Raw genomic sequence first — 108,348 nt, 5'->3', positions numbered from 1 at the left:
TGCGCGCGGTGAAGTGGACTGGGCCTCAGTGATCGTGGATGCGGCCTCGGTCCGCGCGAAAAGGGGGGATCGCTGACCGGGCGCAATCCGGTCGATCGGGGCAAGAAGGGCAGCAAGCTGCACGTCCTGTCCGACGCTCAGGGCTTACCCCTGGCGCTCGGTGTGTCCGGTGCGAACGTCCATGACAGTCAGGCTCTGCTCCCGCTGGTCCTGGGCATACCCGCAATCCGGTCGCGGCGCGGTCCGCGCCGGCGCCGTCCCGGCAGGCTCCGCGCGGACAAGGCCTACCACTCCGCCGAGCACCTGAGGTGGCTGCGCAGCCGCGGCATCATCCCACGCATCGCCCGCCCGGGCATCGAATCCAGCGAGCGACTCGGCCGACACCGCTGGAAGATCGAAAGGTCGATCTCCTGGCTCTTCGGCTACCGCCGTCTCACCGTCCGGTACGAGCGGAAAGGCACACACTTTCTCGGCTTCCTCGGTCTCGCGGCCGCACTGACCTGCTACAAGAAGCTGACCAACCGCACCACGTGAGACAAGCTCTCAGTCACCCATAGCTCTGCATGCCCATATGCAGTCGGGTAAGGGGCAGCCTTGATCAGATTCGACGCGGTGAGCAAAAACTACCCAAACGGAACCACAGCCGTGGACGATTTGTCCCTGGAGTTGGCAGAGGGCGGCATCACGGTCCTGGTCGGTCCCTCCGGCTGCGGCAAGACGACGACCCTGCGCATGATCAACCGCATGGTGGAGCCGACGGCGGGGACGGTGAGCCTGCGCCGTCAGGACATCCGGGACGTCCACGCCCCCGAGCTGCGCCGCGGCATCGGGTACGTGATCCAGCACGCGGGGCTGTTCCCGCACCGCACCATCCTCGACAACATCGCGACCGTTCCGCTACTGCTCGGCTGGAGCAAGAAGAAGGCACGGGCGCGCGCGGCCGAGCTGCTGGAACTGGTGGGGCTGCCGGCCGAGATGGCCAAGCGCTACCCGAACCAGCTCTCCGGCGGGCAGCAGCAACGCGTCGGAGTGGCACGGGCGTTGGGCGCCGACCCGCCGGTGCTGCTGATGGACGAGCCGTTCAGCGCCGTCGACCCGATCGTGCGGGCCGAGCTGCAGGCGGAGTTCATCCGGCTGCAGAAGGATCTGCACAAGACGATCGTGTTCGTCACCCACGACATCGACGAGGCGATGAAACTCGGCGACAACATCGCGGTGTTCAGAACCGGCGGCAAGCTCGCCCAGTTCGACACGCCCGAGTGGCTGCTCGCCCATCCCGCCGACGACTTCGTGGCCGGCTTCGTCGGGCAGGACCGGGGCATCCGCCGGCTGTCCTTCGTCAAGGCGGGCGAGGTGCCGCTGCGCGACGGTCCGGTGCTGACGGCGACCACTGCCGTGGCGCAGGCCCGGGCGACGGACGAGCCGTGGATCCTCGTCGTCGACGACGCCCGGCGACCGCTCGGCTGGGTCGCGGCCGCCGAACTGCCCGAGGGCGGCACACTCGCGGACGCGACCCTGACGCCACTCGGCCACGCCTTCAGCCTCGTCGGCGACTCGGCGCGAGCCGCCCTCGACGCGGCACTCCTGTCGCCCTCCCGACTCGCGGTGGGCGTGGACGTGGACGGCGCGGTCATCGGAGTCGTCGACGCGTACGAGCTGTCCGCCGTCATAGCCGCCGCCGAGACGGAGGCCGCCGGAGGCAAGACGGGCGGTGGTGAAGCATGAACGACAGTGAGTCGCTGGTCCGCTGGGGGTGGATCGGCGATCATGCCGGCGAGCTGGCCGACTACACCGGTGTCCATCTCAGACTGGGCCTGCTTCCGGTGCTTTTCGGGCTGATCATCTCGATTCCCCTCGGCATCCTGTGCCACCGCTGGCGATGGCTGTACCCACCGGTCCTGACCGTGAACAACATCCTGTACTCGATCCCGTCACTGGCCCTGTTCATGATCTTCGTCAAGTACACCGGGCTGACGGAACGCACCGTGATGATCCCGCTGACGCTCTACACGCTGTCGGTCCTGGTTCCCAACGTCGTGGACGGGCTGGCCTCGGTCCCTGAATCGGTCAGGCAGGCGGCCATCGCGATGGGATTCGGCCCGGTACGCCGCGTCGTCCAGGTGGAACTGCCGATCGCCGTGCCCGTCGTCATCGCCGGCGTACGTGTCGCGGCCGTCTCGTCCATCAGTCTGGTCGCCGTGGGACAGCTGATCGGACAGGGCGGGCTCGGCCACTACATCACCCGCGGCCTCCAACTCGACTTCCCCACCCCGATCGTCACCGCGATCGTCCTGATCATGCTGCTCGCGCTCACCACCGACGCCCTGCTGGTCCTGGCGCAGCGGCTGCTCACTCCGTGGTCCCGGAGCAAGGTGACGGCGTCATGAACGATCTCCTGAACCAACTCCGACTCGTGGCCGACTGGTTGACGTCCTCGAAGCAGTGGCACGGCGCGGAGGGCATCCCCCAGCGGCTGCTGGAACACCTCACCTACAGTGGTGTGTCGCTGTTGTTCGCTTCCCTGATCGGGCTGGTGTTCGGGCTGCTGGTCGGGCACACCGGCCGTGGGGCGTTCGCCGTGGCCAGCGTGGCCAACCTCGCGCGGGCGATCCCCACCTTCGGCCTGGTCGTCCTCGTCGTCACCCTCGCCGGGCTCAGCACCACGCCCGTGCTGATCGCCTTGATCGCGCTCGCGGTCCCGCCGATCCTCATCAACACCTTCGAAGGCGTCCGGGGTGTGGACCCCGCCACCAGGGATGCCGCCCGCGGGGTCGGCATGACCGAGTGGGAGGTCCTGGTGAAGGTGGAGGTGCCGATGGCGCTGCCGCTGATCCTCCTCGGACTGCGGGTCGCCGCCATCCAGGTCGTGGCCACCGCGACCGTCGCGGCCTACCCGGGTCTCGGCGGCCTGGGCCGCTTCATCGTCGACGGACTCTCCCGCAACGACTACGAGCTCGTCATCGGCGGCTCGACCGTCGTCGTCGGCCTGGCGCTCCTGGTCCAGATCGCCTTCACCGCGCTGCAGCGCGTCATCGTCTCGCCGGGCCTCAGGGTCTCGGCGTCCAGATCCTGAGTTTTTGGGCTTCAGGGCCACTGAGAAAGGAAACACCCATGAGAGGCATGTACCGCGGCGCCGCCTTCGGCCTGATCACCGCACTCTCGCTGACCGCCTGCGGCAGCAGCGGCTCCAGCGACAGCAATCCGCTGACGGGCAGCAGCAAGGACAGCGGCGGCACGTCCCTCGTCGTCGGCTCGGCGAACTTCCCCGAGAACCAGCTGCTCGCCGAGATCTACGCCGAGGTCCTGGAGGCCAAGGGCCTGAAGGTGACCCGCAAGTTCGACATCGGAGCCCGTGAGGTCTACTACGACCAGATCGTCAAGGGCGGCATCCAGGTCTTCCCGGAGTACAACGGCGCCCTGCTGGCGGTCGCGGTCGACAAGACCAGCACCGCGACCAGCACCGAGGACATCAACGCCGAGCTGAAGAAGAAGCTTCCCTCGTCGGTGACGATCCTCGACTCCGCCGAGGCCCAGGACAAGGACTCGGTCACGGTCGCCGCCGAGACCGCCAAGAAGTACAACCTCAAGACCCTCGCCGACCTCAAGTCGGTCGCGGGCAAGTGGACGATCGGGGCCGGCTCGGAGTTCAAGACCCGCACCCAGGGCTGGGTCGGTCTGAAGAAGATCTACGGCGTCGAGTTCGGGAAGTTCCAGCCGCTCGACGCGGGCGCGCAGAGCACCCTGCTGAAGCTGCTGGAGTCCGGCAAGGTGCAGGCCGCCAACATTTACACCACGGACCCGGCCATCGTCGCGGACAAGCTGGTGGTCCTCGAGGACCCGAAGAACCTCTTCTCCTCGCAGAACGTGACGCCCCTGGTCTACAAGTCCGCGGTCAACGACAAGGCCAAGGCGGCACTCAACGCCGTTTCGGCCAAGCTCACCACCGCCGACCTGCAGGACATGATGAAGAAGCTCGTCAACGACAAGGAGGACGCCGGCACCGTCGCCAAGGAGTGGCTGACGAACGCCGGCCTCGTGAGCTGACCGGTTCGGCAACGCAAAGGCTGCGGGAGCAGATGAGTGAAGGTGCCGGCACTGACACGCCTGCCGGTGTCGGCGCCTCCGCATGGCTGCACCGGCTCTTCGAAGGCCGTCGGCTCACCCCGGCGCAGCGTCGCATCGCGCACTGCCTGGTGCGGCGAGCGGCGGATGTACCCTTTCTGGCGCGCGTGGAACTGGCCCAACTGCCTCCTTCGCACACGCGCTCGGCCGAATCACGGGCGTGCCGGTGCTCTCTGCCGACGCAGCGCCGGATGCCGGGGCCGATGCCGGGCGCTGGGTGGTCGACGGACGGCAGGGTGAGGGGCTGGCGTCCTGCCTCACCGACTGCGACACCGTCGTCGTTCTGGATCCGCCGGTCGTCACCTGCCTGCGGAGAGTCCTCATGCGCCGACTACGGCAGGACGCCAATGAAGCTGCTGATCGGGCGGATGTTCCATGTCGGGTTCACGATTCAGGGGGTGTGGAAGCTGTTGCGGCGGCACGGCTGGTCCGCGCAGGTCCCGCTGCGGTGGGCGATCGAACGCGACGACGAGGCGATCGAGGTGTGGAAGGCCGAGGTGTGGCCGCAGGTGAAAGGACCGCGGCGGACCTGGGCGCCCACATCTGCTTCGAGGACGTGGCAGGCCAGGGGCTGAGGCCGCCGAAGGGACACACCTGGACACCGCGCGGAGCCCGGCCGGTGGTGCGGGTACGCGGCCGCAACCGGGGACGGGCCAACATCGCCGGCGTGGTCTGCTACCGCGCCGGACACCGCTCCCGGTTCTTCTTCACGCTGCACATCTGGCACGGGCGCCGGGGCGAGCCGGAGGCGTTCTCCTGGCGCCAGTGCCGCGACCTGATCGTCATGACCCACATCCAGCTCGGCACCCCGGTGGTGTGGTGCTGGGACAACCTGAACGTGCACCTGTTCCGGGAGCTGGCCGACTCCGCCGAGGAGCACCAGGACTGGTTACAGATCTTCCAGATGCCCTCCTACGCACCGGAGCTGAACCCGGCCCAGGGGATCTGGTCGCTCCTCAAGCGGCACCTGGCCGACTTCGCCGCCGCCGACCTCACGCACCTCACCCACGTGATCAAGCGCAAGCTGAAGAAGATCCAGTACCGGCCCACCTGGTCCACGGCTGTCTGCCACCCACCGGACTGACCATGGACGACGACGCGATCAGACCGCCGGACATCGCGAGTTCAACCTGGGTAACTACCTGGCCTTGGGGAAACTTCAGTGGGAACATCGTGGTCATCGTATCCCTCGCGCCCGCTGAGAGCCGGAACCGCCCGCGCCGCCCAGCTCGCCAGCAGTCGTACTACCGCGCTCCGCCGTTCGACCAGTAGCTTGGCCCACACCGCAGTCAAGGGGGGGGCGGCCATCGGAGTCGGGCACCGGTCCCCACCCCCCTGCCGACTCGATACGGCCCCGCAGTCATGTGACCAGCACGACCAGTCGCCGCATGGCATCTGTGTGGATTTTCGCCAACACTCATGAATTCGAACCGTCTTGGGGAACTTCATGCGTGGCACACTGAGGAGTGCTTCGAGGCCGCGAAGAACGAGTGCGGCCTGGACCAGTACGAGGTCCGCCGTTACATCGGCTGGTACCGGCACATCACCCTGGCAGCGCTCGCCCATGCCCACCCCGCGGTCATGGCGACCGACGCGGCGGCGGAAGGGGGATGCAGAAACGCTTCCGGCACCCTGGCTCCGCCGCTCCTGGCGCCTCGCCTCGCCAACAACCACCGAGCCGGCCGGTCGTTACGTGCGCACGTGCTGGACTGGTCACGCTGGCGCCGCAGACTCCAAGCCGTCGTTCGCCACTGCCACTACCGACGACGACTCCACTTGTTGGAGGGGCGGTCCGGTGAAACCGCCCCTGACACAACACCAGCCGACTGCACTCCGGACGACGCCCCTGACCAGGCCAGATAGCGAAACACTGCTGGAGTACTAGAACGCTGAGTAGACTATCCTGCCGTCGAAGACGGTCATCTCGACAGGCGCCGAGGTGAGGTCTTCGGCGGCCTTGGCTCCGCTCAGGCACAGGTCGGCGACCTTGCCGACGGTGATGGAGCCCTTCCAGGTGTCCGCGTGGTCCTGCCAGGCGCCGTTGACGGTGAAGGTCCGCAGCGCTTCGTCTAGGGTTATCCGCTCGGCGGCGCCACTGACCCGGCCGCTGCCCCTGGCCACCCGGGACAGGAGCCAATGGACACCGGCGCGCCAGTTTGGAGCGGTCACCGGGGCATCGGAGCTGCACGCGGTCCTCACACCCAAGTCGATGGCGGAACGCGCCGGCCACTCGGTGTCGGCCGCCTCGTCGCCGAACATCTCCCGAACCAAGTCTGAGGTGAGGTGCTGAATCGCAGGCTGGAGGTTGATCCCGTAGCCAAGGGCGGCGAGTTTGGCCAACGCGCTGCGAGAGGCGAACTGGCCGTGGATCACGTAGTGCCTGGCGTCTGGGCGGGGGTACTCTTTGGCGACCGCGGCGAGCGAGTCGACCACGGCGTCGATACCCCGGTTCCCGGTCACGTGCACACCGACCTGGAGCCCGGCCGTGTGGACCAGGCGCAGGATCTCGGTCAACTCCTCCTCGCGCAGTTCCTCGGTGTGCCCATGGGTGCACAATGACCCGTACCCGCCCGAGGGATACTTCTGCCGCATCCACGCGGTCTCCGAGGGCGGGATGCCGTCGGCAAACACCTTCACTCCCGCGAGGCGCACCAGACGGGGGTCTGCCCCGTGCAGGTCGGGCAGCCCGGACAGGTAGGCCCGGGTGTCGGCGGCCGAGGCGCCGGAGAGCGAGCTGGCCAGTCCCAGGACGCTCACCCGCGCTGTCAACTCCCCGCTCTTGGCCAGATCCGCATAGCTGCTGAGTACGGAGGTGCCCATGCCACCTCCGAACATGTGATCGCCGCCGGGACCCAGGCCGGGCTCGGTGAAGGAAGTGATCCCCTCCCGGTTCGCCTCGGCGACCACCGAACGCAACACCTGACTCCGCAGCCGCGCGGTCAGCGGCGGGGCGGCACGCTGGACCAGCGCCTGGTCACCGTCGTACAGAATCCCATCTCCGCCGACCCCGCCGCTCTCCATAGCCCTGGAGTTGGCCCAGGTCACATGGCCGGAAAAGTCCTGGAGCAGCACGGGGTTATCGGGGGCGACCTTGTCCAGATCGGCCGCGGTGGGCTGCCGCCTTGCGTTGTCGGCACATTCGGCGAGGTGGTCACGATTCCAGCCGATCCCACGGATCCACTCTCCGGGTTGCTTGCCGCGCACCTCCTCGGCCACCGCCGCCTGCACCGCGGCGATCGAGCCGAGCGCCACATCGACGGAGAACGGGGGCTTGCCCATCCCGTAGCCACACCCGTGCAGATGTGAGTCGTTCATACCGGGCAGCAAAATCCGCCCCCGCAGGTCCACCACTTCGGTGGAGGGCCCTGCCAACGCCGTTGCGTCCGTTCCCACGTGGGTGATCAGACCATCCCTGATGGCCACCACGCTCGCCGTCGAGACGGTGTCCATCGTCAGCACCCGCCCATTGACGAAAACCAGATCTGCGTACGTCATGAGTCATCTCCAAGATAGGCGTGCTTCAGAGCGGCATCGGAAGTGTGCAGTTGCCCCGGTTCCCGCCGTAAGTGAGTGTTCCGTGCGCCAGCACGTAGACCTGTCGGCGAAGGACAGAGCGGCGTGTGTGAACTGTTCCACCAGCGGGACCGCACAGCCCGCGTCGGCGATCCGCCGGATCACCGGGGCCAGCCCGAGCGACATTTCGTCGAGCAGCAGCGCTGAGAACCTGCCCATGATTGCCCGGACCAGGACGAGCATCCGTTGCTCGCCTCCGGAGACCAGGCCAGCCGGTACGTCGATAAGAGTTTGGCAAGCTCGGGGGAAAGGGCCCGGTCCAGAGAGCCGGAAAGGCGATGTTCTCCTGCACGGTGAGAGTGAGGTAGGCGGCCCTGCCCTGTTCGACATGGGTCAGCCCACACTGGGCCCGCCGCACCCGAGGCAGCGCGGTGAGTTCCCGTCTCCCCAGCCGGATCCCGCCGGAGGTGGGCAGTACCCGGGAGATGGCTTGCCGGGTGCCCAGCGTGCCAGCCACGACGTCCCGCGTCGGGTCGTCGGCCTTGCCGAGGATCGCCAGAACCGAGCCTTCGCGGCTGGTGGCGCCGGAGCGGGACCCTCGCTCATCCCAGATCCCTGCGAAAGGGCCTGGATCGCGCCGACGCCGAAATTCGCGTTCGACCACTGGTGCGGGACACAGAAGCGCTCCGGCCTCCACTGTGAGACAGACGCTGCGGACGACCGACTGTCGGTCACATGCCACGATCGACGCCTCAACGTAGAGGCCCATACCACAGCCTCCTATCCCAGATGGGCACGAAGCACACTTGTCGGGGCTGGCCAAGGGTGGTGCACAGCAGGAGTGGCAATCGGTGATGGCCACAGCCCTGGATCTACTGGATTCGGGTGACGCTCGGTAACTTTTCGTCAAGCTGGCCGAGGTCTGCGGCGCGAGCGTGTCCAAACAGACCATCTCGACCATCACCGACAGTCATGGACGGGACGGCCGAGGCAGCCCCTAGACCCGTTTTGCGTTCTGTCGGTGGTGGCGAACGTCCGTGACCAGGGAGTCCGGTCTCCTTCGTTGACGAGGACTCCGTCCGGGATCGGCTCACCTCGTCCGGCACCAGGAAGTTGGTGTCCACGCGGACAGCTCAGGCGCCGTCACCGGACCCGGCTGTTGCGGGGGTCGGGAGTCTGTATCGCAGGTACATCGAACACGAGTGTCTCCTGTCCCTCCACCGTGTACGGGGTCCAGCCGAGCGTGCCGGCCGGGTCAGGGTCTCCTGTCTTGCTGAAGGAGACCCATGCCTCCTGGATGGCGTCGACGAGATAGGTGTGATCGTCCGCCGTCCCGTGCCTGAGGAAGGGCGAGCTTGCCCACTGGTCCAAGTTGCCGAATAGGAAGGGAAGCTCCGCGCAGTGGCATGCGCCCAGTCCCTCGCTGCCCCCGCTGGGCCACCTCCACCAGAAGAGCCGCGCGGGACGGCCCACTTGCGCCAGGTGCTCGCCCAGCCGGAAGACACCTTCGGTGAACAGATCGTCGATCTGCGCACCGATCCTGCGGGCCTGCTCTCTACCCGTACCTGACAGTGAACCGTCCTGCGGGAAGAACAGCCGTTCCTCCGCGGTGCAGCCCACGAGGAGGTCAACGTGGTCCAGGCTGCCTTCGAATGCCGCCTGTGCGGGCTTGACCGTCAACGTCGCCCCGTCCACCACCGGCACGAATGGGCGGTCCAGGTGGCCCGTGCCCGTGAACCGGTTGAATGTCTGCTGCTGGGCCCGCAGGATCTGGGCAGCGCTGAGTCCGAGCAGCTCAGCCCTCCCGGCGCCGGGGACGCCCGCCGCCTCCAGGAACACCGACGTCGTGTCATCAGCGACGTCGAGGTCATGGTCGTCCACCGCGAAGGGGGCGCTCTGGAGGACCGCGCGGTGGAAAAGGGGCCGTGCTCGCTCCATCGCGCCCAGGGCGAGGATCGAGTAGGCGCCCGCCGACTGGCCGACAACTGTCACCCGGTCGGGGTCGCCGCCGAAGGCCTCCGCGTTATCCCGCACCCACTCCAGTGCCCGAACCTGGTCGAGCAGGCCGAAGTTGGCCCTGATCCCGTCCGCCGCGGCCTCCGCAGGCAGATACAGGTAGCCCAAGGCGCCGAGCCGGTAGTTGACCCCGACCACGACAGCCCCGCGGCGGGCCAGTTCCTCGCCGCTGTAGCACCGTGCCGAGGCCGAGCCCACGGCAAACCCTCCGCCGTGCAGCCAGACGATCACCGGCAGTCCGTGGCCTGGTTGCACCGCGGGAGTCCACACGTTCACCGTCAGGCAATCCTCGTCAATGGCGGGGACCACCTTGGGCACCAGTTCCCCGGCGGACTGTGCCTGAACGGACGCCGGCCCGGCGGTGGTCGCGTCACGTACGCCATCCCACGGCTGCGGCCGGGTGGGGGCGGCGAAGCGCAGCTCGCCGACCGGAGGCGCAGCGTAGGGGATGCCGAGGAAGGATGCGACGCCGGCTCGGCGACGCCCTCGCACGGACCCAGAGTCCGTCGCCGTGACGGGTCCGGCCGGGTCGTGGAACGCCATGTTATCGATCCCTGTCATCGGGTCCTGTCCTTTGGCACGGTTGCGGTTGGCACCACTGTGGCCCAATGCGCTATGCCGAACCAATGCGAGAATGGCATTACGTCATACCGGGAAAGGCATATCAGCTTTCGCCAAGGACGTTGTCGCTCGCCCCGCCCGCGGCGCGGGGCGAGCCGTCCGGACCGGCACGTGCAGTGTCGCGGGGCGACTCTTCCGAGGTAGGGATCGGGTCCACTGAGCCTTGGAGGGCCTCGGCTCCAATGCGGCGGGAAAGGAACGCGAACAGGACGGCCGCGGCCAGGACCGGCACGCAAGCGGTCAGCACGACGCCGCGTGCGGATACGCCCAGCGCAAGCAGCACCCCGCCACCGACCGGCCCCAGCACCCAACCGACCCGACCGAACGCCACCGTCCAGCCGACGCCGGACGTCTCCACACCGCGCGGGTAAGACATCATCGCTATCATGGGCGCCCCGTTCAGGGAGGCCAGCGTGGCCAGCCCGACCCCTCCGACGATGACGAGGACTGCGGTGTTGCCGAGTTGCAGCCTGGCCAGCAGTACGATCAAGGCGACGTCGATCGCACAGGTAACGACAACGACTTTCGCGGCGCGAAATCTGGTGCTGAGAGCGGCGAGCAACAACCCGCCGAGGATCCCTCCGAAGCCAAGCGCGGCGGTGCCGAGCGGCGCTTCGGTCGCGGTGAACCCGTAACTGGCCATTGGTCGGGGTGTCCAAGCGGCCATCACAGCCTGGGTCATGAAGCCCAGCAGCGCTGACGCCCAGAGCATGAGCGTGAGCGGGCGGCGACTTTCCGCGAACAACCGGCGCACCGAGGCGGACTCGGCCGGGTCGGTCGGCGGCACCAGTGTCCTGGGCTCATGCATGCCCCACCACAGCAAGGGCAGAACCAGTACAGGAAGCACCGCGCCCACCCGTCGAGCAGGTGAGAGCAGCCCGCATCCCCGGCAGGAGGGTCCGGATGGACGGCAGGCTCGCTCCGACATGTCCTAAGCTTCGCTGGTACCAAAGCACGGCAGGCGAGCGGTCGCGCCTCCCATGACGTCCCTGTCATATCCGCCCTCACGACCGCCCCGGCGCGGCGTCGCCCGGCTGTCGCAGCCGGGTAAGACAACAGTCACGGAGCGACCAGACCGCGGCAGTCGGGAATCTGAGAAGACCTCGACGATTGCGAACGGACGCATGGCACTGCACCCACCGCCCGGCCTCCTGGGACCGACGACGAGCCCACACGCTCACTCCCCCCGGACGCGCGGCGCCGGAGTGTCCCGGTGAGGCCTCCACGTCTTGCGGACGGGCGCCTGAAGATCCGTCATCTCGCCCTGGTCGATGCGCTCGTCCGGCAGGGGAGCGTCGTCGGCGCGGCGGCAGAACTCCACATCACCCAGCCCGCAGCGACCCGCAGCCTGCACGAACTAGAACAAATCCTCGGCGTGCTGTTGTTCGACCGCCATCCGCGTGGCATCACGTCGACGGCCTTCGGCGTGGCGTTCGCGGGACACGCGAGGGCAGTTCTGGCCCAGCTCGAGCAAGCCAGCAGGCATGTCGCGGAACTCGCCGACGCGGAGCGGGGCACGGTCGTCGTCGGCACCCACCTGGCCGGCTCAAATGTCCTCCTGCCCAAGGCCATCGCCGCGATCAAGGCAGAGCGCCCCTATCTGACGATCGTGGTGCGGGAAGGCTCACCCGAAGCACTGCTGGTCGAGCTGGAAGCCGGGCGAGTCGACCTGATCGTCGGCAGGCTCACCGCGCCGTCCGACGAGCGGATCGCGCGGCGCAAACTCTACGACGAATCCATCGACCTCGTCGTACGCTCCTCGCACCCGCTCGCCGGCCTGCCCGCCGTCGAGCTGTCTGACCTGGCCGACTACCCATGGATCCTGCCCGGATCAAACACCACGCTGCGCAGCGAACTTGAGCTTTTCTTCGCCCGGCACGAGATGGCGCTGCCCGCCAATCGAATCGAGGCGACATCGTTCCTCACCGTCCGCCAATTGCTGGTGGACACCGATGTGATCGCGGCGCTACCGAGTCTGATCACCCGCGACGATGCCCGGATCACCCGGCTCGCCATTCCCTTGGAGCTGATCGGGCACAGCGTGGGCGTCACCGTCCGCGCTGCGAGCGCCCTCAGCCCGTCGGCGGACGCTCTGATCCGGCAGCTGGCCGAGGTGGCTGGGCTGATGACCGCGGACGGCGTATCCGGCTGATGGCTTGCACGCCAGGCAGCCAGCGCCAATGAACAAGGACCAAGTTCGAGGGAAAAGGCCCAGGATCATCGAGCTCTACACACGCCCGCCGAAGACGGGACGATCGTCTGCGCCGGCGAGCTCGTACCGGTGATCCCCTGCACCTTCTCGCCGACGCCGGGCTGGTCGCCGGGCGGCCACCGCATCAAATCCGAGGTCAACTACGGTCGCGGGCCGGAGAAGACGTGGATCTACTGCGCGCTGCGAGTGTGGGACGGACATGAGGTCACCCTGACCGCCTCCCCACCGCAACAGCACCTTCTACCAGCAGTTTCTCCAGAAGGTCGAGACAGCCTATTCCACCGAGGGCATCTACGACGTCACCGTCTGTTGCCGCTCTCGTAAGACTGGCTCTGCACCAAAAATCATCCAGAACCTCATCCTGGCCCTGGCAAGATTTCCGTGAAGCCGGTGCGTGCGACCGTGTGCCGGTGACGCTCCGTCACGCCTTCCGGTATTGTTATCGAAGGTGATGGCCTCGTACGTATTGTGTCTCCCCATCTCGACGCGGTGCTGGTGGAGCGGGTGTCGGTGGAGGGCGACGTGGTCCGTATCTCGGCCCGTACCCGCGAGTTGTCGTTGCCTGTCCGGATAGCGGCCGAGGTTCAGTGTGTACGTGTTGACCAGCGGATGCGCGTGGCGGCACCTTCCCGAGGCCTTCGGGGTCTGCGCACCGCCGGTTCTCCGCTTGGACCGAGGCCGGACTCTGGAGAGGGTTACACCGGGCAGTCCTGGACGAGCTCGGTGCGCGCGGTGAAGTGACTGGAACTCAGTGATAGCGGATGCGGCCTCGGTCCGCGCGAAAAGGGGGGATCGCTGACCGGCCGCAATCCGGTCGACCGGGGCAAGAAGGGCAGCAAGCTGCACGTCCTGTCCGACGCTCAGGGCTTACCCCTGGCGCTCGGTGTGTCCGGTGCGAACGTCCATGACAGTCAGGCTCTGCTGCCGCTGGTCCTGGGCATACCCGCAATCCGGTCGCGGCGCGGTCCGCGCCGGCGCCGTCCCCTCAAGCTCCGCGCGGACAGGGCCTACCACTCCGCCGAGCACCTGAGGTGTCTGCGCAGCCGCGGCATCATCCCGCGCATCGCCTGCCCGGGCATCGAATCCAGCGAGCGACTCGGCCGGCACCGCTGGAAGATCGAAGGGTCGATCTCCAGGCTCTTCGGCTACCGCCGCCTCACCGTCCGGTACGAGCGGAAAGGCACACACTTTCTCGGCTTCCTCGGTCTCGCGGCCGCAATGACCTGCTACAAGAAGCTGACCAACCTCACCACGTGAGACAAGCTCATAGTCGCACAGTCGGTGCCCGTCCAAAAAGCCGGGGGGCGATCTCTTGGCCCCCTTTTTCGCTGAGTGGAATAACGGACACCGCTCATCAAGGGGATTTTGTCTGGTCTGTGGCGGTTTGTTGTGACGTACTACTGGTTCCCCTAGTCGACCAGCATTGCTTGAACCTTGTAAGGTCAAATCGCCGGACGAACTCCTCCGCCGGTAAAGAATTTATTTCCCGCATATCATGCGGGAGCAGAAATGGTCCATTGGGGCCGGAGATTCGAAATAAATCTGAACGACGGCAAGCTGATTATTTCAGCGGGAACTCATAGAAAGTACATGAATTTCTTTCTGCTAGGACCTCTCCAGGTCAGGATAGATGGTGTGGATCTTCCCGTTGCCGGAAGCTGCCAACGTGCCGTGCTCAGCTGTCTCCTGTTGCACGACAATGAAGCCGTTGCGATCAGCCGGCTCTTGAAGGCGATATGGGGCGACGACGCTCCGCGCACCGCCCGGAAAATGCTCCAGAACGCGGCCTCGGGCCTGCGGCAGCTCCTCGCCGCCGACACCGGCCCCGACGCCCCCCTGCTGCTCACCCACCCCCCGGGTTACCTCCTGCACACCGACTCCGCCCGGATCGACCGGCGCCGCTTCGAGGAACTCGCCGAGCACGGCCGCGGCCTGCTGCGCTCCGGCCGGCCGCAGGAGGCGTCCGGCGTCCTGCGTGAGGCTCTCGCGCTGTGGCGCGGCGACCCGCTCGCCGACCTCGTCGAACTCGGCTACCGCTGGCCCGAGACCGAACTCCTCGCCGAGAGCCGCAAGGCGGCCGAGGAGGACCGCTTCGAGGCCGACCTCGCCTGTGGCCGCCACCACGAGGTCATGGGCGAACTCACCCTCGCCGTGGCAGCCGAACCCCTGCGGGAACGGCTCTGTGGCCTCCTCATGCTCGCCGCCTACCGCTCCGGACGGCAGGGCGACGCCCTCGCCGCCTATCGCCGGCTCCGCGCCCGCCTCGTCACCGAGCTCGGCGTCGAACCCGCCGAGACGGTGCGGGCGCTGGAGTACGCGATCCTCAACCAGGACCCCTCCCTCCAGGTCGGGCCCCCCGCCCAGGTCCGCCTGAGCCCCCCGGCGCCCCAACTCCGCACACCCTTGGACCTCGTCCGCACCCCCACCCCCGAACCCGCCGCACGGCCCGTCCCCGCCCGGCCGCAGCCCGCCGCCGAGCACACCCCCGGACGCGCCGAACGCCGTGACATCACCGTCGTCATGATCACCGCCGACGCCGCCACCGACGCCGTCCGCACCTTCGTCCACGACGAGATCCGGCGCTGCGGCGGAGTCCCCGCCCCCGGCCCCGGCTCCACCTGGTGCGGCTACTTCGGGGCCACCCGGCGCCTGCCCGACCACGCCGAACGGGCCCTCACCGCCGTCGGCGCCATCACCCGCTGGGCCGCCGACACCTGCCCCGAGGCCGCGATCCGGGTCGCCATGCACTCCGGGGAAGCCGTCGTCTCGCACGGCGCCGACGGCCGCAGCATCCCCTTCATCGAGGCCGGCGTCCTGGACGACTGCCGGCGCCTCGCCGCCGCCACCGTCCCCGGCGCCGTCGTCGTCAACGACACCGTCCCCGACCTGAACCCGCCGCGCCTCACCCTCGCGCCCTCCACGCCCCCCGCACCCCCGACCCCCACCCCCCTCGTCGGCCGCACCGCCGAACTCGACGTCCTCCAGGGCCTGATGGTCTGGGTCGCCCACAGCAAGCGCCCCGCGCTCGCCACCCTCCTCGGCGCCCCCGGCATCGGCAAGACCCGGCTGCTCGCCGAACTCGCCCACCGCGTCGCCGACGAACCCACCCACGCCCCGACCGTCCTCACCGCCGCCCCACCCCCGGGCGGACACACCGACGCGACCGCCTTATTCGCCGAACTCCTCCGCTCCCGGACCGGCATCACCGCCCCGGCCGATGCCGACAGCCGGCTCACCGGCCACCTCACCCGCCACCACCCCGCCCACCTCGACCTCCTGCCCCGCCTGCGCCAGGCACTCGGCATCACCCCGGCCACCACCGGCCGCGGCGAACTCGCCGACGCCTGCCTCACCCTGCTCCGCGAGCTCACCGCGGACACCCCCGCCCTGATCCTCCTCGACGACGTCCACCACGCCACCGACGACCTCGCGGACCTCCTCGCCGGCCTCACCGGACCCGTCCTCGTCGTCGCCGCCGCCGAGAGCGACTTCGCCCGCCGCCTCCCGCGCTGGGAAGCCGTCCACACCAACGCGATGCGCCTCGAACTCCCCCCGCTCGGCGACCAGGCACTCACCCGCCTGCTCACCGGACTCCTCCACACCGGCCGACGCGCCGAGCAGTACCCCGGCGACGAGGACTGGCACCCCCTCCTCGCCGAACTCCAGGGCAACCCCCGCCACGCCGAGGAGTTCGCCGCCCGCTTCAACGCCGCACCGCAGACCGCCCCCGGCCGCTGGCCCCAGGCCACCTCCGCCTGACCCGTCCCCCCACCCGCATCAAGAGCCCCGCCCCGGTCACCACTACCAGAGCGGGGCTTCGACGCGTGCGGGGCCGCCCGGCCTCAGTCCGCGACGCCCTCGATCTCCATCAGCAGATCCTCCCGGCACACGTCGGCCTGCAGATACACCACGCGGCCGTCCTCGGGCAGCAGCTTCGAGCAGATCTCCCGCACCGCCGGGATGTCCTCGGCGTGCCGCACGTACACCTTCGCGCGCCGCAGGTCCGACAGACCGTACGTGTGGGACACCCCGTATTCGGACAGGTTCTCCGGGCCGATCAGCAGCGACACGTTCTCCAGCGCCGTGTGCGTCTGCGCGCGCACGTCACCCACGTGGACCGTCTCGTGCCCGATGATGCTCGCCGTGCCCGACACGAACACCGTGCCACGGCCCAGCGGATCGTCCGCCGACGGCACATAGGTGGCCCGCGCGAAGTTCGGGGAACGCGGACCGTACCGGGGCGGGTAGTGGTAGGCGGGCGTCTGGCGCGGGTTCTCGACGTTCACCGGCTCCGCCTCCCGCGCCGCGAGCAGCGCGATCCCGATACCGTCGCCCTCCGCGCCGATCACCGTCGTCGCCGGCATCCCGTACAGCATGCCGAGCTGCTCCAGCGCGTGGGAGCGGCCCACGCAGAAGTCCCGGTACACCTCCTGGCCACGCGCGTTGCGGCCGTTGATGTCACCGATGTAGTTCCACACCCGCACCAGCCGCTTGTACCCCAGCCGGGCCAGCAGCGTGAACAGGTCCTCGTACGTACGGCGGGTGGCGTCGGCGTACTCGCCCGCCTCCTCGATCCGGCCGACACAGAACACGAAGTCCCGGCAGCCCGTGTACGTGAGGCCCGCGTACGCGCCCCCGTACACCGGCTCCCCGGCCACCCACGTCTCCGTGAGGGCCTCCCCGGCCGCCCCCATGCGCACCGTCAGCTCGGTGCCCTCCGGGGCCTCGGACAGCGGGCCGTTCAGGTAGGTGAGCGCGCCGAGGCGTGGACCGCCGTCGCCTGGGGCGAGGAAACGCGAGATCAGCGTGGGTGACGGCTGTACCGACGAGGTCATGGGGAGCCCCCAGGGCAGAGTGGACGATGCCGCTACCCGAGGCTAGGAACCCGGCCCCCGCCGCGCAGTGCGCCCGTTCCAGCGCCGGCCCATCTGCCGGTAACCCCCGCCCCGGATTCCCGGGCGATGGCCGGTCAGTGGCCCTCTTCCCCTGCATCCCCGCACGGCCCCTTCGTACGGTGGGCGACGGCCCGCCGCACCCGCGCGGGCCGCCTCGGATGACCGGCCCGAGCGAACGAGGTGTGGCCCGTGCCCCAGTCAGAGCTGATCCGCCCCGTCCACGCGCTCCTGCGCGAGCACGCCGAACACGCCCCCGGGCGCACGGCGTTCCGGGACGCGCACCGGTCCGTCGACTACCGGCGGCTCGACGAGCGGACCGCGCGGATCGCCACCGGACTCGCCGAGACCGTCGGCGTCGACCCCGGCGACCGGGTACTGATCTGCCTCGGCAACGGCGTCACCATGGTCGAGGCGTACCTCGCCGTCGCCCGCGCCTCAGCCGTCGGCGTCCCCGTCAACCCGCTGTCCGTGGACCCCGAACTGGCCCACTTCCTCACCGACAGCGGCGCCCGCGCCGTCATCACCGACCCCTCCCACCTCGACCAGATCCGCCGCGTCGCGGACCCGTCGGTACAGCTCGTCGTCACCGAAGAAGGGGCCGAAGAAGGGGCCGAAGAGGGCGCCGACGCCTGGCCGTCCGCCTGGTCCTTCGAGGAACTCGCCGCCGGAGCGAACGCCCCCCGCGACGAACTCGGCCTCGACGAACCCGCGTTCATGCTCTACACCTCCGGCACCACCGGCCGCCCCAAGGGCGTCGTCTCCTCCGTCCGCAACTCCCTGTGGACCATCGCCGCCTGCTACGCCCCCCTCCTCGGCCTCAGCGGCGAGGACCGCGTCCTGTGGCCGCTGCCCCTGCACCACTGCCTCGGCCACCACCTCGGCACGCTCGGCACCCTCGCCGTCGGCGCGAGCACCTACGTCACGAGCGGATTCGCCCCCGAGGAGACCCTCGGCGAACTGCGGGGCGGCGACTACACGTTCCTCGCCGGAGTCCCCGCCATGTACCAGCAACTGCTCACCGCCGCCCGCGACGCACCCGGCCTCGGCGGCGGACTGCGCATGTGCCTGACGGCCGGCGCGGTCGGCAGCGCCGCCCTGCGCACCGAGTTCGAGGACCACTTCGGCGTCCCCCTCCTCGACAGCTACGGCACCACCGAGACCTGCGGCCCCATCACCTCCAACACCCCGGACGGCAAGCGCGTCCCCGGCTCCTGCGGACGACCCGTTCCCGGCCTCGACGTCCGCCTCGTCGACCCCCGCAGCGGCGAGGAGGGCGACGCGGGCGAGGTGTGGGTACGCGGCCCCAACGTCATGGCCGGCTACCACGGACGGCCCGACGCGACCGCCGAGGTCCTCGTCGACGGCTGGTACCGCACCGGCGACCTCGCGACCCGCGCCGCCACCGGACACCTGACCATCTCCGGGCGGCTCTCCGAACTCATCGTGCGCGGCGGTCAGAACGTCTACCCCGCCGAACTCGACGAAGTCCTGCGGGGCATACCCGAGTTGGCCGACGCGGCGGTTGCCGGCCGGGCCGACGACGTCCTCGGCGAGGTGCCGGTCGCCTACGTCGTCCCGCGCGAGGAGGGGCTCGACGCGGACGCCGTGTTGCGGTACTGCCGGGGGCAGCTCGCGGCGTACAAGGTGCCGGTGGAGATCAGGGCCGTGGAGGCGATTCCGCGCACGGCGTCGGGGAAGGCGGCGCGGCATCTGCTGGCGGGGGTGGCGTCGCGGTTGCTGGGCGGGGGCGCGGGGGCGGGGATAGAGGCCGGGGGCAGAGGAGGGGCTGAGAGCGAGGGGGAGGCCGAGGGAGGGGCTGAGGCAGGGCGGTATGACAATACGCCTGGCCGGGCGTCAGGTCCTGCCCAGGCATCCAGCCCCGACCGGGCTTCCGGACCCGACCCCGCCCGCGCCGCCGTCCTGCGCGAACGCCTCCACCCCCTCTCCGCCGACGACCGCCACACCACCCTCCTCGACCTCGTCCGCGAGGAGACCGCCCGCGTCCTCGACGCCCCCTTCGCGGAGGTCGGCTCCCGGCGGCCGTTCCGCGAGATGGGGCTGACCTCGGTCAACGCGGTCGCGCTGCGGGACGCGCTGGTCGGGCGCACCGGATGCGCGCTGCGGGCGACGGTCGTCTTCGACCACCCGACGCCCGGGGCGCTCGCGCGCCTGCTGGGGGAGACGCTCATGGGGGAGGAACGGGCGCGCCACGACGGCACGCCCGAGGCCGTCGACCCTGCTGACGACGACCCCGTCGTCATCGTCTCCATGAGCTGCCGCTACCCCGGCGACGTCACCACCCCCGAAGCCCTCTGGCGCCTCGTCCGTGACGGCGTCGACGCCAGCGGTGACTTCCCGGCCGACCGGGGCTGGGACACCGATGCCCTCTACGACCCCGACCCGGAACGCGCCGGTCACACCACCACCCGGCGCGGCGGATTCCTGCGCGGAGCGGGGGAGTTCGACAACGAGCTCTTCGGGATCTCCCCGCGCGAGGCCCTCGCGATGGACCCCCAGCAGCGTCTCCTCCTCGAACTCGCCTGGGAGACCCTGGAGCGCGCAGGCATCGCCCCCGACGCCCTGCACGGCGAGAGCGTCGGCGTGTTCACCGGCGTCATGCGCCACGAGTACGGCGCGGCCCTCGACCCGCTCCCGCCGGAGCTGGAGGGCTACCTCGACCTCGGGAAACTCGGCAGCGTCGCCTCAGGCCGGATCGCCTACGCCCTCGGTCTGCACGGACCCGCGCTCACCGTCGACACCGCCTGCTCCTCCTCCCTGGTCGCCCTGCACCTCGCCGTGCGGGCGCTGCGCGCGGGGGAGTGCCGGATGGCCCTGGCCGGGGCCGCGACCGTGATGGCGACACCGCAGCTCTTCGTCGAGTTCTCCCGCCAGCGCGCCCTGTCGCCGGACGGCCGCTGCCGCGCCTTCTCGGCGGACGCCGACGGCACCGGCTGGGCCGAGGGCGCGGGCCTGCTGCTCCTGGAGCGGCTGAGCGACGCCCGTCGCAACGGCCACCCCGTCCTCGCCGTCGTCCGGGGCAGCGCCCTCAACTCCGACGGTGCCTCCAACGGCCTCACCGCGCCCAACGGCCAGGCCCAGCAGGCGGTGATCCGTCTGGCCCTCGCCGACGCGGGTCTCACCCCCGACGGGGTGGACGCCGTCGAGGCGCACGGCACCGCGACCCGGCTCGGCGACCCCATCGAGGCGCACGCGCTCGCCGCGACCTACGGGGTGGGCCGTGAACACCCGCTGTGGCTGGGCTCGTTGAAGTCCAACATCGGCCACACGCAGGCCGCCGCCGGGGTCGGCGGTGTCATCAAGACGGTGATGGCGCTCGCCGCCGGGGAACTCCCGCCCACCCTGCACGCCGAGCACCCCTCCACCCACGTCGGCTGGGACACCTCCGGCCTCGCCCTCCTCACCGAGGCCCGCCCCTGGCCGGAGACCGGCGACCGCCCCCGCCGCGCGGCCGTCTCCGCGTTCGGCATCAGCGGCACCAACGCGCACGTGATCCTGGAACAGGCCCCCGCGTACGAGGCCGTCGAGGGCGGACACCGGCCGCTGGACGTCGTCCCGCTCCCGCTCTCCGCGCGGACCGAGCACGCGCTGCGGGCGCAGGCCCGGCAGATCGCCGGACTCGGCCTGGACAGCGCGGACCTGGGGCTGTCGCTGGCGACCACGCGAGCCGCGCTGGATCAGCGGGCCGTCGTCATCGGCGACCAGGCCGACGCCCTCGCGGCCCTCGCCGAGGGGGCGACCCACCCCGCTCTCGTCACCGGCGTCGCGGGCGAACCCGGTGCCGTGGCCTTCGTGTTCCCCGGTCAGGGTTCCCAGTGGCCCGGCATGGCGGCCCGCCTCCTGGAGACCTCGCCGGTGTTCCGCGAGGCGGTCACCGCCTGCGCCCAAGTCCTCGACGAGCACCTCGACTTCGCCGTCCTCGACGTCCTCACCGGGGCCGAGGGAGCGCCGCCGCTGGAGCGGGCCGAGGTCGTGCAGCCCGTGCTGTTCGCGGTGATGGTCGCGCTCGCACGGACCTGGGAGTCCCTCGGGGTGCGGCCCAGCGCCGTGATCGGACACTCCCAGGGCGAGTTGGCCGCCGTGCACGTCGCGGGCGGCCTCGACCTCGCCGACGCCGCCCGGATAGTCGCCCTGCGCAGCAAGGCCCTCAGGGCAGCGGCCGGGCTCGGCGGGATGGCGTCGGTTCCGCTGTCCGCCGCCGAGGTGGAGGCCCGGCTCGGCGCCGGACTCACCGTCGCCGCCGTCAACGGGCCCCGCAGCACGGTAATTTCGGGTGACGTGGACGCCCTGGAGGCCCTGGTCGACGCCTATCGGGGCGAGGGCGTTCGGGCCCGGCGCATCCCCGTCGACTACGCCTCCCACTGCGCCCACATGGACCAACTCCGGGACGCCGTCCTGGAGATCGCCGCGCGGACCACCCCGCTCCCCTCCGGAAACGTCCGCTTCTACTCCACGGTCACCGGAACCCTCACCGACACGGCGACCCTCACCCCCGCCTACTGGTTCGACAACCTCCGGCAACCCGTCCGGTTCCAGGACGCGTTGGAGGCAATGCTCGCCGACGGCCATCGCGTGTTCGTCGAGTCCAGCCCGCACCCCGTCCTCGCCGTCGGCCTCGCCGAGATCCTCGAACAGGTCGACACCGACGGCCTGGTGACCGGATCGCTGCGACGCGGCGAGGACAGCGCGGCCGAACTCCTCACGGCGGCGGCCCGGTTGTGGGTGCGGGGCGTACCCGTCGACTGGAGCGCCCACTTCACGGGCAGCACGGCCCGCACGGTCCCGCTGCCCACCTACCCGTTCCAGCGCCGCCCCTACTGGCTCGCCCAGCGCGGCGGCTCCGGTGACCTCGCCGCCGTCGGCCTGCGCGCCGCCGCCCACCCGCTGCTCGGCGCGGTGGCCGAACTCCCCGACGGCGGCGCGGTGTTCACCGCCTGCCTTGACGCCGTCGCCCACGCCTGGCTCGCCGACCACGCCGTCTCCGGCACCGTCCTCCTCCCCGGCGCCGCCCTCCTCGAACTCGGCGCGCACCAGGGCCGGATCACCGACCTCACCCTCACCGCCCCCGCCGCCCTCGGCGACCACCCCCTGACCCTCCGCGCCGTCACCGGCCCCGCCGACGACACCGGCGCCCGCCCCTTCACCGTCCACACCCGCCCCGACGCGGACACGGACTGGACCACCCACGCCACCGGCACCCTCGCCGCCCCCACCGCCGCCCCCGCCACGGCACCCCCCGCCTGGCCGCCGACCGGCGAGGAAGTCCCACTCGACGGCGTCTACGACCGCCTCGCCGACCAGGGCTACGAATACGGCCCCGCCTTCCAGGGCCTGCGCCGCCTGTGGAATGGCACCGGCGTGGTGTACGCGGAGGCCCACCTCCCCGACGACACCACCCCCGGCGGCTTCCTCTGCCACCCCGCCCTCCTCGACGCCGCGTTCCAGGCCATCGCCGCCGGCGGCCTGGTCACCGGCGCCCCGGGCGCCACCCCGCTGCCGTTCTCCTTCGAGGGCGTCCACCTGCACGCCACCACCTCCCGCGAACTGAGGGTTCGTGTCCGCGCCCGCTCCAAGGACACCGTCGAACTGACCGCCTGGAACCCGGACGGCCACCTCGTCGCCCACGTCGACACCCTCACCCTCCGCGCCCAGGCGGCGAGTTCGGGCAACAGGCCGCCGTACCGGATCGACTGGCTGCCCGTCGAACGCGTCGAACCCGGCGAGCCGGCCGACGTCCGCACCGCCACCGTCGGCACCCTCGACGTTCCCGGCGCCCAGACGTTCACCACCCTCGCGGACGCCACCGGCCACGACCTCGTCCTCACGACACTCCCGCCGACGCAGGACCCGGAGGCCACCGCCCGCCAAGCCCTCCTGCTCGCCCAGGAATGGCTCACCCACGACGACGGCACCCTCGTCCTCGTCACCCGGCACGCCCTCGACGACCCCATCGCCGCACCCGCCTGGGGCATCCTGCGCACCGCGACGACCGAACACCCCGGCCGATTCGCCCTGCTGGACCTCGACGGCACCGACACCCCCTGGGACCACGTCACTTCGGCCCTGTACGCGGGCGAGTCCCAACTCGCGGTCCGAGACGGCGCCTTGCTCGTGGCCCGCCTCAAGGCCGCCCCCACCCTCCCCTTCGACCACGAGCCCTGGCTCCTCGAAGTCACCGGCTCCGGCTTCCTCGGCGACCTCGCCCCCCGCCCCGCCCCGCACGCCCTGCGCGACCTCGCCCCCGGCGCGGTACGCATCGCCGTCCGCGCGGCCGGCGTCAACTTCCGTGACGTGCTGCTCGCGCTCGGCATGGTCGAGGTCGCCGACGACGTCCTCGGCGGCGAAGGCGCGGGCGTGGTCCTGGAGACGGGGCCCGGCGTCACGGAACTCGCCGTCGGGCAGCGGGTGTTCGGCGTGATCCACGGCGCCTTCGGGCCGGTCGCAGTCGCGGACGCGCGGATGCTCGCGCCGGTCCCGGACGGCTGGACGTTCGCGGAGGCGGCCGGGGTGCCGATCGCCTGGCTGACCGCCTGGCACGGCCTGTTCGACATCGCCGGTCTGAAGGCGGGCGACAAGGTCCTGATCCACTCGGCGGCCGGCGGTGTCGGCTCGGCGGCCGTCGCGCTCGCCCGGCACGTCGGCGCCGAGGTCTTCGCGACCGCCGCCCCCGGCAAGCACGGCCAGCTGAGGGCCCTCGGTATCCCCGACGACCACCTCGCCAGCAGCCGGGACCTTGAGTTCGAGGGCAAGTTCGGGCGCGTGGACGTCGTCCTCAACTCCCTGGCCGGGGAGTTCACCGACGCGTCGCTGCGACTCCTCGGGCCCGGCGGACGGTTCGTGGAGCTGGGGAAGACCGACATCCGCGACGCGGAGACGGTCGTCGCGCGTCAACCGGGCGTGCGCTACCAGGCGTTCGACCTGCTCGACGCCGGGCCCGAGCGGATCGGGGCGATGCTCGCCGAAGTGCTCGCCACCGACGTGCCGAAGACTCCGCACCGCGCCTGGGACATCCGGCACGCGCACGACGCCTTCCGGCACATGGCCGCCGCCCGGCACACCGGCAAGGTTGTCCTCACCCTGCCCCGACGGCTCGACCCGGACGGCACGGTCCTGGTCACCGGCGGCACCGGCACCCTCGGACGCCTCGTCGCCCGGCACCTCGTGACCGAGCACGGCGTCCGCAACCTCCTCCTCGTCAGCCGCAGCGGCGGCGACCCCGAACTCGGGGACCTGGATGCCGAGATCACCGTCACCGCCTGCGACACCGCCGACCGCGCCGCGCTCGCCGCGCTCCTCGACACGATCCCCGCCGACCGGCCGCTCACCGCCGTCGTCCACGCCGCGGGCGTCCTCGACGACGCGACCGTGCAGGCCGCCGACCCCGACCGGCTGCCGCTCGTGTTCGCGCCGAAGACACGGGCCGCGTGGAACCTTCACGAACTGACCCTCTGTCACGATTTGGCCACGTTCGTTCTGTTCTCCTCGATCGCCGGGGTCCTCGGCGGCGCCGGACAGGCCGGGTACGCCGCCGCGAACGTCTCCCTCGACGCGCTCGCCGTGCACCGCCGGGCCCTCGGACTGCCCGCCGTGTCCGTCGCGTGGGGCATGTGGGCGCCGGACAGCGGCATGACCGGCCACCTCACGCAGGCCGACCGGGAACGCCTCGCCCGCAGCGGAGTCCTCCCCATGGACCCGGAGTTCGCCCTCGGGCTCCTCGACGAGGCGATGACGGGAGCCGAACCGGCCTTCACCGGCGCCCTGCTGGACGTCCGCGCCATGGAACCGGTGCCCCCGCTGCTGCGCGCACTGGCCACCATGAAACCCCGCACCCGGCGCGCCAACACGCCCACGGGACAGGCCCCGGCCTCCCTCGACGAGGCGATCCACCTCGTCCGCACGGCCGCCGCCGCAGTCCTCGGACACAGCTCCGTGAACGCCGTCCCCGCCGAACGCGCCTTCTCCGACCAGGGGTTCGACTCGCTGACCGCCGTCGAACTCCGCAACCGGCTGCGCGCCGCGACCGGACTCAGGCTGCCCACCACCGTCGTCTTCGAACACCCCACCCCGGCCGCCCTTGCCGCCCACCTGATCGGCTCCGCCGAACGCCCCGCCACCCCGACTCCCGTGATCGGCAAGGCTGTCGACGACGATCCGATCGCCATCGTCGGCATGGCCTGCCGCTTCCCCGGTGGCGCCGACACCCCCGAGGAGCTGTGGCGCCTCGTCGACCAGGAACGGGACGTCGTCGGGCCGTTCCCGACCGACCGGGGCTGGGACCCCGAGCGGCTCTTCGACCCCGACCCGGACCGCACCGGCACGAGCTACGTCCGCGAGGGCGCCTTCCTGCACGGAGCGGGCGACTTCGACGCCGCCTTCTTCGGGATCTCCCCGCGCGAGGCCCTCGCGATGGACCCCCAGCAACGGCTCCTCCTGGAGACCGCGTGGGAGACCTTCGAGGACGCCGGCATCGACCCGGCCGCTCTCAAGGGCACCCCCGTCGCCGTCTACGCCGGACAGATCCACCACGACTACATCGGCCGGCTCTCCGACGTGCCGGGCGAGTTGGAGGGCTACCTCGGCCACGGCACGGCGGGCAGCGTCGCCTCCGGACGCATCGCCTACACCTTCGGCCTCGAAGGCCCGGCCGTCACCGTCGACACCGCCTGCTCCTCCTCCCTCGTCGCCCTGCACCTCGCCGTGCGGGCGCTGCGCGCCGGGGAGTGCACGATGGCCCTCGCGGGCGGCGTCAGCGTGATGGCCGCGCCCACGCCGTTCGTGGAGTTCTCCCGCCAGCGCGGGCTGGCTCCGGACGGGCGGTGCAAGCCGTTCGCGGACGCCGCCGACGGCACCGGCTGGTCCGAGGGCGTCGGCCTGCTCCTCGTCGAACGGCTCTCCGACGCGCGCAGGCTCGGCCATCGGGTGCTCGCGCTGGTGCGGGGCACGGCCGTCAACCAGGACGGCGCCTCCAACGGCCTCACCGCGCCCAGCGGCCCGGCCCAGCAGCGCGTCATCCGGGCCGCCCTCGCCGACGCCGGACTCTCCGGCTCCGACGTCCAGCTCGTGGAGGCCCACGGCACCGGCACCCGGCTCGGCGACCCCATCGAGGCGCAGGCCCTCCTCGCGACGTACGGCGCGCAGCACCCGGCCGACGACCCGCTGTGGCTCGGCTCCGTCAAGTCCAACCTGGGGCACGCGCAGGCCGCCGCAGGGGTCGCCGGACTCGTCAAGCTCGTCATGGCGATGCGCAACGGCCGCATGCCCCGAACTCTCCACGTGGACAAGCCCAGTCGGCACGTCGACTGGTCCTCGGGCGGGGTCCGCCTCCTCACCGAAGCCCGGGAATGGGACGCGGAAACCCGGCGGTGCGCCATCTCCTCCTTCGGCGTGAGCGGCACCAACGCGCACGTCGTCCTGGAAGAAGCGCCCGCCACCGACACTCCCGAACCCGCCGAAACCGACGGCACGATCCCGCTGCTGCTGTCCGCCCGGGACGCGAACGCCCTGCGCACGGCAGCCGGACGCCTCGCCGCACTCCTCGACTCCGAAGAGGCGCCCTCGCTCACCGACACGGCCTGCGAACTCCTGCACCACCGGGCCAGGTTGAACCACCGAGCGGTGGTACTCCGCGACCACATCCCGGCGTTGGCGACGCACGCGGACGGCCGCTCGACCCCCTCGGTCGTCACCGGCACCGCCCTCCCGGACGTCAAGACCGTGTTCGTCTTCCCCGGGCAGGGCGCCCAATGGACCGGCATGGCACGCGAACTCCTCGTCCACAGCCCGGTGTTCGCCCGCCGCATGGCCGAGTGCGGACAGGCACTCGCCCCGCACACCGACTGGGATCTGCACGACGTCGTCCGCGACGGGACCGGCCTTGAGCGCGTCGACGTCGTGCAGCCGGTGCTGTTCGCCGTCATGGTGTCGCTGGCCGCCCTCTGGGAGGAGTACGGGGTCCGCCCCGACGCGGTCCTCGGACACTCCCAGGGCGAGATCGCCGCCGCCTGCGTGAGCGGCGCCCTCACCCTGGAGGACGCCGCCCGCGTCGTCGCCCTGCGCAGCCGCGCCATCACCGCCCTCGCCGGAACCGGCGGCATGCTCTCCGTCGGCCTGCCCGCCGAAGCCGTCACCGGACGGCTGGACGCGTACGGGCAGCGGGTCGCCGTCGCCGCCGTCAACGGGCCGCACTCCGTGGTCCTCGCCGGCGAGGGACCCGCCCTCGACGAACTCGCCGCCGATTTCACCGCCGACGGCGCACGCGTCAAGCGCATCCCCGTCGACTACGCCTCGCACACCCGGGCCGTCGAGAGCCTGCGGGACGTCCTGGACCGGGACCTGGCGCCGGTCCGCGCGGGCGCACCCGCCGTGCCGATGCTCTCCGCGTTCACCGGGGAATGGGTCGCCGACGGCGAACTGGACGGCGGGTACTGGTACGCCAACCTCCGGGGCACCGTCGCCTTCCAGCGGGCCACCGAGGCACTCCTCGCCGCCGGGTACACCGCGTTCGTCGAGGTGAGCCCGCACCCCGTACTGCTCCCCGCGATCGGAGAGACCGCCGAACTCATCGACGCCGACACCGCGTTGGTCGCGACACTGCGCCGCGAGGACGGCGGCACGGACCGGTTCCTGACGGCCGCCGCCGAAGCGTACGTGCGGGGGATCGGCGTCAACTGGGGCGCCCTGCTGGGACCTTCCGGAAACCGGGTCGACCTGCCCTCCTACCCCTTCCAGCGGCAGCGGTACTGGGCCGAACAGCCCGCCGCGCCGGCCGGGGACGACCGGCAGCGGGAGTTCTGGGACCGGGTGCAGGCCGGGGACACCGACGCCCTCGCCGCCCAACTCGGCCTTGACAGCACCACCTTGGACGCGCTGCGTGCGGTGCTGCCCGCCCTGGCGTCGTGGCATCAGGGCGACACGGGGGACGCGCTGCGGTACCGGGTCACCTGGCAGCCGGTCACCGGGCTCGACCAGGGGGCACGGCTGAACGGGCGATGGCTGGCGGTCGTCCCACAGGGCCTCGGCCTCGGCGGTCTCATCGACGGCGCCGAGGTGCTGGAGGTGCCCGAGGCGACGACCCGGCGGGAACTCGCGGCCCGGCTCGGCCCGGCCGACGGAGTGGTGTCGCTGCTCGCACTCGCCGAGGGCGAGAGCGGCGACGGGGGCCTCGGGGCCACCCTCCGGCTCCTCCAGGCCCTCAGCGACGCCGAAGTGCACGCGCCGGTGTGGCTCGTGACGCGCGGCGCGGTCGCCGTGCGGGCCGGGGAGGCGGTGCCGTCGCCCACGCAGGCCGCCGTGTGGGGGCTCGGACGGGTCGTCGCGGCCGAACGACCGGAATCGTGGGGTGGGTTGATCGATCTGCCCGCCAGTGGCATGCCCGCGAACGCCCCGCTCGTCAACGGCCTGCCCACCGACGGCCTCCCCGCTGACGGCGTCCAACTCCCCCTGACCCTCGACGACACCACGACCCGCCGCCTCCTGGCCACCCTCGCCGGCGCCACCGACGAGGACGAGATCGCCCTGCGCGCCGACCACGCCTGGACCCGCCGCCTCCGCCCCGCCCCGCCCACCCCGGCCCGCCGGGAGTGGAAGCCGACAGGCACAGCCCTGGTCACCGGTGGCGAGACACCGGTCGGACGGCTGGTCGCCGAGTGGCTGGCCGAGAACGGGGCCGAGAACGTCGTCCTCCTGACAACCGATCAGGGCCCCCCGGGGATCCTCTGCGACACCGCCGACGACACCGCCCTGCGCGCTGTCCTCGCCGGGCTGCCCCCGGAACTGCCGCTCCGCACAGTCGTCCACACCTCAGGCATCCTCGACGACGCGACGATCGACACCGCCGACGAGGACCGTGCGCGCCGGGTGCTGCGCTCCCGGGCCGGTGCCGCGCTCGCCCTCGACCGGGTGACGCGGGAACTCGCCCCGGAACTGGACGCGTTCGTGCTGTTCTCGTCCCTCGGGGGCACCCTGGGCGCCGCAGGGCACGCCACCTACGCGCCCGGCCACGCCGTCCTGGACGCCCTCGCCGCCGCCCGGCGTGCGCAGGGGCTCCCGGCGACGGCCGTGGCGTGGGGGCACTGGGCCGTCGCTGGAGAGGCGGCCGGAGCGACACGGCCCGGTGTGCGGGACCTGGACCCGAAGACCGGCCTCGCCGCGCTGCGCACGGCGTTGGAGCGGTACGACGCGACGGTCGCCGTGTGCGACGTGGACTGGGCGGTGCTCGCCGGGCCCGTACCGCCGCCTCTGCTCTCGGAGTTGGTGGAGACGAAGGAGGTCGAGGGGGAAGGCGCCGAGGGGCTGATGGCGCGGCTCGGCGAGGCCGACAAGCCGGGGCGGCGCAGGCTGCTCACCCAACTCGTCCTGGACCTCACGGCCGAGGTCCTGCGGCACGGCGACAGCACGGCCGTCGACCCCCGGCGCGGCTTCCGCGAACAGGGCTTCGATTCCCTGGCGGCCGTCCAGTTCCGCAACCGCCTGTGCGCCGTCACCGGACTGACCCTGCCCGTGACGACGGCCTTCGACCACCCCTCGCCCCGCGCCCTCGCCGACCTCCTCCTGGCCGAACTCGCCCCGGAGGAAACAGAGTCGGCACGGGACCACGTGAACGACGTGGAGACCGCGACCGACGACGAACTGCTCGAACTCCTGGCCACCGAGTTCGGCATCTCCTGAGCCCGAGCCCGAGCCCGAGCCGGAGCCCGTGCACGAGCCCGAGCGGCTCCTCACCACTGAAAGGAACACGACGTGGCGGACGACCGCATACGGCAGATGCTGAACAAGGTGACCGTCCAACTCCGCGAGGCCCGCGCCGCGTTGGAGGCCCGGCGCGAGCCCGTCGCGGTCGTCGCGATGAGCTGCCGCTACCCTGGCCGGGCCGACTCTCCGGAGAAACTCTGGCAGTTGGTCGCGGAAGGCGCCGACGTCATCGGTGACTTCCCGACCGACCGCCACTGGGACGGCCGTGACCTCTACTGCCCCGACCCGGACGCGCGCGGCGGCATCACTTCCTGCCGGGGCGGATTCCTCGACGACGTCGCCGGGTTCGACGCCGACTTCTTCGGGATCTCCCCGCGCGAGGCCCAGGCCATGGACCCGCAGCAGCGCCTCCTCCTCGAACTCGCCTGGGAGGGCTTCGAACGCGCCGGCATCGACCCGGACACCCTGCGCGGCAAGGACGTCGGCGTCTTCACCGGCATCAGCGCCACCGAGTACGGCGCCCGCTACGCAGGCACCCCGCACGACCTGGAGGGCTATCTCGGCACCGGCAAGGCGGGCAGCGTCGTCTCCGGGCGCCTCTCCTACGTCTTCGGCTTCGAGGGCCCGGCGCTCACCGTCGACACCGCCTGCTCCTCCTCCCTCGTCGCCCTGCACCTCGCCGTGCGGGCGCTGCGCGCGAGGGAGTGCCGGATGGCGCTGGCCGCCGGGGTCGCCGTCATCACCGAACCGGCCGTGTTCGTCGAGTTCTCCCGCCAGCGCGGTCTCGCCGCCGACGGCCGCTGCAAGGCTTTCGCGGCGGCGGCCGACGGCACCGGTTTCAGCGAGGGCGCAGGCCTCCTCGTCCTCGAACGCCTCAGCGACGCCCGGCGCCTCGGACACCGGGTCCTGGGCGTCGTACGCGGGACGGCCGTCAACCAGGACGGCGCCTCCAGCGGGCTCACCACACCCAACGGCCCATCCCAACAGCGCGTCATCCGGGCCGCGTTGAAGGACGCCGGGCTCGAACCAGCGGACGTCGACGCCGTCGAGGCGCACGGCACCGGCACCCGGCTCGGGGACCCGATCGAGGCGCAGGCGCTCCTCGCGACGTACGGGCAGGGCCGTGAACGGCCGCTGTGGCTGGGATCGGTCAAGTCCAACATCGGGCACTCGCAGGGCGCGGCGGGCATGGCCGGGGTCATCAAGACGCTGATGGCGATGCGGCACGGCGTCCTGCCCCGCACCCTGCACGTCGACGCGCCCACACCCGACGTGGACTGGTCGGCGGGCGCGGTCGAACTCCTCACCGAAGAACGCCCCTGGACCTCGGAAGTGCGCCGGGCGGCCGTCTCCGGGTTCGGCATGAGCGGCACGAACGCGCACGTCGTCCTGGAGTCGGCGCCCGACGACGAACCGCAGGCCACCGGGACGGCACCGGCCGTCACCCCCTGGATCGTCACCGGCCACAGCCCCGCCGCCGTCCGCGCCCAGGCCGCCGCCCTCCGGGACCACCTCGCCACCGCCCCCCGGCACCCGCAGCACCCCGAGGCGGCCCACACCCTCGCCACCCGCCGCGCCCTCCTCTCCCACCGGGCCGTCCTCACCCACCCCGACGAACTCGACGCGCTCGCGGCGGGCGACCTCGACGACCGCATCGAGCAGGGCAACGGCGGCGGCATCGCGTTCGTGTACACCGGCCAGGGCGCTCAGCACACCGGCATGGCCCGGGAGTTGTACCGCACCTACCCGGTCTTCGCGGAGACCTTCGACAAGGTCTGTGCCGAACTCGACACCCACCTCGGCCTCGGCATCGCCGACGCGGTCTTCGGCGACGAGCCGGCCCGCCTCGACGACACGGCCTTCGCGCAGGCCGGGCTCTTCGCCGTGGAGGTCTCCCTCCACCGGCTCCTCGAATCCTGGGACATCCGCCCCGACCTCCTCATCGGCCACTCCATCGGCGAACTCACCGCCGCCCACGTCGCCGGAGTCTGGTCCCTCACCGACGCCTGCGCCGTCGTCGCCGCCCGCGCCCGCGCGATGCGGGCACTGCCGCAGGGCGGGGCGATGAGTTCGATCGGCGCGTCCGAGGACGAGGTCACCGCGAGCTTCACCGACGGCGTCGTGATCGCCGCCGTCAACTCGCCGCGTTCCGTGGTGATTTCCGGCGACGAGGCGGAGGTGGAGGCGGTCACCGCCCACTGGGCCGCCCAGGGCGTCCGCGTGAAGCGCCTCAGCGTCTCCCACGCCTTCCACTCACCCCACATGGACGCCGCCCTCGCCCCCTTCCGCGCGGTGCTGGAGACGGTCACCGCCAACCCGCCGCGCATACCGGTCGTTTCGAACCGCACCGCCCGCCCCCTCACCGCCGCCGAAGCCGCCGACCCCGCCTACTGGACCGGCCACCTGCGCGGCACGGTCCGATTCGCCGACGGCATCGCGGAGCTGGAGCGCCAGGGCGTCACGACCTACGTCGAGGTCGGCCCCGGCGGCGGCCTCGCCTCCCTCATCCCCGACTCGCTCACCCGTCCCACCGCAGCCGCCGTCCCGCTCCTGCGCAAGGGCAGGCCGGAGGCGGTCACCACGGTCACCGGCGTCGGACGGCTCGTCGCCCGGGGCCACGACGTCCGCCTCGACGCCCTGTTCACCGGCGTCGGCCACACCGACCTCCCGACCTACGCCTTCCAGCGCCGCCCCTACTGGCTCGGCGACCCGCCCGGCGCCGCCCGCGCGGACCGCCTCGGCCTCGACACGACCGGACACCCGCTGCTCGGCGTGAGCGTGCCGCTGCCGGACGCCGGGGACGTCATGCTCGCGGGCCGCGTCTCCCTCACGGACCAGCCCTGGCTGGCCGGGCACCGGGTCTTCGACCGGGTCCTCCTCCCGGGCGCCGCCCTCGCGGAACTCGCGGTGCGCGCGGCCGACGAGGCGGACGCCGGGGACGTCGAGGAACTCGTCCTGCACGCGCCGCTGGTGCTGCCCGAGGAGGGTGGCGTACGGCTCAGGGCGATCGTCAGCGGGAGCGAGCTGCGGATCCAGGCGCGTCCGGAGGTGCCGGGTGCGCCTTGGACGACGCATGCGACAGGGACACTGGGACAAGCGGACAAGCGGAGAATCACACCCACATCAACACCGGCATCGGCACTGGCACCGGCATCAGCACCGGCACCCGCCTGGCCCCCCACCGGCTCCGACTCCCTCGCCGCCCAAAACGTCTACCAGGCCCTCCGCGCCGTTGGCGTCGACTACGGCCCCGCCTTCCGAGCCCTCCGCGCCGTCTGGCGCAAACAGGACGAGGTCTACGCCGAAGTCGAACTCCCCGCCGAAGCCGGCCCCGCCGACCAGGGCTACGGCATCCACCCCGCCCTCCTCGACGCCTGCCTCCACGCCCTGCGGTTCAGCGGATTCCTCGACGCCGACGCCGCTTTCGTCCCCTTCGCCTTCGCCGGGGTCCGCCTGCACGCCTCCGGTGCCCGCGCCCTGCGCGTCACCCTCACCCACCTGGGCGGCTCCGCCGTCCGCCTGCGCCTCACCGACCCCGAGGGCGCCCCCGTCGCCGACGTCGACTCGCTGACCGTCCGCAAGGTCACCGGGGACCGTCTCGTCGCCCGCGACCCCGCGCTGGACGCGCTGTACCGGCTCGACTGGACGCCGCTGACCACGCCGAAGGACGTGCCGGACGAGTCGTGGACACTCCTCGGGGACGACCGCCACGGCACCGGGCTGCCGCAGGGGACCGGCGGCGACACCGTCGTCTGGTCACCGCCCGAAGGGACCCCGTACGAAGCCACCGCAGCCGCCCTCGACGTGCTCAAGCGGCACTCCGGACGGCTCCTGGTGCTCACGCGCGGGGCGGTCGGGGACGACCTCGGGGCCGCCGCCGTGCACGGGCTCGTCGGATCGGCGCAGTCGGAGAACCCGGGCCGGATCGTCCTCGTCGACATTGCCGAGGACACCCCGCTGGAGTTGGTGCGCGCCGCCGTCGCGACCGGAGAACCCCGTACCGCGCTGCGCGACGGACAGATCCTCGCCCCCCGCCTCGCCCGCTACAGCGCGCTGGACCCGCTGCCCGCCGAGCCCGCTTGGCGGCTCGGCATGACCGGCACCGGGACCGTGGAGAACTTGCGGATCGTGCCGTGCCCGGACGTGCTGGAGCCGCTCGGCGCCGGGGAGGTGCGGATCGGGGTGCGGGCGGCCGGGCTGAACTTCCGGGACGTGTTCACCGTCCTCGGCATGTTCCCCAGCATCACCGGCATGCTCGGCGGCGAGGCGGCCGGCGTCGTCACCGAGGTCGGCGCCGACGTCACCGACCTCAAGCCGGGCGACCGGGTCACGGGGCTCGTCTTCGGCGGGTTCGGGCCCGTGGCCGTCGCCGACCGGCGGATGGTCGTCCCCTTCCCGGACGACTGGACGTTCGCGCAGGCCGCCGCCGTCCCCCTGGTCTACCTGACCGCCTACCACGCGCTGATCGACCTCGCCGCCGTCCGGCCCGGCGAGCGCGTCCTCGTCCACGCGGCGGCCGGCGGCGTCGGCACCGCCGCGACCCAGCTCGCCCACCACCTCGGCGCCGAGGTCTACGGCACCGCGCACCCCGCGAAATGGGACACCCTGCGTGCCGCCGGAATCCCGGACGAGCGGATCGCGTCGTCCCGCGACACGGAGTTCGGCAACCGCTTCGCCCAGGTGGACGTCGTCCTCAACTCGCTGACCGGCGAATTCGTCGACACCTCGCTGCGGCTGCTGCGCGACGGCGGACGGTTCCTGGAGATGGGCAAGGTCGACATCCGCGACAGCGCGCCGAAGGGCGTGCGGTACCGGGCGTTCGACGTGCTCGACGCGGGGGAGGACCGCATCCAGCGCATGCTGGTCGAGCTGATGGCCCTGTTCGACGCGGGCGCCCTCACCCTGCCGCGCGTTACGACGTGGGACGTGCACCGGGCCCCCGCGGCGTTCCGGCACCTGCGCGAGGCCCGGCACACCGGCAAGGTCGTCCTCACCGTCCCGCGCCCCCTCGACGGCACCGTCCTGATCACCGGCGGCACCGGAGACCTCGGCGCGCTCACCGCCCGCCACCTCGCGGCAGAGCGAGGGGTGCGACAGCTCGTGCTGACCTCCCGAAGGGGCGCCGACGACCTCGGAGCAGCCGAACTCGTCGAAGAACTCGGGGACTTGGGCGCCGAGACGCGGATCGTCGCCTGCGACGTCGCCGACCGGGAACAGGTGCGCGCGCTGCTCGCGACCATCCCGGACCTGACCGGCGTCGTCCACACCGCAGGCGTCGTCGAGGACGGCGTCGTCGCCTCCCTCACCCCCGGGCAACTGCACCGCGTCCTCGCACCCAAGGCGGACGCGGCCCTCCACCTGCACGAACTCACCGGAGACCTCGCCCTGTTCGCCCTGTTCTCCTCGGCCGCCGCCGTCCTCGGCGGCCCCGGGCAGGGCAACTACGCCGCCGCCAACGCCGTCCTCGACGCCCTCGCCGCGAGGCGCCGTGTGCAGGGGCTCGCGGCGACCTCGCTGGCCTGGGGGCTGTGGCGGCAGGACGGCGGGATCACCGGGCACCTCGGGGAGGCCGACCTTGCGCGGATGGCGCGGATCGGGATGCGCCCGCTGGAACGGGCCGAGGGAATGGCGCTGTTCGACCACGCGACCCTGACGGACGAGGCGCTGTACCTGCCGGTGAAACTGGACCTCGGTGCCCTCGACGCGGCGCCTCCCGCGCTGGCGGACCTGGTCCGTCGCGCACCACGGCCCACCGCCGCCGCCTCCACCGGCGACGCGCTCCCCGCTCGGCTCGCCGGACTCGCGCCAGCAGCCGCTCTCCGGGAGACCACCGACCTCGTCCGCAGGCACACGGCGGCCGTGCTCGGTAGGGACCGCGCCGAGGGTGTCGACGGAGTCCCGCCCGAGCGGCCGTTCAGCGAACTCGGCTTCGACTCCCTCACCGCCGTCGAACTGCGCAACCGGCTCGCCCAGGACGCCGGGCTGCGGCTGTCCGCGACCGTCGTCTTCGACCACCCGACACCGGAGGCGCTCGCACGCCACCTTGTCGCGGAACTCCTGGGTGAGCCCGAGACCCCGGACGACGAGCCGGACAGCGACATCGACGACACCGGCGGCATCGACGACATGGACGCGAGCGAACTGATCCGCCGGGCGCTCGGCACCTCGCACGACCCCCTGGACTGACACTCTGTCAGCCCAATTCGCGGCCAGTGCCCACTCCGTGGACCCGCCCCATAAAAAACGCCCCCGCACCCCGCCTAACCTGCGGCTCAGATGTCCGGCCCGCAGCCCGGAGGAGACCCGAATGGCTGAATCCCACGAGGAACTGGTGACCGCGCTGCGCGCTTCTCTCAAGGAGAACGAGCGGCTCGCGCGGCGCGTGCGCACGGCGACCGAGCCCGTCGCCATCGTGGGCATGGGGTGCCGGTTCCCCGGAGGTGTCGGCTCGCCCGAGGCCCTGTGGAGGCTCGTCGAGGAGGGCCGCGACACCGTCGGCGGCTTCCCCACGGACCGGGGCTGGCCGCTGGACACCCTCTTCGACCCCGACCCGGATACCCCCGGCACCTCCACCGTCGACCGGGGCAGCTTCCTGACGGCCGCCGCCCACTTCGACGCGAGCCTCTTCGGGATCTCCCCGCGCGAGGCCCTCGCCATGGACCCCCAGCAGCGGGTGCTCCTGGAGACCGCGTGGGAGACCTTCGAACACGCCGGCATCGACCCGGCCGGCCTGCGCGGCAGCCGCACCGGCGTCTACGTCGGCGTCTCCGGACAGGACTACGACCGCGACGCCCGCCACGGCGACACCCGCGTCGAGGGCCTCCTCCTCACCGGCAACACCCCGAGCGTCGCCTCCGGCCGCATCGCCTACGTCTTCGGCCTCGAAGGCCCCGCCGTATCCGTCGACACCGCCTGCTCCTCCTCCCTCGTCGCCCTCCACCACGCGATCCGCGCCCTGCGGGCCGGCGAGTGCACGATGGCCCTGGTCGGCGGCGTCACCATCCTCACCTCGCCCCACCTCTTCGTGGAGTTCTCCCGCCAGCGGGGCCTGGCCCCCGACGGCCGCTGCAAGTCCTTCTCGGACGACGCCGACGGCACCGGCTGGTCCGAGGGCGCCGGCCTCCTCCTGGTCGAACGCCTCTCCGACGCCCGCCGCAACGGCCACCGCGTCCTCGCCGTGATCCGGGGCTCCGCCGTCAACCAGGACGGCGCCTCCAACGGCCTCACCGCACCCAACGGCCCCTCCCAACAGCGCGTCATCCGCGCTGCGTTGAAGGACGCCGGGCTCGAACCGGCCGACGTCGACACCGTCGAGGCCCACGGCACGGGCACCGCCCTCGGCGACCCCATCGAGGCACAGGCCGTCCTCGCGACCTACGGCCAGGACCGGGAACGCCCGCTGCTCCTCGGCTCGATCAAGTCCAACCTGGGCCACACCCAGGCCGCCGCCGGGGTCGCCGGGATCATCAAGACCGTCGAGGCCATGCGGCACGGCACCCTGCCCGCCTCCCTCAACGTCACTCGCCCCTCGGCACGCGTCGACTGGACGGCCGGGGCCGTCGAACTGGTCACGGAGAAGCGCGCCTGGCCCTCAACGGACCGCCCGCGCCGGGGCGCCGTCTCCTCGTTCGGCGTGAGCGGCACCAACGCCCACGTGATCCTGGAGGAAGCCCCCGCCGAGAAGCGCGACTCCACCGACCCCGGGCTCGTCCCCTGGATCGTCACCGGCAAGACCGCCCAGGCCCTGCGCGACCAGCTCGACCGACTGCGCGCCTTCACCGCCGCCCACCCGTCCGTACCGGTCGCGGAGATCGGCCACACCCTCGCCGCCGGCCGCACCCACCTCGACCACCGCGCGGTGTACCTGGGCCGCGAGCACGCTGACTTCACGCTCGCTGCGAAGGACACGGCACCCGCTGCCTCTGGCCGACGCCTCGCTGTGTTGTTCGGCGGCCAGGGCTCCCAACGCCCCGGTATGGGCGCGGAGTTGTACGACCGGTTCCCCGTCTTCGCGGAGACGTACGACCGGGTGACGACACTGCTCGGCCTCCCGCGCGAGCCGGAAGACCTGCACCGAACGGGCGTCGCCCAACCGGCACTGTTCGCGCTGGAAGTCGCCCTGTACGAGCTGGTGTCGTCCCTGGGCGTCAGACCGGACGTCGTCGGCGGGCACTCGCTCGGCGAGTTGGCCGCCGCCTACGCGGCCGGTGTGTGGTCGCTGGAGGACGCGTGCCGGATCGTCGCGGCCCGCGCCCGTCTGATGGACGGCCTGCCCGAGGGCGGCGCAATGGCCTCGGTGGCGACCTCCGAGGTGGACGCGCTGCTCGCGGACGGCGTCGAGGTCGGAGCGGTCAACTCGCCGTGCTCCGTGGTGATATCGGGCGAGGAGGCGGCCGTCTCGGACGCGCTGGAGAAGGCCGAGGAGCGCGGCTGGAAGGCGACCCGCCTCAAGGTCTCCCACGCCTTCCACAGCGCCCGCATGGAGCCGGTACTCGCGCAGTTCCGTACCGTCCTCGACCAAGTCACCTTCCACCAGTTCCAGTTGACGGGTCTCTCCAACGTCACCGGCGGCCTCGCCGACCGCTGGACCGACCCCGCCTACTGGGTCGACCACCTGCGCCACACGGTCCGCTTCGCCGACAACGTCATGACCCTCGCCGAGCAGGGTGTCACCGCCGTCCTCGAACTCGGCGCCGACTCCATCCTCACCACCCAGGCGGGCCTCGCCACCCGCCCCCCGGCCTGCGCGGTCGCCGCCCTCCGCAAGGACCGCGACGAACCCACGACGCTCCTCACGGCCCTGGGCGAACTGTTCACGCACGGCATCCCCGTCGACTGGACCCCCCTGTTCGAGGGAGTCGCCCGCGCCGAACTGCCCACCTACGCCTTCCAGCACGCCCACTACTGGCTCACGGACACCCCCCACGGCCTCCCCGCCACCACCCACCCGCTGCTCGGCGCGACCGTCGACACCCCGGGCGGCGACACCGTCCTCACCGGCGTCCTCTCCGCCGCCGAGCGGCCCTGGCTGGCCGACCACCGCGTCTTCGGCGGCATCGTCGTTCCGGGCACCGCCTTGGTGGACCTCGCACTGCACGCCGGGGCGGGGCTCGACGAACTCGTCCTGCACGCGCCGCTGTCGCTGCCCGAACCCGGCGCGGGAAAGTCGGAGTTGAGGGTCGTCGTCGGTGAGAGCGGCGAGGTCACCGTCCACTCCCGCGCCGACAGATCGTGGACCGTCCACGCTTCCGGCAAGCTGAGCGACAGCACGCAACCCCGCCCGGAGCCCGCCGGCGTCTGGCCGCCCGAAGGCGCCGAGCCGGTCGAACTGGAGGGCGCGTACGACACGCTCGCCGCGCAGGGGCTGGGATATGGGCCGACGTTCCGTGGCCTCACCGCCGCCTGGTGCCGGGACGGCGAGGTCTTCGCCGAGGTGACCCTGCCCGGCGGCGACCCCGGCTCCGTCGCCGGGTACGGGGTGCACCCCGCGCTCTTCGACGCCGTGCTGCACGCCACCAAGTACTGCTTCGACGACGCCGACACCGGGCGGACGATGCTGCCCTTCGCCTGGTCCGGCGTACGCCTGTGGGCCACGGGTGCGGTGTCGGTGCGCGCCCGGATCACGGCGGTCGGCCCCGACGCCGTGTCCCTCGACCTGACGGACACCGACGGACAGGCCGTGCTCTCCGTCGAACGGCTGGCCCTGCGGTCCGCGTCGGCCGGTGAACTCGCGGCGGCGGACAGCGAGTTGCCGCTGTACCGGACGGAGTGGGTGCGGGTCGAAGCGGCGGACTCCGAGAGGGAGTTCAGCGAGTGGGAGGTGCCCGAGGGGTGGGGTCCGGCGGAAGTGCTGCCGGTGGTGCGGGAGTTCGTGACGGACGTGTCGCGGGTGGACTTCGTGCTGGTGATCGTGGGGCGGGGTGCGGCGTCGGTGGAGGGGGAAGCAGTCGATCCGGTGATGGCGGGGGTGTGGGGGCTGGTGCGGTCGGCCCAGTCCGAGCACCCCGGGCGGATCGTGCTGGTGGACTCCGACGGCGGTGTCCCGGAGGGGGTCGCCGGACTTGGCGAGCCGCAACTTGCGCTGCGGAGAGGCAAGTTGTTTGCGCCTCGGGTCGTCTCGGCTGTGGACGAAGAGCTGTTGGCGCCGCTGGACGGCGGCTGGCGGGTCGGCGTGGGGGAGCGGGGTGCCGTTTCCGGACTCGCCGTGGAAAGCGCTGAACGTGTGGAGTTGGCGCCCGGTGAGATCCGGGTCTCCGTGCGGGCTGCCGGGGTCAACTTCCGTGACGTGCTGAACGTGTTGGGGATGTACCCGGGAGACCCCGGGCTGCCCGGACTGGAAGCGGCCGGTGTCGTCGTCGAGGTCGGTCGAGGTGTCACCGGGATCGCCGTCGGGGACCGGGTCATGGGGCTGGCCACCGGGTCGTTCGGACCCGAGGTCGTCTCCGACTTCCGCACCTGGAGCCGGATTCCGGACGGCTGGACGTTCGCGCAGGCGGCGTCGGTGCCGTTGGCGTTCCTCACGGCCTGGTACGGGCTGTTGGATCTGGGTGGGCTGAAGTCCGGTGAAAGGGTGCTGATTCACTCCGCTGCGGGCGGGGTGGGGATGGCTGCTGTGCAGTTGGCTCAGCATGCGGGTGCCGAGGTGTTCGGGTCGGCGAGTCCGGCGAAGCAGCATGCGGTGCAGTTGGATGCCGAGCACTTGGGGTCGTCGCGGGACACCGGGTTCGGGTCGGCGTTTCCTCAGGTCGATGTCGTACTCAACTCCCTCGCCGGGGAGTTCATCGACGCCTCGTTCAAGTTGCTCGCCCCGGGCGGGCGATTCATTGAGATGGGCAAGACCGACCTCCGGGAGCCCGAGGGCGTGGTCTACCGCGCCTTCGACCTGATCGAGGCCGGGCCCCGGCGCATCCAGGAGATGTTCGGCGAGCTGAAGAAGCTGTTCGACGAAGGCGCCCTGGAGCCGCTTCCGGTGTCCTGCTGGGACGTCCGCGAGGCCGTCTCCGCCTTCCGGTACATGAGCCAGGCCCGGCATGTGGGCAAGGTGGTGCTGACCGTCCCGCGCGACAGCGGCGGCACGGTCCTGGTGACCGGCGGTCACGGGGGTGTGGGTGCGGAGGTCGTCCGGCACCTCACGGACGCGGGCCACAAGGTGGTCGTGGCATCTCGCAGTGAGGGTGTGGATGTCGCGGATGCCGAGCAGGTGCGGGCGCTCGTCGATTTCATCCCTGATCTGGTGGGTGTCGTCCATGCGGCGGGTGTTCTGGACGATGGTGTCGTCACGGAGTTGACGCCCGAGCGGATCGAAGGAGTCTGGGCGGCGAAGGCGCTCGGAGCCTCAGTGCTGGACGAAGCGACACGCGACCACGACCTTGCCTTCTTCACCGTGTTCTCCTCGGCCGCCGGCGTGTTCGGCGCCCCGGGCCAGGGCGCCTACGCCGCCGCGAACGCCGCCGCGGACGCGGTGGTTGCCGAACGGCGCAGGCTGGGCCTCCCCGGTCAGGCCCTGTCCTGGGGCCTGTGGTCCGGCACGGGCATGGCCGCCGGCCTCACCGACGCCGAAGTCCGCCGCCTGGCCGACTCCGGCTTCCCGCCCCTCCCCGTCGACCGCGCCCTGAAGCTGCTGGACGCCTCGATGCGGCACCCCGCCGCCCACCTCATCCCCCTCACCATCACGCCCCGCAGGGCCGACGGCGTCGTACCGGCGCTGCTGCGAGAGGTGCAGGGAGCGGTGGCGCCCCGGCGTGCCGTGGCCGTGGTGGCGCAGGCACCCGTCGGGCTCGCGGAGCTTCCCCCGGCCCAACAGCTGCACAAGTTGACGGAGTTGGTGGCCGCGCACACGGCGGCCGTGCTCGGGTACGGCGGGGCGGCCGGGGTCGATCCGGGGGCGTCGTTCACGGAGCTGGGGCTCGACTCTCTGACCGGCGTGGAACTGCGCAACCGGCTGGGGGCCGCGACCGGGCTGACGCTGCCCGCCACCCTGACCTTCGACCGGCCGACGTGCCGGGACGCCGCCGAGTACCTCGCCGGACTGCTGGCACCCGCCGCCGCCCGGCCCAAAGACCTCCTCGCGGACATCGAGCGGGTCGGCGCCGAACTCGGGGCCCTGGCCCCGGAGGACGGCGTGCGCCGGGCCGCCGTCGCCCGCCTCCTGGGCCTGCTCACCGCACTCGACACCACCGTCTCCGACGACGACCGGTCGGTCTCCGAACGCCTCTCCTCGGGCTCCGACGACGACATCTTCGACTTCATCGACCGGCAGCTCGGCGTCTGAGCCACGCCGCAGGTACTGCACAAGGAAATGGCGGAACCATGGACGAGACCACGAAGCTGCGTGACTACCTCAAGCGAGTGACCGGTGAACTGCACCGCACCCGTGGCCTCGTGCGCGACCTGACGGAGCGCGACCGCGAGCCGATCGCGATCGTCGGCATGGGCTGCCGTTTCCCGGGAAGCACCAACTCCCCCCAGGAACTCTGGGAGTTCGTCACCGGCCACGGCCACGCCCTCGGCCCCTTCCCGGACGACCGGGGCTGGGACGCCGAGGCCCTCTACGACCCCGACCCGACCGCTTCCGGCAAGACGTACCTGTGCCAGGGCGGATTCATCGACGACGCCGGCGACTTCGACGCCGGGCTCTTCGGGATCTCCCCGCGCGAGGCCCTCGCCATGGACCCCCAGCAGCGCGTCCTGCTGGAGACCGCCTGGGAGGCCGTCGAGCAGGCCGGCATCGACGGCGCCCGCCTGCGCGGCTCCGCCACCGGCGTGTTCATCGGAGCCTCCGCCCAGGACTACGACCGCGACGCCCGCTCCGGGCACAAGGACGTCGAGGGCTACCTCCTCACCGGCAACACCCCGAGCGTCGCCTCCGGCCGCATCTCCTACTCCCTCGGCCTCGAAGGCCCCGCCCTCACCGTCGACACCGCCTGCTCCTCCGCCCTCGTCGCCCTCCACCTGGCCGTGCGCTCTCTGCGCGCCGGGGAGTGCTCGATGGCCCTGTCCGGCGGCGTCTCCGTCATCGCCAGCCCCGCGATCTTCCTGGAGTTCTCCCGCCAGCGGGGCCTAGCTCCCGACGGCCGCTGCAAGTCCTTCTCGGACGACGCCGACGGCACCGTCTGGGCGGAGGGCGCCGGCGTTCTCGTCCTCGAACGCCTCAGCGACGCCCAGCGCAACGGGCGGCGCATCCTCGCCGTGATCCGGGGGACGGCCGTCAACCAGGACGGCGCCTCCAACGGCCTCACCGCGCCCAACGGACCCGCGCAGGAACGCGTCATCCACGCCGCCCTCGCCGACGCCCGGCTCACCACCGCAGACGTCGACGCCGTCGAGGCCCACGGCACCGGGACCTCCCTCGGCGACCCGATCGAGGCGCAGGCCATGCTGGCGACGTACGGGGCCGGGCGGTCCGCCGAGGAGCCGGTGTGGCTCGGGTCGGTCAAGTCGAACATCGGGCACGCCCAGACCGCCTCCGGGGTCGCGGGCGTCATCAAGATGGTCATGGCGCTGCGCGAGGGCCTGCTGCCCCGCACCCTGCACGTCTCGCGGCCCTCCAGCCACGTCGACTGGAGCAGCGGCGCGGTGTCCCTGCTCACCGAGGACACGCCCTGGCCCGAGACCGGGCGCGCACGCCGGGGCGCGGTGTCGTCGTTCGGGGTCAGCGGGACCAATGCGCACATCGTGCTGGAACAGGCACCGGACGCCGAACTCCCCGCCAAGGGCGACACCGGGCCGGTGCCGTGGGTGCTGTCCGGCAAGACACCGCAGGCGCTGCGTCAACAGGCCGAGCAGCTATGGGAGTTCGTCGCCGAGCACCCCGAGGTGCCGGTCGGTGACATCGGCTACACCCTGGCCGTCGGCCGCACCCACCTCGACCACCGCGCGGTGTACCTGGGCCGCGAGCACGCCGACTTCACGCTCGCCGCGAAGGCGACGACACCCGCTGTCTCCGGTCGGCGCCTCGCGTTCCTGTTCGGCGGCCAGGGCTCCCAACACCCCGGTATGGGCGCGGAGTTGTACGACCGGTTCCCCGGCTTCGCGGAGACGTACGACCGGGCGGCGGAACAACTCGGGCTCCCGCGTGAGTCAAAAGACCTGCACCGAACAGGTGTCGCCCAGCCGGCGCTGTTCGCGCTGGAGGTCGCCCTGTACGAGCTGGTGTCGTCGTTCGGCATCAAAGCGGACGTCGTCGGCGGGCACTCGCTGGGCGAGTACGCCGCCGCCTACGCGGCCGGTGTGTGGTCGCTGGAGGACGCGTGCCGGATCGTCGCGGCCCGCGCCCGCCTGATGGACGGGCTGCCCGAGGGCGGCGCCATGGCCTCCGTCACGGCTGAACGCGCCCAGGTAGAGGCGCTGTTGACTGACGGCGTCGAGATCGCCGCCGTCAACGCCGCCTCCTCCGTCGTGATCTCCGGTGACGAGGCGGCGGTCGCCGCAGTCGTCGAGCAAGCGCGCGAGCGCGACTGGAAGGCGACCCGCCTCAAGGTCTCCCACGCCTTCCACAGCGCCCGCATGGAGCCGGTGCTCGAAGAGTTCCGTGCCGTTCTGGACGACGTCACCTTCATGGGCCCCGAACTGCTCGGCCTCTCCAACGTCACCGGCGGTCTCGCCGACCGCTGGACCGACCCCGCGTACTGGGTCGACCACCTCCGCCACGCCGTCCTGTTCGCGGACAACGTCGCCACCCTCGCCGACCAAGGCGTCACCGCCGTCCTCGAACTCGGCGCCGACTCCACCCTCGCCACCCAGGTCGGCCTGGCTCCCCACGCCCCGGCCTGCACGGTGGCCACCCTCCGCAAGGACCGCGACGAACCGACCACCCTCCTCACCGCGCTCGGCGAACTCCACTGCCACGGCGTCACGGTGGACTGGTCCCCCCTCTTCCCGGGCGCCGAACTGGTCGACCTGCCCACCTACGCCTTCCAGCGCGACCACTACTGGCTCGCCATCCCCGCCACGACCGCCGACGCCCGCGCCCTCGGCGTCACCGCCGCCGGTCACCCGGTCCTGAGCACGGCCGTCGAACTCCCCGACACCGACGGCGTCGTCCTCACCGGGCGCCTCGCCCTCGACACCCACCCCTGGCTCGGAGACCACCGCGTCCTCGACCAGGTCGTGGTCCCCGGCGCCGCCCTCGTCGAGATGGCGATCCGGGCCGGCGACGAGGTCGGCTGCGGAACGCTGGAGGAGCTGATCGCGTACGTGCCCCTCGTCCTCGCAGAGCACGGCGCGACCCAGCTCCGGCTGACGGTCGGCGCGGCTCAAGAGGGCACCGGGGACCGGCCGTTCACGCTGTACTCGCGCCGCGAGTCCGGCGGCGACGGCACCTGGACCGCCCACGTCACCGGCGTGCTTTCCAGCGCCGACCAGACCGAGGAGACCCTCGCCCTGGCCACCGGCCTGGCCCGCGTCGGCGGAGAGACTCTGGACATCAGCGGCGAGTACGCCCGCTACACCCGCAAGGGGCTGCTATACGGCCCCGTCTTCCAGGGCCTGAAGGCGATCCGGCGCAAGCGCGGCCAGGTCGTCACCGATATCGAACTGCCCGCCACGGAGCACGAGCGTGCCGCCACCTTCGGCATCCACCCCGCGCTCCTCGACAGCGTCCTGCACGCGTTGGGCAAGCTCCTCCCCGGAGGAGAGATTCCCCGCCTGCCCTATTCGTGGAACAGAGTCGTCCTGCACGCCGCCGGGGCGACCGCCGTGCGCGCCCGTATCACGAAGCACGGCGACAACACCGTCTCCATCATGGCGGTCGACCGCGAGGGCGAGCCCGTGCTCTCCGTCGACCGGCTCACCCTGCGCGAGATGGCGCCGGCGACCGTCGTGGCGGCGCCGGCCGAATCTGCGGCCTCGTCGCTGTACCGAGTGGAGTGGGTGCCCGTCACCACCCCGGCCGACGAGGTCGAGCACGCCGAGTGGCAGGTGCCGGACGGCGTCCGGGTCGCCGACGCGCTCGCCGTCGTGCAGGAGTTCCTGAGTGGGGACGGCAAGGTGCTCGTCGTGACCGGGCGCGGCTCGGACACCGATCCGGCGGTCGCCGGGGTGTGGGGGCTCCTGCGGTCGGCCCAGTCGGAGCACCCCGGGCGGATCGTGCTCGTGGACTCCGACGCAGGCGCGGTGACAGGGGCCGCCGGGCTCGGTGAACCGCAACTGCGGCTTCGAGGCGGCGAGTTGTTCGCGGCCCGGGTGGTCCCGATCGCCGGTGACGAAGTTCTGGAGGTGCCCGCCGAGGGTGTCTGGCGGGTCGGGATCGGGGAGCGCGGAGCCGTCACCGGGCTGGCCGTCTCCACGCTGGAGCGGGTTGCGCTGGGGCCCGGTGAGATCCGGGTCTCCGTGCGGGCTGCCGGGGTCAACTTCCGTGACGTGCTGAACGTGTTGGGGATGTACCCGGGAGACCCCGGGCTGCCCGGACTGGAAGCGGCCGGTGTCGTCGTCGAGGTCGGTCGAGGTGTCACCGGGATCGCCGTCGGGGACCGGGTCATGGGGCTGGCCACCGGGTCGTTCGGACCCGAGGTCGTCTCCGACTTCCGCACCTGGAGCCGGATTCCGGACGGCTGGACGTTCGCGCAGGCGGCGTCGGTGCCGTTGGCGTTCCTCACGGCCTGGTACGGGCTGTTGGATCTGGGTGGGCTGAAGTCCGGTGAAAGGGTGCTGATTCACTCCGCTGCGGGCGGGGTGGGGATGGCTGCTGTGCAGTTGGCTCAGCATGCGGGTGCCGAGGTGTTCGGGACGGCGAGTCCGGCGAAGCAGCATGCGGTGCCGTTGGATGCCGAGCACTTGGGGTCGTCGCGGGACACCGGGTTCGGGTCGGCGTTTCCTCAGGTCGATGTCGTACTCAACTCCCTCGCCGGGGAGTTCATCGACGCCTCGTTCAAGTTGCTCGCCCCGGGCGGGCGATTCATTGAGATGGGCAAGACCGACCTCCGGGAGCCCGAGGGCGTGGTCTACCGCGCCTTCGACCTGATCGAGGCCGGGCCCCGGCGCATCCAGGAGATGTTCGGCGAGCTGAAGAAGCTGTTCGACGAAGGCGCCCTGGAGCCGCTTCCGGTGTCCTGCTGGGACGTCCGCGAGGCCGTCTCCGCCTTCCGGTACATGAGCCAGGCCCGGCATGTGGGCAAGGTGGTGCTGACCGTCCCGCGCGACAGCGGCGGCACGGTCCTGGTGACCGGCGGTCACGGGGGTGTGGGTGCGGAGGTCGTCCGGCACCTCACGGACGCGGGCCACAAGGTGGTCGTGGCATCTCGCAGTGAGGGTGTGGATGTCGCGGATGCCGAGCAGGTGCGGGCGCTCGTCGATTTCATCCCTGATCTGGTGGGTGTCGTCCATGCGGCGGGTGTTCTGGACGATGGTGTCGTCACGGAGTTGACGCCCGAGCGGATCGAAGGAGTCTGGGCGGCGAAGGCGCTCGGAGCCTCAGTGCTGGACGAAGCGACACGCGACCACGACCTTGCCTTCTTCACCGTGTTCTCCTCGGCCGCCGGCGTGTTCGGCGCCCCGGGCCAGGGCGCCTACGCCGCCGCGAACGCCGCCGCGGACGCGGTGGTTGCCGAACGGCGCAGGCTGGGCCTCCCCGGTCAGGCCCTGTCCTGGGGCCTGTGGTCCGGTACGGGCATGGCCGCCGGCCTCACCGACGCCGAAGTCCGCCGCCTGGCCGACTCCGGCTTCCCGCCCCTGCCCGTGGGCAAGGCGCTGACCCTGTTCGACGCCGCTCTGAACCACCCGGCCGCCCACCTCGTCCCCCTCACGATCGACACCGGCAAGCTGCCCCGCCCACTGCCGCCCCTGCTCGCCGGGCTCGAACGGCCCGCAGCGCGCAGGTCCGTGAGTGTGGCGCCGCCGCGTACGGACACCGCGTCGCTGCTCGGGACGCTGGAGGCGATGAGCCCGCCAGAGCGGCTGGAGCACCTGACCGACCTGGTCGTCCGCAGCGCGTGTGCGGTGCTCGGGCACACCGACCCGGGGCGGGTACAGGCCGAACAGCCCTTCACTGACCTCGGTTTCGACTCGCTGACCGCCGTCGAACTGCGCAACCGGCTCGGCGCGGCGACCGGGCTCACGCTGTCCGCGACCGTCACCTTCGACCACCCCACCCCCCGGGCCGTCGGCCGGCACCTGCTGGACGCCCTCGGCTCGGACGGCCCCGGCTCATCCGCCGCGCTCTTCGGTCAACTCGACCGGATGGAAACCACGTTGGCGGACGCACACCTGGACGACGAAGACCGCACGGCGGCCGTGAACCGGCTGCGGTCGCTCGCCGCACGGCTGGAGGCGGCGGCCAAGCCCGCCGCCGGCGCGGGGATCGGCGAACAGCTCGCCGACGCCTCGGCCGACGAACTCGTCGCCCTCCTCAGCAAGGAATTCGGGATCTCCTGACCCCGGCACTCATCGTCAAGCCTGTGAACCTGTGAGGTCCCGATGGTGGAACAAGACAAGATGCTCCGGCTTCTCAAGCAGGTCACGACCGAACTGCACGAGACCCGGCAGCGCCTCGAACAGCGGGAAGCACGCGACGGCGAGCCCATAGCGATCGTCGGCATGGGCTGCCGCTACCCCGGGGGGATCGTCTCCCCGGACACTCTGTGGGACCTGGTCGCCGAAGGCCGCGACGCGGTGGGGGAGTTCCCCGACGACCGTGGCTGGGACCTGGAGAACCTCTTCGACGACGACCCCACCGCGAACGGCAAGTGCTACGCCAGGACCGGGGGGTTCATCGAGGGCGCCACCGACTTCGACCCCGCGTTCTTCGGGATCTCCCCGCGCGAGGCCCTCGCCATGGACCCCCAGCAGCGGGTGCTCCTGGAGACCGCCTGGGAGACCTTCGAACACGCCGGCATCGACCCGGCCACGCTGCGCGGCAGCCGCACCGGACTGTTCGTCGGCATCCCGTCCTCCGACTACGGCCACCGCCGGGGCGAACGGGACGACGTCGAGGGCTTCCTCCTCACCGGCAACACGTGCAGCGTCGCCTCCGGGCGCCTCGCCTACTTCTTCGGCCTCGAAGGGCCGGTCGCCTCCGTCGACACCGCCTGCTCCTCCGCGCTCGTCGCCCTCCACCAGGCCGTGCGCGCCCTGCGGGCGGGGGAGTGCGCCATGGCCCTCGCGGGCGGCGTCACCGTCATGACCGGGCCCGGCATCTTCCTGGAGTTCTCCCGCCAGCGCGGCCTCGCCAAGGACGGCCGCTGCAAGTCTTTCTCGGATGACGCCGACGGCACCGGCTGGTCCGAGGGCGCCGGTCTCTTCCTGATCGAGCGGCTCTCCGACGCCCGCCGCAACGGCCACCGCGTCCTCGCGGTAATCAGGGGCTCGGCCGTCAACTCCGACGGCGCCTCCAACGGGCTCACCGCCCCCAACGGCCCCTCCCAACAGCGCGTCATCCGGGCCGCGTTGGCGGACGCCGGGCTGTCCACGGCCGACGTGGACGTCGTCGAGGCGCACGGCACCGGCACCGCGCTCGGCGACCCCATCGAGGCCCAGGCCGTCATCGCGACCTACGGCCAGGGGCACACCGCCGAGAGGCCGCTGCTCCTCGGGTCCATCAAGTCGAACATCGGGCACTCGCAGGGCGCGGCGGGCGGGGCCAGCGTCATCAAGGCCGTCATGTCCCTGCGGCACTCCCTCGTGCCCGCATCCCTCAACATCACCGAGCCCTCCAGCCACGTCGACTGGGACGCCGGCGCCGTGGAGCTGGTCTCCGAGGCCACGCCCTGGCCGCGCGTCGAGCGGGCCCGCCGCATCGGGGTGTCGTCGTTCGGGATCAGCGGGACGAACGTGCACATCGTCCTGGAGTCGGCGCCCGAGGACGAGCCCGCGCAGGAGGCGCCCTGGGCCGGCGGCCCCGTCCCGCTCGTCCTCACCGCCAAGTCCGAGGCCGCGCTCCACGCCCGCGCCGCCGCCCTGCGCGAGCGCCTCGACGCGCCCCTCCCCGACCTCGCCCACTCCCTCGTGACGACCCGCGCCCACCTCGACTTCCGAGGAGTCGTCCTCGCCGACGACCGCGAGAGCGCCCTGCGCTCCCTCGGCGCCCTCGCGGACGGCCTCCCCGACGCCAGAACCGTCACCAACACCGCCGGACCCGCCCGCCTCGCGTTCCTGTTCGGCGGGCAGGGCTCCCAACGTCCCGGAATGGGCACGGAGTTGTACGACCGGTTCCCCGTCTTCGCCAAGGCGCACGACCGGGTGACGGAACTCCTCGGCCTGCCGCGCGAACCGGAGGACCTGGACCGTACGGGGGTCGCCCAGCCCGCGCTGTTCGCGCTGGAGGTCGCGCTGTTCGAGCTTGTGTCGTCGTTCGGCATCAAGGCGGACGTCGTCGGCGGGCACTCGCTCGGTGAGTTCGCCGCCGCCTACGCGGCCGGTGTCTGGTCGCTGGAGGACGCGTGCCGGATCGTCGCGGCCCGCGCCCGCCTGATGGACGGGCTGCCCGAGGGCGGTGCCATGGCGTCCATCGCGGCTCAACGCGCCCAGGTGGAGGAGCTGTTGACCGACGGCGTCGCCATCGGCGTCGTCAACGCGCCCACCTCGGTGGTCGTCTCCGGTGACGAAGCCGCCGTCCTCGCGGTCGTCGGCAAGGCCAAGGAGCGCGGCTGGAAGGCGACCCGCCTCAAGGTCTCCCACGCCTTCCACAGCGCCCGCATGGAGCCGGTGCTCGAAGAGTTCCGTGCCGTCCTCGTCCAAGCCGAGTTCAACGAGCCCGAGGTGACCGGTCTCTGCAACGTCACGGGCGGGCTCGCCGACCGCTGGACCGACCCCGCGTACTGGGTCGAGCACCTCCGGCACGCCGTCCTGTTCGCGGACAACGTCGCCACCCTGGCCGACCAGGGCGTCACCGCCGTCCTGGAACTCGGCGCCGACTCCACCCTGACCTCGCAGCTCGGCCTGACGCTCACCGACCCGGTGTGCGCGACCCCGGCACTGCGCAAGGACCGGCAGGAGCCGGTGAGTCTGCTGGGCGCGCTCGCCGAGCTGTACTGCCACGGCGTGCCCGTCGACTGGACGCCGCTGTTCGAGGGGGCCCGCCGGGTGGAGCTGCCGACGTACCCGTTCCAGCGGGAGCGGTACTGGATGAGCGGCAGCGGCGGGAGTGTGGACGTGCGCGGGCTCGGGCTCGGCGCGACCGACCACGCCGTGCTCGGCGCCTGCGTCGACCTGCCCGACGGCGCCGGCACCGTCCTCACCGGCCGCCTCTCGCGCGGCGCCCAGCCCTGGCTGGCCGACCACCCCGCCGTCCCGGCCGCCGCCCTCGCCGACCTCGTCGTGCGGGCCGGCGACGAGGCCGGGTACGACACCCTCGTCAGCCTCGACGCCGTCGCCCCCCTCGTCGTCCCGCCCGGCACGGACGTCCACCTCCGCGTCGTCCTGACCGCGCCCGGCGAGGACGGCACCGCCCGGGTCACCGTCCACGCGCGCCCCGACGGCGGCACCGACTGGACCTGCCACGCCACCGCCGTCCTCGCCACCCGCCACGAGACGCCGCCCGCGACACCCGGCGCCCCCGAGGCGGGGGAGGAACTGGAGGTCCCCGCCGAAGGCGCCCTGCGCTCCCTGCGGCTCGACGGCGACGCCGCCCACGCGCACCTCGCGCTGCCCCCGGCCCACGTCCGCGACGCCACCCGCTACGGCCTGCACCCCGCGCTCCTCGACGGCGCCCTCACGGCGGCCCGGCTCGCCGGACTCGCCCCGGCCGACAGCGTCGCCGTCGGCTGGAGCGAGGTGCGCCTGCACGCCGCCGGGGCGAGCGAGGCGCGGCTGACCGTCCGCAAGGACGACTCCGGGCTGCGGCTGAGCCTCGCCGACGAGTCGGGGATGCGCGTCTTCGACGCGGTGATCAACCGCTTCGGGGACGCGTCCGCCGCGCGGCGGGCCGAGGCCGCGCTGCGGGACGACCCGCTGTACACCGTCGAGTGGACGACCGTCGCGGGCGGCACGGACGAGACCGAGTGGGCCGCGCTGGACGGACCGGCGGCGCTCGCCGGGGTGCCGGACGGGACGGGGACCGTGGTGTGGCGCCTGCCCGCCCACGAGACCGGCCCCGACGACACCCACGCCGTCCACGAAGCCGTCCACACCGCCCTCGCCCTCCTCCAGGCGTTCCTCGCCGACGACCGCCTCACCGGCACCCGGCTCGCCATCGCCACCCGGCACGCCGTGGCCATCGGCGCCGCCGACCGCCCCGTCGACCCCGCCGCCGCGGCCGTCTGGGGCCTCGTCCGCTCCGCCCAGTCCGAACACACCGGCCGGGTGCTGCTCGTCGACAACGACGGCGACGGCGACGGCATCGGCCGGGCCCTCGCGACCGGCGAGCCGCAGACCGCCGTCCGCGACGGAACCGTCTGGGCCCCCCGCCTGACGACCGTCCCCGCGCCCGCGCTCGCCCCGCTGCCCGAGGGCTTCTGGCGGCTCCTGGACGACGGGCGGGGCCGCGTCGACTCGGTCGTCCCCCGGCCCGTCGAGCAGGAGACGGCGCTCGCCCCCGGTGAGATCCGTGTCTCCGTGCGCGCGGCCGGAGTGAATTTCCGGGACGTCCTCACCGTCCTCGGCATGTACCCCGGGGAGCCGCTGCCGCTCGGCATGGAGGGGGCCGGTGTGGTGACCGAACTCGGGCCGGACGTCACGGGGTTCACCGTCGGCGACCGGGTGACGGGCCTGTCCACCGGCACCTTCGCCCCCGAGACCGTCGCCGACCACCGCACCTGGAGCCGCTTCCCCGACCACTGGACGTTCGCGCAGGCCGCGTCCGTCCCGGTCACCTTCCTCACCGCCTGGTACGGCCTGTTCGACCTCGGCGAGCTGAAGCCCGGAGACAAGGTCCTCATCCATTCGGCGGCCGGCGGCGTCGGCATGGCGGCCGTCCAGCTCGCCCAGCACCTCGGCGCCGAGGTGTACGCCACCGCGAGCCCCGCCAAACAGCACGTCCTGCCCCTCGACGCCGACCACATCGGCTCCTCCCGCGACACGGAGTTCGAGGAGCGCTTCCCCCAGGTCGACGTCGTCCTCAACTCCCTCGCCGGGGAGTTCACCGACGCCTCCTTCCGGCTCCTCGCGCCCGGCGGACGGTTCGTCGAGATGGGGAAGACGGACCTGCGGGAGCCCGAGGACATCACGTACCGCGCCTTCGACCTGGTGGAGGCCGGGCCCGAGCGGATGCGGGAGATTTTCGCCGAACTGTCCGCCCTGTTCGAGACGGACGCCCTCAAGCCGCTCCCCGTCACCTGCTGGGACGTGCGCCGCGCCCCCGAGGCCATGCGGCACATGAGCCAGGCCCGCCACATCGGCAAGGTCGTCCTCACCGTCCCCCGCCCCCTCGGCCCCGAGGGCATGGTCCTGATCACCGGCGGTACCGGCGGCGTGGGACGCGCGGTCGCCGAACACCTCGTCGCCGCGCACGGCGTGAGACGCCTGCTGCTCACGTCCCGACGCGGCCCCGACGCCCCCGGCGCCGACGAACTGCGCGAACTGGACGCGGAGGTCACCGTCGTCGCCTGCGACGCCGGTGACCCGGAACAGGTACGGGAACTGGTCGCCTCGGTGCCCGATCTGACGGCGGTGATCCACGCGGCGGGTGTTGTGGACGACGGACTCGTCACCGACCTGACCCCGCAGCGCCTCGACGCGGTCCTCGCCCCCAAGGCGGACGCGGCCCGGATCCTCCACGACCTGACACTCCGTCACGACCTCGCCGCCTTCGTGCTGTTCTCGTCGGCGGCCGGGGTCCTCGGGGCGCCGGGGCAGGCCAACTACGCCGCCGCGAACGCCGTGCTGGACACGCTCGCCGCCGAACGGGGGCGGGCCGGGCTGCCGGGCACCGCGATGGCGTGGGGGCTGTGGGCCGGCACCGGGATGGGCGCCGAACTGTCCGAGCAGGATCTGCTGAGGCTCGCCCGCGGGGGCGTCGTCCCCCTCACCCCCGAACGGGGGCTCGCCCTCTTCGACACCGCCCTCAGGTCCGCCGTGCCCGCCGTCACGCCGCTCGCCCTCGACACCGGGCGCCTCGAAGCCGCCGGCGACGCGCTGGCCCCGCTGCTGCGGGGGCTCGTGCGGCGCACGGTGCGCCGGCAGGCCGGGGGAGCGAAGGAGGCGGCCGGCGGGGCGTGGCTGGAGGAGATCAAGGCGGCGGCGCCCGCCGACCGGCAGCGCAAGGTCCTCGACATGGTGGTGTCGCTGCTGGCCCGGGTCCTCGGACACGCGGACGCCCGCCGTATCCGGCCCGGACAGCCGTTCACGGAACTGGGTCTCGACTCCCTCACCGGGGTCGAACTGCGCAACCAGCTCGCCGCCGCCACCCGGCTCAGACTCCCCGCGACCCTCGTCTTCGACCACCCCACCCCTCAAGCCATCGCCGACCAGCTCCTCACTGACCTGTTCGGCGCCGACGCCCTCACCACCGGCCCCGCCGAGGTCCGCGACCCGGCGGCTCCCCTGCGGGACGGCATCGCCAGGCTCCACGAACAGCTCGCCCAGGCGGACCCCACCGACGCCGCGTTCGCGGACGTCGAACCGGCACTGCGGCAGCTCCTCGCCGCATGGACGGCCGCCCGCGCCGACGACGACACCCACGCGGACGTCAGCGAGGCCAGCGCGGAAGACCTGTTCGCCCTGCTGGACAACGAACTCGGCACCGCGTGAGCCACCCGCTCGGAGCATTAGGAGAGCCCCCCCACGATGACCACCGAAGAGCAGTACCTCGACTACCTGAAGCGGGCCACCGTCGACCTGCGCGAGACCCGCAAGGAACTGCGCAGGCTCCAGGACCGCGGCCACGAGCCCATCGCCGTCGTCGGTGTAGGTTGCCGCTTCCCCGGTGGTGTCGGCTCTCCCGAGGACCTCTGGCAGCTCCTCGAAGGCGGCGGGGAAACCCTCGGCCCGTTCCCCGAGAACCGGGGCTGGGACCTGGAACAGCTCTTCGACACCAGCCCCGAGAACCCCGTCAAGTGCGCCACCGAACAGGCCAACTTCCTGTACGACGCGCCCGCGTTCGACGCCGGGCTGTTCGGGATCTCCCCGCGCGAGGCCCTCGCCATGGAGCCCCAGCAGCGCATCGCCCTCGAAGTGGCCTGGGAGGCGTTCGAACGGGCCGGCATCGACCCGACCTCGCTGCGCGGCAGCGACACCGGGGTCTGGGTCGGCGCCATCAGCCAGAACTACGCCCACGGCCGCAAGGCGACCACCCTCGTCGGCAGCCTGATGACCGGGACGACCAACAGCGTCCTGTCCGGCCGCATCGCCTACACCTTCGGCCTCGAAGGACCCACGGTCAGCCTCGACACCGCCTGCTCCTCCTCCCTCGTCGCCCTGCACCTCGCCGTGCAGGCGCTGCGGGCCGGGGAGTGCTCCCTCGCGCTCGCGGGCGGGGTGACCGTGCTCAGCAAGCCCGAGCTGTTCGTCGAGTTCTCCGCCGTCCGGGGCCTGTCGCCCGACGGACGGTGCCGCGCCTTCTCGGACGACGCCGACGGGGTCGGCTGGTCCGAGGGCGCCGGACTCCTGCTCGTCGAGCGGCTCTCCGACGCGCTGGCGGCAGGGCACCCGGTGCTGGCGGTCATCCGGGGGACGGCCGTCAACGCCGACGGCGCCTCCAACGGGCTCACCGCCCCCAACGGCCCCTCCCAGCAGCGGGTCATCCGCGCCGCCCTGCGCAACGCCCGCCTCGGCCCGGCCGACGTCGACGCCGTCGAGGCCCACGGCACCGGCACACCCCTCGGCGACCCCATCGAGGCGGAGGCGCTGCTCGCCGCGTACGGACAGGACCGCCAGGAGCCGCTGTACGTCGGCTCCGTCAAGTCCAACATCGGGCACACCCAGGGCGCGGCGGGCGCGGCCGGCGTCATCAAGATGATGATGGCCCTGCGCCACGGCCGCCTCCCGCGCACCCTGCACGTCAGCGCGCCGACGAGCCACGTCGACTGGTCCGCCGGGGAGGTCGAGGTCCTCACCGGGTCCGTCCCCTGGCCCGAGAGCCACCGGCCGCGCCGCGCGGGCATCTCGGCGTTCGGCCTCAGCGGCACCAACGCCCACCTGATCCTGGAAGAGGCACCGAAGGCGGCGCCGCAGACCACCGCAGAGGGACAGCCGGCCGTCTCCCGCACCACCGCCTGGCCCCTGTCCGCCACCACCCCGGCCGCCCTGCGCGCCCAAGCCCTGCGCATCCACGACCACCTGGCCGCCGCCCCCGCCCCCTCCCCGGCCTCCGTCGCCAGGGCTCTCGCCACCACCCGCGCCCACCTCGACACCCGCGCGGTCGTCATCGGCGCCGACCACGACACCCTCCTCACCGCGCTGAAAACCCTCGCCGAAGGGGAGACCGCCCCAGGGGTCGTGGCCGGCACCGAACTCATCTCCGGCCCCCTCACGGCCGTCCTCTTCGGCGGCCAGGGCGGCCAGCGCCTGCGCATGGGCGCCGAACTCCACGACCGCTTCCCGGTGTTCGCCGAGACCTTCGACGAGGCCTGCACCGCGCTGGAGGCCGAACTCGGCCACTCCGTGCGGGACGTCGTCCTCGGCGACGACGCCGAACGCCTCGCCGACACCGGGTTCGCGCAGCCCGCCCTGTTCGCCCTTGAAGCCGCCCTGTACGCCCTGGTCACCGACCTCGGCGTGAGCGTGGACGCGGTCGCCGGACACTCCATCGGCGAGCTGACCGCCGCCTACGTCGCGGGCGTCTGGTCGCTGCCGGACGCCTGCAAGGTCGTCGCCGCCCGGGCCCGCCTGATGAGCGACCTCCCGCGCGGCGGCGCCATGGCCGCCCTCGGCACCGACCGGGCGGGCGCCGAGAAACTCGCGGCCGACCAGCCCGGCGTGGAGATCGCCGCCGTCAACAGCCCGCAGGCCACGGTGGTCTCGGGCGACGCCGACCGGGTCGCCACCGTCCGGCAGCGCGCCGTGGACGCCGGCCTCAGGGCGACCGCGCTGCGCGTCTCGCACGCCTTCCACAGCGCCCACATGGACGGCATGCTCGACGCCTACCGCACGGCTCTGGAGTCGGTCTCCTTCGCCGAGCCCCGCCTCGCGGCCGTCTCCACCCTCACCGGCCGCCCCGTCGAACCCGGGCAGTGGACCGACCCCGGCTACTGGACCGAACAGGTCCGCCGCCCCGTCCTGTTCGCCGACGCCGTCCGCGCCCTGGAGGAACAGGGCGCGACCGCGTACCTCGAACTCGGCGCCGACGCCTCCCTCGCCACCCACGCGAGCCTCACCGTCACCGACACGCACGCCCTCGTCACCTCCGCCCTCGGCCCCGTCCGCCAGGGCCGCCCCACCCAGGACGAGGCGACCGCCCTCCTGTCGGCCGCCGCCCGCCTGTACGGCCACGGCGTGCCCGTCGCCTGGGAGCGCGCCGCCGACCCGGCCCCCGCCGCCCTCGGCCTGCCGACGTACGCCTTCCAGCGCGAGGAGTACTGGCTCGCCGACCCGGTGCCTCCGGGCGGCTCGGGCTGGTGCCACGAGGAACGCTGGGAACCGCTCGACGCAGGCGGCGAGGTGAACCGCCCGCTGCTGGTCGTCCCGGAAGGGTATGAGGACCACCCCTGGGCCCGTGCCCTCGCGGAGATCCTCCCCACGGTCACCGTCACCCCCGAGGCCCCCGACCTCACCGGCCACGACACCGGCGGCGGCATCCTCTCCCTCCTCGCCCTCGCCGACACCCCGGCCGACCGGGACCGGCCCACCCTCACCCCCGGCCTGGCCGGCACCCTCGCCCTCCTCCAGGCCGCCACCGGCACCCGCCTGTGGTGCGCGACCCTCGGCGCGGTCGCCGTCACCGACGACGAACCCGCCGACGCCCTTCTCCAGGCCCCCGTCTGGGCCCTCGGCCGCGTCGCCGCCCTCGAACTCCCCACCGTCTGGGGCGGAGTGATCGACCTCCCCGCCGAACCCACCCCCGAAGCGGTCACCGCCGTCCTCGCCGGACACGGCACCGAGGACCAGATCGCCGTACGCGGCGCCGCCGCCTACGGCCGCCGCCTCGCCCCCTCCACCGCCGCCGCGCCCGACCAGGAGCCCTGGCAGCCGCGCGGCACGGTCCTCGTCACCGGCGGCACCGGCGGCCTCGGCACGCACCTCGCCCAGTGGCTCACCGCGAACGGCGCCGACGACGTCGTCCTCCTCTCCCGCCGGGGTCCCGACGCTCCCGGTGCCGCCGAGCTCGACGGAGTCACTGTCCTGGCCTGCGACGTCTCCGACCGTCAGCAGCTCGCCGCCGTCATCGCGGCGCACCCGCCGACGGCGATCGTGCACGCGGCGGGCGTCCTCGACGACGGGATGCTGGCCGGCCTGACCCCGCAGCGGTTCGCGACGGTCCTCGCGCCCAAGGCCGACGCCGCCCTGCACCTGCACGAACTCACCCGGGACCTCGACCTCGACGCGTTCGTCCTGTTCTCCTCCTCGGCCGCCACCCTCGGCTCACCCGGCCAGGGCAACTACGCCGCCGCCAACGCCGTCCTCGACGCGCTCGCCCGGCACCGGCACACCCTCGGACTGCCCGCCACCTCCCTCGCCTGGGGCCCCTGGGCGGGCGCCGGGATGGCCGCGACCGACGGCGTCGCCGACCAGTGGGACCAGCGGCCGGGACTGCACCTGATGCGCCCGCGCACGGCCCTCGGAGTCCTCGGCCGCGCCGTCGGCTCGGGCGAGCCCGCGCTGACCGTCGCGTCCGTCGCATGGGACCGCTTCCTGCCGCTGTACACGGCCGCCAGGCCCAGCACCTACTTCGACCTGATCCCCCGCCCCGCCGCCGTCGGCGCGCTCGTGGCACCGACGCCGTCCCCCCAGGCGCAGTCCCGGCTCGCCCGCACGGTCGCGGAGCTGCCGGAGAGCGACCGCGAGGGCTTCCTGCTGCGGCTCGTCGCCGACCAGGTCGCCACCGTCCTCGGCCACGCCGACGGCAGCGCCGTCTCCGCCCGCCGCTCCTTCACCGACCTCGGCATCACGTCGATGAACGCCGTCGAGATCCGGGGCGCGCTGTGCGAGGCGACCGGCGTCGACCTGCCCGTGACGGTCGTCTTCGACCAGCCCACCCCGCGGGCCCTCGCCCGCCACCTCCTCGACGAACTCCTCGGCACCGCGGAGGAGTTCACGGCCGCCCCGGCGTACGCGGGCCGCGCCGACGAACCCGTCGCGATCCTCGGCATGAGCTGCCGTTTCCCCGGCGGCTCCACCACACCCGACCGGTTCTGGGAGCACCTCGTCTCCGCCACCGACCCGGTCGCCGAGGTCCCCGCCGACCGCTGGGACGCCGCCGACTTCTACGACCCGGTCCCCGGCACCCCCGGCAAGGCGTACACCCAGCAGGGCGCCTTCCTCGACACCATCTCCGGCTGGGACGCGGGCTTCTTCGGCTACACCCCCCGCGAAGCCCTGCGCCTCGACCCGCAGCACCGGCTCCTCATGGAGTTGGTCTGGGAAGCCGTCGAAAATGCCGGGATCTCGCCCGACGCGCTGCGCGGCAGCCGTACCGGGGTCTTCCTCGGCCTCACCGACTCCCAGTACGACGTCCGCCAGGTCGCCATCGAGGGCCCCGGCTGCTTCGACGACCCCAACTTCGGCCTCGGCACCTCCGTCAGCGCCGCCGCCGGACGCATCGCCTACCAGATGGACTGGCGCGGGCCGACGATGACCATCGACACCGCCTGCTCCTCCGCGCTCGTCGCCACCCACCTCGCCGTGCGCGCCCTGCGCTCCGGCGAGTGCGACTACGCCGTCGTCGGCGCCGCCAGCGAGGTCGTCGGCCCCGAGTTCTTCGTCCAGGCGTGCAAGATGAGCATGCTCGCCCCCGACGGCCGCACCAAGACCTTCGACGCCTCCGCCGACGGGTACGTCATCGGCGAGGGCGGCGGCGTCGTCCTGCTGCGCCGCGCCTCCGACGCCGAAGCGGCGGGCCAGCGCCCGCACGCCGTCATCCGGGGCACCGCCACCAACTCCGACGGCCGCAGCAACGGACTCACCGCCCCCAACCGGCACTCCCAGCTCGCCGTCATCCGCGCCGGCCAGGCCGACGCCGGGGTCACGCCCGACGACATCGCGTTCGTCGAGGCGCATGGCTCGGGCACCGCGCTCGGCGACGCCATCGAATTCGGCGTCCTCAAGGAGGTGTTCGGCAAGCGCCAGGCCGAACAGCCGCTGCGCGTCGGGGCGGTGAAGAGCAACATCGGCCACCTCCTCGTCGCCGCCGGCATGGCCGGGCTGATCAAGAGCACCCTGGCCCTCAGCGGCCGTGAACTCCCGCCCAACCTGCACCTGTCGACACCCAACGACACCGTCACCCTCGACGGCCCGGTACGCCCGGTCGACGGCCGTGAAGCGCTCGGCGAGGGACAGCTGCGGGCCGGCGTCAGCTCCTTCGGCTGGTCCGGGACCAACGCGCACCTGATCCTGGAGACGGTCCCGGAACAGGAGACGGCCGACGAACCCCGTGTCGAGGGCGGCCAGTTGCTGACCGTCTCCGGCGCCACCGAGGCCGGCGCCCGCGCCACCGCCCGCGCCCTCGCCGACCACCTCGAAGCCCACCCCGGCCTTGCACTCGCCGACGTCGCCCACACGTTGCACATCGGGCGCGCCGAACTGTCGTACCGGCGTGGAGTGGTGTGCGGTGACACGGCGTCGGCGGTCGCCGCACTCCGCGCGGACAGCGCCTGGTCGATGGCCTCCGAATCGCCCCGCTACACCTTCGTGCTGCCCGGCACGGGCGCGGACCCGGAGACGGTGGCCGCCCTCGCCGCCGCGCACCCCGCGTTCCGGGAGGCGTTCGAGGAGTCCGCGGATCACGCGTTCGCGGTCGAGTGGGCCACCTTCGCGCTGCTCAAGGCCTGGGGTATCGCCCTTCCCGGGACCGTGCTCGCGGCCGGGACGGACTCGCCGGCCGCCGCCTGCGTCACCGGGGCGCTCGACCTCGCGGACGCCCTGGACCCGTCGGCGAAGGCGGAACGCCGTCAAGGGCGCGCGGAGATCAGGGACTTGAGCGAGGCCCCCGAGGGGCTGCTCCTCACCTTCTCCGACCGTCCCGTCACCGACCGCCCCGACGAGGTGCCGCTGCTCGCCGTACCCGAGGGCGCCGACGCCGTCGAAGCGTGGCTGACCGTCATCGGCAGGCTGTGGGAGAGCGGACTCGCCGTCGACCTCACCCCGGCCCACGAGGACGCCCGGACGCTGCGGCTGCCGACCTACGCCTTCCAGCACACGCGCTACTGGCCCCGCAAGCCGGAGAACGCCCCCCAGACGAGCGCCCCGCAGTCGAGCGCCGACCTGCACCTCCTCGCCCCCAACTGGCGCCGCGAACTGTCCGCCCCGGCGACCCCGCCCGCCCCGGCCGGCACCGTCCTCGTCCTCGCCGACCCCGGGCCCCTCGCCGACGCCGCACGCGAAGCCGTCGAGGCGGGCGGACACCGAGCCGTGCTCGCCCACCCCGGGCAGGTGTACCGGGCGCCCGAAGCCGGGGCGCCGGGAACGGCCGACGCGGGGGAGCCCGAGCAGCTCGCGCGGCTCCTCGCGGACGCGGGGCTGGACGACAGCGGGCCGGTTCCCGTCGTGCACGCCCTCGGCGCCGGGGGGACGGAGGGCTTCTTCGCCCTGCTCGCCCTCGCACAGGCCACTGGCAAGGTGTTCCCCGGACGACCGCTCCGGCTGCTCGTCGTGACCCGGGGAACCGTCGACGTCCTCGGCGGCGAGGACATCGACCCGCACGCCGCGCTGCCCGTCGGCGCGAGCCGGGCGCTGCTCAGCGAGTACCCGACCGCCCGCATCCGGGTCGCCGACCTCGACGAGCGGGCCGGTGCCACCGAACTCGCCCGGGAGATCGGCGAGTTGCTCACCGCCCGAGGCTCCGCCGACCCGGCCGACCCCGGCCTCGTCACCGCCTGGCGGCGCGGACACCGCTGGCTGCGCACGCTGGAGCCGGTCACCCTGCCCGACGTGGACGACACGGCGGCCTGGAAACCGGGCGGCGCGTACGCGATCACCGGAGGCACCGGCGAACTCGGCCTCGCCCTCGCCGCCCGCCTCGCCCCCCTCGGCACCCGCCTCGCCCTCGTCGGACGGGCCCCGCTGCCGCCCGAGTCCGAGTGGGACACGGTGACCGAGGGACGCGCGGCGCGGGTCGTCGCCGAGATACGCCGCCTGCGCGCCCTCGGCGCCGAGGTGCTGCCCCTGACCGCCGACGTCACCGACGCCGCCGCGATCGGCGCCGCCCTCACCGCCGTCCGCGAACGCTTCGGGGCGCTCGACGGCGTCGTCCACGCGGCCGGCGCGCCCGGGAACGGGCTCGTGCAGAGCAAGACGCGCGAGCAGGCCCAGGCGGTGCTCGCGCCCAAGGTGGCCGGGACGCTGGCCCTTGCAGAGGCGCTGCGCGGCGAGCCGGTGGACCTGCTGGTGCTGTACTCGTCCGTGGCCGGCGCGATCGGCGGGCTCGGGGAGTCCGACTACGCCGCCGCCAACGCCTTCCTCGACGCGTTCGCGGCGGCGGAGGACGGGCGCGGGCGCGTCGCTCGGCGGGTCGTGTCCGTCGGCTGGGGGCCCTGGCGGCGGGACCGCTGGCAGACGGCCGTCTTCGCCGGCCAGCCCGAACTCCTCGCGCACATGCTGGCGCAGCGGGAGGCGCACGGCATCCCCGACGACCTCGGGACCGGCGCCCTCGCACAGATGATCGTCGCCGGTCCGGCCCAGGTGTACGCCCTCGCCAGGCCGCTCGCCGACCTCGCCGCCGAGACGTCCGCACCGGCCGTGGCCCCGCGGTCCTCCAGCGCCGTCCGGCACCCCCGGCCGGAGCTGCGCACCGCCTTCGTCGCCCCGCGCGGCGACGCCGAGCGGCGGGTCGCCGAGGTGTGGCAGGACCTCCTCGGCATCGAGGCGGTCGGCATCCACGACGCGTTCTTCGAACTCGGCGGGACCTCGCTGACCGGGCTCGCGGTCGTGGCCCGCCTGTCGGCCGAGTTCGGCGTCGAACTGGCCGCCGCCGGGCTGTTCGAGCGGCCGACGGTCGCCCAGCTCGCCGAGCTGCTGTCCGGGGCGAGCCCCGACGGGGCACCGGCACCGGCGGCGACCGACGCGGCGGCGGCACGCGGTGAGCGGCGCCGCGCGGCCCGGAGGAGCACGGGCACGCCCCGGCGCAGGGGCCGGTAAACCCCACGCAGGTCTTCCCGCAGCGCACGGCGATGCCGACCATCGCCGTGCGCTGCGTCGCGCTGCGCGCGGCCCCCTCCGACCGCGCATCATGCCTGGTCAACGCGATTACTTCGAGATGGGTGGCCAGTGGACGAGCGTCATTGGGGACCCCTGGCCACCCCCCTAATGTGAGGCGCGGGTCGGTGCCCCTCCGCCGGAACGCCGCTTTCCCACCCGCCTCCAACGACGCGTCACCGCACGCAGAAGGACAGGCAAGGTGAGTCACACATGACGGACAGCCAGCAGCCGCCCGAGGACCTCGGACCGGCCGTCGCTCTGGTCGGCATGGCCGGCCGCTTCCCGGGCGCCGACGACGTGCGCGGCCTGTGGGCCGCCCTGCGGGCGGGCCGGTGCACCGTCACCGAGTTCGACGAGGCCGAACTGCGCGCGAACGGCGTCCCCGAGAGCCTGCTCGCCGACCCCGCCTACGTGCGCGCCGGGTCGGTCATCGACGGCATCGACCTCTTCGACGCCGGCTTCTTCGGCTACACCCCGCGCGAGGCCCAGCTCCTCGACCCGCAGCAGCGGCTGTTCCTGGAGACCTGCTGGCACGCCCTGGAGGACGCGGCCGTCGACCCGGCCGGCTACGACGGCGCCGTCGGCGTCGTCGCCGGCTCCGCGATGAGCTCCTACCTGCTGCACAACCTCGCCGCGCACGCGGCCGTCCTGGAGACCGCCGGCGAGGTCCAGATCGGCATCGCCAACGACAAGGACTCCCTGGCCACGCGCGTCGCGCACGCCCTGGACCTCACCGGGCCCTGCTACAGCGTCCAGAGCTACTGCTCGACGTCCCTCGTCGCGGTCGCCGCCGCCTGCTCGGCCCTCGTCAGCGGCGAGGCGGACGTCATGCTCGCGGGCGGCGTCACCGTCGCCGTCCCCCAGCGCGTCGGCTATCTCTACCAAGAGGCCGGCATGTCCTCGCCCGACGGCAGGTGCCACGCCTTCGACGCGAACGCGCAGGGCACGCCCGTCGGCAGCGGCGTCGGCGTCGTCGCCCTCAAGCGGCTGGAGGACGCCGAGGCCGACGGCGACCGCATCTACGCGGTGCTGCGCGGCTGGGCCGTGAACAACGACGGCTCCGACAAGGTCGGCTTCACCGCGCCCGGCGTGCGCGGACAGGCCGCCGTCGTCGCCGAGGCCCTCGCCAGCGCCGGCCTCGGACCCGCCGACATCGACTACGTCGAGGCGCACGGCACCGGCACCCCGCTCGGCGACGCCGCCGAGATCTCCTCGCTCCAGCAGGTCTTCGACGTGGACGGCGTCGAGCGCACCCTCATCGGCTCCGCCAAGAGCAACCTGGGCCACCTCGACCGCGCGGCGGGCGTCACCGGCCTCATCAAGGCCGCCCTCAGCCTCCACCACGAGGAGATCCCGCCCACCCTCCACCTCGACCGCCCCAACCCCCAGCTCGCCCGCTCCGGCGAGAAGCTGACCCCGGTCACCGAACTGACCCCCTGGCAGCGCGGCGAACGCGTCCGCCGGGCCGGGATCAGCGCCTTCGGCATGGGCGGCACCAACGCCCACGTCGTCGCCGAGGAAGCCGAGCCGCCCGCCCGTGACGGCCGCGCCGAACCCCGCCGCCACCAGGTCCTGCTGTGGTCGGCCCGCACCCAGGACGCCGCCTGCGAGGCCACCGCCCGCCTCGGCGCCCACCTCGCCGCCCCCGGCGACTGGGACCGTACGGACAGCGACCTCGCGGACACCGCGTACACCCTCCAGACCGGCCGCGCCGTCTTCGAACACCGCCGGGCCCTGGTCGCCGGCAGCGCGGAGTCCGCCGTCGAGGCCCTCACCGGCGACGAGGCCCACCGCGTCCTCGCCCGCCGCGAGGGCACCACCCGCCGCCCCGTCTCCCTGCTCCTCGCGGGGGTCGGCGAGCACTACAAAGGCATGGTCGCCGGGCTCTACGCCGCCGAGCCCGTCTTCGCCGAAGCCCTCGACGAGGCCGTCGCCCACCTCACCCCGCACCTAGGGGAGAACCCCGTCGCCGACCTCGTCGCCACCCGCGACCGGGGCGCCGACGACCTCGCCCGCCTCCTCGGCCGGACCGGCGCCGACGACTCGTCCCAGCTCGGCCGCACCGAGATCGCGCAGCCCGCCGTGTTCGCCGTCGACTACGCCCTCGGCACCCTCCTCGAAGCCTGGGGCGTGCGCCCCCGCCTCCTGCTGGGCTACAGCGTCGGCGAGTTCGCCGCCGCCGGCCTCGCGGGCGCGCTCACCCTGCCCGAGGCCGCCGGACTCGTCGCTGTCCGCGCCAAGCTGATCGCCGGCCTGCCCACCGGCATGATGGCCGCCGTCCCGCTGTCCGCGACCGCCTTGACGGCCCGCTACTCGCCGCACACTCGCTTCGGCGTCGACATCGCCGCCCACAACGGGCCGACGGTCAGCGTCGTCTCCGGGCCCGCCGACAACGTCCGCGCCCTGTCCGAGCAGCTCTTCGCCGACGGGCTGCCCTGCCGGCCGCTGCGCACGACGCACGCCTTCCACTCCTCGATGCTGCGGCCCGCCGCCGAGCCCCTCACCGAGTGGGCCCGCGCGAACCTGCGCCCCAAGGCGCCGCGCATCCCTTACCTGTCGAACGTGTCCGGCGCGCCGGTCACCGAGCAGCAGATCACCGACCCCGGTTACTGGGCCCGGCACATGTGCTCGGCCGTCCGCTTCTCCGACATGCTCAAGCACGCCCTCACCGACAGCCAGGACGTCCTGCTGGAGATCGGCCCCGGGAACTCCCTCGGCGCCCTCGCCCGCAACCACCCCGACTGCCCGCCCGACCGCTGGCCCCTCCTCGTCCCCACCCTCCCCGCCGAGGCCGACCCGACCTCCGACGAGGAGACCCTCGCGAACGCGGTCGCCCAACTCTGGCTCACCGGCGCCGAGCTGGACTGGGACGCGTACCACGAGGACCGGCAGCCCCGGAAAGTGTCCCTGCCGGACTACCCGTTCCAGCGGGAGCGCTACTGGATCGACCCGCCCACCATTGCCGCTCCGGTCACGCCCGTCCGGCCGCAGCCCCGCGAGGAGATCCTCGTCCCGCACTGGGCGCCCGCCCCGCTCCCCGGGAACGCGTCGGCCCCGGCAGGCCCGGTGTGGGTGCTCGCCGACACCGGGGGAGTGGCCGAGGCCGTCACGGAACGCCTCGGCGGCCCGGTGGTCCAGGTGCGGCCGGGCGAGGCGTACGAGGCCGCCGGCGACGGCTCGTTCACGGTGCGCCCCTCCGAACCCGCCGACTGGAAAGCCCTGTTGGCCGACGCGGATGCCCCCTCGCTCGTCCTCCACCTCTGGGGCACCGACCCCGCCACGGCCGACGACCCTGACCGTGCCCTCGAATTCGGCTTCGCGAGCCTGTGCGCGCTGGCCCCGGCCCTCGGCAACACCGGCGCGCGGATCGTCACGGTGACCGACTCGGCGCGGGCCGTCCTCCCCGGCGACGTCCCCGTCCCGGCGCGCGCCGCCGCCCTGGGCGCCTGCCTCGTCGTCCCGCAGGAGCACCCCTCGCTGACGGTCCGCTCCGTGGACGTCGCCCTCGTCGCCGACGGCGTGCGGACCGTCGCGGACGCGGTGCTGCGCGAGACGGACCCGGCGGCGCAGGGCCGCGCCGTCGCCTGGCGCGGCGGACAGCGCACCGCGCTGGAGCACAGGGCTGAAGAGCGCGCCGACACCGAGGATTTGACGGTTCGTCAGGACGGCGTCGTCCTCGTCACCGGCGGCCTCGGCGAGGTCGGCCGGATCGTCGCCCGCCACCTCGGCGCGGACGGCGCGACCGTCGTCCTCACCGGCCGGCGCCCCGCCGAGGACGCCGACGCGACCCTCAGGTACCTCGCCGACCACGGCGTCACCGCCGAGTACGCCGTCGCGGACGTCACCGACGAGACCGCCCTGCGCCGCGTCCTCACCGGCCTCGCCGACCGCTTCGGGCACGTCGACGGCGTCGTCCACCTCGCCGCCGTCACCGGACCCGACCTCTTCGGCGCCCTCGCCCTCCTCGAACCGGCCGCGAGGGACGCCCACTTCGCGCCCAAGCTGCACGGCACGACCGTCCTCGAACGCGTCCTCGCGGACATCCCGGCGGGCTTCTGCCTCCTGTTCTCCTCCGTCTCCACCGTCCTCGGCGGCATCGGCTTCGGCGGATACGCGGCGGCCAACTCCGCCCTGGACGCCTTCCCGTACCGCCACACGGACGACGACACCCGCTGGATCGCGGTCAACTGGGACACCTGGGCGCCCACCGCCGCCGCCCTCGACGGCCGGGAGATCGGCGCCACACAGGTCGAGCACTCCCTGACCGAGGCACAGGCCCTCGCCGTGCTCGACCGGATCATGGCCCACCCCGTGCCCCGCACGGTCGTCAGCGCGGGCGGCCTCCAGGCCCGCGTCGAGCAGTGGCTCGACCAGGACGGCCCTGAGGAAGAGGAGCTGGCCCGCCCGGCCGGGGACCGCTTCCCGCGCCCCGCGCTCGCCCAGTCCTTCGTCCCGCCCAGCGGCCCCCGCGAACGCAGGCTCGCGGAGATCTGGGAGGACGTCCTCGGCATCGACGGCGTCGGCTCCCGCGACAACTTCGCCGACCTCGGCGGCACGTCGCTCATGGCGCTGCAACTCGTCAAGCGCATCCAGAAGGCGTTCTCCGTCGCCGTCTCCCCGGTCGCCCTGTTCGAGGCGCCGACCGTCCACACGATGGCCGCGCTCCTCGACCGCATCGCCGGCCCCGCACAGGTCGAGGAACCCGCGCCGCAGCCCGCGCCGAAGTCCCCGGCACGTACCCACGACGGCCTCGAACCCATCGCCGTCGTCGGCCTCGCCTGCCGCTTCCCCGGCGCGAAGAACCCCCAGGAGTTCTGGGCCAACCTCCGCGACGGCATCGAGTCCGTCAGCCACTTCACCGAGGACGAGCTGCGCGCCTCCGGCGTCCCCGACGAGCTGATCGCCCACCCCGACTACGTCCCGGCGAAACCCGTCCTGGACGACATCAGGGGCTTCGACGCGAACTTCTTCGGCTACAGCGCCCGCGACGCCGTCATCACCGACCCGCAGCACCGGCTCATGCTGGAGATCTGCTGGGAGGCCCTCGACGACGGCGGCTACGGCGCCGCCGACACGCGCGGCCGGGTCGGGGTCTTCGCGGGCTCCAACATCAGCTCCTACCTGAGCAGTTACCTGCTGAGCGGCGCCATCGAGGGCGAGGCGGACATCTACGCCTCCGTCATCGGCAACGACAAGGACTCCCTCGCCACCGGAGTCTCCTACAAACTCGGCCTGACCGGGCCGAGCCTCAGCGTCCAGACGTTCTGCTCGACCGCGCTGGTGGCCACCCACCTCGCCTGCCAGAGCCTGCGCTCCGGAGAGTGCGAACTCGCCCTCGCCGGCGGCGTCGCCATCCACGTCCCCGACAAGGTCGGCCACCTCCACCAGCCCGGCGGCATGGAGGCCCGCGAGGGCCACGTCCGCACCTTCGACGCCGACGCCTCCGGCACCCTCTTCGGCGACGGCGCAGGCGTCGTCCTCCTCAAGCGGCTCAGCGACGCCATCGCCGACGGCGACCACGTGTACGCCGTCATCCGGGGCTCGGCCGTCAACAACGACGGCTCCCTGAAGGTCGGTTACACCGCCCCCAGCGTCGTCGGCCAGGCCCGCGTCGTCACCGACGCCCTCGCCGCCGCCGGGGTCGACCCCGCCGACGTCGGCTACGTCGAGGCGCACGGCACGGCCACCGAACTCGGCGACCCCATCGAAGTCGCCGCCCTCACCAAGGCGTTCGGCCCCGGCCCGCGCCGGCAGGGCACGCCCATCGGCTCGGTGAAGACCAACATCGGCCACCTCGCGGCGGCGGCCGGCTCCAGCGGCCTCATCAAGACGGTCCTGTCCGTCAGCCACGGCCAGATCCCGCCCAGCCTCAACTTCGAACACCCCAACCCGGAGATCGACTTCGCGTCGACCCCCTTCCACGTCAACTCTCGCCTCACCGACTGGATCCCGCCCCCCGGCAAACGCCGCATCGCGGGCGTCAACTCCCTCGGCATGGGCGGCACCAACGTCCACGTCGTCGTGGAGGAGGCCCCCGAACCGGCGCCGGTCACGCGCGCGGGCCGCCGCTACGAGGTGGTCCCGCTGTCCGGCCGCACCCCCGAGGCCGCCGACTCCGCCGTACAGCGCCTGCGGGGCCACCTGACGGCCCGCCCCGAACTCGCCCTCACCGACGTCGCGTTCACCGCGCAGACCGGCCGCGCCACCTTCGAACACCGCCGCGCCCTGGTCACCGACGGCGGCCTCGACGGCCCCGTCCTCGGCCGCGCCGAAACGCTCGTCGAGCGGCCCGCCGCCTTCCTCATCGCCGGCGTCGGCGAGCAGTACCCCGGCATGGTCCGCGAACTGTACGCACGGGAAGCGGAGTTCAGGGCCGCCGTCGACGAGTGCGGGGACGTCCTGCGCTACCTCCTCGACACGGACGTCGTCGCGCTCCTCACCGGCCCGCGCACGGCCCAGGAGGACCCGTTCGCCGCGATGCTCCGGGCCCGCGAGAGCAAGGCGGCCGACGAGACCCCGCTGACCCGCACCGAGATCGCCCAGCCGGCCGTGTTCGTCGCCGAGTACGCGCTCGCGAGACTCCTCGTGTCCTGGGGCGTCCAGCCCGCCCAGATGCTCGGCTACAGCCTCGGCGAGTACGTCGCCGCCTGCCTGTCCGGCGTCCTCACCCTGCCGGACGCGCTCCGACTGGTCGCCTTCCGCGCCCAGTTGATCTCCCGGCTCCCTGAAGGCGGCATGCTGGCCGTCGCCCGCACCTCGGCCCAGCTCACCGACCTCGCCGAGGCGGGCCTCGAAGTCGCCGCCCTCAACGGGCCCGACGTCACGGTCGTCGGCGGCGAGAACGCGGCCGTCGACGCCTACGCCGCGAAGCTGGAGCGCGCCGGGATCGCCCACCGCAAGCTGGCCACCAGCCACGCCTTCCACACCTCGATGCTGGAGCCGGCCCGCGCCGAACTCACCGGCTGGGCCCGCGCCAACCTCCGCCCCGGCGCGCCGAACCGGCCCTACGTCTCCTGCCTCACCGGGCAGCCCGTCACCGCCGAACTGGTCGCCGACCCCGAGTACTGGGGACGCCACATGGTCTCCCCGGTCCGCTTCGCCGACGGCCTCGCCCAGCTCCTCGCCGACCCCGACCTCGCGCTCCTGGAGATCGGCGCCGGACAGTCGCTCGGCGCGATCGCCCGCAGCCACCCCGGCTGCCCGCCCGCACGCGGCACGCTGATCGTCGCCACCCTGCCCAACGCGGCCGACCCGACGCCCGACGACCGGACCCTCGCCGACGCCCTCGCCGGGCTGTGGCTCGCGGGCGTGCGCGTCGACTGGGCGGCCCACCAGGCGGGGCGCGACCCGCGCCGGGTGCCGCTGCCGTCGTACCCGTTCGAGCGCACCGACTACTGGATCGTCCCCGAGGGCGCCGCGCAGAAGCCCGGCTCCCCGGTGCCCGAGGCACTCCCGCTGCTCCCGCAGGAGGAGTGGGTACAGGCCCAGGTGTGGCGGCAGACCGCACCCCGCACGGGAAGCCTGCCGGCGGCACGCTGGCTGCTGCTGGGCGACGACGACGCCCTCACCGGCGACCTCAGGGAACTGCTGGAGGCGGCGGGCGGCACCGCCGTCGTCGTCCGGCCCGGGGAGTCCGCCGCCGAAGGCGACGCCCTCTTCGTCCGCCCCGGCGACCCGGCCGCCTTCCGCACCCTCCTCAAGCGGCTCAAGGACGACGGCCCCGGCCTCCCCGAGCGCGTCGTGCACCTGTGGTCCCGAAAGCCCGGCGACTCCCTGGCACGCGGCCTGCACACCCTCGTCGCCCTCACCCGCGCGATGGCCGACGCGGGCGCCGCCAAATGGGCCCTGGACGTCGTCACCTCGGGCACGGCGTCGGTGACCGGCGCCGAGAGCATCCAGCCCGAACTCGCCACCCTCCTCGGCCCGGTACGGGTGATCCCGCTCGAATACCCGGACGTCACCTGCCGCCTGATCGACCTCGACACCGACGCCCCCGTCACCGCCTGCACCCTCGCCACGGAACTCGGCGACGGCGGCCACGCCCCCCTCGTCGCCCTGCGCCGGGGCCGCCGCTGGCTCCCCGACTACGAACCGGTACCGGCAGGGGAGAGAGCCGACGTCCTGCGCGAGGAAGGCGTCTACCTCGTCACCGGCGGACTCGGCGGCATCGGCCTCGCCATGGCCGAACGCCTCGCCCGCGACGTCCGGGCCCGCCTGGTGCTCGTCGGCCGCACCGGCCTCCCGCCCCGCGACACCTGGGACAGCGTCCTCGCCGACCCGGCCGCCACCGACGAGGTCCGCCGACGCCTCACCGGCGTCCGCAGGATCGAGGAGCACGGCGGCCAGGTCACGGTCGTCACCGGCGACGTGGCCGACCCGGACACCGCCGCCCGCGCGGTCGCCGAGGCACACACCCGCTTCGGCGCCCTGCACGGCGTCCTGCACGCGGCGGGCCTGCCCGGCATCGGCCTCATGCAGTTCAAGACCGAGGCCGAGATCGAGAAGGTCATGGCCCCCAAGGTCGCCGGAACCGACGCCCTGCGCACAGCACTCGAGGGCACGGACATCGACTTCCTGGCGCTGTTCTCCTCCATCACCTCCGCCACCGGCGGCGGCCCCGGCCAGCTCGACTACTGCGCCGCCAACGCCTACCTCGACGCCACCGCACACGCCGCCGCCCAGCGGCCCGGCGCCCCGCGCACGGTCGCCGTCGGCTGGGGCGAGTGGCAGTGGAACGCGTGGGAGGCGGGCCTCGCCGGATACGACCCCAAGGTCCGCGAGTACTTCCGCGAGAGCCGCAGGAAGTTCGGCATCGGCTTCGACGAGGGCTGGAACGCCCTGCTGCGGGTGCTCTCCCTCGGCGAGCCCCATCTCGTCGTCAACACGCAGGACTTCTCGGCGATGGCGAAGGGCGCCACCCGGTTCAACGTCGAGGCCATCGGCAAGGCCCGCGACACCTGGCTCGAAGGCGCCTGCCACCCCCGCCCCGACCTCCTCACCCCCTACGTCGCACCCAGCGGCGACACCGAGACGGCGATCGCCGAGGTATGGGCCCAGATGCTCGGCCTCGACCAGGTCGGCGCGGGCGACAGCTTCTTCGCCCTCGGCGGCAACTCGCTGACCGGCATGGAGGTCATGGCCCGCATCCGCCGCCGCCTCGACATCGACGACCTACCGCCGTACGTGCTCTACGAGGCGCCCACCGTGAGCGCCCTCGCCCGGCACGTCACCGGCTCGACCGGACAGGAAACCTCCGCCGACGAGTCCGAGCGCGGCAGGCAGCGCCGCTGCGGCCTGAAGCGGGCCCGGCAGAACAGGAAGACGGCGGGCGAATGAGCGACGAGACCTACACCCCTGACGGCGTCGCCGACGACGACGCCGACGTCCTCGAATCCCGGGTCGCCGTCATCGGCATGGCCGGCCGCTTCCCCGGCGCCGCGAGCCCCGCGGAGCTGTGGCGGGCGCTCGCCGAGGGCGCCGACGGGCTGCGCGAGATCACCGACGAGGAACTGGCCGCAGCCCAGGTGCCCGCCGCCCTCCTCGCCGACCCGCGTTACGTCCGCCGGGGCGCCCCCCTCGACGGCGTCGAGGACTTCGACGCCGCGTTCTTCGGCTTCAACCCCCGCGAGGCCGAGGTCACCGACCCCCAGCACCGGCTGTTCCTGGAGTGCTGCTGGGAGGCCCTGGAGAGCGCCGGCTACCCCCCGAACCGGATGCCGGGCACGGTCGGCGTGGTCGGCGGCGTCGGCTTCAGCCACTACGGCCTGCGGCACGTCCTGCCCCGCCCCGACGTCATGGCCACCATCACCAGCGGCCAGTACGGCATCGGCACCATGTCCGACTCGCTGTGCACGATGGTCGCCTACAAACTCGGCCTCACCGGCCCGGTGCTCAGCGTCCAGACCGCCTGCTCGACCTCGCTGGTCGCCGTCCACATGGCCGTCCAGAGCCTCCTGACCTACGAGTGCGACACCGCGCTCGCCGGGGGCGTCTCCATCGAGGACCCGCTGCCCGCCGGATACACCTACGAAGAGGGCTCGATCGTCTCGCCCGACGGCGTCGTCCGCAGCTTCGACGCCGACGCGGACGGCAGCGTCTGGGGCAAGGGCGTCGGCGTCGTCGCCCTCAAGCGCCTCGCCGACGCCCTGCGCGACGGCGACCACGTCCACGCCGTCATCCTCGGCTCCGCTGTCAACAACGACGGCGCCGACCGGGGCGCGTACGTCGCCCCCTCGGCCATCGGCGAGCGCACGGTCATCGGGACGGCCCTGTCGGTGGCCGGCGTCGACCCGGCGACCGTCGACTACGTGGAGTGCCACGCCACCGGCACCCGCCTCGGCGACGCCATCGAACTCGCCGCCGTCGACAAGGCGTTCCCCGGCCCCCGCGCCGAGAAGCTCGTCCTGTCCTCGCTGAAGCCGTCCCTGGGCCACCTCGACCGGGCCTCCGGGGTGACCGGCCTCATCCGGGCGGTCCAGGCTCTGGAACACCGCGAACTCCCCGGCACCCGCCACTTCCGCACCCCCAACCCGGCCCTCGCGACGGACCGCTTCGAAGTCCTCGCCGCGAACCGCCCGTGGCCGAAGCGCCCGCACCCGCGCCGGGCGGGCGTCAGCTCCTTCGGAGCGGGCGGCACGAACGCGCACGTGGTCCTCGAAGAGGCGCCGCAGCGGGAGACCCGCACCTCCGAGGGGCCGTACGTCCTCACGCTGTCCGCCCGCACCCCGACCGCCCTCGCCGCCAGCGCCGAGCGCCTGCGCGACCACCTGGCCTCGGCCGACGCCGACCTCGCCGACGTCGCCTACACCCTCCAGGTCAGCCGGACGACGTTCCCCTACCGCCTGGCCGTCGTCGCCGAGTCCGCCGAGGACGCCGTCGCGGCGCTCGCCGACCCGCAGCGGGCGCGGACAGCCGGCCCGGTGACCGGGGCCCCGCCCGCCGAGGCACCCGCCGACGCCGTGGCCGCCGTCGGACCCTGGCTGGAGGGCGCCGACGTCGACTGGGCCGCGCTGTACGAGCCGGGGGAGCGCGGCAGGGTTCCGCTCCCCGCCTACCCCTTCGAACGGCAGCGGTACTTCCTCGACCGGGTGCCCTTCCCCGGCGCGGGCGCCGCCGGAGCAGTCCCGGAGGCGCCGGGACGCATCCCGGACCCCGCCGACTGGTACGCCCACCCCGTCTGGCACCGGCTCCCCGCCGCCACCCCGGCCCGCCCCGAGAGGCTGCGCGAGCTGGGCCCCTGGTGGGTGTTCGCCGCCGACGAGACCGGGTACGGAGCCGCGCGCACGCTGCACGAGCAGGGCGCCGAAGTCGTCGTCGTCCGCCCGAAGGACGATACCGGCACGCCCGGCCTCGGCGGCCTGGCCGTGGTGGACGTCGACCCCGTCTCCCGGGACGGGCACGCCGCGCTCCTCACCGAGCTGGGCCGGCCGCGCACCGTCCTGCACCTGTGGAGCCCCGCCGCGCCCCAGGGCGACTTCGACGCCGCCCAGCGGTACGGCTACTACGCCGTGCAGGCCCTCGCCAGCGCCCTCGCGGACGACCGCACACCCGGTGCCGTCCACCTCGTCGCGGGCACGTCGGGCGCGGTCAGCGCCGTCGGGGACGACCTGGTGCGGCCCGAACAGTCCACACTCCAGGGCCTGTTGAGGGTGATCTCGCAGGAGGTCGGCGACATCGGCTGCCGTCTCGTGGACCTCCCCGACAGCGCCGGTGAGATCCTCGACGAGGCCGCGACCCTCGACGCCCCCACCGAGCCGGTCGCCCTGCGCCGCACCGGCCGCTGGGTCCGCTCCTTCGCGCCCCTGCGCCTGGAGAACACCGGCGAGGCCGTCGTCGCCCCCGGCAGCACCGTCCTCATCACCGGCGGCCTCGGCGACGTCGGCGCGGTCCTCGCCGCCCACCTCGCCGCGACCCGGGGCAGCAACCTCGTCCTCACCGGCCGCACCCCCCTCCCGCCGGAGGAGGAGTGGCCCGCCCACCTCGCAGCGCACCCCGACAGCCGCGCGGCCCGCCATATCCGTACCGTGCACCGGTTGCGGGAGGCCGGCGCCGAGGTTCTCGCGCTCGGTGCGGACGTCGCCGACCGGCACGCCATGGCCGGAGTCCTCGACGCGGCACGCGAGCGGTTCGGCGGGATCGACGTCGTGATCCACGCGGCCGGCGTGCAGTCCGCGGACTGCTTCGGCGCCGCCGTGAACCTGGCCAGGGAGGCCTGCGAGCCGCACTTCCGGTCCAAGCCGGGCGGCCTCCTCGTCCTGGAGGAGCTGCTGCGCGAGGGCGAGGCCCCCGTCCGGCTCGCCGTCTCCTCCGTCTCCTCTCTCCTCGGCGGCCTCGCGCACGCCCCCTACGCCGCCGCGAACGCCGCGCTGGACGCCTACGTCCACGCCCTCGCGCAGCGGCCCGGCCCCGCATGGCTCGCCGTCAACTGGGACTCCTGGCTCGTCGGCGACCGCACCGAGGACTCCCTCGGCGCCACCGTCAAGGGCTACGGCATGGACGCCGCCGAAGGCACCGACGCCTTCGAACGCACCCTGTCCCTGTACGGCCGCACGCCTCAGCTCGTCGTCTCCGTCGGCCCGCTGGACCACCGCCTCACCCAGTGGACGACGTCCCCCGCCGACGGCGAGTCGGGGGAGGGGCCCCGCCACCCCCGGCCCGCGCTGACCGTGCCGTACGAGGAGCCGACGGGCGAGGTGGAGACGGCGCTGGCCGGGATGTGGGGCGAGATCCTCGGCATCGACGGGGTCGGCGCGAACGACAGCTTCTTCGACCTGGGAGGCCACTCCCTGGCCGCGGTGCGGCTGATGGCCCGCATCCGGGCGAAGTTCGGCGGAATGCCGGTGGACGTCCTCATCGGCAACCCCACGGTCCGTGCCTTCGGCAAGGAACTGATCGCCGCGAAGGCGGCGGAAGGAGCACAGCGGTGACGAACGTCGCAGTGGTCGGCGCGGGTGTCATGGGCATCGGCGTCGCACAGAACCTGGCGCAGAGCGGGCACACGGTCACGCTCGTCGACAGGGACCAGGACATCGTCGACCGGGCGATCGCCCGGATCGGCCTGAACTGCCGGATGAGCGCGATGCTCGGCGGCCCCGTGGTCGACTCGGACGAGATCCTCGCCCGCATCACCGGCGGCACCGAACTCGCCCTCCTCGCGGACGCCGAGGTCGTGATCGAGAACATCACCGAGAACTGGGAGCTGAAGAGCGAGCTGTACCCGCGCCTGGACGCCGCCGCCCGCCCGGACGCGGTGCTCGTCGCCAACACCTCCGCGATCCCCATCACCCGGATCGCCTCCCTCACGAAGCGGCCCGCGCAGGTCGTCGGCGTGCACTTCATGAACCCGGTCCCGATGAAGAAGGCCGTCGAGCTGATCCCCGGCCACCACACCACCGAGGACTCCCTCAAGAAGGTCCGCGAACTCCTCGACTCCATGGGCAAGAAGGCCATCGACGTCAACGACGCGAGCGGCTTCGTCTCCAACCGGGTCCTCATGCTCACCGTCAACGAGGCCGCCTACCTGGTGTACGAGGGCGTCGCGGACGCGGCGACCGTCGACGAGGTCTTCCGCGAGTGCTTCGGCCACCCCATGGGCCCGCTGGAGACCGCCGACCTCATCGGCGTCGACACCATCCTCTACAGCGTCGAGGTGCTCCACGAGCACTTCGCCGACAGCAAGTACCGGCCCTGCCCGCTGCTGAAGAAGATGACCGACGCCGGCCTGCACGGGCGCAAGACCGGAGAGGGCTTCTACCGGTACGGCGACAGCGGCGCCCTCCTCCCCAACTGACCCCTGATTTCCGGCAAGGAGAAACAGATCATGAGCAACACCGACGCCCGTGCCCGGATCCGGGAGTTCATCAGCGGCCGGTTCCCCCAGATCACCTTCGACGACGACCAGGACATCTTCGAGATGGGCTTCGTGAACTCCCTGTTCGCGATGGAACTGGTCATGTTCGTGGAGCGGGCGTTCGGCGTCCGCGTCCCCAACACCGAACTGCGCCGCGAGAACTTCCGCTCGGTGACGGCGATCACCGACGTCGTCGAGCGGATCACCGCGGCCACCGCCTCCGCCGGATGACCGCCGCCGACAGCCGGGAGCTCCTCGCCGCCGTCCGCGCCTTCGTCGACGACGAACTGCGGCCCCGCGTCGAGGAGTTCGACCGGGACGAGCACATCCCCGGCGACCTCCTCAAACGGGTCGCGGACCTCGGCCTGTGGGCGCCCTTCCTGACCGGCACACCCATGGTCACCGTCGGCGAGATCCACGAGGAGATCGGCCGCGGCTGCTCCTCGCTGCGCAGCCTCCTCACCGTCCACGGCATGGCGTCCTGGTCGGTTCGGCACTGGGGCGACGACGCCCAGCGCGCCCGCTGGCTGCCCGGCCTCACCGACGGGTCCCTCCTCGGCGCGTTCGCCCTGACCGGGCCCGAGGGCGGCAGCGACCCGTCGGTGTCGGCCACGACCGCCGTGCGCGACGGCGAGGGCTGGGTCCTGAACGGCCGCAAGAAGTGGATCACCGGCGGCCAGGTCGCCGGCCTCTACCTCCTGTTCGCCCGCACCGACGGCGGCATGACCGCCTTCCTGGTGCCCCGCGACACCGTCGGCGTCACCGTCGAACCCCTCTCGGGCATCCTCGGCACCCGCGCCAGCATGCTCGCCGAGGTGATCCTCGACGACGTGCCGCTCGGCGACGACGCCGTCCTCGGCCCCCTCGGCTGGGCCACCGGCACCGTCATGACCTCCGCCCTCGACTTCGGCCGGTTCAGCGTGGCCAGCGGCAGCGTCGGCATCATCCAGGCCTGCCTCGACGCCAGCGTCGCCTACACCACCGCCCGCACCACGAGCGAGGGCCCGCTGTTCGACCGCCAGCTCGTCCGGCAGAAGATCAGCGACATGGTCACCGGCCTGCGCGCCGCCCGCCTGCTGTGCCGGGAGGCCGGACGCCTCAAGGACGCCGACGACCCGGCCGCCATCATGGCCAACTGGATCGCCAAGTACCACGCCTCGACGACCGCCGCCGCCTGCGCGTCCGTCGCCGTCCAGCTGCACGGCGCCGCCGGCTGCTCCCCGGAGCACCCCGTCGCCCGGCTCTACCGGGACGCCAAGGTCATGGAGATCATCGAGGGCTCCACCGAACTCCAGCAGATCACCATCGCCGAACAGGCACACCAGGAGGTGACCCGGTGACCACGCTCAAGCGGGGCCAGATCAAGTGCGTCGTCTGGGACCTCGACCACACCCTGTGGGACGGCATCCTCCTGGAGGACGGCGACGTCACCGTCCGCCCCGAGGCCGTCGCCCACATTCGGCGCCTCGACGAACTCGGCGTCCTGCACTCCGTCGTCAGCCGCAACGACCCGGAAGCGGCGCTGGCCCGCCTCAAGGCCGAAGGCCTCGACCACTACTTCCTGTACCCGCAGATCGGCTGGAACCCCAAGTCGGACTCCGTGAACCAGGTCGCCGCCTCCCTCAACATCGGCCTCGACGCGATCGCCTTCGTCGACGACCAGCCCTTCGAACGCGAGGAGGTCACCCACGCCCACCCGGCCGTCACCACGGTCGACGCCGCCGACCTCTCACCGCTCGACGGCGAGGGCTTCACGCCCCGCTTCGTCACCGACGAGTCCCGGGTGCGCCGCGAGATGTACGCCAGCACGGTCGTGCGCGACCAGGCCGAGCAGGAGCACACCGGCACGAGCGAGGAGTTCCTCGCCACTCTCGGCATGCGCTTCACCATCGCGCCCGCCCAGACCGAGGACCTCCAGCGCGCCGAGGAACTCACCGTCCGCACCAACCAGCTCAACTCCACCGGCCGCACCTACTCCTACGAGGAACTCGACGAGCTGCGCCGCTCCGACGACCACCTCCTGCTCGTCGCCTCCCTCACCGACCGCTACGGCAGCTACGGCAAGATCGGCCTCGCCCTCGTCGAACTCGGCGCCGAGCACTGGCACCTGCGGATGATGCTGATGTCCTGCCGCGTCATGTCGAGGGGCGTCGGCACCGTCCTGCTCAACCACATCATGGGCCTCGCAGCCAGCGCCGGGGCGGGCCTGCGGGCCGAGTTCGTCGAGACCGGCCGCAACCGGATGATGTACGTCACCTACGCGTTCGCCGGGTTCACCGAGGCCGAGCGCGACGGCGACCACGTCGTCCTCGAAGCCGACCTCGGGCGGGTCCAGTCCCCGCCCGACTACCTCACGGTGGAGGTGCTGTGACCAGTTGCTGGCTCCCCTTCGGCGAGGTGGCCACCGAACGCCCCCGCCTGTTCTGCTACCCCAACGCGGGCTCCGGAGCGGCCATGTACGCCCCCTGGCGCGACCTCACTCTCCCCGGCGTGGACATCTGCCCCCTCCAGCCGCCCGGCCGCGCCGAGCGCTACCAGGACAAGCCCCACACGCAGCTCGCCCCCCTCGTCGACGACCTGATGGAGAGCCTCGACGGGCACTTCGAGGGCACCTACGCCCTCTACGGGCACAGCCTCGGCGCCCTCGTCGTCCACGAACTCGCCCGCCGCCTGCGCGCCGAGGGCGCCCCCGAGCCCGTCCACCTCTTCGTGTCCGGCCGGGCCGCCCCCCACCTGCCCGACGTCCGCCCCCAGCTCTTCGCCATGCCCACCCCCGAACTGGTCCCGCACCTGCGGGAGATCGGCGGCACCCCCGAGAGCGTGCTCGGCGAACCCGACCTCCTGGACGTCTTCCTGCCCACGCTGCGCGCCGACTTCGAGGTCAACGAGAGCTACCGGTACATCCCCGAGGCCGCTCTCACGATCCCGCTCACCGTCTTCGGCGGCACCCGCGACCCGCGCGCCGACGAACGCGAACTGCACGCCTGGTCCGGGCTCACCGAGGCCGAATTCAGGCTGCGGACGTTCGACGGCGGCCACTTCTTCATCACCCCCCACGCCCAGGCCCTCGTCACCGAGATGACCGGCGCCCTGCGGCCCTGACCCGTCCGAAAGGCACCCCATGCGCGTCCTCGCCACCCTGACGGGCACGCCCTCCCACGCCCGCGCCATGCTCCCGCTGGTGAGGGCGCTGGCCGACGCCGGGCACGAGCTGCTCGTCGTCGTCCCGCCCAGACCCGCCCAGGTCTTCGCGGGGGAGGACGTCCGTACCGTGCCCGTCCTGCCCGAACTCGCCGACCAGGTCATGGGCGCGCTGCGGGACGGCACGGTCGCCCTGCCCGCCGACCTCGACCTGTTCGACCAGCGGCTGTGGGTCCTCACCGGCTGCGGCCCCCACGTCACCGACAACTACCGCACCCTGCTGCCGATCGCCGAGGACTTCGCGCCCGACCTCGTACTGCGCGACGGCACCGACATGGCGGGGTTCCTCGTCGCCGAGACCCTCGGCGCCGTCCACGTCCCCGCGCCGTCGGGCACCGGCCAGTTCCTCGACGCCGACGCCGTCACCGAAGCCCTCGCCGCCCACCGCGACACGCTCGGCCTGGCGCCGGAGGACGACCCGGGCGCCCTGTACCGGCACGGCCGCCTCGACTGCGTCCCCGCGGGCCTCTCCTTCGCCCGCCCCGGCGCCCCCGACGCGTTCGCCTACCAGCAGCCGCCCACCGTCACCCGCGGCGAGAGCCTCCCCGACTGGATCGCGGACCTCCCCGCCGACAAACCCCTCGTGCTCGCCGCCAGCGGCACCCTCCTCACCGGCTTCACCCCCGAGGAGGGCACCCTGCCCGACAAGGCGACCGAGAACCCCCTGTCCATCGTCCCCGAGGCGTATATCGCCGGCCTCTCCCAGCTCGACTGCACCGCGATCGTCGCCACCGGTGGCATCCCCGTCGACCCGGACCTCGCCGCGAGCCACGTCCACGTCGTCGACCACTTCCCGCAGCCCCTGCTGCTCCAGTGCGCCGACCTGTTCGCCACCCACGGCGGCTACAACAGCGTCCGGGAAGCCCTGCGCTCCGGTGTCCCCATGGCCGTCCTGCCGCTCTTCGGCGACCAGATGCACAACGCCGAACGCGTCGCCGAACTCGGCCTCGGCCTGCGCATCGAGGAAGCGGAGGCCGACGAGGTCGCCAAGACCTGCGCCCGCGTCCTCGAAGACACCGACACCGCCGTGCGTGCCCGCAGCGCACAGCGCCACATGCTGACCCTGCCGCCCGTCGAGGCCGCGGTGGACCACCTGGAAGGACTTGTGGGATGACCGTCCCGCCGCAGCCCCGCGTCCGGGGCAACGACCACGCCACCCTCACCCCGCCCCCGCTCGGCGGCTGGGAACCCCGGCTCACCGCCAGCGTCGTCGTGCCCGCGCACGGCGGCCAGGAAGCCCTCGACCTGACCCTCGCCGCGCTCGCCGCCCAGTCCTACCCGGCGCACCTCACCGAGGTGATCGTCGTGGACGACGGCAGCAGCCCGGCGATCCGGCTGCCCGAACTCGCCCCCGGGAACACCCGGCTGATCTCCTCCGCGCCCGGCGGCTGGGGCCGCAGCCACGCCGTGCGCAGCGGCTCCGAGGCCGCCGACGGCGACGTCGTCGTATGGATCGACGCCGACACCCTCGCCTTCCGCGACCACCTCGAAGCACAGCTGCGCTGGCACCACCTCGCCCGCTACCTCGTCGTCCTCGGCAGCCGCCGCGTCGTCGACTTCATGCCCGGCGACCTCACCCCCGCCGAGGTGCACGCCGCCGTCGCCGACGGCGCCGAGGACCGCCTCTACGCCATCGAGGCCAGCCGCCCCAACCACTGGATCGAGACGGTCTGCAAGGCCACCGACGACCTGCGTACCGCCGGCCCCAGCGTCGGCACCACCCTCGTCGGCTCCACCGCCTCCGCCCACCGCCACCTGCTGCGCGCGGCCGGGGACTCCGACCCGAAGCTGATCCTCGGTGAGGACAGCGAACTCGGCTACCGCCTCTCCCAGGCCGGCGGTGTCTTCGTGCCCGAGCACGAGGCCCGCTCCTGGCACCTCGGCGCGCCCACCATCGAACGCGACCAGCAGCGCCTCCTCGGCTTCATCCGCCCCCACCTCACCGACCGCATCCCCACCATGCGCCTGGGCCGCAAGGCCGTCCGCCGCCAGTGGCTCGTCCCCTACGTCGACGTCGTCATCGACACCACGGGCGCCTCCCACGACGACGTCCGCGCCAGCGTCGACGCCGTCCTGGGCGGCAGCCTCCCCGACGTCCGGGTCACCCTCGTCGGCGCCTGGGACACCCTCACCGACGGCCGCCGCAAGGTCCTCGCCGACCCCCTCGCCGACCTGCGCCTCGTCCGCGCCGAGTACGCGCACGAGGGACGCGTCCGCTTCGTCACCGACGCCGGTGACACCTCCTTCCCGGCGCCCTTCCGGCTGCACTGCACCCCCGGCTGGCGGCTCGCCCCCGAGGGACTCGCCGACCTCGTCCACGAGGCCGACACCGAGGGCCTCGGCCTCGTCCACCTCGCCGACGGGAAGCGCGTCGCCCGCCTGGAACGCACCTCGGTGGTTCGCCGCGCGCTCTTCGTCGCCGAGCAGGACGACGACCTCGACACGGTGATCGGGGAGGTCTCCGGGACGCTGGAGGCCGACGCCGGACGCTGGGGCTCACGCCTCGCGCCGGACGACGACGGCGGAGTCTCCGTGGACGGCCTGCTGGCCATGCTGGAGGAACAGGGCATCCGCAGGCCGCGCGCCGCGGGCCCGGCCGAATCGGCGGAGAGGTAGGACGGCCATGCGGGTGGGCGTATTCGGCGCGGGCTACATCGGTCTGGTGACCGGTGCCTGCCTCGCCGCACTGGGACACCGGGTCGTCGTGCGGGACATCGTCCCCGAACGGGTCGACATGCTGAACGCCGGTCAGGTCCCCATCTACGAACCCGGACTCGAAGAGCTGATCCGGGAGCACCGGGAGCGGCTGACGTTCACGCTGGACGCAGCCGGCGCCCTCGACGGGACGGAGGTCGCGTACATCTGCGTCGACACCCCGCCCACCGCCTCCGGTGACGCCGACCTCTCCCGGGTCTGGTCCGTCGTCGCCGACCTCACCGGCGCTGCGCACCTCAAGGCCGTCGTCCTCAAGTCGACCGTCCCGGTCGGCACCGGCGAGAAGGTCCGCCGCGCCCTCGACGCGGCCGGTCTCGCGCACGTCGGCTACGCCGCGAACCCCGAGTTCACCGCCGAGGGGCGTGCCGTCCAGGACTTCCTGCGGCCCGACCGGGTCGTCGTCGGCTCCTACGACGAGGCCACGGCACAGCTCGTCGCCGCACTGCACCGGGGGGTCGAGGGGCCCGTCGAGATCATGACCGTCCCCTCCGCCGAGATGGTCAAGCTGGCCGCCAACGCCCTCCTCGCCACGAAGATCACGTTCATCAACGAGATCGCCGCCGTCTGCGAGAAGACCGGCGCCGACGTCGTCGAGGTGGCCCGCGCCGTCGGCATGGACCACCGGCTCGGCCCGCACTTCCTCAACGCCGGTCTCGGCTACGGCGGTTCCTGCTTCCCGAAGGACTCCCGCGCGCTGCGCGCGATGGCCTCCAACAGCGGGTACCCCTTCCAGCTGCTGTCGGCCGTCATCGAGGTCAACGACCTCCAGCCCCGGCGCGCCGTCCAGCGCGTCAAGCGGCAGCTGGGCGGGCTCGACGGCCGGCGGATCGCCCTGCTCGGCCTCACCTTCAAGCCCGACACCGACGACATGCGCGAGGCCCCCTCCGCCGTCATCGCCTCCCGGCTCCTCGCCGAGGGCTGCGAGGTCACCGGCTGGGACCCCATGGCCCGCCTGCCCACCACCGGCCCCTGGACGCGGGTCCGCCGCGCCAAGACGGTCGCGGAGGCCGCCGAGGACTGCGACGCGCTGATCGTCGTCACCGAGTGGGCCGACCTCCAGGACACCGACTGGGCGGAGGTCGCCGGGCGGATGCGCGGCACGCTCCTGTACGACGGCCGCAACGCCCTCGACCGGGAGAAGCTCGGCGCGCTGGGCTTCACCTGCATGGCGGTGGGACGCGTCACCGTCTGACACATGGGGGAGGGGGCCCGGACTCCCCGGTCCGGGCCCCCTCTTTGTGCTCATGTTCACCGCAGGGAGTCGAGCACTCCCGGGATCCCGTCCTCCAGCGACACCCGGGGCCGCCACCCGAGCTGCTCCTCCGCCCGCTCCACGGCGAGGCAGATCCGCCGCACCTCACCGGGCAGCGCCGGCTCGTGGACGGGGGCGGCGTCCGAGTCCAGAGTCTTCGCCAGCGCCGCGTGGATGTCGAGCACCGACGTCTCCACGCCCGTACCGATGTTGATGAGCCCGCTGCCCCGCTCCAGAGCCCGCACGAACGCGTCGGCGACGTCGGCGACGTACACGTAGTCCCGCGTGTTGTGGCCGTCGCCGAACACCAGGCACGGACGGCCGCCCAGCAGCCGCTGGGCGAAGATCGCGATCACCCCGGCCTCGCCCTGCGGGTTCTGCCGGGGCCCGTAGACGTTGCCGAGCGCCAGACAGGCGTACGCCATGCCGTGCTTCTCGGCGAACAGGCGGACGTACTCGGTGCCCGCCTTCTTCGACTGGCCGTAGAACGAGCGGGGGGACAGCGGCGCGTCCTCCCCGATCGGCAGCGCCTGCGGCTCGCCGTAGATCGTGCCGCCGCTGGACGCGAACACCACCTTGCCGGTGCCGGCCTCCTGGGCCGCGACCAGGACGTTCAGCAGACCCGTGAGGTTGCTGTGCGCGTCCAGCCGGGGATCCCGCATCGACACCGACACCGAGGGCTGCGCGGCGAGGTGCAGCACCGTCTCGGGACGCACCCGGCGGATCACCTCCGCGGCCTCGGCGGACGCGATGTCCACGACGTGCAGATCGGACTCGGCGAGGCCCAACTCCCGTGCCGTGTCGAGGTTCTGGACGAGACCGGTCGACAGGTCGTCGATCACGCTGACCGCGTGTCCCGCCCGCAGCAGCGCGTCCACGAGATGCGAGCCGATGAAACCCGCCCCGCCCGTGACGAGAACGTTCACGACACCGCCTGCGAGAAGAAGCCGTGCACCTCGTCCGCGCACGCCATCGCCTGGGCGATCGCCTCGTCCTGGTTGATGTACACGTAATTCGCGAGGCGCCCGCAGTAGAACACCGGCAGCGGCGCGTTCTCCCGGATCGACTCCTGGAGCGAGACGTTGAGCTTCTCGTAGCGGGAGTCGACCGTCGGCACCGGATAGTGCCGGTACGGCGCCCCCGGGTACTCCTCGCTCACCACCGTCGCCCCGATCCGCTGCCCGGTGGCGTGCTTGGTCTCGATGGTCCGCGTGTAGGAGCGGCGCAGCGAGGGCCGGTTGACCTGGTAGCCGGGGGTCAGCGTGGCCGCCGGGTCGTCGAGCGGGACATAGCGGGACACGGTCCGGATGCCCCGCCACTCCAGGGCGTCCGGCTGCCCCGCGAAGTCGTCCAGCGCGGCCGTGATGACGACCGCGTCATGCTCGCGGGCCAGGTCGTCCAGGTCGGTGTGGTCGAGGGTCGCGCCGACCGTCACCGGGACCGGCTCGGCGATCCGCTCGATGATCTCCTGGAAGCCGCGCTCCGGGTAGAACTCCCACGGGTCGCGGAACAGCCGGCGGTTGCCGTCGGTGCGCAGGTCGAGCCGCTTCGGCGCGAAGTCCGCGGACAGCTCGGCGGGTTCACGCCCCCATTGCTTGATCGTGTAGTCCCGCACGAACAGGTCGTACAGCGTCGGGCCCATGATGGACTCCGAGTACGCCTGGAAGTTCGCGGTCGACGGAGTCTCGGGCAGGTTCGCCAGCTCCTTCTCGATCCGCCCCCACAGCGGGAGTTCCCGCATCTCGTCGACCTGCGGCGGCCAGGACAGGTAGCGCGGGTCCTCCTCGTCGTCGAGGAAGATCTCGGTGAGCACCTTGTGCTCGAACGCCCGCCGCATGCCGTACCGCTGCACGAAGGCGGCGACCTCGGCGTTCGACGTGTGGAAGATGTGCGGCCCGTTCGGCTCGAACACGACTCCGCCGAGGACCTCGGAGCGGGAGTGCCCGCCGAGCTGCTGGTCGCGCTCGAACAGGTGGACGCGGTAGCCCCGGTCGAGGAGGAGGCGGGCGGCCGTGCAGCCGCTCCAGCCGCCGCCGATGATCGCGATGCTGGGGGTGGTGGTCATCGGGGAGTGCCTCCGGTAACGGCCTTGGCGTGGGCTTCGGTCTGGCTCTTGGCTTCGGTCTGGCTCTGGGTTTCGGTCTCGTTCTGGGCGAACCACTCGACGGTCCGCTTCAGACCGTCGGACAGGGCGACGCGCGGCTCCCAGCCGAGCCGGGTCCGCGCACGCTCGATGTCCGGCCTGCGGCGCCGGGGGTCGTCCGGGTGCGGCGGGATGTGGGTGAGGGGGGAGCGGCTGCCGGTGATCTCCACGATCAGCTCCGCGAGTTCGAGGATGGTGATCTCGTTCGGGTTGCCCAGGTTCACCGGGCCCGCCTCCGCGCGGTCCAGCAGCGCGACCAGGCCGTCGACCGTGTCGTCCACGTAGCACAGGGACCGCGTCTGACGGCCGTCGCTCATCACCGACAGCGGCTCGCCGCGCAGCGCCTGCGTGATGAACGCCGGCACGACCCGGCCGTCGTCGGCGCGCATCGACGGGCCGTAGGTGTTGAAGATGCGGGCGATCCCCGCGTCCAGCCCGAACTCCTTGCGGAAAGCGACCGTCATCGTCTCCGAGAACCGCTTCGACTCGTCGTACACGGCACGCGGCCCGACCGGGTTGACGTTGCCCCAGTACTCCTCGGTCTGCGGGTGCACCAGCGGGTCGCCGTACACCTCGGAGGTGGACGCGAGCAGGAAGCGGGCGCCCTTCTCGCGGGCCAGCTCCAGCATGTTGTACGTGCCGTGGCCGCCGGCGCGCAGCGTCGCCACGGGCAGGTTGAAGTAGTCGACGGGGGACGCCGCGCACGCGAGGTGGGCGATCGCGCCGACCGGCCCGTTCACGGTGAGCGGCTCGGTGACGTCCGCCTCCACGAACCGGAACCGGGGATGCCCGGCCAGGTCGGCGACGTTCGCCAGGCGGCCGGTGCACAGGTTGTCGACGCAGACCACCTCGCGGCCCGCGCCGAGCAGGACACGGCACAGGTGGGAGCCGAGGAAACCGGCACCGCCGGTCACCACGACCCGTTCGGGCACGGGCGAGGCGCCCGTCGATCGAGCGGCGTCGCTCATGGCCAACTCCTTAACGTTCCGGTGTGGGGCGAGGGGGGTCAGTCCAGCGCGCGCCGGTAGAAGCCCCGCACGGCCAGCGCCCCGAACAGCAGGACGGAGACCACGAGGACGGCGACGTCGACGGACAGGGCGATGTGCGGGACCTGCGGCGCGGTGACGGCCCGCAGGGCTTCGCTGAGGTAGGTGAGGGGGTTGACGGCGCACAGCACCTGGAACCACAGGGTGTGCCCGAGTGCGGGCCACGGGTACTGCGTGGCGCCGGTGAAGGTGAGCGGGGTGACCGCGATCGCGAACCAGACCGCGATGTTGCGGGACTCCACGCTCGTGCCGAGCAGCAGCCCGGCGGCGGCCCCGGACAGCGAGCCGAGGACCACCAGCGGCGCCACCACCAGCAGGTCGCCCGCGGACCACACCGTGTCGAGGAGCAGGAACCCGACCGGCAGGATCACCACCGCCGACAGCACCCCGCGCAGCGCCCCGAACGCCATCTTCGCGAGCGCCACCACATAAAGCGGCGCCGGCAGCAGCAGCCGGTCCTCCAGCTCCCGCGTCAGGTCGAAGTCGAAGACGAGGCCCAGCGCGGTGTTCTGCAGCGCCCCGAGGAACGCGGTCAGCGCGATGATCCCCGGCAGCAGCACCGGCGCGTAGTCCGCGCGGACGTACCCGATCTCGGTGAGCACCTTGCCCATCACCAGCAGCATGAAGAACGGCTGGACGACGGTCTGCGCGAGCACCCTCGGCAGTTCGCGGACCATGATGAACAGGTCCCGCCACAGCGTCGTGCGGAACCCGTTCCAGGCCCGCGTCACCGATGTCGTCGCGCTCAACGCAACCCCCTGCCGGTCAGCCGGATGAAGACGTCCTCCAGGCTCGGCCGGCGCACGCCGACGTCGCGCACCTCGCAGCCGTGCTCGCCGATCACGCGCAGCACGCGCGCGAGGAGGGGAGTGGGATCGGCGCTGGTGTGCAGCCGCAGCCGGCCCGGCGTGTCCTCGCCGACCGGCTCGACCGCCGAGACGCCGGGCTCCCGGGCGAGCGCCGCCGCCAGCTCCCGCACGTCGCCGTCCACCGCCAGGTCGACGGCCGTGCCGCCGGGCAGGGACGCGGTGAGGGCCTTCGGCGTGTCCAGGGCGATCAGCTTGCCGTGGTCCATGATGCCGACGCGGTCGCAGAGGCGGGCCGCCTCCCCCATGTCGTGCGTCGTGATCACCACGGTCACGCCCCGGGCGTGCAGCGCGGTCAGTTTGTCGTACACGAACAGGCGCGACTGCGGGTCGAGGCCGGTGGACGGCTCGTCGACGAACAGGACCGACGGCTCGTGCATCAGCGCGCGGGCGATCTTCACCCGCTGTTGCTGGCCGCCCGACAGCTGGCCGACCTTCGCGCCGGCCCGGTCGGCGAGGCCCATCTCCGCGAGGAGACCGTCCGCCCGCTGCCGCCGCACCGTGCGCGACAGACCGTGGTACAGGCCGTGCATCAGCAGGTTCTGGTGGATCGTCAGGCCCCGGTCGAGGTTGTTGTACTGGCTGACGACGGCCAGCCAGCGGCGCGCCTCGGCGCCGTCGCGCAGCAGGTCCACCTCGCCCACCGACACCTCGCCCTGCGTGGGCAGCACCCGGGTCGTCAGCACCCCGATCGTGGTCGTCTTCCCCGCGCCGTTGGGACCCAGCAGCCCGAAGATCTCACCCCGCGCCACCGAGAACGTCAGCCCGTCGATCGCCGGACGGTCCCGCTTCGGGTACCACTTCACGAGGTCCCGGGTCCGGACGGCCTCCTCAGCGGACGCCACGGCACAGCCCGTCGCCACCGGCAGTCATCACCCGCATCGCACTTCCCTTCGAACGCCCCGCAGCCTGTGTGCAGGCTCGCCGCCGCGCCCCCGCACGGGCCAGGGAGCCGTGCCATCGGCCGCTCATCAGCAGGTAATCCGCGGCCCGCTGCGCTGCGGAAACCCTTAGTCCTGCCCCAAGTCCCTGGAAATCGCAGGTGTGTTCGCGTTTCGATGCGGAACACCAGATCACGAGAGGACCCCCACCGATGCTCGTGCGCACCCTGGAGACCGTCGACCTCACCGTGGCCGGCTCCTCCCTCCCCCTCGGCGGCCCCAAACACCGGGCCCTGCTGCACTACCTGGCCCTGCGGGCCAACACCGTCGTCGCCGTCGACGAACTCCTCGCCGCCCTCTGGGACGGCCCCCCGCCGCGTACCGCCCGCAAGATGGTCCAGAACGTGGTCTCCGAACTGCGCTCCGGGATCGCCGCCCAGGAGTGGTACGCCACCGACGCCGGCGGCGGCCGGGCCCGGCGCTTCCGCCAGGCCGTCCTGCTCACCCACGGCCCCGGCTACGTCCTGCGCGTCGACCCCGCCGAGGTCGACGCCCTCGCCTTCGCCCGCCGCGCCCGCGAAGGCCTCGACCTCCTCGAAACCGGCGCCGACACCGAGGCCCTCGACCTCCTGCGGTCCGCCCTCGCCCTGTGGCCCCACCCCGCCCCGGCGCCGGGACCCGCCGCCCGCTGGCCCGAACGCCGCGCCCTGGACCTCCTGCGCGCCCAGGTCGTACGCCGCCTCGCCGCCGGCGCCGGGACCGTGCTCCTGCTCTCCACCGAGAGCCGCCGCGCCGCCTTCGACGCCGGGACCGCCTTCGGGCACGAGATGCGGGTCGCCCGCGAGATCCGCGCCCAGATCGACCGCCGACAGGGCGCCGTCTGCACCGAGTTCGGGTCCCTCAGAGTCGCCGTCTTCCCCGAGGAGGCGACCGCTGAACTCCCCGGCCTGGAGCGGGCGAGGGCCGCCGCCGCCGCCGTCCGCGCGACCCTGTCCGCCGAACGCCGCACGACCGTCACCGCACTGCTCATGCCGGACCGGACGATCCACGGGGGCCGCGAGCGCGTCGCGCCGGCCGTCGTCGACGAGGGTCTCGCGGCCCTCGCGGCGACGGCACCGGGCACGACACGTGTACACGTGTCGGGGGCGGACGCGGAGAACGTGGCGTGACGCCGCCCGGCACCTGCCCCGCTTCTCCTCGGGGAAGCGTGACACCGCCCGGCACCTCTGCCTCGCTTCCCCTCGGGGAGGTGTGATGCCGCCCAGTACCCGCCTCACCTCCCCGAGGCACGGCCCGCCTCCCGCCCCGGGCAGGCCCGCCGGACCAGGGCACCCGAGGTCCTGCACGCGCCGAGGCCCGGCGACGCGGAGGTCCCACAGGCGCCGGCGCCCGGCGACGCCGAGGACACCCTCGCCCCCGACGTCCGCCGCACCCTCCGACGCCACCCGCCCCGACCCGCCCCGCACGACTGGAGCCACCCCATGACGGTGTTGCGCATCCGCGGCAGAGCCCTCCCCGACGGCGAGTACGTCGACCTGTACGCCGACGGCGACCGCTGGACGACCGACCCCGTGCCGAACGCCGAACTCGTCGGCGAGGGCTGGCTCCTGCCCGGACTCGTCGACGCCCACACCCACCCCGGCCTCGCCGAGGAGTACGGCAGCGCCCTGGACGCCGACCTGCTGCGCGAGGACCTGCACCGCCATGTCGACGCCGGGGTCACCGCGATCCGCGTCCCCGGCCTGCCGAGCGACCCTCCCGACTGGTTCGGCACCGCGCCCGACGTGCCGCGCGCCTGGCAGGCCGGACGCTGGATCACCCAGCACGGCCAGTACTTAGAGGGCTGGGCCCACCGCCTCGACCACGCCGAGATGGCCGCGCAGGCCGCCGCCCAGGCCCGCCGCACCGGCTGGGTGAAGTTCGTCGTCGACTGGGTCCACGAGGGCAACCCCATCCCCGTCGACGTCCTCACCGAGGCGGTGGACGCCGTCCACGCGGCCGGCGGCCGGGTCGCCGTCCACTCCATGCACGAGGCCGGGGGAGAGGCCGCCGTCCTCGCGGGCGTCGACTCCATCGAGCACGGCATGTGCCTGGACCCCGCCCTGCTGGACCGCATGGCCGCTCAGGGCACCGCCCTCATTCCCACGCTGGCCATGGTCGTCGCCCCCACCGAGGCCATCCGTGCCAACGCCCCCGAGGGCGCCCCCCGCGAGTGGTACCTGCGCGGCGCCGACGCCCACCCGAAACTCGTTGCCCAGGCCGTGGAGGCGGGCGTCTCCGTCCTCGCCGGCACCGACACCCGCCCGCACGGCGGGGTCGCCGGCGAGATCCGCGCCCTCGTCGACGCCGGCCTGCGCCCCCACGACGCCCTCGCCGCCGCCTCCTGGACCGCCCGCGCCTGGCTCGGCCTGCCCGGCCTCGTCCCCGGCGCCCCCGCCGACGCCGTCCTCTACGACCGCGACCCCCGCACCGACCTGAGCGTCCTCGACCGGCCGTCGGCGGTCGTCCTGCGCGGACGGCGGGTACGGCCCCGGATCTGAGGAATTCGGCCGACGCCGCACGACAGGCAATGATGGAGGGGTGCTGAGAACACCGAAGGACCGCTGAGAGGCCGTAGCGCCGAACTCGCCCGACGCCAGGACGCCGTAGCGGACGGCAGGACGCTGCTCCTGCTCGGCGAGGCCGGCACCGGCAAGACCCGGCTGCTCAAGGTCGCCGCCGACGCCGCGCGCCGCGCCGGCACCACGGTCCTGACCGCCCGGGGCAGCGAGGCGGAGGCACACCACTCCTTGGCCTCGCTCCACCAGCTCCTGCTGTCCGTCCTCACCCACGCCGCCGCCCTCCCCGACCACCAGCGCACCGCCCTGGACACCGCGTTCGGCATCACCCCAGCCCGCGCCCCGGTCGTCCCGACCCACCTGCGCATGGCCGTCCTCACCCTCCTCACCGAGGCCGTCCGCCACGCCCGCCTCCTCCTCACCGCCGACGACGTCCAGCACGCCGACCGCGACCCCCTCGACGTCCTCGGCTTCGTGCTGCGCCGCACCCCCGGCATCCCCGCCCTGTTCACCGCCCGCGGCCAGACACCCCCGGCCGGGCGTCCCCGCCGACCTGCCGACGCTGCTCCTGGGCCCCCTCGGCGACCGCGCCGCCGCCGCTCCTCGACGCCCAGCCGCACGCCCCCACCGGCCGCGCCCGCAGCGAACTCCTGCGCCAGGCCCACGGCAACCCCCTCGCCGTCATCGAACTGTCCCGCGCCGCCGAGGACGGCGTCCTGCCCGGCGGCGCCTCCCGCAGCCCGAACGCATCCAACGCCTGTACGCGGCCCACCTGCCCGCCCTCCGCGACACCACCCGCCGCCTGCTGCTGTACGCGGCGGCCTCCCAGTACGACGACCTCGTCACCGTCATGGACGCCGCCGGCGCCGGAAGCGACCTGGCGGCCTGGGCCTCCGCCGAAGAAGCCGGCCTCGTCACGGTCGCCGACGGCCGCGTCCTCTTCCGCCACCCCCTGGCCCGCGCCGGCTGCTGCTACCACGCCGCCCCCGCGCACGAGCGCCAGCGCGCCCACCGTGACCTCGCCGCTGCCCTCACCGACGATCCCTCCCGCCGCGCCTGGCACCTCGCCACCGCCTGCCCCGGCCGCGACGAGAGCGTGGCCGCCGCCCTGGAGGACACCGCCCGCCTCGCCGAACGCTGCGGCGGCTTCCACGCGGCGGCCCGCGCCCTCCAGCGCGCCGCCGAGTGCGGCGCAGCCCCCGCCGACCGCGCCCGCCGCTGCGCCAAGGCCCTGCACGCCGCCACCAACGCCGCCGACCCCTCCTGGGTCCGCGAGCTGTACGACCGGGTCACCGCCCTCACCGACGACCGGGACGTCCTCGCCATGGCGGCCTGCGGCGTCGGCATGGCTCTCTCCCTCGACGGCCACCAGCGCCAGGCCGCCCAGGTCCTCACCGACGCTCTCGAACACACCCCGTCCACCTCGGGCATGACGACGTTCGCCCTCACCAGCGTCCTCGGCGCCGTCGCCTACCAGTCCGGCCTGCCCGAGACCCGCCGCCCCATCAGCGCCCGCCTCGCCGACGCGGGAGCCCGCCATACCGACACCCCGTACGCCGAACTGGCCACCGACGACAGCTGGGCCGCCGTCCGCGCCACCACCCTCTCCGCCGCCGACCCCACCGACGCCTCCGCCCTCCTGAGCGGCATCCGCCACCGGATCGCCCCCGGGCCGGCCGACCAGGTCGCCGACCTGACCGCGGCACCCAGGCCGCCGAGGCCGCCATCACCCTGGCGACCGACACCCTGCGCACCGCCCTGCACTCCTGAGGAGAACACCACCATGTCCACCCCCACGGTCGTCCTCGTCCACGGCGCCTTCGCCGACGCGTCGAGCTGGAGCGGCGTCATCGCCGAACTCCGCGCCCAGCATCCCGGTGACCGCCCCGCCGAACCCGCTGCGCGGCCTCGCCTCCGACGCCGCCCACATCGCCTCCGTGGCCGCCCAGACCGACGGCCCCGTCGTCCTCGTCGGGCACTCCTACGGCGGCGCCGTCATCACCGTCGCGGGCACTGCCGCCGAGAACGTCGCCGGCCTCGTCTACGTCGCCGCGTACGTCCTCGGCGAGGACGAGAGCCTCGGCGAACTCCAGGGCCGCTTTCCGCTGACGCCGCTGGTGACCAACCTGCGCCAGTGGTCGTACCCCACCGGGTCCGGCACCGCCACCGAGGTCACCGTCCAGGCCGACGCGTTCCCCGAGATCTTCGCCGCCGACCTGCCCGCCGAGACCGCCGAGATCCTCGCCCTGTCCCAACGCCCGCTGGCCGCCGCCGCGTTCGAGGAGAAAGCCCCGGCCGCCGCGTGGCGCACCACACCGACCTGGGTGATCGTCGCCGCCGACGACCAGGCCATCGACCCCGCCGTCCAGCGCTACGGCGCCGCACGGGCGGGCGCGAAGTGCACCGAACTGGCGGGGGCTTCGCACGAGGTGGCGGTGTCGCGGGCGAAGGAGGTCGCGGGTGTGATCGCGGAGGCGGTTCGGTCGGTGGGGTGAGGTGGGTGGAGATGAGGTGAGTTGAGGTGGGCTGAGGCGAGGCCGACCGAGGCGAGCCCCGCCCACCGGCCTCAGCTGAACGCCCGCGGCCGGACCACGAGTTCGTTCACGTCCACCCCCTCCGGCTGCGACACCGCGTACGCGACGGCCGCCGCGATCGCCTCGGCGGGCAGCGCCAGAGCCCGGTACGTCCGCATCGCCTCCCGGGCGACCGGATCCGAGATCCCGTCCGCGAGCTCGGACTCGGTCACCCCCGGGGACACCAGCGTCACCCGCACACCCCCGGCGGCCTCCTGCCGCAGCCCCTCCGAGATCGCCCGGACCGCGAACTTCGTCGCGCAGTACACGGCGGCGGTGGGGGAGACCTCGTACGCCCCCACCGACGCGACGTTCACGAAGTGCCCGCCGCCCTGCTCCCGCATCACCGGCAGCGCCGCGGCGATCCCGTGCAGCACACCCCGGACGTTGACGTCGATCATCCGGTCCCACTCCTCGACCCGCAGCGCCTCCAGCGGCGACAGCGGCATCACGCCCGCATTGTTGACGACGACGTCGACCCGCCCGTACGTCTCCCGGGCGGCCTCCACGAACCCCCGCACCTCACCGGCGTGAGTCACATCCACTTTCCGGTACCCGGCGCCGATCTCCCCGGCCAGCGCCGCGAGCCGCTCCACCCGGCGGGCCCCCAGGAACACCCGGTGCCCGTCGGCGGCGAGCCGCCGCGCGGTCGCCTCCCCGATGCCGCTGCTCGCCCCGGTGACCAGTACGACCTTCATGTCCTTCTCCTCAATCGGTGGGTACGGCACCGAGTCTCGGCGGCTCGAACGGACCCCACCAGGACGGCCGCCGCCTGGGTACGGCCCACCCAGGCACACCGTCCCCGGACCCTCTAGCCTGGGGACATGACCGGCAACCACCTGGGGGAGTTCCTCCGCGCGCGCAGGGCGGCCGTGGGACCCGAGGACGTCGGCATGGCGAGCCACGGCTCCCGCAGGGTCGCGGGACTGCGCCGGGAGGAGGTCGCCGTCCTGGCCGGGATGAACGCGGACTACTACACGCGCCTGGAACAGGGCCGCGAACGCCACCCCTCGCCACAGATCGTCGAAGCCCTCGGCCGCGCCCTGCGCCTCGCGCCCGCCGCCCGCACCCACCTTCACCACCTGGCCGGTACCGCCCCGGCCCGGCTCCCCGCCGACGACGACCAGGTCAGCCCCGGGCTGCGGCAACTCCTGGACGCTCATACGTCGTTCCCCGCTTTCGTCGTCAACCGCACGCTGGACGTCCTCGCCGCCAACGACCTGACCAGAGCCCTCTACTCACCCTTCGCGCGCCTCGACAACCTGGCCCGCATGGCGTTCCTCGACCCGGTGGCCCGGCACGTCCACACCCACTGGGAGAGCACCGCCGAATCCGTCGTCGGCCACCTCCGCGAGGCGGTCGGCCCCGACCCGGACCACCCGCGCCTGCGCACCCTCGTCCACACCCTCACCGGGCGCAGCGCGGACTTCGCCCGCCTGTGGAACACCCACACCGTGCACGGCAAGACGTCCGCCGTGAAACACCTCCACCACCCGGACGCCGGCCCCCTGACCCTGACGTACCAGTCCTTCGACGTACGCGACGCCCCCGGCCTCCAGCTCATCGTCTACCAGGCCGAACCGGGCAGCTCCAGCGCCCTCAGCCTCGCTGCCCTGCGACCGCCTCGACCAGTCTCCTGAGGTCGGCGGGTCCGCCTCGAACTCGGCGGTGAGGTCGGGCGGCAGGTCCAGCCAGGGCGCCCCCCGGGAGCTGACCGCGCCGTCCGCGCGGGTCGAGGCTGCCGGGGGAGAAGCGGCCCGCGGCCTCCGACGCCGCGAACCCGATGATGAACGTGCTGATCACCCGCTCCAGACGGGGGACCTCGGACTCCGGGACACCGGCCTCAAGGAGCGCCGCGTAGCGGTCGCCCACGGGCATCGTGTCGCCGTCCTCCAGGCGTCGCCGGAAGGGGAACTGGTGTATCGGCGGCTGGGGTTCGAGGCGTGCGGAAGGTTCACCGAGTATGCGGTCTGACGTGATTTTGTTCCTTTAAGGGCGAGCGGCCTGCGGAGGGTGTCGAAATATTTCGGAGCGACGTCCCGATTGATATGTCAATTGACATGCCACCGGTAATTCATCCGACATTATGGGTGTCGGTTCAGGTCGTCACGACGCATCGCCGTGCGAACGGATCGGAGGGACGTTCACGGGGCGATGGGCCGTGGGCGAGGTCAGAGCGAGTGGCTGGGTGCGGAGGAGGCGCGGGTGGAGTACTGCGGACGGACTCTGGGGGGCCAGCAGCTGGGGACCAGGATGCCGAGGGCGTAGGCGCGGGCCACGAGGGCCGACCGGTTGGGCGCCTTGAGCTTCCGGAGCATGCTGCTGACGTGATACTCGACGCCGTGGCTGCTCAGCCCGAGCCGGGAGGCGAGCTGCTGGGTGGAGAGGCCGACGGCGAGCCCTTCGAGGACGCGCGAGGGGACCTCGGCGAGCGCGGGGGGTACCGGGAGCAGTGCGACCGTGTCGCCGTAGGGGGTGTCGGGGCGGATCGCGGCGAGCGCGATGCAGTCGGTGCACGACAGGTGGACGGCCATGGCTATCTCCACGCAGGAGACGAGGCAGTCGACGACCTCGCCCTTGGCGTCGATCATCGGCAGCGGGGCACTGAACTGGGGCTGGGTTCCGGCGAGCAGTTGGGCGAAGTGCTCGCGGAGGTAGGGCTGGGCCGATTCGTGGAAGTAGAGGGGGAACGGTCTGCCGGTGGCCTCGGGGGGACCGGTCAGGAACATGCCGTGGAACGGTTCGTTCGCCGCCACGACACGGAGCCGGGAGTCGATGTGGACGATGCTCACCGGAGCGTCGGTGGCCTCGCAGGCCGGCGGGGACGATGCCGCGCGGCGGGTCGGACGAACGGTGGTGTACCTGCCTTCGGGGATGGTGGTCAAGGCGGTACCTCTTTCGAGGGTGGTGGGGGGGGAAGGTGGGGACGTAACCGGTTCCTCCCGGAGACCTGGGGGCCGGTTTCCGCATGCGGGCCGAGCGGGGTGATGGCTCCAGGACTCCAGGGTTCCTCTCTTTGAGGTTCCTCTGAGGTTCTGGCCGAAACCGGCGGCATGCGGCTGAAGCGTCGCACCGTGAGTGGTGGGGTCCGGACCAGTCTGCCTTATCGCACGGGTGGTTGGTCAAGATCACGGAGAGTGTGCGCCGGGGGTCCTGGTCAGAAATTGGTCTCAGCCGCCCGGGAGTGCACATGTGTTCATTTTTTACCCGCCATGTGGGTGAGGCCGGTGGCTTCGGCGATATCGGCCAGTAGTCGGTATCCGGCGTGGCTGACCAACCGTGCCCGCCGGTGGAGACGACGGAGCCGGAGACGTGACCGGGTAAGGTGTACGGAGAAAGTGCCTTCCTGCTGGGCTGACTATACAAGCCTCATCGTCCCAGTTCAGAAGGCACTTTCATGTTCCGATCATGATGCGGACAATGCCGCAGGTCGGAACCCGCAGGCTAGGACAACCCGAGGAAGCGTTCCGCATTGCCCCGGGTGATCAGCGCACGGGCGTCGGCATTGAGGAAGTCGCTCTTGCGCACGACGTCGCCGACCCGCCGTTCGCCGAGCGGGTAGGGGTAGTCGCTGCCGACCATCACCCTGTCCGCGCCGATGGTGTCGACCAGCAGCCGCAGCGCGCGTTCGTCGAAGACAACTGAGTCGACGTAGAAACGCCCCAGATAGTGCGACGGCGGGAACAGCGAGGTGGCGATGAGATCTTGGCGCCGATGCCAGGCGTTCTCCACTCGGCCCAGCCAGAAGGCGAACGATCCGCCACCGTGGGCGAAGCAGATCCTGAGGTTCTCCGGCACCCGGTCGAGGGTCCCGCCAAGGATCAGGGCCAGGATCGACAGGTGGGTCTCCGCGGGCATCGCGGTCAACCACTGCGCCATCCAACGGTCGAGCCGGGGTGACGAGGCCATGTCCCAAGGGTGCACGAACACCGGAACGTTCAGTGAGGCGCAGTGCTGGAGAAAAGTGACCACGCCGTCGCTGTCCAGGTCGCGATCGCCTACGTGGTTGCCGATCTCGACGCCCCGGTGGCCGTTGGCCACGGAGCGGTCCAGTTCGCGACAGGCCGCGTCGGCGTCCTGCAACGGAACCTGGCAGAACGGGATCAGTCGGTCCTGGGCGGGGGCGACGATGTCCAGGGCGAGGTCATTGAAGATCCGGGCGATCCTGGAGGCCTGCTCTGTGGTGCGCCCATAGTTGAAGAACGCGGGCGTTGGCGATACAACCTGGGCGCTCACGCCGTCCGCGTCCATGTCGGCCAACCGGGTCTGGGCGTCCCAGCAGTCCGCCCTGATTCTGCGGAACTCCTGCGTGCCCATCATGACTATCGCCTCGGATTCCGAGGTGACCCTCAGCCAGGGCGCATGGTTGCCCGCATCGTTGGTCAGGTCTGGCCATCCCTTGGGCACATAATGGGTGTGGACGTCAATCATGCCGGGCACAGTCACCCCTTCCCTGGATGCCGGGCACCGCAGCCGCGGCATGTCCTTGCCTGTACGTCGTCGTAGAACGAGGTGAACACCGGCGGCAGATCCGCCACGATGTCACGCACTTGAAGTTCCACCTCGTGGACCAGGTCGTGGCACTCCAGGCAGTACCACTGGAACTTCTCCAACGTCCCCTCCTCGCGGACCCGTTCGATCACGAGGCCGATCGACGCCGGATCGGGGCGTTGCGGCGAATGCGGGACGTCACCGGGCAGCAGCCAGGCCTGGCCCTGTCGGATGTGGACGGTCTGCGGGCCCTGCGGGGTCATCAGATTGACGTGCATGTTCCCCCTGACCTGGTAGAACCACTCCTCATACGGATCGACGTGGTAGTCGGTGCGCTGGTTCGGTCCGCCGACAATCTGCACGATGAAGTCCTCGCCCTGCATCATCGACTGGTTGTTCACCGGCGGCTTGAGTAGATGCTCGTGCTCGTCGATCCATGCCTGGAAGTCGATCACCTTGGGAACGTCGCTCATGGAAGTGCCTCCGTCCATGTGGTTCTGACTGGTCATGCTGTGCTGGGCAGATGGGCGATCGCCTGGATCTCGATCAGCAGGTGGGGGTGTGGCAGCTGGTGCACCGCGACGGTCGTGCGGGCGGGCCCCGACTCGTCGAAGAACTCGCCGTACACCTCGTTGTAGCCACCGAAATCGTTCATCGAGACAAGGAACGTAGTTATCTGGCTAATATCAGATAGCCCGGCACCAATGTCGCCGAGGATGCTGCGGATGTTCTCGATCACCGCGCGGGTCTGGGCACGTATGTCCAGCATGGTGGTCCCCATGTCATCGACCTCGACACCGGCGAAAGTGTTGTCCGGCAGGCGTGAACTGGTGCCGGAGACGAACGCGAGGCCGCCGACGACCCTCACATGTGGAAAGCGTCCACGTGGTCGGGCATGTCCCTCGACCACTCGTGAACCCTCCATCATCGCCCCCTCAGCTTCACGGTGCCGAGCCCGGCGACCCGGCATTCACTCACTCCTTCAGCCAATGGCAGGGCCGCGGTCGCGGCCCCTGCGAGTACCACTTGGCCCGCGCACAGCGCGATCGACCTCAGCCGGCACACCGTGTGCAGCGCATGCAGCGCGCGCACTGGGTCGCCGAGGATCGCGGCCGTCGATCCCACTTCCTCCCGTGTCCCCGAACGCAGCAGCACAGCTCGGTTGGCGGCCTGCTCGAACGGGTGCCAGGGGCCGATCGCGTATCCCGAGGCCGAGGCGTTGTCGGCGACGACGTCAGTGTGAGTGAACCGGAAGTTGCGGTAGCGCGAGTCGATGATCTCCATCGCGGGTGCCATACCGTCCACACAGGATTCGATGTCGGCCGCCGGATCGTCCGGATCAACGTCACGGCACAGCCGGTATGCGATCTCGGGCTCCACCTTCGGGTGGATGAACTGGCTGAGTTGCACGTCCGCGCCGTCGGCGACGCGCATTCGGTCGGTAAGTCTGCCGACGACGACTTCCGAAATACCCATCTGGGCCATCTTGGCCCTACTGGTGAAGCCGAGTTTGAAGCCGACCACCCGTTCGCCACGGGACTCCCGGCGTCCCACCAGAGCGGCCTGGATGGCGTAGGCGTCGTCGACGCCCAACTCGTTGCCGTCGGCCAGGCTCGGTATTTCTGTACAGGTGGACTGTGCTGCGTCAAGCCGCTGTGCCAGGGCCGCAGTCAGAGCCGCCGAGATCATCCGCCGTTCCCCGCCTTCGCGTGCGCACGCCGTGCGGAAAGGCCGAGTGTGATGTCCGTGATCATGTCCTGTTGTCCTCCGACCATCTGCCGTTACCCTGCCTCAGTTGTTGCCCGAACCGATGACGGCGACGGGCACCGCTCCGGCTTGCGCCGTACCCAATCCGCCTTTCGGTCGATGACGGCCCTGAAGCGCACGGACCTTCTGTCCGGGCGGCGTTCGAGAGCCGAGCGGCGGCGGTGTCGGCCGGCGCAGCAAGGAGGCTTTCGGGGGTACCGGTCACAGTTGTATGCACACATTCGTCGGCTCGGTGTAGAAGTGCACCGAGGAGCCACCGCCTTCGCGGCCAATCCCCGACAGGCCCGTCCCGCCGAACGGAGATCGCAGATCACGCAGGTACCAGGTGTTGACCCAGGACATCCCGACGTTCATACGCTGCGCCACCCGGTGACCGCGGCGCAGATCGTTGGTCCACACCGAGGCTGCGAGACCGTAATCGGTGTCATTGGCCAGGCCTACCGCCTCCTCCTCGCCGTCGAAGGGGATCAATGCGGCCACCGGCCCGAAGATCTCTTCCCGTACGGGGGCGTCAGCGTTGGTCAGACCTGTCCACAGAGTCGGCTCTACCCATGAGCCGCCCTCCAGTTCGGCACCCAGTTCGGGCACCCCGCCGCCGACGAGTACATGAGCGCCGGCCTTTTCGGCCTGGTCGAAGTAGCCCAGCACCTTGGTGCGGTGCTCCTGCGAGATCAGCGGCCCCGTGGTGGTCCGCGCGTCCGCCGGGTGCGACAGGTGCAGGGCCCGAGCGCGGTCCACCAGGCCGTCGGCTATGTCACCGAAAACGGAACGCTGCACGTACACCCGCTCGGTACACAGGCACACCTGACCAGTGTTGGTAAAGATGGACTTGGTCAGCCCGGTCAGCGCCTCGTCCAGGTCCGCGTCTTCGAACACGATGGCCGCGTTCTTCCCGCCGAGTTCGAAGGAGACCGGGCGGACCCGCGGTGCCACCGTCCTCATGACGTGCGCACCGGTCGCGGAGGATCCGGTGAACGTCACGCCATCGATGCCGGGATGTCTGGTCAGGTAACCCCCCGCGGAGCCGCTTCCGAAGCCGTGCACCACGTTGTAAGCGCCAGGCGGGAGCCCGGCCTCCATCAGAACCTCGGCCAGCAGCACCGCCGTCGAGGGAGTCTGATCACTGGGCTTGACCACTACGGCGTTGCCGCACGCCAGAGCCGGTGCAACCTTCCACGTGAGCAGGAGCAGTGGCAGGTTCCAGGGGGTGATCACCGCGACCACACCCAGGGGTTTGCGCAGTGCGTAGTTGAGCGCCTGCCTGCCCTTCGGGAGGTCGGTGATGAACGACTCCTGCCCGGTCGCGGCGATCACATCGGCGAACACGCGGAAGTTCTCGACCGCTCGGGCCACATCGAATTCGCGGGCTTGTGCGACGGGCTTACCAGTGTCCGCCACCTCCGCAGCAACGAACTCCTCCAAACGCGCCTCGATGCGGTCCGCCGCCCGACGTAGCAATGCGGCCCGCTTTCGCACTGGAGTTCGCCCCCAGCCACCATCGAAAGCCTGCCGCGCAGACATCACCGCACGGTCCACGAGAGCGCTATCCGCCTCGTGGACCCGGGCGAACACCCGCCCGGTCGCCGGATCCACCGCCGTAAATCCGCGCGCCTCATCCGGTTCGACGAATCCCCCGTCGACGAAATTATGGATCCAACACTCAGTGCCTGCCGTCATGAGACCCACTGTGAAGGCCCCACGCATACCAAACAAATGCATAACGCGAACCGCGTCATACCCATATGCACATATCGTGAACTTGACCCGGGCGTGTCCAATAGACAGCGGATCCGATGATCAAGGAGACGCCTGAATGAGCGAGACCGTCGCCCAGCACGAGGCCGTGGAGTAGCCGGTAGTCGAGTCGGCCGCGGACGCAGTGTCGGACGAGCAGTTGATCGCGATGCTGGTCGACCGTGCCCGATCTGACGGCCTCCAGCTGACGGGTGAGGGTGGACTGTTGCAGCAGCTGACCAAGCGGGTGCTCGAGTCCGCCCTGGAGGGTGAGATCACCGATCACGTCGGCTATGACAAGCACGACGCGGCGGGCCGAGGCAGCGGCAACAGCCGGAACGGCACTCGGTCGAAGACGGTGCTGACCGACGTCGGCCCGGTCGAGGTGAGGGTGCCCCGTGACACGGCCGGCACCTTCGAGCCACAGATCGTCCGCAAGCGGCAACGGCGCCTGACCGGTGTCGACAAGATGGTGCTCTCACTGTCCGCGAAGGGCCTCACCCACGGGGAGATATCGGCTCATTTGGCCGAGGTGTACGGAGCGGAGGTCTCCAAGCAGACCATCACCACGATCACGGACAAGGTGGTGGAGGGCATGGCGGAATGGCAGGCCCGCCCGCTGGACCGCGCGCGGTTTCCACTGATCGTTGCGAATCAGCGGTAGGCGAGCTCTGCTGACCAGCGTCTCATGGCCTGGGCGGGGTGCGGTCCCCCAGCGCGCGGCGGGGGCGTTCGTTTAGCTGCCAACGCCCGCATCCGCAAGGCTGTGAGGGCCCGCGGCCACTTCCCTTCGGAGGCTGCCGCGTTGAAGTGCGTCTATATGGCGCTGATGAGCCTCGACCCGGCCGGCAAGGGACGGCGCCGCTGGACGATGCGGTGGAAGGCACCGCTGAACGCCTTCCAGATCGCCTTCGAAGGACGCCTCACCCCCACTACCAGCCACTGACCCTCAACGAACCAAGATCAGCCGTTGATTGGACACACCCCGCCGGGCGCGAGCCGTGCGAGCGCAAGCGCCGGGACACGGAGCTGACCGAGCGGATCCGCACGATCCACGCGGATTCCGGCGGGATATATGACTCGCCGCGTGTGTATGCCGTGCTCAAGCGCGAGGGCGTGGCAGTGGGCCGCAAGCGGGTCGAGAGGCTGATACGCGAGGCCGACCTCGCAGGCATCAGCCCTCGCCGCACAGGCTCCACGCACCGCGACCCGAAGCCACGCCCGCCCCGGACCTGGTGGAGCGCGACTTCACCGCGAGTGCGCCGAACCGGCTGTGGGCCACCGACCTGACGATGATCTCCACCAGCGAGGGACCCTTGTGGCTCTCGGCGATCCGCCCCGCCGGGTGGTGGCCTGGGAGACCTCTGCCCGCGCGGATGCCGACCTGGTGCTGACCACGCTGGAGTACGCCCTCGCCGCCCAGGAGGTCGAGCCCGGCATACTCATTTACCACGCCGACCACGGCGGTCGGTACACATCCGTCAAGCCCACAAATCGGTTTGTGCGTGCGGGAGTTCAGGCATCCATGGGCTCGGTCGGCGACAGTTACGACTGTCAGTCTTCTCGCACCGGATTCCGCAAGGACCGGTAGTCCCGACGTGTTCTGACTCCTGCCTTCGACTGACCCCTCGGGTGTCCTGGCGTTGATCTGTCGAGTGTCCGGCCGGGCGCGCAGCAAGCGCTGCCGCCGGACGGACGTGACCTGATAAGAGCCTGGAGCCGACTCACCAAAGCGTCTCCGTGACAGTCCTGTCCGCCCGGCCGGCGACAGCCTGAACCCCACGCTACCGACCGGAAGGAACACCGTGCACCTCAGCGAGGAGCCCAGGTCCGGGCACGTGGTGATCGGCGTCGACACGCACAAGCACATACACGTCGCAGCGGTGATGGACACGATCGGCGGGATCCTGGCCACCCTGACCGTTCCCACCGACACCGGCGGTTTCCAGCAGCTGCTCGACCGGGCAACCTCGTTCGGCAGAGTCCTGGCGTTCGGGATCGAGGGAACCGGCTCCTACGGCGCCACACTGACGTCGTTCCTGCGCAGGAACGGCCACAAGGTGGTCGAGGCCGGCCGTCCGGACCGGCGACTGAGGTGCATGAACGGCAAGTCCGACACCCTGGACGCCGAGAATGCCGCCCAGGCCGTGCTTGTCGGGTTCGCGACCGCGACGGACTTATCGGCCCTTCGGGAGTGGGCCTGTACCCGGCGAACCCACGCGCTTTGCCATGAGCCTGCACGCGTGTTGTCGTAGCGGAACATGTCGCGTACGACGAGACCAGGCGCGAGATCTTGTGTGGCTTCACGAAGAAGGCACGGCGCGTGTGAAGCATCTTTCACGGTGTTGGGCCCGGGTGCGCAGCGTGGGTGAGGTGTTCTCGAACCGTGGCGCGCCCACGCCCCTACGAGCAGTGTGTGGTGATCGGTCAGCTGACCTGCGATAGGGCAATGGCGATTGCGAAGCAGGGGCGTGCCGGGCGTGAGGGTCACTGCCCGGTGACGCCTTGAGCCCGCCTGGACTTGACGCAGCGGGCCTTCTAGAAGGAGTGCACACCATGAACAATCATACTCGCCGAGGCGTGCTCGCTGGCGTCGGTGCGGCCGCGCCGACTCCTATCGGCCAGGACGTCGGCCTGCTGGTTCTGCGCGTCGCGCTCGGCCTGACGCTGGCCGCACACGGGTCGCAGAAGCTGTTCGGTTGGTTCGGCGGCTACGGCATCAAGGGCACGGGCCAGTTCTTCGCGACCCTCGGCTACCCGTCCCCCGAGACCATGGCTGTCATCGCCGGCGTGGTGGAGACGCTGGGTGGTCTTGCGCTGGCGATCGGGCTGCTCACCCCGCTCGCCGCGGCTGCGATCGCCGGAGACATGCTCAACGCTGTCGCTGCCAAGTGGGCCGGAGGCTTCTTCGTTCCCCAAGGCATGGAGTACGAACTGCTCACCACTCTGACCGCCGCCGGGCTTGCGCTGGCTGGCTCCGGCCGCTACGCCGTGGACCGCGCTATCCCTGGGCTGAGCAGACTCGACGTCCGCCACAGTCTCGCCACGCTGGCGCTCGGCCTCGTGGTCGGCATCGTCTTCCTCTTCACCAAGTGAGTAACCGCCGGCTCACCTCCGCTAGCTTGATCTTTAACGGCCGACGTCGAATGGTGCCTCGAACTTGATGACTCGGTTCGGTAACCGCCGTACACCAACGCGGCCTTCGTCTGACACATGTGCTCCGATCAAGGAACACACATGTCCAGCACGAAGGCCGTGAGAAAGTGTCTGCTGCATCGCGATGCCCGACAAGAGGCATTGGCCGAACTGTCATGCTTCCGGGGCGAGTTCTACTCCGGTCTCACTGCTCGTTCGGATGCGTTGTTCGAGCTGGCTGACGCCGTTCTGTGCGGCGACGGGCCGGTGAGGTCGCTGGCCGAGCTGTCGCTGGTCGGCGAACACCGCCGTGGTCATGGCGGGCTCTACGCCGCCCTCGCCCGTGGCAGGGTCGACACCGGCCGGCTGCAGCGGGCCCTGGCCGCAGTGCCACTGCCGCGGGCTGTCGACGGCCGGCTGATGCTAGCCATCGACATCACCTGCTGGCTACGCCCCGATGCCCACCCCTCACCGCAGCGGATCCTGTGTCACACCTACGGCCGAGGAAAGGACCAGCACATCCCTGTCCCCGGCCGGCCGTACTCGATCATCGCGCTTGAGCCGGGTCGCAGTTCCTGGACCGCGCCTTTGGGCGCGCTTCGCCTGGCTCCCGGGGACGACAACGCCACCGTCACCGCCCGGCGGCTGCGTGACCTGCTCCACCGACTGATGGCCGCCGGGCAGTGGCAGGAAGGCGTCCCCGACGTTCTCGTCATCGCGGACGCCGGATACGACGCACCCCGCCTCGCGTTCCAGCTCGAAGACCTGCCGGTCCAGGTACTCGCCCGGATGCGCTCTGACAGAGTCCTGCGCCGGGCTGTATCACCCCGCCAGCCACACACGATGGGGCGCCCGCCCCGACACGGCGGCGAATTCGTCTTCAGGCAGCCCGACACCTGGGGCATCCCGGACACCGAAACCGGCACCGACACACGTCTTTACGGCACCGCCAGACCCCGCTCCTGGGACCGGCTGCACCCCAGGCTCACCCACCGCTCCTCCTGGGCCGCCGCCGACGGCACCCTCCCGGTCGTCGAGGGGACGGTGATCCGCCTGGACATCGATCACCTGCCCAGCGGGGCAACACCGAAGCCGGTCTGGCTGTGGTGGTCAGGCACCGACGCCACCCCGGCGGACGCCGACCGTCTATGGCAGGCCTACCTGCGGCGCTTCGACATCGAGCACACCTTCCGCCTGTTCAGACAGACCCTCGACAAGTGCGTCGCGTATCTGTGGGGCTTTCCAGCCGTGGGGCAGGTGGATGAGGCGGGTGTAGCGGGTGGCGCGGTCGACGAGGGTGCCGATCGCGGATGCCTGCGCCTTGCCGACGATGAGGTCGCCCTCCCAGTGCCCGGCCCTGCGGCGCTCGTCGGCTTCCCGGGGCCGGGTGTGGACCGGGCGCATGCGCGGGATGGCGTTCTTGGTGGGTATGCCGCGGCGCTGCTTCTTGCGGCGGGTGCGCCTGCTTCGTAGCCGGGCGGTGCGCTTGTCCAGGAGGGACTACGAACGTGACTACCGAGCCACCCTCGCCGAGGGACTGGCCGCATAGATCGTCTCCACGTTCCGAGGGGATTGACATCAAGCCCAGCCATCCGCTCTGCGGCGAAAGCCCGACGCCACTTGCCGACCGTCTTGGCCTGGACACCGACGAGTCGTGCGACACTCGCGTTTGACATGCCGTCAGCACATGCCAGGATGATGCGGGCCTTCTCGGCCGAGCGCCGGTGCGGCATTTTCGTCCGGCGCACCAACTCGGCGGGCTCGGCCTCGGACAACGTGATCGCCACAGCAGAAGGCACGCACCGTGCGAGCCAAGCGCAAAGATGAGTACACCCAGGAGGCAAACGCGAGCGTCAGAACAGGATCGGCTCGACCCCATCCCAGGCTTCGAACTGCGCTTCCGGGATCATGACGTTCGCCACAGCGATGTTGGTGTTGAAGAGCAGAGTCGGGCCGTTGCCGGCCGAAATGGACGGCCACGCTGGCAGGGCTGCGTGGCGCGGGTTGCCTGTTGCCGCGAAGGAGACGAACGACCTGACCATCGAGTCGGCGAGTTCCTGTGCCGCGGCCAGGTTTGCCCCAGGCATGAGGCGGCTTGCCTTGACCATGCCGAACGTGAACATGAGGTCAGAGCCATGCACGGGTCCATGCGGGCTCGCAGCCGCGTAGTCGAAACGGTACTGCCAGGCCTGACCGCCGGCGCGTGTGATCGCCTCGGCAAGCCAGAGCGAAGGCATAACGTTGAACGAGGCACTGAGCAGGTCCATTTCCCAGCTACGGCCGACGGCACTCGTGTGCTGGTAGATCTGCTGGAGTTCAGCCCATTTCGCTGCGCCGACGATGCTCTCGGTGTGTGTTTCCAGCCCTGGTGCGAAGAGTGGGTTCTGCACCGCCAACTCGTTTGCCTCGTCCAGGCAAGTACCAATCAGCACGTCGACGGCTCCCGACACACCAGTCAGTGGGTGGATCGGCAGAACGATTCCGTCGCCTACTTGATGGAAGCACTCGCCGCCGAGAGCCGGTTCCTGCCACACTGCGGCTGCCGCGGTGGTGAGGTTGGTAGCCGACACCGTGAGCAACCGCTGCGTGTCATTTTCCCCCAGCCCCAGCTGCTGTAGCAGCGCGCTGGTAGTTGCTGCCGCGTCGGTCATGGTGAACGTCGGGCGGCAGCCGCCGCTTTGCACAATGGCCCGGTGGAACAGACCCCGGGCAGCTGGTGCCGCGAGCAGAGCGCCTATGGACATGGCGCCGGCGGACTCACCCATCACGGTGACATTCGCTGGGTCTCCTCCGAACGCTGCGATGTTTGCCCGAACCCACCGCAGGGCGCTGATCTGGTCCATCAGCGCCGTATTGCCCGATCCCGGCCTGTCCTGCTGGAAGAGGTACCCGAA

The 108,348-nt window shown here is 72.2% G+C and carries 49 protein-coding genes and 10 pseudogenes; 37 read left to right on the top strand and 22 right to left on the bottom strand.

What is annotated here, in order from left to right:
- From ACZ4MF_RS34900 to ACZ4MF_RS34870, 7 genes and pseudogenes are all read left to right on the top strand, one after another.
- A pseudogene (locus tag ACZ4MF_RS34900) lies at window positions 1-534 on the top strand (IS5 family transposase); the annotation flags it as partial.
- A gap of 60 nt (window positions 535-594) precedes the next feature.
- Window positions 595-1,725: an ABC transporter ATP-binding protein gene (locus ACZ4MF_RS34895; protein ID WP_467496464.1), complete on the top strand. Its 1,131-nt coding sequence runs from the start codon at window positions 595-597 to the stop codon at window positions 1,723-1,725.
- Window positions 1,722-2,387 carry an ABC transporter permease gene (locus ACZ4MF_RS34890; RefSeq protein ID WP_467496462.1) on the top strand — a complete coding sequence of 222 codons (666 nt, stop codon included), beginning with the start codon at window positions 1,722-1,724 and terminating at the stop codon, window positions 2,385-2,387. Before ACZ4MF_RS34895 ends, ACZ4MF_RS34890 begins: the two co-directional genes overlap by 4 nt.
- Window positions 2,384-3,073: an ABC transporter permease gene (locus ACZ4MF_RS34885; protein WP_467496460.1), complete on the top strand. Its 690-nt coding sequence runs from the start codon at window positions 2,384-2,386 to the stop codon at window positions 3,071-3,073. Before ACZ4MF_RS34890 ends, ACZ4MF_RS34885 begins: the two co-directional genes overlap by 4 nt.
- A 47-nt stretch (window positions 3,074-3,120) precedes the next feature.
- A complete protein-coding gene (locus ACZ4MF_RS34880) occupies window positions 3,121-4,044 on the top strand; it encodes an ABC transporter substrate-binding protein (protein ID WP_467496470.1) in 924 nt (307 codons plus the stop codon).
- 425 nt (window positions 4,045-4,469) lie between these two features.
- Window positions 4,470-5,253: pseudogene (locus ACZ4MF_RS34875) on the top strand (IS630 family transposase); the annotation flags it as partial.
- A 321-nt stretch (window positions 5,254-5,574) separates the two neighbouring features.
- Window positions 5,575-5,691: pseudogene (locus ACZ4MF_RS34870) on the top strand (IS701 family transposase); the annotation flags it as partial.
- A gap of 312 nt (window positions 5,692-6,003) precedes the next feature.
- Here the strand turns inward: ACZ4MF_RS34870 and ACZ4MF_RS34865 are convergent.
- From ACZ4MF_RS34865 to ACZ4MF_RS34855, 3 genes are all read right to left on the bottom strand, one after another.
- Window positions 6,004-7,617, bottom strand: a complete 1,614-nt coding sequence (locus ACZ4MF_RS34865) for an amidohydrolase (protein ID WP_467496458.1) — start codon at window positions 7,615-7,617, stop codon at window positions 6,004-6,006.
- A 1,161-nt stretch (window positions 7,618-8,778) separates the two neighbouring features.
- Window positions 8,779-10,212, bottom strand: a complete 1,434-nt coding sequence (locus ACZ4MF_RS34860; protein WP_467496456.1) for a carboxylesterase/lipase family protein — start codon at window positions 10,210-10,212, stop codon at window positions 8,779-8,781.
- A 103-nt stretch (window positions 10,213-10,315) separates the two neighbouring features.
- The gene (locus ACZ4MF_RS34855; protein WP_467496454.1) at window positions 10,316-11,119 is read right to left on the bottom strand and encodes an MFS transporter; all 804 of its coding nucleotides are present in this window, start codon (window positions 11,117-11,119) and stop codon (window positions 10,316-10,318) included.
- Window positions 11,120-11,485: 366 nt separating this feature from the next.
- On the opposite strand from ACZ4MF_RS34855, the gene ACZ4MF_RS34850 reads away from it, so the two are divergent.
- The 3 genes from ACZ4MF_RS34850 to ACZ4MF_RS34840 all read left to right on the top strand — a co-directional run bounded on the left by ACZ4MF_RS34850 (window position 11,486) and on the right by ACZ4MF_RS34840 (window position 16,243).
- The gene (locus ACZ4MF_RS34850; protein WP_467496452.1) at window positions 11,486-12,424 is read left to right on the top strand and encodes a LysR substrate-binding domain-containing protein; all 939 of its coding nucleotides are present in this window, start codon (window positions 11,486-11,488) and stop codon (window positions 12,422-12,424) included.
- Between the two features lie 801 nt (window positions 12,425-13,225).
- Window positions 13,226-13,741, top strand: coding sequence for an IS5 family transposase (locus ACZ4MF_RS34845; RefSeq protein WP_467496468.1), 516 nt, complete (start codon window positions 13,226-13,228; stop codon window positions 13,739-13,741).
- A 513-nt stretch (window positions 13,742-14,254) separates the two neighbouring features.
- Complete coding sequence (locus tag ACZ4MF_RS34840; RefSeq protein ID WP_467496451.1) at window positions 14,255-16,243, top strand: BTAD domain-containing putative transcriptional regulator; 1,989 nt, start codon at window positions 14,255-14,257, stop codon at window positions 16,241-16,243.
- 83 nt (window positions 16,244-16,326) lie between these two features.
- Here ACZ4MF_RS34840 and ACZ4MF_RS34835 read toward each other — a convergent pair whose 3' ends face one another.
- Window positions 16,327-17,319: an FkbO/Hyg5 family chorismatase gene (locus ACZ4MF_RS34835; protein ID WP_467496449.1), complete on the bottom strand. Its 993-nt coding sequence runs from the start codon at window positions 17,317-17,319 to the stop codon at window positions 16,327-16,329.
- Window positions 17,320-17,568: 249 nt separating this feature from the next.
- Between ACZ4MF_RS34835 and ACZ4MF_RS34830 the strand changes: the two genes are divergently transcribed.
- The 16 genes from ACZ4MF_RS34830 (at window position 17,569) to ACZ4MF_RS34755 (ending at window position 84,200) form a co-directional block, all read left to right on the top strand.
- Window positions 17,569-30,063: a type I polyketide synthase gene (locus ACZ4MF_RS34830; protein ID WP_467496447.1), complete on the top strand. Its 12,495-nt coding sequence runs from the start codon at window positions 17,569-17,571 to the stop codon at window positions 30,061-30,063.
- Between the two features lie 72 nt (window positions 30,064-30,135).
- Window positions 30,136-36,273 (top strand): type I polyketide synthase, encoded by a 6,138-nt coding sequence (locus tag ACZ4MF_RS34825; protein WP_467496445.1) that lies wholly within the window; start codon window positions 30,136-30,138, stop codon window positions 36,271-36,273.
- Between the two features lie 121 nt (window positions 36,274-36,394).
- Window positions 36,395-42,358 (top strand): beta-ketoacyl synthase N-terminal-like domain-containing protein, encoded by a 5,964-nt coding sequence (locus tag ACZ4MF_RS34820; RefSeq protein ID WP_467496443.1) that lies wholly within the window; start codon window positions 36,395-36,397, stop codon window positions 42,356-42,358.
- 38 nt (window positions 42,359-42,396) lie between these two features.
- Window positions 42,397-48,456, top strand: a complete 6,060-nt coding sequence (locus ACZ4MF_RS34815; RefSeq protein WP_467496441.1) for a beta-ketoacyl synthase N-terminal-like domain-containing protein — start codon at window positions 42,397-42,399, stop codon at window positions 48,454-48,456.
- 42 nt (window positions 48,457-48,498) lie between these two features.
- Entirely contained in the window at window positions 48,499-54,705 is a 6,207-nt protein-coding gene (locus ACZ4MF_RS34810; protein ID WP_467496439.1) for a type I polyketide synthase, read from the top strand.
- A gap of 36 nt (window positions 54,706-54,741) precedes the next feature.
- Entirely contained in the window at window positions 54,742-63,183 is an 8,442-nt protein-coding gene (locus ACZ4MF_RS34805) for an SDR family NAD(P)-dependent oxidoreductase (protein ID WP_467496437.1), read from the top strand.
- Between the two features lie 270 nt (window positions 63,184-63,453).
- Window positions 63,454-72,579 (top strand): type I polyketide synthase, encoded by a 9,126-nt coding sequence (locus ACZ4MF_RS34800; RefSeq protein WP_467496435.1) that lies wholly within the window; start codon window positions 63,454-63,456, stop codon window positions 72,577-72,579.
- Complete coding sequence (locus tag ACZ4MF_RS34795) at window positions 72,576-76,169, top strand: SDR family oxidoreductase (protein WP_467496433.1); 3,594 nt, start codon at window positions 72,576-72,578, stop codon at window positions 76,167-76,169. Before ACZ4MF_RS34800 ends, ACZ4MF_RS34795 begins: the two co-directional genes overlap by 4 nt.
- Window positions 76,166-77,032 carry a 3-hydroxyacyl-CoA dehydrogenase family protein gene (locus ACZ4MF_RS34790; protein ID WP_467496431.1) on the top strand — a complete coding sequence of 289 codons (867 nt, stop codon included), beginning with the start codon at window positions 76,166-76,168 and terminating at the stop codon, window positions 77,030-77,032. Before ACZ4MF_RS34795 ends, ACZ4MF_RS34790 begins: the two co-directional genes overlap by 4 nt.
- Window positions 77,033-77,062: 30 nt before the next feature.
- Window positions 77,063-77,323, top strand: a complete 261-nt coding sequence (locus tag ACZ4MF_RS34785; protein WP_467496429.1) for an acyl carrier protein — start codon at window positions 77,063-77,065, stop codon at window positions 77,321-77,323.
- Entirely contained in the window at window positions 77,320-78,432 is a 1,113-nt protein-coding gene (locus tag ACZ4MF_RS34780) for an acyl-CoA dehydrogenase family protein (RefSeq protein ID WP_467496427.1), read from the top strand. Before ACZ4MF_RS34785 ends, ACZ4MF_RS34780 begins: the two co-directional genes overlap by 4 nt.
- A complete protein-coding gene (locus ACZ4MF_RS34775; protein WP_467496425.1) occupies window positions 78,429-79,463 on the top strand; it encodes an HAD-IIIC family phosphatase in 1,035 nt (344 codons plus the stop codon). The genes ACZ4MF_RS34780 and ACZ4MF_RS34775 overlap by 4 nt, the downstream gene beginning before the upstream one ends.
- A complete protein-coding gene (locus ACZ4MF_RS34770; protein ID WP_467496423.1) occupies window positions 79,460-80,194 on the top strand; it encodes a thioesterase II family protein in 735 nt (244 codons plus the stop codon). The genes ACZ4MF_RS34775 and ACZ4MF_RS34770 overlap by 4 nt, the downstream gene beginning before the upstream one ends.
- 19 nt (window positions 80,195-80,213) lie before the next feature.
- Window positions 80,214-81,407, top strand: coding sequence for a glycosyltransferase (locus tag ACZ4MF_RS34765; protein WP_467496421.1), 1,194 nt, complete (start codon window positions 80,214-80,216; stop codon window positions 81,405-81,407).
- Window positions 81,404-82,909 (top strand): glycosyltransferase, encoded by a 1,506-nt coding sequence (locus ACZ4MF_RS34760; protein ID WP_467496419.1) that lies wholly within the window; start codon window positions 81,404-81,406, stop codon window positions 82,907-82,909. Before ACZ4MF_RS34765 ends, ACZ4MF_RS34760 begins: the two co-directional genes overlap by 4 nt.
- Before the next feature lie 7 nt (window positions 82,910-82,916).
- Complete coding sequence (locus ACZ4MF_RS34755) at window positions 82,917-84,200, top strand: UDP-glucose dehydrogenase family protein (protein ID WP_467496417.1); 1,284 nt, start codon at window positions 82,917-82,919, stop codon at window positions 84,198-84,200.
- A 56-nt stretch (window positions 84,201-84,256) separates the two neighbouring features.
- Here the strand turns inward: ACZ4MF_RS34755 and ACZ4MF_RS34750 are convergent, their stop codons facing one another.
- From ACZ4MF_RS34750 to ACZ4MF_RS34730, 5 genes are read right to left on the bottom strand one after another with little or no spacing between them, the layout of a single operon-like run.
- Window positions 84,257-85,186, bottom strand: a complete 930-nt coding sequence (locus ACZ4MF_RS34750; protein ID WP_467496415.1) for an NAD-dependent epimerase/dehydratase family protein — start codon at window positions 85,184-85,186, stop codon at window positions 84,257-84,259.
- Window positions 85,183-86,325, bottom strand: a complete 1,143-nt coding sequence (locus ACZ4MF_RS34745) for an FAD-dependent oxidoreductase (protein ID WP_467496413.1) — start codon at window positions 86,323-86,325, stop codon at window positions 85,183-85,185. Before ACZ4MF_RS34745 ends, ACZ4MF_RS34750 begins: the two co-directional genes overlap by 4 nt.
- On the bottom strand, window positions 86,322-87,371 hold the full coding sequence (locus tag ACZ4MF_RS34740; protein ID WP_467496412.1) for a UDP-glucuronic acid decarboxylase family protein: 1,050 nt from the start codon (window positions 87,369-87,371) through the stop codon (window positions 86,322-86,324). The genes ACZ4MF_RS34745 and ACZ4MF_RS34740 overlap by 4 nt, the downstream gene beginning before the upstream one ends.
- Before the next feature lie 38 nt (window positions 87,372-87,409).
- The gene (locus ACZ4MF_RS34735) at window positions 87,410-88,198 is read right to left on the bottom strand and encodes an ABC transporter permease (RefSeq protein WP_467496410.1); all 789 of its coding nucleotides are present in this window, start codon (window positions 88,196-88,198) and stop codon (window positions 87,410-87,412) included.
- On the bottom strand, window positions 88,195-89,160 hold the full coding sequence (locus ACZ4MF_RS34730) for an ABC transporter ATP-binding protein (protein WP_467496408.1): 966 nt from the start codon (window positions 89,158-89,160) through the stop codon (window positions 88,195-88,197). Before ACZ4MF_RS34730 ends, ACZ4MF_RS34735 begins: the two co-directional genes overlap by 4 nt.
- A 248-nt stretch (window positions 89,161-89,408) precedes the next feature.
- Here ACZ4MF_RS34730 and ACZ4MF_RS34725 point away from each other — a divergent pair, with 248 nt between their 5' ends.
- The 3 genes and pseudogenes from ACZ4MF_RS34725 to ACZ4MF_RS34715 form a co-directional block, all read left to right on the top strand.
- Window positions 89,409-90,365 (top strand): AfsR/SARP family transcriptional regulator, encoded by a 957-nt coding sequence (locus ACZ4MF_RS34725; RefSeq protein ID WP_467496406.1) that lies wholly within the window; start codon window positions 89,409-89,411, stop codon window positions 90,363-90,365.
- Between the two features lie 312 nt (window positions 90,366-90,677).
- Window positions 90,678-91,736 (top strand): amidohydrolase family protein, encoded by a 1,059-nt coding sequence (locus tag ACZ4MF_RS34720; protein WP_467496404.1) that lies wholly within the window; start codon window positions 90,678-90,680, stop codon window positions 91,734-91,736.
- 63 nt (window positions 91,737-91,799) lie between these two features.
- Window positions 91,800-92,234: pseudogene (locus ACZ4MF_RS34715) on the top strand (ATP-binding protein); the annotation flags it as partial.
- Between the two features lie 28 nt (window positions 92,235-92,262).
- Here ACZ4MF_RS34715 and ACZ4MF_RS34710 read toward each other — a convergent pair.
- Both ACZ4MF_RS34710 and ACZ4MF_RS34705 read right to left on the bottom strand, forming a co-directional pair.
- Window positions 92,263-93,165, bottom strand: a complete 903-nt coding sequence (locus tag ACZ4MF_RS34710; RefSeq protein ID WP_467496476.1) for a hypothetical protein — start codon at window positions 93,163-93,165, stop codon at window positions 92,263-92,265.
- Between the two features lie 59 nt (window positions 93,166-93,224).
- Entirely contained in the window at window positions 93,225-93,605 is a 381-nt protein-coding gene (locus tag ACZ4MF_RS34705; RefSeq protein ID WP_467496474.1) for a hypothetical protein, read from the bottom strand.
- Here ACZ4MF_RS34705 and ACZ4MF_RS34700 point away from each other — a divergent pair.
- Window positions 93,538-94,249: pseudogene (locus ACZ4MF_RS34700) on the top strand (alpha/beta fold hydrolase). The gene ACZ4MF_RS34705 and the pseudogene ACZ4MF_RS34700 overlap by 68 nt on opposite strands.
- Window positions 94,250-94,320: 71 nt before the next feature.
- Here ACZ4MF_RS34700 and ACZ4MF_RS34695 read toward each other — a convergent pair.
- The gene (locus tag ACZ4MF_RS34695; RefSeq protein ID WP_467496402.1) at window positions 94,321-95,025 is read right to left on the bottom strand and encodes an SDR family oxidoreductase; all 705 of its coding nucleotides are present in this window, start codon (window positions 95,023-95,025) and stop codon (window positions 94,321-94,323) included.
- 126 nt (window positions 95,026-95,151) lie between these two features.
- Here ACZ4MF_RS34695 and ACZ4MF_RS34690 point away from each other — a divergent pair, with 126 nt between their 5' ends.
- On the top strand, window positions 95,152-95,967 hold the full coding sequence (locus ACZ4MF_RS34690; RefSeq protein WP_467496400.1) for a helix-turn-helix transcriptional regulator: 816 nt from the start codon (window positions 95,152-95,154) through the stop codon (window positions 95,965-95,967).
- Window positions 95,968-96,199: 232 nt separating this feature from the next.
- Window positions 96,200-96,301, top strand: a pseudogene (locus ACZ4MF_RS34685) (GNAT family N-acetyltransferase); the annotation flags it as partial.
- Window positions 96,302-96,498: 197 nt separating this feature from the next.
- On the opposite strand, the gene ACZ4MF_RS34680 reads toward ACZ4MF_RS34685, so the two are convergent.
- From ACZ4MF_RS34680 to ACZ4MF_RS34655, 6 genes are all read right to left on the bottom strand, one after another.
- Window positions 96,499-97,212: a LuxR C-terminal-related transcriptional regulator gene (locus tag ACZ4MF_RS34680; RefSeq protein ID WP_467496398.1), complete on the bottom strand. Its 714-nt coding sequence runs from the start codon at window positions 97,210-97,212 to the stop codon at window positions 96,499-96,501.
- 559 nt (window positions 97,213-97,771) lie between these two features.
- Entirely contained in the window at window positions 97,772-98,767 is a 996-nt protein-coding gene (locus ACZ4MF_RS34675; protein WP_467496396.1) for an amidohydrolase family protein, read from the bottom strand.
- Window positions 98,768-98,769: 2 nt separating this feature from the next.
- A complete protein-coding gene (locus ACZ4MF_RS34670; RefSeq protein ID WP_467496394.1) occupies window positions 98,770-99,291 on the bottom strand; it encodes a 3-hydroxyanthranilate 3,4-dioxygenase in 522 nt (173 codons plus the stop codon).
- 32 nt (window positions 99,292-99,323) lie between these two features.
- Window positions 99,324-99,743 carry a RidA family protein gene (locus tag ACZ4MF_RS34665; protein ID WP_467496466.1) on the bottom strand — a complete coding sequence of 140 codons (420 nt, stop codon included), beginning with the start codon at window positions 99,741-99,743 and terminating at the stop codon, window positions 99,324-99,326.
- The gene (locus ACZ4MF_RS34660; RefSeq protein ID WP_467496392.1) at window positions 99,743-100,507 is read right to left on the bottom strand and encodes a 2-keto-4-pentenoate hydratase; all 765 of its coding nucleotides are present in this window, start codon (window positions 100,505-100,507) and stop codon (window positions 99,743-99,745) included. Before ACZ4MF_RS34660 ends, ACZ4MF_RS34665 begins: the two co-directional genes overlap by 1 nt.
- A gap of 279 nt (window positions 100,508-100,786) precedes the next feature.
- Window positions 100,787-102,262: a 2-hydroxymuconic semialdehyde dehydrogenase gene (locus ACZ4MF_RS34655; RefSeq protein WP_467496390.1), complete on the bottom strand. Its 1,476-nt coding sequence runs from the start codon at window positions 102,260-102,262 to the stop codon at window positions 100,787-100,789.
- Window positions 102,263-102,488: 226 nt separating this feature from the next.
- Here ACZ4MF_RS34655 and ACZ4MF_RS34650 point away from each other — a divergent pair.
- Together ACZ4MF_RS34650 and ACZ4MF_RS34645 are read left to right on the top strand one after the other, a co-directional pair.
- Window positions 102,489-103,265 (top strand): annotated as a pseudogene (locus ACZ4MF_RS34650) (transposase).
- Window positions 103,196-103,609, top strand: a complete 414-nt coding sequence (locus ACZ4MF_RS34645; RefSeq protein ID WP_467496388.1) for a transposase — start codon at window positions 103,196-103,198, stop codon at window positions 103,607-103,609. The pseudogene ACZ4MF_RS34650 and the gene ACZ4MF_RS34645 overlap by 70 nt, the downstream one beginning before the upstream one ends.
- Here ACZ4MF_RS34645 and ACZ4MF_RS34640 read toward each other — a convergent pair.
- Window positions 103,494-103,772 carry a hypothetical protein gene (locus ACZ4MF_RS34640; RefSeq protein WP_467496472.1) on the bottom strand — a complete coding sequence of 93 codons (279 nt, stop codon included), beginning with the start codon at window positions 103,770-103,772 and terminating at the stop codon, window positions 103,494-103,496. The genes ACZ4MF_RS34645 and ACZ4MF_RS34640 overlap by 116 nt on opposite strands.
- A gap of 385 nt (window positions 103,773-104,157) precedes the next feature.
- Here ACZ4MF_RS34640 and ACZ4MF_RS34635 point away from each other — a divergent pair, with 385 nt between their 5' ends.
- The 3 genes and pseudogenes from ACZ4MF_RS34635 to ACZ4MF_RS34625 form a co-directional block, all read left to right on the top strand.
- Window positions 104,158-104,574, top strand: coding sequence for an IS110 family transposase (locus tag ACZ4MF_RS34635; RefSeq protein WP_467496386.1), 417 nt, complete (start codon window positions 104,158-104,160; stop codon window positions 104,572-104,574).
- A gap of 301 nt (window positions 104,575-104,875) precedes the next feature.
- Window positions 104,876-105,415, top strand: coding sequence for a DoxX family protein (locus ACZ4MF_RS34630; protein WP_467496384.1), 540 nt, complete (start codon window positions 104,876-104,878; stop codon window positions 105,413-105,415).
- 141 nt (window positions 105,416-105,556) lie between these two features.
- Window positions 105,557-106,666 (top strand): annotated as a pseudogene (locus ACZ4MF_RS34625) (transposase); the annotation flags it as partial.
- Here the strand turns inward: ACZ4MF_RS34625 and ACZ4MF_RS34620 are convergent.
- The 3 genes and pseudogenes from ACZ4MF_RS34620 to ACZ4MF_RS34610 all read right to left on the bottom strand — a co-directional run.
- A pseudogene (locus tag ACZ4MF_RS34620) lies at window positions 106,667-106,951 on the bottom strand (IS30 family transposase); the annotation flags it as partial.
- A gap of 68 nt (window positions 106,952-107,019) precedes the next feature.
- Window positions 107,020-107,187, bottom strand: a pseudogene (locus ACZ4MF_RS34615) (helix-turn-helix domain-containing protein); the annotation flags it as partial.
- Between the two features lie 120 nt (window positions 107,188-107,307).
- Window positions 107,308-108,348 (bottom strand): carboxylesterase family protein (locus ACZ4MF_RS34610; RefSeq protein WP_467496382.1); only part of this gene is annotated, 1,041 nt, incomplete at its 5' end.

Source organism: Streptomyces sp. NPDC025793 (assembly GCF_055558375.1).
This window is presented reverse-complemented; position numbering and strand designations above follow the sequence as displayed.

Coding starts and splice junctions, on each gene's coding strand:
- ACZ4MF_RS34890 (WP_467496462.1), top strand. CDS start 1,722: ATGAACGACAGTGAGTCGCTGGTCCGCTGGGGGTGGATCGGCGATCAT.
- ACZ4MF_RS34885 (WP_467496460.1), top strand. CDS start 2,384: ATGAACGATCTCCTGAACCAACTCCGACTCGTGGCCGACTGGTTGACG.
- ACZ4MF_RS34880 (WP_467496470.1), top strand. CDS start 3,121: ATGTACCGCGGCGCCGCCTTCGGCCTGATCACCGCACTCTCGCTGACC.
- ACZ4MF_RS34865 (WP_467496458.1), bottom strand. CDS start 7,617: ATGACGTACGCAGATCTGGTTTTCGTCAATGGGCGGGTGCTGACGATG.
- ACZ4MF_RS34860 (WP_467496456.1), bottom strand. CDS start 10,212: ATGACAGGGATCGATAACATGGCGTTCCACGACCCGGCCGGACCCGTC.
- ACZ4MF_RS34840 (WP_467496451.1), top strand. CDS start 14,255: ATGCTCCAGAACGCGGCCTCGGGCCTGCGGCAGCTCCTCGCCGCCGAC.
- ACZ4MF_RS34835 (WP_467496449.1), bottom strand. CDS start 17,319: ATGACCTCGTCGGTACAGCCGTCACCCACGCTGATCTCGCGTTTCCTC.
- ACZ4MF_RS34820 (WP_467496443.1), top strand. CDS start 36,395: ATGGCTGAATCCCACGAGGAACTGGTGACCGCGCTGCGCGCTTCTCTC.
- ACZ4MF_RS34815 (WP_467496441.1), top strand. CDS start 42,397: ATGGACGAGACCACGAAGCTGCGTGACTACCTCAAGCGAGTGACCGGT.
- ACZ4MF_RS34810 (WP_467496439.1), top strand. CDS start 48,499: ATGGTGGAACAAGACAAGATGCTCCGGCTTCTCAAGCAGGTCACGACC.
- ACZ4MF_RS34805 (WP_467496437.1), top strand. CDS start 54,742: ATGACCACCGAAGAGCAGTACCTCGACTACCTGAAGCGGGCCACCGTC.
- ACZ4MF_RS34800 (WP_467496435.1), top strand. CDS start 63,454: ATGACGGACAGCCAGCAGCCGCCCGAGGACCTCGGACCGGCCGTCGCT.
- ACZ4MF_RS34795 (WP_467496433.1), top strand. CDS start 72,576: ATGAGCGACGAGACCTACACCCCTGACGGCGTCGCCGACGACGACGCC.
- ACZ4MF_RS34785 (WP_467496429.1), top strand. CDS start 77,063: ATGAGCAACACCGACGCCCGTGCCCGGATCCGGGAGTTCATCAGCGGC.
- ACZ4MF_RS34780 (WP_467496427.1), top strand. CDS start 77,320: ATGACCGCCGCCGACAGCCGGGAGCTCCTCGCCGCCGTCCGCGCCTTC.
- ACZ4MF_RS34765 (WP_467496421.1), top strand. CDS start 80,214: ATGCGCGTCCTCGCCACCCTGACGGGCACGCCCTCCCACGCCCGCGCC.
- ACZ4MF_RS34760 (WP_467496419.1), top strand. CDS start 81,404: ATGACCGTCCCGCCGCAGCCCCGCGTCCGGGGCAACGACCACGCCACC.
- ACZ4MF_RS34755 (WP_467496417.1), top strand. CDS start 82,917: ATGCGGGTGGGCGTATTCGGCGCGGGCTACATCGGTCTGGTGACCGGT.
- ACZ4MF_RS34745 (WP_467496413.1), bottom strand. CDS start 86,325: ATGACCACCACCCCCAGCATCGCGATCATCGGCGGCGGCTGGAGCGGC.
- ACZ4MF_RS34740 (WP_467496412.1), bottom strand. CDS start 87,371: ATGAGCGACGCCGCTCGATCGACGGGCGCCTCGCCCGTGCCCGAACGG.
- ACZ4MF_RS34725 (WP_467496406.1), top strand. CDS start 89,409: ATGCTCGTGCGCACCCTGGAGACCGTCGACCTCACCGTGGCCGGCTCC.
- ACZ4MF_RS34720 (WP_467496404.1), top strand. CDS start 90,678: ATGACGGTGTTGCGCATCCGCGGCAGAGCCCTCCCCGACGGCGAGTAC.
- ACZ4MF_RS34705 (WP_467496474.1), bottom strand. CDS start 93,605: ATGACGCCGCTCCAGCTCGACGCGTCGGCGAAGGCGCCGTGGACGAGG.
- ACZ4MF_RS34695 (WP_467496402.1), bottom strand. CDS start 95,025: ATGAAGGTCGTACTGGTCACCGGGGCGAGCAGCGGCATCGGGGAGGCG.
- ACZ4MF_RS34690 (WP_467496400.1), top strand. CDS start 95,152: ATGACCGGCAACCACCTGGGGGAGTTCCTCCGCGCGCGCAGGGCGGCC.
- ACZ4MF_RS34670 (WP_467496394.1), bottom strand. CDS start 99,291: ATGAGCGACGTTCCCAAGGTGATCGACTTCCAGGCATGGATCGACGAG.
- ACZ4MF_RS34665 (WP_467496466.1), bottom strand. CDS start 99,743: ATGGAGGGTTCACGAGTGGTCGAGGGACATGCCCGACCACGTGGACGC.
- ACZ4MF_RS34660 (WP_467496392.1), bottom strand. CDS start 100,507: ATGATCTCGGCGGCTCTGACTGCGGCCCTGGCACAGCGGCTTGACGCA.
- ACZ4MF_RS34655 (WP_467496390.1), bottom strand. CDS start 102,262: ATGACGGCAGGCACTGAGTGTTGGATCCATAATTTCGTCGACGGGGGA.
- ACZ4MF_RS34630 (WP_467496384.1), top strand. CDS start 104,876: ATGAACAATCATACTCGCCGAGGCGTGCTCGCTGGCGTCGGTGCGGCC.